A 106609-nucleotide genomic window follows, 5' to 3' on the forward strand; every position below is an offset into this window, starting at 1 on the left:
GGCGCCGTGGAGCTCGATGTTTTGTACTGCGCCCATGCTTTCCTCCAGGCAATAAAAAACCGCCTCATGGGCGGCTGCGGTGCTGCGAGCGACTACTACATCTGGCCTTCTGCGTAGATCGCGGCGCTGATGATCGCCCCGCCTACACGGCGCTTGCCGTAGCAGAGCGGTACCGGGTTTCCCGAGGCCGTGGTGTTTTTGGCGCTGCCGAAGGCGTAACCGGGCGTATTCTCGGGCCCGGCGCTGGTCTTAAGGCCGCCAGGTTGGGGGCTGAGCATTTGGATCACGCCGCCCAGCACCATCGAGCCGCCCATCATGATCAGCGCAGAACCGAATGGCGCACCTGCGCCGAATGTGCCACCAGTGATGACGAGGCCAACAACGATCAGTACTGCGCCGACAATGGTTTGCAGTGCGCCGCCGCGCTTACTACCGGTTATCACCGGAGCAATGCGAATATCACCCTCGCCCGTGAATTCAAGCTCCTTCTCCGCAAGGTTTGTCTTGCCGCGAAATACAGCGAACTCAACCCCGCGGGACTTGGCGTTGGACAAGAAGCGCTCGAACCCTGGAATTTGGACGCACAGAGCTTTAACTGCTTCTGCGGGTGTCCTTACGGCCATCCGAAAGGACCTCCCAAACTGACGAAGCTGTCCGTAAAGCAGAATCGTGGTCATGGGCTGATAATTGATGGCAAGTGCCGCCATGTGCTTTTCTCCGGGCAATAAAAAGGCTCGCCGAAGCGAGCCCTGGACAATTTGACGTGCCGCTACAAGCAGCCCTGTAACGCGGCCAGTCGTTTGTTAGCAATCCAGTTGCCAACCACTACATAATACTTTGCCTCAGAGCCTGAGCCCTTTTGCTGGATATCAACGAAGTACTGAGAACCCTCAGTGAACACTGTGTATCCGGCGTCGCGTCCCGGCTGAAGCGTGGCGCCCGGCGTACCGCCGAAGATTGGTTGGTTTTGCCATTCATATTGAACACATTTAGCCAGCACGGCATCGGACTTTTTCGAGGTCAGCACCTTGTAGGGCCCTTCCTTACGGGCTTCGTTCATCGTCGGCGCCATGCACCCCGCCAGCATCACCAAAGCCGCCGCCCCTATCCAAACTCGCATAAATTCTGCTCCTTGTGAGATCAGCAGACGATATCACCATCTCTCCTGATCAGACATCCAGCGTGGATGGAATGCCAGTAACCGAGTCGAATCTTGTCGTAGTAGCTTTGTGACTCACCTATGGAGGGCGTAATGTCTGAAGAGACAAACCTATCGCAGACCTTGCTTGATGCTTTGGAAAAAACCGAGATCGGCAAGAAACTCACTATTAACTTTCGTGGCCTTCCAGTCCCTGTTGATGTTAAGTACACGCTTGCAGGGGGGTGGGTAATCAAGCAGCACCTTATCCCCGGCATGGCATTAGAAATCACCAAGGGTGAGCCAGGGGCTATTGAGGGAATCGAAGTAACCCTTCAGCCGCACAAACCGCTGGAATAGCCACTTTTAAAAAGGATATCCCCCAACCCTTCGCCTGCAAGCCCAAGGACTGGGGTTGCGCCAATATCGGCGCGTTTATGACCTGGAGGTCAACATGGCTACACCCGTAAGCTCTACTGAGGCAGGGATCATCGCAGCGTTTGGCGCAATATCGCTTTACTTACGCTCTCGCCCAGACTACGACGCAGCAGAACTGCAGAAGTACGTCAATTTCTTCAAAAACACCCGGCAGTCATCGGCTGATTCGGGCGCGTTCAATCTTGCGCTCGACGCTGTTGGTGGTGACCTCAGCAATGTCCAAGAGGCTATAAAAAATGGCGTAGGGGCGAAGCCTCTTTAATCGACTGGCGCATTGTCGCGGATTACAGCGCCGGCAATGCGCACTTTACCGTCTTCAGTTACTTCAAAAGGCTGAGTCATATCCTGCTCCTGCGGCCTGGCCGCGTCATGTTGGTTGTTTTGCATCTTTGTGCCTGAGGATCAGGCGTGTTCGGTCAAGCCAAGGGCCGCCGAAAACTATGATCTCGCTCGGGCGACCGTACAGGTGGTGCAGCAGAAAAGGCCCGGGGCCGAATGTGCCCGACTCTTCGCCGGGAAGCGTCGGATCAGTGCCCAGGTAAATCCCTGCATGGTTCGGGTGTGCCGTGCGACCTACGGTCATGATGATCATGTCCCCGCGTTGAAGCTGATCCACTTGATAGAAGCCGGCAGCCTCGTAGGCCTGCTCGTAGAGGCTGGGGCCGTCGGCCTTCTCCCACCAGCCGTCCTCCCGCTTGAAGGCCTCGAACTCAAGCCCCCATTCCCGCTTGTACCAGTCTGCACAGACCTGCCAGCAGTCCCAGGCACCATGCACGAACGGGCGCCCCAGCAGCGGCGTGTAGCCTGATGGAGTCACCGTGCGCAGATCCCCCTCCGGCCAGCTCAGAATGTGCCAGGGCAAAGCCGTGGCCTCGCACATGGCCAGGTCCCGAGGTGACGGCCTGCTGGTGGCGTCTGGGTGCGAATGAACAATGCCGATCACCTCGCCCCGGTCTTCCGCTGCGGCGTAGTCCTCCGGGTCAAGCCGGAATTCTTCGCTCGGCTCAGTCGAGATGTTTCGGCACGGGAAGTACTGCTGCTTGCGCCCAATGGCCAGGACCAGGCCGCAACACTCCTTCGGGTACTCAGCTGCGGCATGTGCCTGGATCGCGCTCAAGATGTGCTTACGCATGATCAGCTCCTGGCAATCAGAGATACGGCCGGAAACCCGCCGTGAGAGAGCTCGTTGTTTTCGCCAAAACGCAACTTGCAGGATGACAAGCAACCTTTGCACTGATCCTTGGCCGGGTCGTCCGTGGGATTGTCTTCATCATCGAACATGGCCGCACCGATGTAGCCGCAATCAGGCCCTCGGTAGCCGTTGGTCATCGCCCAGTGACAAAACGTCGTCATCTGCCGGCCTGGCAGTCCATGGTTGTCGATTTCACCAGGGGAAGAGAGCTCCCAAACAACGACCTCGCCGTCTTCGCTGGTTTTCTGGTCGATGTACCAGATCTCAAGCGCTTCCTGGGTTGGGTCGGCGGTTGGGTTTCCATCGGGGAAATTCGCCGCATCCAGGTACTGGGCCAGGGTCTCGCGGATCGTCAGCTTGAACTTCAGCAGGTCATCAAAAGCCAGGCACAGAGCGGTGACCCGCCCGTTCACGTTACCGGCGGCAAAGGTCGGCCTTGTGGCCGTGCCGTCGCTGCTGGAGCCTATGCCCTCGATCTGCACCGGCCAGGCGGCGTACTCCGCGCCCTGCCACCAAATCGACTTGGCAGGCAGGTCCTCCTCCAGTCCGGCGTAGGCCAGCAATTCTTCCGGCGTGTGCGGGATAGCGTGACCGTGAAAGCGTAGGTAATCGGCGCCGTACTCGGTTCCGTCAATTTCGAACAGGCGAATTTCGCCGCCGGGCTCCAGTTTCTGGATGTCCGTGATCAGTGCCATGGGCAGGTATCTCAAGGGTGAAAGGTTTGCTCGAAGGTGGCGGTGATGGCGTAAGCGGAGCCGCCGCGGTGAACTGGCTTGTAGCCGTTGCACTTGTAGAGGCCAAGCTCGCCCAGAGGCGGCTCCCAGAGGAAGCCCTTTGCCCCCTTGTGTCGATCAAGGAACGCCATGATCTCCTTGATGCGGGGCTTCATGCCGGTAAATGTGACCGGCCAGGACTGGGACCTGTTATTGATCCCGTCCTCAACCGACTGAGCGTATCCGTCGCCGAACTGCTTGGTCCGGACGCGCTGAGTAACTTCCCCTTCGGCACCCTTTTCAGTTGCCCAGGTGAATCGTTCGATTGCCATAGATCATCCTTTTAGGTTTCGGCTGCTCACGCCGCCTTGGCGCCAAGACTTGGCGATTTCTTCGGCTGCAATCTGCCGCGTGCGCGACTCCATGTTCCGCTGGAACAACTCAGCATCGAACTCGGCACCGTCTGGTCGGCCGGCCTCCTGTTCACTCAGGATGATTGGCATGCTGAGGCTGATACTCACTCCGCCCCCGCCCTGCATAGCTGCAACGCCAGGGCCCCCTCCAGAAGTCAACGGAGTAACACTGCCACCATTGGCGCCAGTCATCAGGAACGACCGCCCGCCCTCGTTGTAGAGCTCAGGACCAAGTTCGTTCACCTCGTACAAGGAGTTCGGCGCAACAGGACCGCCTGCGGCCCGGTACCCGGAAAAGTCGACCCCGGTATACCCGGCCTGCGTTGAGCCGGCCGAGGCAGGTCCGCCGAAGTACGAACTGGCAGCAGATGCAGCCATGCCGAACAACGAACTGAGCGCCGAAGAGGCCGCTTGCCGCGCAGCGATCCTGGCCATATCGGCCAGAACCGACTTCGTGAAGTCAGCGAACGAGAACTTCCCGGTCATCGCGAACTGCACAATCGCGTCTTCCATCGAGCCGAAGGCGTTGGTGAACAGGCTCTTGGTCTGGCCGGCCACGTCTCGCGCCGACTCCAGGTAGTTCTGCCAGGCCGAGGAGGCTCCATTCGTCCAGTCGCCCTGGGCAGCGGTCATGTCGTCGTAATTGCTGACCACGGTGTCGTGCAGCTTCTGCTGGGTGGCTTCCAGTGCCTGCAGCTTCTGCGTGTACTCGTCGAGGCTCATGCCCCGGGAGCCATCGCCGTACTGGTTGGCCAGGTCCAGCTTTTGCTGGTTGATGCGGTCGTCGATCGCGCTCTGTTGGCTGGTCAGGTCGCGCTGGCGGTCACCCTGACCAAGGCCCGCCGCCGCACGCATGCCCTGCTCGCGCAGGGTATCGACTTGCTGCTGTAGGGCGCTGGCGTAGGTCTTGACCGCCAGTTCCTGCTTCTTCAGCCGGCCTTCTTCGTTCTTTGCCAACACGCTCAGCTCGGTGTCAGCGTCCCGCTGGGCCTTGACCATGGCGGCCCGGGCATCGGCGATCTTCTGGTCTAGCTGGATGCGCTGGGCGGCGGAGGTGCTGGCCTTGCCCTTGGTTGCCTCGAGTGTCGCAATCTCCGCCTCATAGGCCGCCGTGACCTCGTCTCGCTCATTGCCGATCATGGCCTCACGCTTGAGCAGGTAGTCGGCCTGGGACACCAGCCCCGCCTTCTGCGCTGCGTCCAGTTCCTTCTGGGCGTTTTTGTACTCGGACAGGATAGCGGTGAGGTTGTTTTTCGAGTTATTGAAGGCCGTCAGGTCTACCGCGCCGGCGGCAGTCTTCGTGTCCTTGAACTTGTCGTTGATATTCGCAATGTTCTTATCAACGACGGCCTTATCGAGGCGTTTGTCGTTTGGGTCAGTCTTGCGAATGTCATCAAGCTGCTGGCGATACTCTTTCAGCGCCTCGTTGCGTTTCTGCTGGTTGGTCCATGAAGACTTGGCTAGGGCATCGACCTTAATCATCGCCCGCTGAGAGGCCAGCTCAGCATCATCACGCTCTTTCTGCTTTTTCGCGTAATCGGTCTCTGCCGCGTCCTTTATCTCCAGCCCCTTGATGTAGTCGCGAAGGCTCTGCTTTCCCTTTTCACCAATGTAGACAGGGTCCTCGCCCGGTATTCTCTCGCTACCACCTCGAGCTTCAAGACGCTCAAGAGCCTCCTTTGCGGTCTGAATCCGCTCCGCGTTGGATTGGCTACGCCCTGCGTTCTTCAGATTGTCCGCAGCCTTTGCGACCAGGTTGTAGCCCTTCTCCCAGAGACTGAGGTTCTCCAGAATCTTCGGTGTCCGTTCATTGATCGCATCTGCATACTGATCGGTGGCCAGCTTTACCGCTTCCGCATGCCGCCCCTGCTCTTCGAGAGCAACGATCTGCGAATACACCGACGCCGTCAGATAGTGATATTGCTCATTGAGCGCGGCAGAAGCCTTAACGGGCTCATCTGCCAGCTTCACAAACTCGGCGATCGTCTCACCCACCGCTTTGCCTGTTGCCTCCTGCATCGACACAGCGGCCTGGGTGATACCAAGAAAACTATCTCCAGCAATCTTGCCGTTACCCGCCAGGGTGGTCAGAACCTCCGCGGCCTGCCCTGTTGTCCCGACCGTATCGCTGACTTGCTTGGACATGACGCCAAGCTGGGAGGCGGTAAGCCCGGCCGATCCGCCAGTTAAGACCAATGACTTGTTGAAGGCATCCTGCTCTTCGCTGCCCTTGTAATAGGCGTAGGCAAGCCCACCGATTGCAGCAGTTACAAGAGCGATAGGCGCCGCGAGCGCGAGAAGGCTTGCAGCACTGGCCCCGGCACCAGCACCAAGCTGTGTAACTGCACGAACACCACTCCCCCAATCCCCAGACTGCAGGGCGTTGGCCAGCTGCATGACGTTTTCTTGAGCCTGGCGGGTGCCGAGCTTCAGCTTGTCGAATGCGCCCTCTGTCGCGGTGATGCCGGCCCGGTCCTTGCCAACCTTGGCCAAGGCCTCGCTGTAGCGGTCAGCGTTGATTGCGCCCACGCGGAAAGCCTCATGCGCGGCCTTTTCCTGTGCCTCCAGCTTGGCCAGCTTCACATTCAGGGGATCGATGCTGTTGACCGTGCGCTTCAGCGCTTCAATCTGCCGGTTCTCGGCGTCGATCAGGCGTTGCTTCTGCGCCGTTTCCTTGGCTTCGGCCTTCTCGATCTTGTCGAAGGATTTGCCGAGACGCTCCTGGTAGGCCTCCTGCTGCTCAATGGTGACCAGGCCGCCCTTGCGGGCCCGCTCAAGCAGTCCTTCTGCCTGGACCAGCTTCTCCATGCTATCGATGTTGCCGGTCATCGCCCTGTCGAGATGGCTGATGATGGCGATTTCGCTGGCGGCACTTGTTCCGGCCTTACGGCTCGCATCGACCTGGCGTTCCTTCGCGCTGGTCGCTTTGTCGATGCCCTGGGCGGCCTCCGTCTCCGCTTGGCTGATCTTCTTGCCGGTGTTGGCCAGGCCTTCCCCAGCCCTGCCAAGGTCATCGACGGCCTTCTCTGCCCCTTCAGCCGCGTCGACCAGTTTATCCAGGTCATCGGCAGCCTTGACCGCCTGAGACGACTCAACCGCAATGCCAAGCGAAGCGAAGGTAGTGCTCATTTGTTGTCTCTCTGTTCAGCCATTACGGCCAGGGCCTCAGCCTCCATCTGCCGGATGTCACTGAAAATGCTTTGCCTGGAGGCAGCCGGCACGCCACACATTCGGATGACGCTCGGAAGGACGCCGTAGTCCAGCCCGGTAGCGCCGCACGCACCAACCCGCCACTGAGTGCTCATTGCCTCAAAGACGGTGAAGGCCGGCCAGTTGTCCGGCCAGACCTCGCAGTCCTGGCCGGTAAGATCACCCACCAGAAAGCCAAAGGTCTTCAGCTCTTCAGCCGAAGGCCCTTGCTCGTAGAGTGCGCGCGCGGCGCTTAGGAGTTTCCCAGGCGGGCCTGATTGAACGCCTCGGAATATGCAGCCAATACCGCGCTGGGTATCGAGACAATCGAGGTGACCAGGATGCGGATGTTCTGGTCGTTGAATTCCTCTTCGAAGTCCCAGCCGGCCACCACAGCCTTCACCTGATCCACCTGCAGGTCGATCTGAGCCGCGGTGAAGGCTTTCAGGTCCATCTCGTCGACCTTCAATCCCAGGGCCTTGTGGCGCTCGCCCCATTCAGCGTAGAGCTCGGCCAGGCCGGTCCGGTCCATGTACTTGAACTCGAACCCCACCTTCACCGGCTCGCCGCCCAGCTGCGGGATCAGCACGTCGGCCTTGAAGGTTGGATTCTGGATCATCGAGAACTTGGCCATGGGTTACACCGAGGTCAGATAGCGGGTTGGCTCGGACTGCAGCGCCAGGTTGACGGTGCGGGTCAGCAGGTTGTTACGGGACACTGCCGGCTGCTTGGAGAACGAGGTGTAAGCCCCGTAAAGCAGAGTGTCATTGCCTGGAAGATCGAGGCGTGCAGCATGTACCTGCTTGCCGGCATCAGCCGACATCAGCACAGCGTTGAACGGCTGCGCCGGGTCATCGGCGATGGTCAGGACCATGCTGGCAGCCGACTTGTCAGTAGGGATCTGCTTGCCCTGGTCGTTCTCGAGGAACACCACATCCAGATAGTTCTGCTCACCGCCGGAGAAGGCCAGGTCGGTTACTTGCGGAATCAGCACCCAGGTCAGCACCTTCTTCATGGTGCCCGAGCCATTGCCAGCTGGGTAAATCTGGGTATCAGTGGTGTCGATACCCTCCAGCGTAATTGCAGTAGCCGTTGCAGCTTTCACGCGGACGACTTTGCTGTCCAGCTTGCTCCAGCCGGAGGTGAGCAACACGATGTCTCCAGCGTCCAAATCGGCGCCGGCAACGGTGGCCACAGCCTCGCTTGCGTTGGAGATCGCAGTGAATGCCAGCGGAGTTTCATAGGTGGCAGCGTGCTTGAAAGTGCCGCCGTTAGGAATTTTGTATCCCATTGGGTGTTTCCTCTCTTCAGAAATAACAAAACCCGCTCAATGGCGGGTCTGTGGGGTTGCCCGATGGGCGGATTCAGTTGGTGTCGGCGCGGTACTGGAAGGACACGGGCACGGTGTAGGTCGTGTCACCCTGAATGCCTGGGCCCTGGTCTGGTGGCGTCATGGTGACCACCGTCAGGCCGGCCTTCTCGTTCCGCTCGTACAGCGGAAACAGCGCGCTGATCTCGTCAGCCAGGCCACCGGCCGGACCGCGATACTTGCCCGATGGCACTACTACGCTGGCCTGGAAGACACCGGTGTACAACCGGTGATCGCCGCCCAGGGTGTTGCTCGCAGTATCCGCCGGCAGCGTGTAGGCACGGAGGTAGGTTTCTCCGTCCTTTGGCGTGTAGGTCTCGTTCTCGACGACCACTTTCACCGGTGGAACCCTGCCTTTCGCCCAGGCGATAACACGGGCCTGGTAGATCGTGGCGATCACGTTATGACTCATACCTGGTTGTTCCTGATGGCTTCATCGACGATCTGCTGGAAACGGGCCAACGTGATCCGGACCATGCCGCCCGGCGCCTGCTTGGAGTGCCCATATTCAAGCGGTACCGCATAAGGCAGGTTATTCACGATGTAGGCAGTCTGGCCGGCGGTCAGCTGTCCGACCTGCAGCCGCAGCTTGGCCAATGTCACGCCTCCAGAAGGATCAACCTGATCCAGCGTGCCGTCAGCGGGTGTATCGATCGAGAACTGCCAATTCCCCCGGAAGCGGCCGCCAACATAGTCCTTGCCGGCCACCAGGCCGTTCACGTTGAAGTTCTGGTCACGCTCGGTCTTGGTCAGGGGCTTGGCATACTTCACGCCGCGGCGCAGCTTGCCGGCCTTGGTGAAGTTGCCTTCGTCCAGGTTGATCAGCGTGTTGCGCACCGAGACCTTGAAGTCGTAGTCGTCGGCTGCCCGCGTATTGGCCGCACGGTGCGCCACGTTGGCCGCCCAGATCTCTGGGTTTCCCACTGGTGACATGCGAATCACGCTGCTGCCGATCTCGATCACGATCTCACGAAAGGTGGCGTCAATGCCGGCCTGGGCCTGCTCGGCAAACTGGCGGATGTTCTCGGCGAAGCTACCGTTCCTGCCGGCGTAGCGGTTCATGACCGCACCTGCAGTTCATACAGAATCGGCGTACCGGCCGGGTTGATCTCTTTCAGAGGCGGAACGATGGACCAGGTCCGGCCCTGAATGACCACCTTGTTCAGCAGATCCGGCGCCCACTCCAGCCCCTGGGCGGCGACCTTGAGCTTCTTGTCGCCTTGCTTGATGAGGCTGTTGTTCTGGAACTCCAGGCCTGTGAAGTCGAGCAGGATGCCCTGGGCCGTCTGCTCGATGATGGTGTCAGGACCGGCCGAGTCGGTATCAGGGTCGTACTCGCCGGGCTTGATGTCGCGGATGGTTACGGGCTGGCCGAAGCGCGTAATCAACCGCAGCGCGGTTTCAGCGGTGCGATCATAGAACGCGCTCATGATCATGCCCTCACAGCAAAAAGGCCTCGCTTGGCCAGGTAGTCGGCGAACTGGGTTCGACTCGGTCGATCCGGTGCTGCCGGCAGAAGTCGGCCGCTGCTGTTGCTGATCGGGGCATACTCGACATCGACGGCACCCTCTACTCGCTCCCGAATGACAGCCCCCTGACGCTGATCCACCGGGTCGATATCGTCTTGATGAATCTCAGCGGCCAGGGCCATCTGGCCGTACTGAATACGCGCCGGCAGGTAGTTATTGGGCTTGATCTCCTGATCCAGCAGAACTTCCCGGCGCGGCCAAGCCAGAGCCTGTTCGCTGTTGGTCTTGCGCCCTTTCCAGGTCATGCCATCCATTGCCAGGGCCGCTCGGCGAAGCAACGCTTCCTGCGCGGGCACCTCCGCTGGGATGGCTACGCCGAACTTCACGGCGTACATGGCCAGATCCTCGGCGGATGCGTAGCTTTCGGCGTCAGGCTTCCCGGTGCCGTCCTCGATGATGAGTGTCATGCGTTAACTCGCTGGAATTGGTGAAGATTGGCTGCCAGGTCACAGGCAGCCAGCAGTATCAGGCCTTGGGCAGCTCAGCGATGAGCTTTTCAAGCGATTCCTTCGAGGCGTTGGCCCGGTACTGCACGTTCGCTGCGTCAAGCTTGGCCTTGAGCGCCGCGATTTCGTCAGCCTCATCAGCCGGCGCCGCAGGGGCCGCTTTCTTCAAAGTCTCGAGTTCACCGCGCAGCGCATCGACAGTCAGGAGCAGGCCGTCACGCTCAGTTGTCAGTTCGCCGACTGAGGTATGGATGATGCCCAGCGATTCAAACAGACGGTTCGCCAGCTCGCCAGACTCGGGTAGCTGGATTTCGCCAGCATCCAGACCATCAAGCAGGAGAATGACTGCGCTATTTTCAGCTCGCAGCTTTGCAACTTCGCCTGCAAGATCAACAGTTGCAGGCGCCTTGGCACTCGGGAGAGGTGCGGCTGGGGCCTCTACGACCGAAACATCAACACCTTCTGCCTCATAGGCAGCGACAATGTCCGGATAGTCGCCAACGACCACCACCGCCGTCGCATCGCGCTCGATGCCGCGAAACAGGCTTGCAGTGCGGTACCGCTTGTCCGGATCGAAGCCTTCAAGCTGGTTCGTGTAAATCAGTTCCATGGAAATCTCCGTAGCGGCCATTGCTGACCGCTTCCAGGGGCAGGTATCAACCACCAGCTGGTGGCGTAGGGGTCAGCGTGATCATCACGCCGGCGGTGACCTTGTTGCTGTCTGCGTGCTTGGCCCAGTTGGCGGCCGAACCTACGGCGGCCAGAGTTGGGTTGGAACCACCAGCAGACTCCTTCCAGCTGTAGCCCAGAACATCGATGTTCACGGTGCCCTCAGCGCGGTAGCCGATGCCCAGGTTCTCTTCATCGTTCACAGGGTACGAGCGGAAGCCCGGGGCCTGAGACTCGGTGATAACCACAGCATTCGGCAGCAGGCCGAAGATCACGTCCGCAGGCGCGGTGTCGGTTACCAGTACCGGCTTGCCAAGGGTGCCCGGCAGGCCGCCGTAGATCACAACGCCGGCTTCTTCGTAGATCTTGTTGGTGATGGCCTCGTCGACGATGTCGAAGTAGGCGCTGGAGTGCATGACCCACAAGGCAATGCGGCCGAACTTGTCGCCGAACTTGCGCATGCCGCGGGTTAGGGTCTTTTTGCCGTCGGTTTCGATGTTGGCGGTGACCACCATGCCTGCGTTGGAGCCAATCGAGGCCCGCAGCGCAGCGGTGGCGTACTGGATGAAGCCTTCCAAGGTCGCATCCGCCACGTCGGCGCCGATGATCTGGGAGAACTCGTCCACCGGACGGCCGCGACGCTTGAACGCCTCTTCGGTGGTCTGGTACGGGCCGTACTTCCACGGAGCCTTGACGCCAACAGCCTCGCCGGCACCGATCTTCTTGGCGGTTACCTTGCCGGTGGAGTTGACGTCGCGGTGTTCCAGCGAGCCGCCGATCTTGTAGAAAGCACGCTTGCGGAAGTCGCCTTCGATCAGCTCGTTGTCGAGGACGATCGCACCATTGGAGGATGCGTTGAACACGTCCAGGTTGTCCTGGACACGCTCCAGGTATGCGGTCTGCGCCTCATCGTTGTAGATGATCAGGTCGCTGTTAACAGTGGTTGGCATGAATGAATCCCCTTACTTGGGCAGTTGCAAATATGCGGTTTGGCCGTGCTTGCGCTGGTAGTCGCGCTTCTGCTCGGCGGTCATTTCGGAGCGCTTGAATGCAGCCTGGCCGCTACCCCCGCCCGGGGCTTGTGTGCCTGAGGCCCTTGGCCACAGGTGAGGTGCGCTTTCGCGCAGAGACTCCGCCCATTCGAGCGGTGTCAGAGGGGTCTTGCCGTCCTTGCCGAGGATGACTTCGCCGGACTCATCAACGGCAACGGCTTCGCCCTCTTCGTTCAGGGTGAACACGCCTTTGGCGCGCAGGATGATGTCGTCGGTTGCTTCAGGGAGTGCACCAGCCTTCAGCGCTGCGCCGCGTACAGAATCGCCCAGGACCTTGCCCTGGAACTTGGCAGCGAAGGCCTCGGCCTTCTCGGCGCGCGCGGTGACAGTCTTCAGTTGCTTGTCGTAGTCACCACGCAGGCGCTCGGTGCGGCGTTTGAAGACTTCGTCCACCTTGCCCTCAGTGAGCAGCTTGGTCTCCTCATCCTGGCCGGCCCGACTCAGCAGTCCTTTGACGGCGTCGATGTCGATGCCTTCGAATTGGGTTTCGAACTGGGTCAGCTTGCCGGTGGTTTCCTTCAGCTTGCCCAGCAGCTCGGAGTTCTTGGTTTTCAACCCGGAAACGGATGCCTCAACGGCAGTCGCGATAGCGGCCTTGACTGCCGGGTTTTCCAGGTCGATTTCGTTTTCGTCTGCCACGTTGATGCACCCCTTGGGTATGTGTTGCCCGCTTTGCAGGCAAAAAAAACCCCGCATATGCGGGGTTTGTCATGAGTATTCGAGTCAGATGCTTTTCAAGTGCAACAAGTTTGCAAACCGGCTTAGCGCGGTATCCAAAGCAATAGCGTTACGCTCCACAAAATAAAGCTGCACCCCAGCCATATCTTCACTATGGAAAATCAAAACATAGCCGTACTTTTCGGACAGAATTCTTGAAGCTTCAGGAAACTTCGACAAGGATTGACTAAACGGCAGAGCAAGCACCGAAAGTAGGGGGCCATATTTTGCCATTCGCCTCCTAACACCCAGCACACTCAATATGGACTCGTAATAAGTACCACTCCAAGCCTCGCCCACTGCATCACGAAATGTTGAGCTTTCTTGGTCTGTCAGCCATCGATTATCTATCAAGCAATAGGCTCTAACCGTGCGCGCTAGCTGATCACCAGTAACCGTTGTTTTCCCTGCTTCCATTTGACAACTCCTTTGGGGGTGGGCTTGAGCCCTATTGATACCCCGCAAGGCATGGCGTATGCAACTAAGCCTACTTCAGCCCAGCTCTCTCAAACGCCAACGGCTCCAGCCCCTTCATCTGTGCCAAGGTCAACGGTGCGAAGTTGCGATCCAGCTGCAGTGCCGCGAACCGCTCCACGGTCAATCCGCCCTCCCGGAACAACTTGCCCCGGACAGGCCCGATTGCCACGTCCTGAAACGCCGCTGGCTGCTGCTGAAGCCACTGGTAGTAGTCCAGGCTTGCACTGACCTGCCTTGGCCCGTCATCACCGACAGAGGCCCGGGTAGCGCCCTTGGCGAAAACCGCACTCAGCTTGGTGATGAGAACGAAGGTTGTCCGGCAGTTCGGGTGAAACGGCGGCCGGGGCCCGGAGTCGACCGGAAACCGCCTCTTGTCTATTGACCGGCAGGTCTGGCTGGTCTTGCTATCCAGCGTGGCGACCATCTCGACCTCGGACACAATGTCCGTATTGGCCTTGGCCACCTCCATGCGTGCCTGGGACGACACATGCTGAATCGCGGTGTGCACGACAGTGCTGGCATTGCGGCTAGTCGTGGCCAGGATGCCGTCCTTGTAGCCGGCCGCCTTGGTGCCGCGAATGTTGCGGATGATCTGGAAGTTCGTCTGCCCTTCGAAGTAGCCCTGCCGGATTGTGCCTATGACGCGCTCGCGCTCGGCAGTGGTCCAGCCCTTGATGAAGGCCTTCAGCAGCTTCCCGCCACCGGTGCCGCGCACGCTGAGCGGGTTTGTCAGGACCGCGGTGCGGACTGCCGCGACAGTAGGCGCTGCTACATCCAACGACACGCCAACCGGCGCCGACCGGGCAAGGCTGGAGGCTTCGAACTCAGCCTCATAGTTGGCGATGTCCACCAGATCGAGGTTCAGTTGCGCGCTGTAGCGGTCGAAGATACCCAGCAGCAGGCTATCGACCTCCTTCAGCAGCGCTTCCAGGCGCTTGACGTTGTACTCGGTCAGGTCCGACCTGGTGAGCCGGTCCCGGATCGAACGATCAATTTCCTTGAGGAAGGGAGCAAACTTGCCCACCTCTCCTGCCTTCAACTTCTCGAGAAAGACCGCGTGCCGGATCGTGGCGTCAAGGATTGCTTGGTTTGCCGCCATTTGGTTCGTCCTCGTCGTCCAGGCCTAGGCCGTCGCCCTGCTCCTGCAGCTCGCCATCGATCTGCTGGTCCGTGCGTTCAGGAGCGATCAGCCCCAGCTTGCGCAAATAGGCCCGCAGGTCAGCCTTCGCGAAGCCGCCGTTCTGCCAGAGCCCGACGAGCGCGGTGATCATCTGCGGATCCGCTGTCAGCTCCACGAACTCTTGGTTGACCTGGTAGGAGATCTTCTTGTCAGTGATGCCCATGTACGCGCAGCACCACATGAGCGCCCTGGTGTAGGCCTCGCTGACGTTGGCCACACACCCGGCAAGGACCGAGGTCGATGCAGACTGATCGCCGCGGGCCTCGGTTGCGGTCTTTGACGACAGAGACGCTACGACCATGCGAGCGCCCAGCTCGATCATCATCTGGTTCTTGTCGGCCATGGCCTCCTTGACCAGCGTGTTCGGTTCCGGCTGCGCATAACCAAACTGACCACCAACCGGCAGCAGCATCGGCGCACGAGAACCGACGTAAACGCCCTTCTCTTCCAGCAGTTTCACCCACTGCTCATCCAAGCCGGAGATCCACGGCTGAGCCTGGCCGCACCAGAAGACGCTGTCTTCATAGTCGGCGCTGTTCCGGTAGTGGCCCAGGTTGATCATGGCGATGTCGTAGAGCGGTGACTCATCGATGGTCGGGTCGTTGTTCTGGGCGCCGACGAAAGTGAACGGGATTTCTTTCAGCCGCCCAGTGATACCTTCCGGCCTGAATTCCTCAACGATCGCCAGCGGGCCACCGCCTTTCGGGCCTGATCGACGCCAGACTCGGCAGACGAAGCCATCGGGCTCCAATGCCAGCTCTCGATACTGCTCAATCACCTTGAAGCCGAAGCCGTCTTCCTCCTCCGGCGCCTCTCGCAGCACCACCAGGGTCAACACACTATGGCCATTCACCATCCCGGTGCGCCAGTTGATGATGTCTTCAGCACAGTAGGACAGGATCACTGAGTGGCCACCGATGCCGTCGTCCTGGTGATAGTCAACATAGAGGCCATGCCGACCAGCCTCCAGCACCTTCTCGAGCGCGCCCTGGGAGTGCTGGTAGATGCTTACCCCGGAGCCGTTGGCGTTGTCCTGCAGGTACTCCAGCTTCTTCGATACCGACAGTGTTGGGTCTTTGTGGAACGCCAGGCCCAGCAACCCGTTTCGAGTGTGCCCGGTGGCGTTCTTGAACACTGCGCGCTCGCGGTACGCTCGGTTCCGGTCTTGGTTCTCCGGCGACTTGTCGTGTGCGTTGATGTACGGCAGCCGGTCGACAACCCTGTGCTGGCCGGCACACACATCGCGTACTGTTGCCCATCGGCCCAGGGCCTCGATGTAGTCCGCCCGCTTGAAGGAGACATCGTTGCTCATCGGGCGTATCCCATTTTGATGGAGGTGACGATCGCTTTGATCGGGTAGCGTTTGGCGATGAAGTAGCCAGCAGCGTCGTTCATGTGGTCGTGCCCCTTCTTCGGATCTTTGTCAGGCTCGCCCTTGTCTGTGTAGGTCTGGCGCTCCAGGCATAAGGTGAGCTGGGGGCACTGATCGATGTTGACCTTCAGGCGGCGCTCGCCATAGGTGTTAAGGAGCATCGCATTCAGAGCATTAACCCGGTCTTTCACGCCTGGGTTTGTCGAGTCGACGACAACAGTGAAACCTGCCTTCTTGAGCAGCGAAAGGTCCGACTCGCTAGCGTTCTTGCTGCTGGTGTTCTGGCCGCTGGCGTCCGGATAAACCGCAACGGTATGGCCCGGGAACCGCGCCTGGATCTTCTCGATCATCTCCGGCGTATCACGCACAGCGTGGAGCTCATCCAGAGCCAACGGTAGGTCGTCCCGCACCACGTAGACCACGGCGCTCATCTTCATGACGTTGAAGTCCATGCCGATGTGTAGGGCTTCGCCTGGCTTGATCCTCTCCGAAGTCCGACACTCATCACGATTGAACGTGTAGTACACGACGCCGGCATAGTTCTCGAAGCTGGCCTCGTACTCCTGCCGGAATGTCCGAGGGTCCATCTTGCGGCGCGCCGCTTCCAGCTCTTCGGCCGGGACGTTTCCGCCATCGAGCGAGGTGTAGAGCCAGCTCTTGTGGTCAGGCTCGTGGCCTGGCCGGCCATCCTGGAACGTGTCATAGCAGTGGTTGAAGCCCTTTGGCGTACCAATTCGCAGCGCATGGCCGCCCTTCCGCGCGCCTATGCCAGGAATCGTGTACTGACAGGTCGAAAGCATTGGCCGCAGGACTTCTTCCCAGGCCTCCCACGGGCAGTCCGCCCATTCATCCACCAGGACAAAGAACAGACCGGAGCCACGCAGGTTGTCGTAGTTGTCGAGCCCCACCACGCGCATGACGTGCCCAGACTTCAGTGTGATCGAGCATTCTGTCTCGTTTGGACGGGTAGCACGCCACGCCTCGGGGATGGCCTGCTTCAGGCGCCGCCAAAACACACGTTTGGCCTGCTTGAAGGTCGGCGCGCCGTACCAGATCTCATCCTCGACGCTCACACCCCACTCGGCAGCCAGTCGGGCGGCGCGGCGCATCTCAGCCTTGCCCAGAAATGTCTTGCCAAACCGGCGACCACACACCGCGTCGCGGAAGCGCGCCTCAGGCTGGAATCCCCATACATAAATGTTCGCCTGCTTCGGCGTCAGCTTTACCGGCGGGTCATAGGTGCGGGGTAGTCGGGACACGTTCGTCTGGCTCCAGGGTGTACTCAGCAACTGCGTGCTGCTGGTCCGCCTGGGAGCCCAGGGGCTTATCGGGTTCGATCTTGCGATTGACGTACATATCCCCGCACTCCTTGGCGGCCTGCTCGTAAAGCTGGGCAGTCAGGGCAAGGTTGCGCATGTTCTCGGCCTTCTCGGCCATCCTTGCCAGGCCGCGGAGACGAAACGCGCGGTTGGCGATCGGGATATCTGCCGTATCCTCTCGGAAGCGCTTGCGGGTGTCTTCAAACAGCTGCTTCCACTTAACCGCGAGCCCTTTCCCGGACACCTTCGTCGGGTCATGCGATTCAATTTGCTGGCGGGTGATAGACAGGCCGAATTCCTTTTGGACCGACTCGACTACCTGGGAAGGCGTATCGAAGCAGGCCAAGGCCTGAATTACGAAGACCTTCACCTCACTTGATAGGGCTGCCATAGGCGTTCATCCGTCCAAACCTGTCCAAAATCAGGCCGACTTGAGCAGACAGGTTCCGCAGGCCCTCGATATGTTCAATTTCCCCACCTCAGCAGGATTGTTTGCAGCGTCTACCAGGGCCTGAACATCAGGGCTCGCACCATAACGGCGGACCACACCGACGAACTCCTCGACGTCATGGCCGCGTAGCTTCAGTTTGGGCGCGCCTTCCTGGGTGAATGCTGGCTGACCGTACTTATCGGTCGCCTGGGCGATGTGGTAGAGCTCGTGTTCGATCAGGGCGCAGAAGTCAGCGTCGGAGCACTGAGCGCAGTAGTCAGCAGCCAGGGTGATGATGAAGGCCGGCATATCGCCAAACCAATCACGCATCTGCTGCTCCATCCTGGCCTTCTGCCAACCACCGGCGCGGAACGCTACTTGTTCAGCTTGACCAAGGACTAAGCGGCCCTGCTTCTCGAAGCTCGACGATGCCCACATGACCTGGATGTCTGCATCCAGTAGGTGGGCATGGTCTTCGTTGTGGATGCTGCCGGTGTCGGCCAGGATCTCGCTCTGTACCCATTGCCAAATTTCAGGAGCCGGTTGCAGCTCTAGGAACACTGCCTCGAGCAGACTTCCGGGCGGGATCGGTCGACTCACAGCTGTACGCTCACGGTTGAAAAATTAAGAATCAGCCCCATGTAGAAGCTCCCGTCTTCCAACAGGCACCGCTCTGATGACCGATGAAAATGCGAAGGATCTGATAGCTTTGTTCGTTGCAGCGAAAGTTGCAATCGCACAAGAGGGCTCGATACCGGAAACCAAGCTCGAAACTGCAAAAGAGAAGCATGCGATAGCCTGGGAGAAGCTGATGACAGCTGGATTCTCTGACAAAGTCATTGTGCGCGGTGCTGTCGCTGTTAGCCCCAGAGATTTCCTTGTAGTGCTGAGCAGCGGTCCGTTGGACACGCTGATAATGTTCAAAACCGCCAACAACGAATCAGTGGAAATTCCGTGCCAGAAGGCCCTCGACATTTACGACAAGGACTTCCTCTAGATACGCGTTACCCTCCAGCCTTGAGCGAACCGTATGGCTGATTTCATGCGAACGAGTCAGTCGGCTTAGCGATCGAACGCACGAACCACATGAAGCCCTGCTGCAGGTTGGTCTTGGCCAGGGCCAGCAGGCGCTGGTCAACACCCTCGATCTGGCCAATCTGTTTGAACGGCTCGCCGGCATCCGCCTCCAGGGCCTTGATAGAGTTCATCCCATCGATCTCGCTCTGGGTGAGATCGCGGTAGCCGGTGATCTTTTTGTGCTGGTTGTCCATGGGTGATTCCTCATGATTGCGCGCCACGATTTGGCGCATTCGAAAACGTGGCGCGAGCTACAGCTCGTCCGCCTTGCGCTCTGCCCAGCGCTTGCCCAGCTGGCGGGCCTGCTCAACACCGAGCACACCGACAAAGCCGGCGGTGGCGAATGACCAGGCAATGCTGAACCCGAACTCCTTAACGGTCAGGCCCACCACCATCACGATCAACGCGCCAAGGGTTGCCTCGATGAACTGGCGCCAGGGCCTGGTCTCCTTTGCGTCGTACTGGATACGAAGCCAGGTCAAAGCAAAGGTCAGCACCATGGCCAGACCGTTCTCTCGGAGCGCGGTCAGGACCAGAGCCCAGAAGGAAGGGTCTTTATCAGGCATCGGTTTCATCTCGATATCCTCCCGGTTAGGGAGTGAAGGAATGGGTTAGCGGAGGCAATGCATGGTGATCGAGGCGTCTTTGATCGCGGCCTCGCTGATGTAGGTGACGCCATCGACAACAACGAAGGGCTGCCCAGGCTCTGGAGTCTTCTCCAGGATGATCGGGGCCAGTCCGCCATGCAGCTCAATGCGGCCATCGGCGATACGCCAGCCTGATACCCCCTCAACGAAGTTCGAACTCTGCATTGCTGTGCTCCAGAAATGAAAAAGCCCCGGCAGTTGCCGAGGCCTGAATAGGTGTGCGCGTCTTTCCGCGCTGTCTGCCAAAGACCATCACAGCGTCAACGCCCCTTTGCATCGATCTCGCTGATCCAGTCTCGCGCCACCCTGCAGCAGATGGTGAGGTCAGGGTGCGCGGGCTGCCGGTGTTGATTCCGTACGTCGCACTATCCGGCTATCGACGTCCAGGCGTACCCGAGGGTTGTCCTGGCTACAGGTGAAACTGGCTGGCACGGGAGGGTTCGAACCTCCGACCGGGCGGTTAACAGCCGCCTGCTCTACCTACTGAGCTACATGCCAATGTGGTGCCGCCACGAGGATTTGAACCCCGGACCATTCGCTTACAAGGCGATTGCTCTACCGCTGGAGCTATGGCGGCGAATTTCGGGCAATAAAAAACCCGGCGCTTGGCCGGGCTCAGGGTTTCGTGTGCGTTTCGCGTTACTTGTGCACTATGGGAAAAGTACGCACAAAATCCCGTCATGTCAATATAATTATGCCGCCTCTTGATCTTTCTCCGCGTGAATCACCTGCCATACTGGTTGTTGAGCCTGGATATCCACTTCTCTGATCACCTCTTTCAGGGATTCCCACAACTCCAGCCAGTCACGCGTCCAGTTCTTGGGATCGATGGTGACGCCGAAGAACTCCTTCATCTCTGCAGCGACCCGGGCCGGCCCCCACTCTGCCGCGCCGTGAGCCTCACCCTTGTAGGACTGCAGGGCCAGGGTTACCAAGTATTGAGCCTTCACTCGCTTGGCCGATGTCAGATCGGGCAACGCCGCCTTGGCGGTGACCAGCAGCACTGCATTCAGCAGGTGCCGCATGTTCATTGCCGGGTGGTACAGGTAGTGCCCGAACTGCTGCACCTGGAACGGCAGCGTATCGATGGCGCGCAGTATCTTGCCGATCGTGGCCAGGTGCGCAGCGCGGCCTGTGGACCGACCAATCGGCGTGCGGCGTGTCTCACTGATGCTGATCCGCTGCCCCGGAACCGAGAAGCGCGCAGCCTCCTCCCCTTTCTCACTGCCCAGCGCCGGAAACTGCGCCTCGCGCTTGCCAATACGGCCGCCAGTCTTCACCGGTGCCGACTCGGCAAGCTCAATTGCCACAGCGCTGATCGACGCGTTCGATTCGTGCTGAGCCTCTGTCCATACCTGCCTTGCGTTGATCAGCTTCATGCTTCCGCCCTCGGGAATAAGTTCAAGCCTTCTCTTTCACCAGCGTCGTAGCAGCTGCGCGCATTGTTGTGTCAATCGTTCCAGCGCTCGGCCGCAATCCTCATCACGTCCATAAGTGATAGGTCGTAGCGATGCTCGAAAATACCGAGCGTGAGGGAGTCGATTCGCGGGCCTTGGGCGCCGCAATCGTGGCAATGGACATAGGCCTCGTAGCTCTGATCTGAATCCTCATCATGAGGATGGTCTTCACGAAGCATCTCCCCGGTCATCTGGTCGTAACCATCAATGCATGGCGGACCTTCGCAGAATGGGCACGGGTTCATTTTGATTGGCTCGATCATGCTGCAGCCCTCTTGAGTTCTTTGGTCTTTGCCCGGTATTCGGCGGTTATGGCCTTGAGTTGTTCTGTTTCGTGCTTGCGTGGCGTGTGGTCGGCTTCCAGGGTCTCGACCGCTTCAAGGCCAATGCGATCAATCAGCCCAGCGCGGAATCCTTGCGAAACCGTCAAGCCTTTGCGGGCGTACTTGGATGAGCCGGCATTACAGCTTTTGCACTGAAGCCAGATGTTGGTCGGCTCCAAACGCAACTCTGGACGAGCACCCTTGCCGAGGAAGTGGCCAGCATCGAACGCCCCGCCGGTCTTCCAGCCCTGGGCAGCGAGGATCGACTCTTGCGACTCGCCGCAGCTGATGCATCCGCTACCGATACTCAGTTCGTAGGTGCGCCGGTAATCGCGTACGGCCTTCTCGGCGTCCTTGAGGTGGTCCGCCCGGGTCTTCAGCGCCTCCTTGCGGAGCTTGATCTCGCGGCGCCCCACTTCGGCCAGAGCCTTGTGCGCCCGGCCTTGGTTCGCGTCCTTAATGGCCAGGCCACACCGTGGACTGCACACCGCCTGGCCCAGACGCTGCGGAGTGAAGCTGATGCCGCAGGATGGGTTCTTGCACTTCTTGGGCTTGGGCGCCTTTGCGGCCTTCAGGGCTACTCGCATCACGCAAAGCTCCCAATCTGATCAGCCGCTGCCAGGGCGGCCTCTTCGGTTTCAAAGTGTGCAGACAGCACCAGACGCCAACAAGCGTTGAAGACGTCGCGGTACAGGGGCTCGAACTGGGCGTCATCCATGTTGGCCCAACTGATGGACTTGGCCTCTTTGCGGACGCCGTCGGGGGTACGCACCAGGTGGAAGTGGCCGGCCTCGATGGTCACCCACTCACGGAAGGCTTCGCGGGACTTGTCGACAGAGGGGAAACGTTCGGCGCGAGCCTGTTCAAGCCCAGCGATGTAGGCATCAACCGCATTCGATAGCTGCCCCAGTCTGCCGTTCTGCGCCTCGAAGAACTTGGCCAGGCCGCGGATGCCACGCATCTCCTGGCGTGGGATCAGGCCACCGACCGGCTCCCAGTATTCCCACGCCAGATCCAGCATGGCGAAGAACTTGCCGTGGAACCGAGCATTCCTCATCTTGGTGAACTTGCCGTGGATGACTTGGCCAGCCTTCCAGCACTGGATGGTTTCACGGTCTGCCTCAGTGGCCGGCACCAGGCCCTGGGCGGTGCGAATAAGGGCGAGCTCAGCCATGGTTGGCCTCCTTGCGTTGAGCAGCAGCGATAGCCTTTCGAGCCTTGCGCTTGCGCAGATAAGTGTCGACTCGCTCCGCCTTGACCTTCTTGAGACGCAGGCGCTCATTTCGGGCCTTGGCCGCGTCAACAATTTCACGAACCTCGGCGAGCTTCTTACGCAGGCTGGGTGAAGCTTCAACTGGGGAGCCAGTAAGCAGACCGGCTATGGCTTGGCCGTCGGAGGTGATCGGCGCAATGCGCAGGTCGGCCAGGTACTGAGTGCCGGCCTGCTGAGTGATCAGCTGCATCCGGACTGCAGACTCGATAGCGAGAACTCGGCGACCTGGATCGAAGCCCAGGGACACAGACCAAGACGCAGGGGCCGCTTCAGCTCGGGCGGTCTTCACCAGACGCGCGTATGCGTCCATGAAGGCCATACGAGCCCCCACCTTGTCGCCCAATCTGAGGATTGGCGCTGCAGCGGTCATGGCCTGCTGTATCTCCGAAGTGATCACCACAGTCTCGATCTCATCGGCGGCGGTAAGGGCGATTGACCAGGCCTCATCCTTTCCCGGGCGCCCATCAGCTGCTTGGACGCGCTGCATGATTTCACCCATGACCAGCTTGCCCTTCACCTCAAACCTGCAGGCCTTCAGTGCTGCACGTACAACGGATACGGGATAGGCGCACAGATCCTCGGCCATGATCGCCGCTGTCCCAGGGTTCATTTCCTGGCCCATGGCCTCAGCAGTGGCAACGATTGCAGCCGACAGCCCGGCGACCTGGGCATCGTTCATTTCAAAGGTACTCATTGCGTTCTCCCGACTGACGTCTGGCCAGGACCAACTGAGCTGCCTGCTCAGCAGCGGAAAGGTTTGCCTCGGTGCGCTCCTGCTGGCGGGCCGTAGCTCCATTGACGCGCTGACCGGTCACCCACTGGGTGTGGTAGCTCTCAGCGTTGGCCAGCAGCTCGTTGAGGCTGTGGCACTTGCGCAGAACGGCGGCATCACTGGTTTTCAAGTAGTGCGCTGCGACGTGATGGGCGACATCGGCACCGAGGCGGTCGACCAGTTGGCCGATCTGGCCACCGACCTTGGCATTCCACACCGGCCAAGTGCTGTAGCGCTTGCGGTAGGCCATGGCGTAGTTCGCCCAGGTCTTGAAGGTTTTGCAGGCCTGGTCTTTCGGGCCCGGCATGTCGGCGGGAATTTCGACTCGGGGTACTTCGATGCGGTCAAGTACCACCAACCCACCGGATGCGGCCGGCTCTTCGGAGCCGCCGTTCAAGTCCTGATTGGTATCCTGATTAGTACCCTGATGATTGGTATCCTGATTTGTCGGATTTTTTTCCGACCCTTGCTCGGATTTTTTTCCGACCTTGCTCGGAGATTTTTCCGAGGTAGATCGGATTTTTTTCCGACCTTTGTTTTCTGCTGGGGTCGGATATTTTTCCGACCCATCAAGCTTCTGATTCCACTCGACGGCCTTTTCGGTCAGCCGGAAAAGCGTGATGTTGGAAGTGCTGGAAAGCTCGATTAAGTCAGCCTCTTCCAGGGCCTTCAGCATGCGATAGGCGGTATCTGGCTTGTCGGTGAGAAGCGGCAGCTCCTCGATGATCTTGGCCTTGCTCAGCGCGAAGAAGATCCCATCGTCAGTCTTGACCGGCTTGGTCCAGCTCGGGCAGCCGTAGATAAAGGCGAACAGCAGAGCCTGCTGAGAGTTCAGCCCCCACTCAAGCGCCTTCACCTGGTTGATCGTGATGGTGAATTGCATGTCAGGCCTCGGCCAGCTTGTACTGCGCCCACAGTCCGGCGACCCAGTTGACACCCTTAGGAGTGAATTTGGTCTGGTTGAAGGCGTGACCGTTTTCCGCGGTATCGGTCTTTACTTCGAAGCGGCCGGCGTTGATGTGCTGGGCGTGCGCCTGCCATTCGCCGCCCATGCGGTACATGATTTTTTTGTCGAGCAAGAACTCGCGGAAGCGGGCCTCATTGGCCCCAAGCAGCTTGGCTGTTTGGCGGAAGCCCTTGAGCCCAGTAGCTTCGACATAGCGATCCACAAACTCGACTTTTGGCGCCGCACTGGCCAGGGCCTGGCTGGCAGCATGGTGGAGCTCGAACTGCTCGGCCCAAGCGCGGGCTGCAGCGGCTGGATTGGAAAAGTCAGGGAGAGTTGCGATTACGCGCCCATTCCCCTTTTCCTCCAGGTCGGTCATGTGGTCGTAGACAGCAGCCTGCAGCTCGTAGCTGTAGGACATTGCCATCAAGCACGCCTCGCGCTTCGGGAAGCGATAGCAATCTTGGGTGCGGTTTTGAGCATCCTTGTAAACATCCCGAAAGTTCGGGGCATCTTTCAAAACCTTGGGGACTTTCACCATCAGATGGTCATGGCGCAACACTGACCCACCCCCGGCTTCTTGGCGCTTGACGTTGATGAAGTCGACCAGCTCAAGACTGGTCATCGAAATGCGCGCCACGTTTTCGGATTGCGAAAAACGTGGCGCGAAATTGGCGGGGGTATTGCTGGAATTGGGTTGGCTCTGCATAATCGGCCCCATCAAGTGTTAATGAATCAGCCGGGGCGCAATCCCGGCTTTTTTGTGCCCGGGATTCAGGCAAGTTTCAGATTCGGTCGGTGTTTTGCGATCAGCGCTTCAGCCTTTCGGCCCAACTCCCCTGCCCGCGCTTCAACCTGACGGCATTGCTCGGCGAACGCCGGCAGGTGCGGCAAGTCCTCTTCGCACATCACCTGGTCATCAAAGACTTCGCTGCCGGTATCGATCACATCGCCCAGCGCACGGATCAACGCACCGAAGCTTTTGTTGGCGCATTGGTCGCTCTGCATCTGGCGCGCGCCGATCAGCCCATGGCGGCCGGCAAGCTCATTGATGCAGTTGTCGCGAAACTCAGGCTCCAGAGCGTTAACCCAAGACTCCTCCAGCCAAGACGGCATTTCCTGATCCCCGGAGAGCCAGCGCTGTACACGCTTCAGCCAGCGACCGGTCGCCTTTACAAACTCGCTCACGTCACCGGTCAGTTCTGGCGAATTGAAGTCTGGAACTTCCTTCTTCTTGGCGCGCTCAGGAATCGACAGGTGCAGCTCACGGCTCAACGATTGCGCGAAATCGTCCTGGCTCAAGCTGGTTCGGGCGATCTGGTTTGCCGCATGCGCCACCAGCACTTGGTCACGGGTTTGGGCGCTATGTCTTGGACTGGACGTTTCCATGGGGACTGCTCTCTTCTAATCTGGCTTCAACGGATTGGCGTGACGGGTCGAACTTACGAAGCGTTCTTCCACTGGATATCCGGAAGGCACTCTTGCCGAGTCACCTTTCCGCCTGTTGCGTGTTCAATTTCAATGGCTCGCTCGGCAGTGATGGAGCGGTCACCAGAGATCAAACGAGAGAGGTAGCTCGCCGGAATGCCGAGGCTGATGGCGAGACGTTTTCTTCCGCCGCGCGGAAGCTGCTTTGCGTACGTGGGGAAGTCCATGAGGATTTACCTTCTGGTTCATTTATGCGTGAATTTACCATAAATGTTTACCAAGTAAAGGTAATTTCCCCAAAGGGAAATAAAGGTTCTAATGGGGAAATGGAAATCAAAGACATACGCAGAGCCAGAGTTCGCCAGGTCATTGACCGCGACTTTGGTGGGAAGGACGCAGATTTCGCCGCCAAGGTGGACAAGCAACCTTCATACATCTCCCGGCTTTTCACCGAGAAAGCTGAGCATCTCCGAAACATCGGGGAGAAGATGGCGCGCGACTTCGAGTTGAAATGCGGGCTTACGCCAGGATCGCTTGACCTCCCATTGAGCGAAGGCGAGCTATCAGCGGCATCAGTGTCTGGTGCCGCAAAACCCAGGCTTCAAGTCGAAATCCCACTGCCACCCATCGAGACTTGGGACGACACAACCCCACTCCCAGACGACGAGGTCTACGTCCCATTCCTGCGCGAAGTGGAGTTGGCAGCCGGCTCTGGCCGGTTTGTGATCGAAGAAAGCGATACCGCCAAGCTGCGCTTCTTCAAGAGCGATCTGCGCCGCAACAATGTGCAGTTCAGCAATGCGAAGTGCGTGATTGCCCGCGGCAACAGTATGTTCCCAGTGCTGCGCGATGGCGCCACGGTCGGCGTGAACACAGGAAAGAACTCGCTTGGCGATATCGTTGATGGGGACCTCTACGCGATCAACCACAACGGCCAGCTACGGGTGAAGCAGGTTTACCGCCTGCCCACCGGCCTGCGCCTGCGAAGCTTCAACCGCGACGAACACCCAGATGAGGACTACACGTTCCAGGAGATCCAAGAGCAGCAGATCTCGATCCTGGGCCATGTGTTCTGGTGGGGGATGTTTGCCCGATAATGTCGTGATGCTCCAAGGAAGGAAGCAATGGAAGTTAACGAACGGAAATGTCCAGATTGCACAAAACAAGCGCAGATCTCCATGGTCAAGCGCAATACTCGTGGATCTCCCGCCACAGATCCGATTAAATCAAAAACCGTAAAGATCAGCTCACCGCAGAAAGCTGATCTGTGCCGGCTTGCAACAAAAATCAAAACGCCCTCGAATACCTCAAAGACCACGGGTTTGAACGCGGCCAAGCCTAGCGACGACGGACATTTCCACCAAGCGATTGGCTCGTTCTGGAAGAACATCGATAGCAAGACCGAATTCATTACGCAAGTTGCTTGCAGTAGACCCATTCACTTGCATCACCGCAATCAATGTCGGACAACGAATATACGCACAAAACAACATATTCCGACGAATAATATTGCACACGCCTCATACTGAACCAAGTATGCAAATCAATCTAGTTCAGGGCAAAAAACCAGAAACACGTCCGCCACTATAGGAATAATTCATGGCCTTTAAGCTCATACATGCCGTTATTCATTCTTTCGAAAAAGAAAAAGGCACACTCGCCGTTGACAATAGCAAAGTCATAAGAAAGGGACTTTTTGAACCAAGTAAACCGACCGTTATCTCACTTGCCGAAGGAATTAACAGCCTCCTCGGAAAAAAAGGGAACAACGTAGTATGGGGACAATTTGAAAATAACAATCGGCAAGGTCGTTTTCCGAGTGCTGCAGAGCACTTTCTTGGAAGTTTAGATGCCGATGAATTTGAGACTCTTACTCACATTGCACTAGACGAACTAATCGAGCAGGCGAAAACGGAAACCTTCGCGACCGGGGGGCATACGCTTTTTGCACATTACACCAGCGAAGCGATCCCATTTGTTCTCATTGCCAATATTAAGCAACGCAATGGCCTACGCCTCGGACCCGATTATATACCAGAAGAGAGTGTGGATATCGATATGTCTGCAGTCCATCAGGCATGCCGAATTAATCTTGCCAGATTTTCAGAGATGATTGCATCGCCCTCTGATGACGAGACATCAGAAGACGAATATGATGAGACGGCAACAGATAAAACATACCTTTGCTTCATAAGCAAAGGGCGAGACAGCGAAGCATCTGCATATTTTATCAAGGGACTTGGCTGCACCCCAGGAATTGCATCAACACGAGCCACTTCAAACTCAATTGATGTCATTGAAGACTTTTTTCGAGGCAAGACTGAGCTAGCTCCATATAGTTCTCAAGCCAAAGAGAATGTCATTGCATATCTCTCCCAAAAACAGAAAGACCAACAAAAGGCAACTCTGCAAGGGCTGCACGCTGCAGCTTCCTCATCAATCCCTCCAGAACAAGCAGACCTCGTTTCAATCCTTGAAGATCTTTCGGAAACGCTAAACTCCGAAGAAAGTAAAATTCCAGCGGAGTTCACTGTAAGCAAATCGGTGCTTGATCGAAAAACAAAGATAAAAGGGAAGTCCAATAGATGGTCAGCGCAGTTTGATAGAAGCGCGCTGAGCACCAGCCCCGACAGCATAGTATGCTATAATTCATCAGAAGGAACTTTGACCTTCTCAGACATCCCAGCCCCAATGAAAAGGATGATTGAGAACGAAATAAATAGCCGCATTGGAAGCGATTGATAAATGTTCGAAGCCGTCGTTGAACTGTATAGAAAAATCGGAAGACCCCCCATTAATACGGATGGGTCGTTCAGCTTTTCGGGGCCAGCAACAAGCGAACTACTAGAGCTACACAACAGAGTCCGTGAATTACCAAGTAGCTTTGGCGAGATGTCTTACTCTCGAATAAATAATTCCGAGATAACATTCGAATACACTGTAGTTTCTGCTGGCGAAAACAGCTTCTTTGAAAACTTTGAATTACTAGTTCAAAAAACCCCCTCACTGGGAACCGGGAGCCATTTAAAAAGTTTTTATGTAATTAGTGATGACTGGGCTTCCTTTGATGCATTACCGAACGACTCTAATAGTAAAATCATAAAGGTCTGCGAGCTAATCAAAGACCTATCAAAAGTTGCTGCGTCCGAACACCCACAAAGCAGCTTCTATAATCTAGTTTTTTCCACTCCAGCCGCACCTAACAAACCTCCAAAAACGATTGTAATTCAAACAAAAATCACAAAAGAGATCTTATTCATCCCCCTGGACAAAACCTCATTGATCCATAGCCTTGCCAATGAAGAGCACAAAGGCCGGATTCATCTAGAAGAAAGGCGAGCGATACTGAACGGCGCTATCTGTGAGTGTTTGGAGTCACTGACTGAAGAGCAGAGCAATAAATTCATGCACATTCTTCACTCATGGAACTCAATCATTGATAATTACTGGCGTAACTTTCAGATTTATATCCATTCATTTTCATTCGAAAAGACGAGAAAAGAATTTGCACAGGCCGAACTGGATTACGGCACAAAGCTAAGCTCTGCTTTTAGCGATCTTGCAGGAAAGCTTCTTGCTCTGCCAGTTTCACTTGTAGCACTTCTCGCTTTAAACAAGGCAACAGGAAAACTAGAAATAGCAGTGGCAGCCACTGGGCTATTTATAACCTCTCTAATAATCTTCGGCATCCTGATAAATCAAGCCTTAAACGTTCAAAGGCTCAACAACAGCCTTGAGGCCTCATTTGACAATCTCTCAAAAAAACTTACAACATATCCAAAAAACCTACAAAGGCTCATAGAAAGTTCAATAAAAAATATCAGAACACAGAAAAAGGTAGTTTCGACAACCTTAATCGCGTTCTCAGCCTTATCTTTTGCGCCTTCCATTGGCGCCATAATAGTCCTGTATTTCAAGTACCAAGAGCCTATTAATTCCTGGGTAAAGAAACTGATTCAACAGTGCTAATCAGACCATTCAGTCCCCTGCACTGAGCGCACCCACTATTAGATGCTCTTGAGCCTTCATAGGGGGCAGCAATGCGCCCCTGATGTGCCCAGTCCCACACTAAAGACAAATGGTAAAATTCCAGATCTATTTGAGGAGTAGTCCAATGAAGGGAATTGGGGCGCTCGCCCTGGTGGTGGGCATTTGCTGGGCTGTGTTCGCACTGAGCATGGACGTGTCTGTCGCTACTGGGTCTGGCGGCAGAGTTAACAATCTGGGCCTTATGGCAGACCGCCAGTTACACACCATCGTTGGCGGGATGATCGCCCTCGCAGGCCTGCTTATGGTGCTGCTCGGCGGTAAAAGCTCTGCCCCGTCGGCAGCCACAGCAACTGATACCCGCCCCTGCCCCGCCAGCGCAGAAACCATCAAGAATGCCGCCATCAAGTGCAGGCACTGCGGGGTTGACGTTGCTGCAGATGCAGGCAGGCCCGACCATCCATTACTGGAAGCCCCGACCATCCCAGCAGCCGTAGCGGCGGGCCCCAACGATCCGAGCTCCCTTAAGAAGTCCAGCATCGAATTCAAATACCTGTGCTTCGCCCTTATCTGCGTAATCATCAGCGCGGCTGTTTACCACCTAACCAAAGCTGCCCCGGTCGCCATCAACCAGCCTCAGAAAAAAGCCTACGAACCAAAGGCTGATGAACAGGTGATTCTTGGCTCTGGCGCATTCGGCTGCATGTCTTTGTCTGATTTTGAGCGCGCGCAGGATCATTACAATCGGGCTGAGTACTCGGCTTGGGCAGAAATCACTGCTGACAAATACTGTTTTTTCCGGAGGGATGGAGAAGCAGATATTGCATGGACGGTACTGCAGGTGCGCGACGATCTCATGCAGATCGGTATAAAGCGGGCGTCCGAGTACTCGAAGAATCCTGATCTAGGAAAATTCAACTATTGGACCCTCAAGCGATGGGCCTCCCCATCCCCATCGAGATAACACTAGCCAAACTTAATTCAAGCCCGCTTAGCGCGGGCTTTTTTGTGCTCAGAGAAAAGCAAGCGGCATCAGGCATTTACCATCAACACCAAAATGTTTACCAATTTATTTACCAATATTCATTGACAGGTAATTTCCAAATGGTAAATTTACCTCAAGCCAACGCACGACCGGCCCAGCAGCGAAAGCCGCGCCGCTCTTTAACAACCTGCGCCATTAACGATTACCCGGCGTTTCGCTGGGAGGTCAGCCCCGGCCACACCTGTGGGGCGAGAGAAAGTCAGGTGAACAAAATCGCGCTGCCACTACTGGCGACCGGCGATCCGATAGCCCCGAAAGGCTACCAACGCGCAGAACTGCGACGGCGGACGAGGTGTTGACCGAACTGGCGAATGACCCGGTAGAAGGCGCGAGCAATATGGAAAGCATCACTGAGCAGCCTTCTTGCGAGGGCTGCTTGGGATGACAACCACTTGGAAATAAATTGCATGGCCAAATCTTTCAATCAAATGATCAAAGACGGGGATCTTAAGCGCGCTGATGCGATGAAGGCCCGCCTGGAAGATCTCCACGAGGAGCCTGGCTTCAACCTTCGTGCTGAAGGTGAAGAGCTGGAAGAGAGTATCAACGCACTGGCGGAGTTCATCTTCGCAGGCGGCCAGATTCCGGCACTGGAGGTCAGGCCCCGCGCAGAAGGTGGCATATGGGTTGTCGATGGCCACCGGCGTCGCCGCGCCTACTTGAAGCTGGATCAGGCAGGTCGCCTTCCAAGAGTACCGAGCAAGGAAGACCCAGAGCGTCTGGAGGCGTGGATCTCGATTGTTCCCTTCGAGGGCAACGACGCCGAACGGGTAGCAAGGGTCATCACCAGCCAGGAAGGAAAGAAGCTCTCTCCTCTTGAGCTGGCCGACGGCTACAAGCGGCTCACAGCATTCGGCTGGTCACCTGATCAGATCGCAAAGAAGGTTGGCAAGACCCGCCAGCACGTTGAACAAGTGATGACGCTCGGCAACGCCAACACCGATGTCCAGCAACTGGTCGCTTCCGGCCAGGTGTCCGCTACAACGGCAGTACAGGTCGTCCGCCAACATGGCGAAGCGGCAGGCAAGGTGCTCGGCGGCGAGCTGCAAAAGGCCAAGGCCACCGGCAAGTCCAAGGTGACCGCGGGATCGATGCGCGGCCCCACAACCTCCCGTCAACGGCTCGAAGCGATACGTGCAGCAGCACAGGACTTCATCAAAGCAATACCACCGGACTGCCTGGAACACTCAGGGCCAACACTGAACCTGCCTACAGATCTATTCGTAAAACTACAGCAAGCCATCTCAGACGCTGAGTAATACGCGCCGCAATTCAATTGCACTTGCACAATCAACCGAATAGAAAAATTGAATTCCCCAAGCATGGGGTCAGTCCACAACTATGAACACAGGAAATCTGACGAGGTAACAGCAATGACTATCGAAGCAGAGACACTTGTTGAATTGACCGAAGCCCTGCAGAACAAAGGTATGGTTTTGCTGACGGATGTAACCTTCATCCGCGCTCCTTACCGGCATAACCATCGGTGGGTGTGCAGCGTAGAGTAACCATCACTGCAGTTGCCATAACCGTTCTATCTGCCGGCACCGGGCACTGACCCGACGCCGGCGCCACTCCCCTACTCCTCCACCCCGACACTTTTGTACTCCGCGCCTTAGGGCATCCAGCGGAGCGCATGACTGTGTCTATCTCATCGTCATCTCCGCCCTGGAGGCAATCATGTCAGCACTACGCAAGGCACAGCTCGAATACGACAACCGCATGCCGCCACCGGTAAGCGATGACGATCTGGCCGAATCGGAATGGCTTGAGGCAAACGCAGAGCGCCTGCTGATGGGTTACCGGATCTCCTGGGGCTACCAACCTTCAGAGCGCGGCGAGGTCACCCAGGCCGACTTTGCAAGGGCGGTGCAGGACCACCTGAACCAACGCCAGATCGACGGTGAGGACCAGCAAGACGCCTTCGGCCAGCTGGTGATCGGCGCCATGGGCTTTCGCAGCTCGGGGCTCCTGATGGATCTGGCGGTGTACCTGCTGGGCAAGAAGTCAGCCTTGAAGGACATTGCGCTTGAGCTTTTGAAGCCTCATGTAGAGGCCGCCGTGGCCTTTGAACAGGAGCAGGCGCGCTTAGAGCAGGAGTGCGGGTTTTGAGCCCTCACATCCTCATCGATCAAGCCCTCGAAGGCGTTGCCGATCCCAACAGCCAGCCCGACATCGACGTCCTGGTACAAGGCCTGATCACCCGCCTCTTCACTGACGGAGCGATCTCCACCGACGAATTCACCCACTACTGCAAGCGCCTGATGGAAGCCTGTCACCGGCGCAAGGAGGCAGAATGACCACTTCCCCAGTCAAGTCGCTCATCGAGGAGCAGCTGGAAGACATCACCGCTCACAACCTGCGTGATGCGTACAGCCTGGCTGAGCGCCGGGGCTTCTACGGGCCGCCAGTTGAACAGTATGCGGAGCCAGGTTACCGCGGCCGGGTGCTGCAGGTTCTGCGCTATCGCGTGGCTCAGTTGGAGCAGCGACAATGAGCGGCGCCGGCGCTCACAAGCGCGGCCAGCAGCTGGCGATCCGCTGCGCAAAACTCCGGCGCGATGGCCTGTCCCTTTCCGAGGTGGCACAGGCCACCGGCATCAAGAAGGAACAGGCCAACGCCAAGATCACCTTGGGCGAGCGCCTGTTATCCCTGGAGGAATCGCCATGATCCCCGTTATCGCAATCGCCTGGTTCGCACACGTCTATCTGAGATAGATCCTCGCAGCATCCCCTCACCGAATTTCATAGCGCCTCTCAAGGATGGCGCGGGAGACACTCATGTCCACGAATATGCGGATCTGGGAACAGGTCGACAAAACCGACACCAGGTACACCAAGCCCGCCGAGGTTGGCGGCCAGAAGATCACCAGCCTCAACGGCACCGCGATGATCATGAAAGCGACCGAGATCTTCGGCCCCGTCGGCATCGGGTTCGGCTGGACGATTATTGAAGAGCGCTTCGATGAGGGCTCTGAGATGGTGAGCGGCGAAGGCGATAAACGCCTAGTGCTTGGTCGGGAGCTCAACCACACCATCAAGATTCGCTTCTGGTTTGAGCTGGATGGTAAGCGCGGCGAGATAGAGCAGTACGGCTGCACCCGCTACCTCTACAAATCGAAGTACGGCACCACCACCGACGGCGAAGCACCGAAGAAGTCGCTGACCGATGCAATCAAGAAATCCCTGTCGATGCTTGGCTTCAGCGCCGACGTGTTCCTAGGAATGTTTGATGATGAGGACTACGTCAAACAGCTCAAGGACGAAGAAAAAATCGAGCAAGCCGAGGACAAACAGGTAGAGCTGGATCGTCAGAAGCAGGAGCGCCTGGATTACCTCAAATCGGTGATCGAGACCATGGCTGGAGCTCAGTCAGAACAAGAGCTGAAGAAGATCCATGACGTTGCCGTACGCAAACTCACCGTGCGCAAAGACAGTAAAGGTGCCGAGCGTATTTCGCTGGAGTGGAAGCGCATCACTGACGCTATCGCCAAGGAGAGTGCAGCATGACCCAGCTCTACGCTTTGACCGGTCAGATAGCCGAGCTCGCGGCCCTGGCGGATACCGATGACGAAGGATTGCGCCAGGCCATTCAGGACACCATGGACAGCATCCAGGGCGAATTCGAAGTGAAGGCCGAGAGCGTCGTCATGTTGTGCCGCAACATCCAGGGCGACATTGACGCCATCGATAAAGAAGTCGATCGACTGAACGAGCTGAAGCGCATCAGAAAGAACACCGTCGGCAAGCTCGACGAGTATCTGCGCCGCAACATGGAGGCCGCCAACATCAAGTCGATTAAGCGGCCGCTGTTCACCATCACCCTGGCCCTGGCGCCAGAGAAGGTGATCGTCGACAAGGAAAATGACATTCCGTACGACTTCCTCGACACGAAGACCGTGTTCTCGCCAGACAAGCGCGCCATCGCCGTCAAGCTCAAGGAAATCCGCGAGCATAACGCCGCGGTTCGCAAACGCATGGCCGCCGGCGAAGACGCGGAAGCCGAACTTCTGGAAGAACCGACCTGGGCCCACCTGGAGCGCGGCGAAAGCTCGATTCGCATCAAGTGAGGTAACCATGAGCAACAACTTCATCCTGGTCTGCTCCGAGCGCCAGGCAGAACTGGAAGCAGCTAAGGCTGCCTTCTTCATGTCCGGCAACAAGGTCCAGGTGCTGGAGTCTTTCAGGCTCCAGCCTCGCCGGCCACGCAAGGACCTGGCTGGCCAGCATGGCAAACGCGCCACCCGCCCGCAGCCCAAGCGAACCTACGAAGACCAGTTCGCCCAGCGCAAAGCCTACGTCGACACGATCCGAGAGCTCGCCAAGACCATGACCATCGACCAGGCCATGGCCGCCACCGGAAAGTCAGAATCGGCAATGCGCCGGGCGGCCCACGAAGGTGGCTTCACGTTCAAGAGCAAGGTCGTGGATAGGGAGCGGGATTTGAAGCTCATCGAGCGCCTGGCTGCCCTGCGGAACACTGGAGTGTCACGCATCGCTGCATGTAGGAAGGTTGGAATCTCCGACACCCTGCTGAACCGCCTGGTGCTCGACTACGACTTTAACTTCCCGAAGCGCTGGGAGAAGCGAGCTTGAGACGCTTCAACAACCGCCCGCAACAGCGCAAACGTCAAACCTGGTCGACGATACCGGCCAGCGGCATCGAAGAGGTAGGCCATGGCTGCGACTCAGGAAGAACGAACAGCCAAACTTGCCGAGAGGCGGCAAGAGCTGGGCGAGCAGGAACTACGACACACTGCTCCCTACGGAACGCGACAGATGCTCGACGAGCTGATGCGCTGGAGTGAGATGAATGAAGTCAGCGAGGCGGTGCAATTGCTGGTGATCAACGCCAGGCCCGAGGATATGCTGCCGGCGCCGCCGAAGGTAAAAGGCCCGTCAGACATCATCAGGCACTACTTCCGCCAAGGAATGCGCGACAGGTTAGCGACCATCACCGCCGCCCTGGGCGAGTCAAAGGACCGAAACACCATCTGGCGACTGATCGCATATGCCCACTCGCTTGGCCCCGACGGCTCCGCGCCGCTCTTCGAAATTCCGCGCCACCAAATCGAAGTACCGCAAAGCGTGGCGCGCAAATTACGGCAAGCAGGCTTTGCCGAATCGCTCCAGATGAACGCCGAAGAAGACGGCGAAGCATAACCCGCCCTACTTGCTGCATCCGGATGCCATCGCGAATGAGAGTAAAGCCTCCTAGTTCAGGTTCAGGATTCAGACCTTTGTCGACTGAGTGAACATCCAACCAAGTGCAACGGCAGCAATGATAGGGCGTACTAGATCCGTTGCCGGAGCCGAACCAGCAAACACCTGCAGACCGCTTATTACGAATACTGCCAATGCAGCAAGAATGCCCAGCACCGAAATCCAGCGGAAGTATCTTGGAAACATCGAGTAGCTCCTTTTAGAGGGGCACGATCGTAATTGCAATTAGCCACCACATCAACTATCGCTGCATCCGGCTACGGAGGGCGGCGCATGCATGGAGATAAGCCATGATCGGTACACCCTGCGAGTACGTGCAGCAGTATTACCAAGTCCCGGCGTGTATCGGACGTCGTGTCATCGCCCACGGCAAGCCCGGCATAATCCTAGCCGATCGCGGCCACTACATCGGCGTGGTGCTGGACGAAGACCCGAAGAAGCGCATCAGCAACTATCACCCGACTCACGAAATGCAATACGGCAAGATGGCCGAAACGCTCCCGCTCAAAGAGTGGCTGGTCCTGCCCTTCAATCATGATTGGGACGACCTCGACTGGAACCGAGAAGCCCGAGAAGATTTGGTCAGGGTCTGGGCAGCCACTCGAGGTCAGGCCAAGTACAAGGCCTATGAGCGGCTTCAGGACTACTGCCACAGCATCAAGGCGATGCTCCATTTCAAAGTCCGGCGCGCCTGACCCGCCCCATCGGATTTGTCAGGAAGATTCGTTGCGACGAGCGAAGAAGTTATCTCTCGCTAATATGAGCTTTTGAACAAGCGCCGGGCTGCGCGGATTAGCAGCATCGTCGACCAGTACAAGGACAAACGAACACTTGCAGCCAACGCTGTTGTCGTCCTTGGCCAACCACTCCCTGACTTCATCAGCAGTAAACAACTCGCCACTGCGGGCCGCATGTGAGTCTCTGGTTGAGGGCGATAGTGCCGACATTTGCATGAAGCGGTGCGGTATCTGAAGCCTTTGGCAGTCAGCCTCATCTGCAGCAAGCTTGCTCAGTCTCATCGCATGAATATCGGAATCGATCACCCGCATCTCCTTGTTCCGGCCCCATGCCGGATCGAACACAAATACCCCACTTCTACGAATCACGCCAGCCAGGCTGCGGTCATCGGCTGCCCGGAGGAAACCTATGCAAGCAGTCATCTACGCGGGCCTGCGTAACGGCGCCCGCAACCAGCAGATCCATGATGCCCTGATCTACAAGCGTGTGATTGAGGTAGCCCGGGAGTTCCAGCTTTCCCCGGGCACTATCCGCGCAGCTGAGAAACGCATCTCCAACACATCTGTTTTCGAGCTGAGCCTACTGGGGGGGGCAGCCCGATGCCGATCGGCAAGGTCGTGGCCGACTCATTCCGCAAGGCAGCGCTCGGTGCGTACCGGAACTACCACGGCACCTTTCGAAACCTTGAGCTGCCCTGCTGGGTGATCACCGACGGCACGCAGAAGATCGAAGTGCTCGAACTCCGCAAGATCGATACCGGCGAATCCTCCTTGTGATCCCCCCTCACCTACTGCACTGACTCTCTTTGACTGGAGTCAAGCATACTGATAGTCAGCCCTGCCATTTCCCAATAATGATGTAAGAGCGATATGTTTTTTCCCTCCGTGTCACCCAACACGTTCCAGCTCGGAAGCCTGTTGCAAACATCAAGAGCAAAATCGGAGGCTACTTTTAGCTCGTTGAGCATGTAAACCTGCCCCGCATCCAATTCCATGATAGCGATCGACTTCAACGCTTCGATATGTGGCGGCCACTTCAGATGCCAGCCCATCTCTAAGTACGGATTGATGGAGTTAACTCCGAAATCCTGTATGGCGTTAAACGCGGTACTGTGGAGTAGCCTCAGTTGCTCCTGCTGGTTTTTTGCGAGCAAAAGCAAAACGCTCTTGATTCTTTTGGACTTCAGCTTTTCAGCCTCTAACTTCTCGGCATTTTGCTTTTCAGCTTGACGATTGCTGATCTGAAAAGCCCCCCAGATTGCCACGATGGAGCCAATCGCCTGAACCCAACTTGCAAGCTCACTTTTATTGAAGTCGAACAAAGCAATGATGAACCAAGCGGCCAGAAACAAGACTGCGTTTTGAACCGACCACAAAGGTTTAAACCACCCACCTACAGACTTTTCAGACATTTATAAATCACTCCTTTTTCAATCATCGCAATATACCGGCGAGGATCCCCTATGTCCGCACAACAGAAGAAACACCCCTTCGATTTCAAAACTCAATACGGACTCGGCTTCAGCACTCAGGATGACGAGATCGTTGTCGACTTCTTCTGCGGGGGTGGCGGCGCCGGTACCGGCCTGGAAATGGGCCTGGGCCGCGCGGTGAACGTCGCGAAGAACCACAGCCCTGCAGCGATCAGCATGCACACCGTGAATCACCCAGGCGCCGTGCACTACACCACGGATGTATTCGACGGCGATCCCGACACTGAATGCGGCGGCAAGGCCGTTGGCTGGTTCCACATGTCGCCTGACTGCACCCATCACAGCCAGGCCGCCGGCGGACAACCGCGCAAGCGCGAGATCCGCAACCTGTCGTGGATCGGCCTCAAGTGGGCAGGCAAGAAAAAGCCTCGGGTGATCAGCCTGGAGAACGTAAAGCAGATCCTGCAGTGGGGCCGACTGATCGCCAAGCGCGACAAAGCCACGGGCCGTGTGGTGAAACTCGGCGGTGACGTGGCAGCACCTGGTGAAGTTGTGCCGGTGGGCCAGCAGTTCCTGGTCCCCGACCCGAAGCAGCGTGGCCGCACCTGGCGCCGCTTCGTTGCCTTGCTGGAAGGCATGGGCTATGTCGTTGAGTGGAAGGTCATCAAGGCCTGCGACTTCGGCGCGCCGACCAGCCGAGAACGCCTGTTCATGATCGCCCGCTGCGACGGCAAGCCCATCGTGTGGCCAGAGCCAACCCATGCCAAGAACCCGGCCAAAGGCCAGAAGAAGTGGCGCACCGCCGCCGAGTGCATCGACTGGACCATCCCGAGCAAAAGCATCTTCGACCGGCCCAAGCCGCTAGCACCTGCAACGTTTCGGCGAATAGCCAAGGGCATGAAGAAATATCTCATTGATGCCGCTGACCCGTTCATCGTGCCTATTGCGAATTGGTCCGGCGACAGCGTGCAGTCAGCCCATGAACCGCTGCGGACCGTGACATCCTGGCCCCGCGGCGGATCGTTCGCCATGGCCAGCCCTATCATCGCCCCAGCCACGCACCAGGGCAGCGACCGCATCAACGACCCTTCCGCCCCGCTGCCGACTGTGACCTGCGCGAATCGCGGCGAGCTGACGTTGATCAGCCCGGTGATGGTCACTGCTGCGCATGGCGAAGGAAAGCCTGGCGGTGTTCAACGCTGGGGCGACGGCAGTAAGTTTGCCGGTGCCCCGCTGGGGACGGTGACAGCCAGCGGCGGGCATTCAGTTGCAGCCGCTCACCTGGTGAAGTTCCGGTTCTCGGATGAAGGCAAGGCGCTCGATGAACCGCTACCAACCATCACCAGCGGCGGCAACTACCAGCGGCCAGCAGGTGCCGCACACGCAATGGGTATCTCCACGGTATTCATGGCCCAGATGAATGGCGGCTTCAACACCACGGCCGCCAAAAGTATCGAGGACCCGGTGACCACGGTTACCAACACCGGCAGCCAGCAACAGCTGGTTACAGCAAACCTGCTACACCTGCGCGGCAACTGCGACGCGAAGGAGTGCGCTGAACCGCTGCACACTGTCAGCGCAGCCGGCACTCATCACGGAGTGGTGGAGTACACACTATCGCCGGAACACGAAGAGGGAGCCTTGCGAGTGGCGGCGTTCCTCATCAGCTACTACGGCACCGAGAACATCAGTGGCGCCGACCAGCCAGCACCAACAGTCACCACCAAGGATCGCCTGGGCCTGGTCACTGTCACCATCAAGGGCACGCCCTATGTGATCGTCGACATCTGCCTGCGAATGCTGCAACCGGCCGAGCTGTACAAGGCGCAGGGCTTCCCCGACGACTACATCATCAGCCACGGCGCCGACGGCAAGCCATTCACCAAGACCCAACAGGTTCACATGTGCGGCAACAGCGTCAGCCCACCGCCTATGGCAGCGCTCGCCCGAGCAAACGACCCGTGGCGCGCCGCCGAACGACAAGCCGAAGCCGCATAACCCAACCTCTGCCGCCCGGGCCTGCCCCGGATAGGACTCCCCATGCCTACAGAAACCCAACACCTGGAGCAGCGAGTCGCTGCCCTTCAATCAGATCTCGACGCCCGGGACCAGGCCCTGGACGACGCAGCAACAGAGAACAACGAGCGCGAGTTGTCGCGCCGGGACTGGTTCGACGAGGCGCAGAGGCTGCAAGTAGAGCTGGCCGAGCGGGATGCGCTGCTGCGTCGTGCACTCAACGGCGGTGACGATAGCCTGGGTCTCGATATCGCCGCCGCCCTATCCGCCAGCGCAGAGCCGGGCGCTAAGCCCCAGGCCGAGCCGGTGGCATGCATGCCGGTTGAGCGCTGCTACGACGTCAGAGCGAAGATGATCATCGCTTTCAATGAGGCCAAGAAGGCTGGAGGCGACTTGGATGATGCGCTTGATGCGGCATACAAGTCGGCCTTGCGCTATTCGCCAAACCCGATGAGCGCCGAGCAGCCCGCGCGGGCTGCGGTGGTGCTGCCTGAGCGATCGCCGAAGGATTATGCCATTGAGCATGCCGAGTATATGGCGAAGTCAGCTGATGACGTGCTGGCGAAGTTCCAGGCATATGGCCTCGCTCTGCTGGCCGTAGATGAAGGCGGCGACGACGGTGAAGGCGAGCTATTCGAAGCGATCGATACTGCCCGCGGCGACCTGCAAGAGTCTCTGGTAGATCTGCGCGGCATGGTTTATGAGTTCCGCAAGCGCTGCTGACGCCTGAAAGCCAAGCCCCGACAGGAGTACATCTGTACTCCACCCGCGAAAACCTCACCCCTCCCCCACATTCAAGTGAGCCGATATAGCCCACTCAGGCACTGTAGTTAGCGCTCATCGCTTGGAGGTGTCGATGAGTTAAGGAAAGAGTTCCAAGCCTCAAATGCATCGCGATGTTGTTCGGTCGCCTCATTCCAATCTGGTCCAGAAACCTGCTTTAAAGCAACCATCATCATAATTTTGGTAGTGGCTGCATCCAGCTCAACCAATAGCTCGTGGGATCGGAATCTAAAGTCATCACCACCACTCATAATTTCACCTTGCGACAGATCTAGCCGGAAGTTCCGCATTGTGCCCTCAACGCTAAGGACCGGCTACCGCGAGCAACGTTCACTGAATAGCTGGTCAGCGAGCAAAGCTTTGCTAACAAGCTGGAGCAGCAACTACTACTCCTCCCCCTTCAAGTCAGCCGCTATAGCGGCCAAGGACGAAGTCATGCCTGAAGAAAAAGTCGTGATGTACGAATCCCCAGAAGCTGCAAGCATCCAGACCGTGACCGGCTGGGTTGCCGCTGACGGCCGCTTCTGGGGTAAAGATGAGCATATGGCGCGCTGGTGGGGCGCCACCCATCGCCGCTGTGAGAAGAACCCGGACCATCCGATCTACGAGATTCGAAGCTCTTGCCACCAGTGTCACGAGGAACGTCGCCAAGCGAAATTCGCGGCCATGCCGATCAAGGAATGGGCAGGCGAGCCACTGGTGATCTTCGACGGCGACGAATACTTCTTTGACGAGGACAGTCTGCGCGATTACCTCATCGACCGCGATGTCGATTTGGCTGACCTGCAGCTCTGCATCTGCGAACCGAACATGCCGCGCGAAATCGACCCCAGCGACGTCTTCATTGACGACCTGCCAGAGGATGGCGAGATCCGGGATCAGCAGCTTGTCGCAGCGTTCGAGCTATTGAACGAGATGATCCGCCAATCCGAGCCCCTGTCGTGGTCGCAAGGCGAGTTCGCAGCATCGCTCCCGCAGTCCTTCATTGATGAAGTCGTTTCGGCCCGGGAGGTGCAGCCATGACCGTCTATGTCGACGACATGAACGCCACTTTCGGGCGCATGAAGATGTGCCACATGTTCGCAGACAGCACCCAAGAACTGCTGTTGATGGCCGACAAGATCGGCGTACAGCGGAAGTGGCTCCAGAAGGTAGGCACCATCCGCGAACACTTCGATATCTGCCTCAGCAAACGGGCTATGGCGGTAGGTATGGGCGCGGTGGAGATCAGCTACCCGGGTGACGTTGCCGAGCTGATGCGCAAGCGCAAGGCCGCAGTGCAGGAGGTGCAGCCATGATCCTCCCCGCCCTGCTCTACCTCGCATGGAACATCTACACGGGGCCAAGGCCATGAGCGAACAAAACACCAAAGAATTTTACTCTGTCGAGCAAGCGTCTCAGCATGCCGCCGACTGGTGCAGGCGTCACCCGGCATGGCGCAGGATCTGTGACATTCCAGATCACTCCATGTTTTATAAAAAATACGACGAGATTCCGAAACGAGAACGCGCCTACTGGGAAAAGAACGGTGGCGAAGAATGCTGGCGGGAATTCGGGACCGCTGAAAGCAAGGTTCCGACGGGGTTCATCACCGGAAAGGGTGAGTTCTTCGACCACGTTCTCAAAGTCCCCCTCCATCACAACCTGATGATGGTTTTCCGCGTTGGCAGAAGCTGGAAACCATGACCAATTAGCAGCGGCTACAAGAACTGAAGAGTCCGCCCGGCCCGGGATCGGTCGTCTTCTTCCTTGATGAGCAAGACATAGACCGGGCGAACGCAGAGACAGTGCCACGGCGCAACGCCAGGGCCAATCAGCACCATCTGAAACACCCCACTCAACAATCGGAGCCTGCAGTTCTGCGGGAGGGATAGACACATGCCCGAGAAAGACGAACTACCCGAAACGTACCCCTTCGACAAAGTGCCCGAGAAGCGTATGGCGCAGCTTATCGGCACAACTCAACGCGCCCTGGAAAGCAAGCGAGCCCGCGGGGGAATCCCCGAAGGCGTCTGGAACAAGATCGACAACCGCATTTTTTACAGCATCAGGAGATACGAGGCATGGCAAGAAAGCCAATGGGACTGCCCACAGGAGTTGAATTTGCTGGTGATTCAATCCGAATCCGATTCACCTGGAAGCATCGCCGGTGCGAAACCCTCGCCTACCCACAGACGGCCAAGGGGATCAAAGCGGCCGCAGATCTCCGTGCTCACGTAATCAGCCTGGCCAAGCACGGGGCCCTGACGGACGAGAAATACACCGAGCTTTTCCCTAACTCCAGCTACGTGACGACGACTGAGTCAGCCGTCGTCACGTTCGGGGAATATGCGCAGACCTGGCTCGACAGTCGGGAAGTCGTAGAAGGCACCAGGAGCAACTACAAGGGCAGCCTCAACCTGTACTGGATGCCTGCGCTTGCCGGCATCCCCATGAACGACATCACCCCAATGGCGCTGCGCAAGATCATAGCGGCCACCGAGTGGAGCAGCCCCGGGGTGAAGCGTGCGGCGATATCTCGAGTAAACGCCCTGTTCAATGTCGCAGTGCAGGACGAAGTCATTGCACGCAACCCCGCAACATCGATTCAACTGCCGGCGAGGAAGAAAAAAGTAGTAGATCCATTCACAGCGGAAGAGGCCGACGCACTTATTGCGTGGCTGTATGCGAACTTCACTCGACCGGTGGTCAGGATCTACGCGGCCTATTTCGAGTTTGCTTTCTATACCGGCATGCGTACTGGTGAACTGCTGGCGCTGCGCTGGGACGAGATCGACCTGGAGGACAGAACAGCACACGTCTGTCGGATTGTCGTCAAGGGTAAGCTGCAGGAGCGCACTAAAACAAAGTACGCCAGAACGGTAATGCTGAACTCCCGCGCCATGAACGCCCTGGGCCAGGCGAAGGAAATTGCCCAGGTCCGCGACAGTGAGCGGCGCCGCGTGCGCAAGTCGTCGCCTTACGTGTTCCAGCCGTCCGGCAGTTCGCCGTTTATCAAGGGCCCAACGACCCCTGCTGGGCACTTTGCAACAGCTCTAGAGGCCCTGGGGATCAGGCCCCGGAACCAATATAACTGCCGTCACACCTACGCTACGATGTGCCTCATGTCGGGCATGAATCCCGCATTCATTGCCGGCCAACTCGGGCACAGCGTGCAAGTGCTGCTCTCGACTTATGCGCGGTGGCTGAACTCGACAACGGACTGGACGGAGATAAGTAAGCTGGAAAGCAAAATTGGTACAAAAACGGTACAGGATGAAAAAAAGTTTAATTAAGAGCCCGTAGTTAAAGGCGTGTAGCAAGTTTCTGGCACATACTCATAAAATGTAACGTTTTTCCGAAAAAGCCCGTTGCCAAACGGCATATCCATCTCTATCGAGTCCGCCCGCGTGAAAATTCGTCTCTCCATCCTCAGCTTGTTGTTTGCTGTGTCCGGCACCTTGACCGCCCATAGCGTCGACGCCAGCGAAACCACCGCGGCGCCAAGAGACACGTCACAATTGCACATCGCCTCCGGCAGCGCGTTGCTGCTGGATCTGCAGACCAACAAGGTCATCTATTCGAGCAACCCGGACGTCGTGGTGCCCATCGCTTCGGTCACCAAGCTGATGACAGCCATGGTGGTACTGGATGCCAAGCTGCCCATGGACCAGTACATCGCCATCAACATCAGCGACACCCCGGAAATGAAAGGTGTGTTTTCCCGAGTCAAGCTCAACAGCGAGCTGAGCCGCCGAGAGATGCTGCTGATTGCCCTGATGTCCTCGGAAAACCGTGCTGCCGCCAGCCTCGCCCACCACTACCCGGGAGGCTACGCAGCCTTCATTGCAGCGATGAACGCCAAGGCCAAGTCCCTGGGCATGATCCACACCCGCTATGTGGAGCCCACGGGTCTGTCGATCCACAACGTTTCCACCGCGCGCGATCTGAGCAAGCTGCTGGTAGCTGCCCGCAAGTACCCGCTACTGAGCGAGCTGAGTACCACCAAGGAAAAGACGGTGGCATTCCGCAAGCCCAACTACACCCTGGGCTTTCGTAACACCGATCACCTGGTCAACAAGGAAAAATGGGACATCAAGATCACCAAGACCGGGTTTACCAATCAGGCCGGCCATTGCCTGGTGCTAGTCACCAGCATGGGTAATCGTCCGGTGGCCCTGGTGATTCTCGATGCCTTCGGCAAGTACACCCATTTCGCCGATGCCAGCCGTATCCGCAATTGGGTCGAGACCGGCAAGAGCGGATCGGTGCCGGACGTCGCCTTGCGCTACAAGGCCGACAAGAACCTCAAGAATCGCCAGGTAGCTCCTCCCCAGGCTTCACACTGATACAGCAGAAACGACAACGGCGCCCGCAGGCGCCGTTGTCTTGAGTGGAGCAATCAATGGCTGTCGAGTGCCTTGCTCGCTCTGGCGGCCGCCTTCTCCTGGCCAGCCTGGGCCAAGTCGTTGACCGCTTTCAGCCAGCGCTGGCGATCAACCTTGGCCGGTAGCTGGTCGGGAGCCTGAACCAGCACCGCAAAGCTTCCGGCACTCTTCCACGACGATTCGAACTCACTGAAGCTCATCAACTGCCGGCGACTTTTCGCCCCTCGCAACAACACCGTCCGCTTGTCCCGGTTATAACCGGCCAGTACCGCGTAACGCGGCTCGGCCCAGAACGTCGAGCCCTCGGTGAAACGCACCAGCACTGGATACCCCGCAGCAACCTGGGTCAGCAAGGCAGGCAGATTGTCGTCCAGGGGATAGACCACCATCCCGTATTCCCGCGCCAGGTTCTGCATGTTCTGCTGCAACTGCGCCTCAGCGCCCGGCAGGTGCAAGGGTTTGTCCAGCAAGCCCGGAGTGATCACGACCCCTTGCTGCGAAAGCATGCTGGCCAGGGCACCAGGAGCGCTCTGATACATCTCCCCACGAAAGAACGGCACGCTATTGAGCTCCACCCGCTCTGGCAGGCGCTGGATCTCCAACGGCACGCTGCCCGCGCAACCCGCGAGGCCCAAGACACAGGCGCTGGCCAGCAGCGCTGTACGAAATCGAGAAAATACCCGCACCATCATCGCTCTCTATATTCAATCGCCGGACCGACTGACTCCCGGCTGGGGGCTTGATCATAGGTCCCTCTTGGACGAGGGTATAGCGTTAGACGGCAGTTAGTTGAAAACCATAGAGCGAAGTGTTCGAAGACTCTCGACTATTGGTCAATAGCTTGAAACACAGAGGCTACTAGACTGTCCATTGGTAAGAGTAAGTGCCCGGTATCGGGCACGAAAGGAGGCACTCATGAGCCTGACAACGACGATCCTGATGCTGATCCTGGGCTGGCTGGCGGTTGCCGCCGCCATGCTTTGGGGCGTACTGCGCATCACTCGCCGCCACCACTATCAACCCCCGCAGTCAGCCCCTGGCCCCAAGGCAGAAAAAACCACCGGCCGGCCCGCCACTGCCCACTGATTGACCGTTTCAAATCACACCAATAATACGGCCGCCTGACTCCAACGAGTACAGGCGGCCGTTTGCTGTGGCTGTGAATCAGGCGTCGTGCTGCGTCGCCTGGTGCTTGCGCCGAGCCCGGCGGGCGAGCATGTTCAGGCTTTCAATGGCGGCCGAGAAAGCCATTGCCGCATACACGTAGCCCTTGGGTACATGGGCGCCGAAACCTTCGGCAATCAGGGTCATGCCGATCATGATCAGGAAGCCCAGGGCCAGCATCACTACGGTCGGGTTGTCGTTGATGAACTTGGCCAGGGGCTCGGCCGCCAGCAACATCACCAGCACCGACACCACCACGGCGATGATCATGATCGGCAAGTGCTCGGTCATGCCCACGGCGGTAATGATGCTGTCGATGGAAAACACCATGTCCAGTAACAGGATCTGACCGATCGCGGCGGCAAAACCGATGGCCACGCCCGGCGTCTCGGTTTTGCTCTCCTGGGGCTCGGGATCCATGCTGTGGTGGATTTCCGTGGTGGCTTTCCACACCAGGAACAAGCCACCGGCAATCAGGATCATGTCTTTCCAGGAGAAGCTCTGGCCCAGTACCTCAACCACCGGCTCGGTGAGCTGGACGATGAAAGCGATGGTGCTGAGCAACGCCAGGCGCAGGAACAACGCCATGCCGATGCCGATGCGCCGCGCCTTGGCCCGATGCTTCTCCGGCAGCTTGTTGGTGAGGATGGAGATGAAGATCAGGTTATCGATGCCGAGCACGATCTCCATCACCACCAGGGTGGCCAGGGCAACCCAGGCGGTGGGGCTGGCGGCGAGCTGTAAAAGGTAATCCATGGGTCAATCCTGACTCGGTTGTATGAAAGATCAGATTTCCTGGGACGACTCAGGCTGCTTGGCAGCCTCGTCCTGGCTTTTTTCCTTGCCGGTCACGCTTTGCGTGGCGTCACTCAGAGCCTGCTCCGCAGCCTTGTGGGTGTCGTCGATGGCCTGCTTGGCCGACTGTGCGGCCTTGTCCAACGCCTGCTGAGCGCTCTTTTCCGCTTGCTCGCAACCCGCCAGGGTCAGCATAGACAGGGCCAGCAACGATGCCGCGCCCAGGGATTTGAATGACATAGTTTTTTCCTCGATAGAACGGACGGGGCCAAGCAAGGCCCCATCGATAGCGAGGCATTCTAAGGAGCCTGATACTTCAGGAAAATTCGTATTTTTAGCAGTTATACTTCGGTTTTTACGAACAGAAGCTCAGCATGCTCAACTACCGCCAACTGCATTATTTCTGGGTCGTGGCCAAGACTGGCAGCATCGTCCGCGCCTGCGAACAGCTCAATCTGACCCCCCAGACCATCAGCGGGCAGATCAGCCTGCTGGAGCAGACCTATGGCATCGAGCTGTTTCGCCGGGTCGGGCGCCAGTTGGAACTGACCGAAACCGGACGCCAGGCCCTGACCTACGCCGAACAGATGTTCCAGCTCGGCGGCGAACTGGAGGCCATGCTCCGCGCCCGCCCCGACGAGCAACAGATCCAGTTCCGGGTCGGCGTGGCGGACGTGGTGCCCAAATCCATCGTCTACCGCCTGATCGCCCCGACCATGGAACTCAGTGAGCCAATCCGCCTGACCTGCCGTGAAGACAAACTCGAACGCCTGCTGGCGGACCTGGCCATCCAGCGCCTGGACCTGGTGATTTCCGACAGCCCGATGCCCTCGCACCTGGACATCAAGGGCTACAGCCAGAAACTCGGAGAATGCGGGATCAGCTTCTTCGCCACCGCGGAGCTGGCCCGGTTGCACGGCGCGGACTTTCCCCAAGGCCTGCAAGGGGCCCCGTTATTGATCCCCGGCCAGGAAACCGTGGTCCGCAGCCGGTTGCTGCGCTGGTTTGCCGAACAGCAACTGCAGCCGCGGATCATCGGTGAATTCGACGACAGCGCCCTGATGCAGGCCTTCGGTCAATCCGGCAGCGGGATCTTCATCGCCCCCAGCGTGATCGCCGACGAGGTCCGGCAGCAGTACGGGGTGCAGCTGATTGGCCAGACCGATGCCGTGACCGAGTCCTTCTACGCCATCTCCGTGGAACGCAAGGTCAAGCATCCCGGCATCCTGGCCATCACCGAAGGCGCACGCCGGGAGCTGTTCACGGCCCTGCCCCACTGATCAGGAGGCGCAGGTATCCGGCGCCTTCAGTTTCATCAGCAACAGCGCCAGGGCGATGGACAGCAGGATGAAGCCGGACGCCGCAAGCCCCAGGCTGCCCAGGCCCAGGGTGTCGATAACCCGACCGCCGACCATCGCCCCCAGGCCGATCCCCAGATTGGCCCCGGCGATGTTCAGCGAAGCGGCGAAGGCCGGTGCCTGTGGGGCGGCCTTGATCAGCCGCACATGGCTGACCAGGAACAGCGCCGCCTGGGTCACGCCCCAGATGCCCATGGCTGCCGCCAACCCCAGGGTCGAATGAATGCTCGGCACCAGCGCCACCATGCCGCCGATCATCAGCGCGCAGAACACCATGGAGGCAATCAGCGGATGCCGGTCCACCGCCCGGCCGCCCAGGGAGTTGCCGATCAACCCCACCGCGCCAAAGCCCATCAGGCACCAGCCCACTAGCGTGCCGTTAAAGCCGGCCAGGCGCTCGAGAATGTCCGCCAGGTAGGTGTAGGCAGTGAACATGCCGCTGAACACCAGGATCGACAACAGCACATGCCCCTGCATCAGCGGGCTGCGCAGGATACCGAACTGCGAACGCAGGCTTGCCTGCTCGTTGTGCGGCTTGGTGACCGGCAAATAGATGAACAGCAGCAACGCCTTGGCAAAAGACACCAGGGCCAGAATGCCGAAGGCGCTGCGCCAGCCGAAGGCATCGGCAATCAGGGTGCCCACGGGAATCCCGAATACCGTGGCACAGACGATGCCAAAGCCGATCTTGGCAATCGCCCGTCCGGCGTAGTCCGGGCCGACGATGTCCACTGCCGTCTCGCTGGCCAGGGCCCAGAACACCGGCAAGCCCAGGGCCGGCACCAGCCGTGCCAGGGACATCACCCAGATATTCGGCGCCAACGCCGCCAGGGCATTGGCCAGGCCGAACATCACCAGCACGCTGATAAACAGCTGCTTGCGGGGGAACCGCGCGAAATAGGCGGTCAGGAAGGGCCCGAACGCGGCGACGGTAAAGGCGAACAGGGTCACCAGCAGGCCGGCCTGGGACACACTGACCTGCAAGTCCCGGGCGATCGACGGCAACAGGCCGACGATGATGAACTCCGTGGTCAGCACGGTGAACCCCGCGGCCGACAACAGCAGGATGGGCAACAACATGGGGAACTCCAGAAACGGCGACAGCAGCGACAGCCCGAAGGGCCCGCTGACTGGATAGGAAAAGGGGATGGCGAATATTAACAGAGTGAGTACGGGTCAGGGCAACCAGCATGGCAGTGACAAGTGGCAGATCGTCACATCGACGCAGGAACCGTAAACAGCTGTGATAAAGTCCGCTCCCTGCCAAAACAGGCGGTTTCGCGTGCGCTTGCCACCCAGGCCACCCGATCGCCCGTTGCCCTTTTCGAGCGTTCCAGCGCCTGTTGGTTCAACCCCGGCCATCTTTCGGCCAGGGGCTTGCGGCAGGTAGGCTTCGCCCATTAAAAAAACAGAGATACCGTCATGAGCGCTTCACCCCCTTCCTTTCTGCAGTCCCTCAAACGTCTCAGCCTGGTCACGCAGATTGTCATCGGCCTGATTGCCGGTATCGCCCTGGCGCTGTTCGCCCCTGAACTGGCGAAATCCACCACCTTCATCGGCAAGGTGTTTGTCTCGGCGCTCAAGGCCGTGGCGCCGATCCTGGTGTTCGTGCTGGTGATGGCGTCGATCGCCAACCACAAGCACGGCCAGGAAACCCACATCCGGCCGATCCTGGTGCTCTACCTGCTGGGCACCTTTGCTGCCGCGGTAGTGGCGGTGATTGCCAGCACCCTGTTCCCCTCCTCCCTGGTACTGGCCACCCACGATGTCGCCATCAGCGCCCCGGGCGGCATCACTGAAGTGCTGCAGAGCCTGCTGCTGAGCGTGGTCGACAACCCGGTGAGCGCCCTGATGAACGCTAACTTCATCGGCATCCTGGCCTGGGCCATCGGCATGGGCGTGGCCATCCGCCATGCCGGCGAGACCACCCGCACCGTGCTCGATGACCTGTCCAACGGGGTGACCCTGATCGTGCGCGTAGTGATCCGCTTCGCGCCCCTGGGGATCTTCGGCCTGGTGGCCTCGACCCTGGCCACTTCGGGCTTCGACGCCCTGCTCGGCTACCTGCACCTGCTGGCGGTGCTGATCGGTTGCATGCTGTTCGTGGCCCTGGTGATGAACCCGCTGATCGTGTTCTGGAAGATCCGCCGCAACCCGTTCCCACTGGTGCTGACCTGCTTGCGTGAAAGCGGCATCACCGCCTTCTTCACCCGCAGTTCGGCGGCCAACATCCCGGTCAACCTGGAGCTGAGCAAGCGCCTGGGCCTGCATGAAGACACCTACTCGGTGTCCATCCCCCTGGGCGCCACCATCAACATGGCCGGCGCGGCGATCACCATCACCGTGCTGACCCTGGCTGCCGTGCACACCCTGGGCATCGCTGTCGATCTGCCCACTGCAGTGCTCCTGAGTGTCGTGGCTGCGGTCTGCGCCTGCGGCGCTTCCGGTGTCGCCGGCGGCTCGCTGCTGCTGATCCCCCTGGCCTGCAGCCTGTTCGGCATTCCCAGCGAGATCGCCATGCAGGTAGTGGCCGTGGGCTTCATCATCGGCGTGTTGCAGGATTCGGCGGAAACCGCGCTGAACTCCTCCACCGACGTACTCTTCACTGCGGCGGCCTGCATGGCCCAGGAAGACAAGGCGCAAGCCAGCGCCTGATTGCCAGGCACTAAAAAGCCCGGCCAGGGTCAACCTGGCCGGGCTTTTTTTGCGCTACGAGAACTGCCTGAGCGTCGCTCGACAGTCGCTCATGCCACTCGTAGCCGGGGTTTTAGAACGCGCCCATGTAGTCGCGCTTGCCCACTTCCACACCGTTGTGACGCAGGATCGCGTAGGTGGTGGTGACGTGGAAGAAGAACTGCGGCAGGCCGTAGGTCAGGAGGTAGGACTGGCCACTGAAGCGCTTCTCTTTCGGGGTGCCCGGGCGAGTCACGATCTCGATGCCTTCCTTGCCGTCGATCTGCGCCGGCTGAATGCCGTCGATAAAGGCCAGAACCTTGGCGATCAGCGCCTGCAGGTCGGCGAAGGTCACTTCAGCGTCGTCATACTTGGGCAGCTCGACCTCAGCCAGGCGGGCCGACACGCCCTTGGCGAAATCCACCGCGATCTGCACCTGGCGCACCAGCGGGAACATGTCCGGGTACAGGCGCGCCTGCAGCAAGGCGTTGGGCTCGATGTTCTTGGCCGTGGCATGAGCTTCGGCCTTGTGCAGCACATCGCTCAAGGCGTTGAGCATTTGCTTGAAGACAGGAACGGAAGCAGCGTACAGGGAAATAGTCATGACAGTCTCGACATGGATGGCAGGAATACAGCGAGCAGGGATTATAGCCACAGCGGCCCGGGCCGGGGCGTTTATCCCGGCGCTGGCCGGCGTGCGATGCCAGGGCGATAGGCGCTGGGGGGCACGCCGAACCAGCGCTTGAACGATTGGGAAAAACTCGACAGGTCACTGAACCCCAGTCGTTCAGCAATCTGCGTCAAGCTCAACCCGGAGTTGCCCAGCAGCTCCAGGGCCCGGGCACTGCGCTGGCGAGCCAGCAACTGCCGATAGCTGGTGCCCTCCTCTTGCAAGCGCCGCTTCAGGGTGCGCACGCTGGTCCGGAGCAAGCGCGCCATGCCCGGCAAGTCAGGCATCGGGCCGGCCGGCCAGGCATCAAGATACTGGCGCACCTGCTCCGCCGCTCGCGGATGCGCCTGCCGGCGTTCCAGCAACTGTGCACACATCTGCTCGCACATCGACACCGTCAGCGGATTGGCCTGAGGCAGGGGCCGGTTTAGAAAGCGCCGGTCAAACGCCAGGCTATGGCAGGTGGCCCGATATTCCGGGCGTACCCCCAGAATGCACGGCGCCGGGGCATCGCCAGGCACGCCGGGGGCTGCCCCGCAGCGAGTCACACGCAGCAACTGAAAGTCCTGGCCGACGATTTCCTGCATCAACACCGCTGCAGCTGCCATGTCTCGCGCCAGCAGGAACTCGCGCAACGCAGGGTCCGCCACCTGTGGCTCATCGAAGACCAGCCTCCCCACACCAGGCTCCAACCGATAGCCGATCGAGGCAAATGCGTAGGTCAGCGGCAGAAAACGCAACGCCAGGTTCAGGGCATCCGCCGGCGTCGCGCTGCTGATCAGGCCATAACCGAACAGGCCATACGTGGAGAAGTGGTAACGCGCGCCCACTTCATAACCGAGCCCCGGTGGCTGCCCGAGCAAGGCCAGCAGGTTGCTCACCAGACGCAGCTCCTGCGTGGCCGAAAGCAGACTGTTGGGGTCCTGCAACTGCTCCAGGGTCAGCCCGGCCCCCGCCAGGAGCGGCACCACCGCCAGGCCCTTTTCCCGGCCGAAGTTCACCAGCAGCAACGCACTGGACGGTCCACGGGTGAACGACTGGAAGCTCATGGGGCAGGCTCGTGAAAGGCTGAATTGGCCCAAATACTAAAACACTTGTCCCGTTGCAGCATGGGGTCCACGAAGGTTTACCTGCATGCTTCACTGATCGGGGCTGCACCGCAGTCACATGGAAGTGGCCCAAGGTCAACCAACCCAGCGCCGCACAACAATAACAACGAGGTCGTCATGCCCGAATCCGCACCCGCTTCGCACCCGCAGTCCCAATCCGGCGCGCCTTTGGAGGCCATCATCATTGGCAGCGGCTTCGGCGGCCTGGGCATGGCCATCGCCCTGCGCAAGGCCGGCGTCAGCCGCTTCATCATCCTCGAGAAGGGCCAGGACGTCGGTGGCGTCTGGCGTGACAACACCTACCCCGGGGCCGCCTGCGACGTGCCCTCGCACCTGTACTCCTTCTCCTTCGAACCCAACCCGCGCTGGACCCGAGTGTTCGCGCCCCAGGCGGAAATCCACAGCTACCTGCAGCATTGCGCCCGGACCTATGAACTGGAGCGGCATCTGCGCTATGGCGCCGAGGTGCGCCTGGCCGCATTCGATGAGGCCAGTTCCTGCTGGCGGGTGACCTGCACTGACGGTCAGGTGTTCGTGGCGCGCTTGTTGATCAGCGCCACCGGCCAGTTGAGTCGCCCTGCCCTGCCCAACCTGCCGGGCATGGAAAGCTTTCGGGGCCACGTGTTCCATTCCGCCACCTGGGATCACCAGCATTCCCTGACCCAGCAACGGGTGGCGGTGATCGGCACCGGCGCCTCGGCCATCCAGTTCGTGCCGCAGATTGCCGACCAGGTGGCAACGCTCAAGGTTTTCCAGCGCTCGCCGGCCTACATCATGCCCAAGGCCGATAGGGCCTACAGCACCAGGGACCTGCAACGCTTCGCCCGCCATCGGTGGTGGATGAAACTGGTCCGCGCCGGCCACTACCTGTACTTCGAATCCCGGGCGCTGGGCTTCACCCGCCTGCAGGGCCTGACCAAATGGGCGGTGGGCGCGCCCTTTCGCAAGCTGCTGGACGCCTCGGTCTCCAGCCCCGAGCTGCGCCAGCGCATGACCCCGGACTATCCCATCGGCTGCAAACGCATCCTGCTGTCCAACGACTACCTCAAGACCTTCGACAAACCCCAGGTCGAACTGCTGACCCAGGGCATCCAGCGCATCACCGAACAAGGCATCCAGACCCGGGACGGCCAGCAGCACCCGGTGGACACGATCATCTACGGCACCGGTTTCGCCGCCACCGAGTTCCTCTCGCCGATGCGCATCATCGGTCGCAACGGCCTCGAGCTGAACCAGGCCTGGCAGCAGGGCGCGGCAGCCTACCTGGGGATCAGCGTGCCGCAGTTCCCCAACTTCTTCATGCTCTACGGGCCCAACACCAACCTCGGCCACAACTCCATCATCCACATGCTCGAAAGCCAGATTTCCCATGTGCTGAAGTGCCGCCAGGCGCTACAGAAGAGCGGCGCGAGCACCCTGGAAGTGGACGAGCAGCCGCACCAGCGTTTCCAACAGCGCATCCAGCAACGCCTGGCCACTTCGGTGTGGAGCGGATGCCAGAGCTGGTATGTCGATGCCCGCGGGCACAACAGCACCAACTGGCCGGGCTTCACCTGGTCCTATCGCTGGCTCACCCGGTATGCCGGACTGCAGGCCTATCGACTGGCCAGCCCCCTGGACCAACCTTCATCGGCTCAGGACGGGCAACGTGTGGCAGCACCACAGGACTGGCTGGAGCGAAGCAACGCGGCCTTCCTGCGACTGTTCCTGCGCGCCAGCTTCAAGGCCCTGATCGGCCCACCGCGGGCCCTCGCCAGCCAACGCCGGCTGGTCAGCCGCCTGTCATGGCTGATGCCCGGCTGCCTGGGCGTCACCCGACAGCGCACACAACTGGGCCAACGGGGATTGCAGATAATCGAACCCAAGGCGACGGCGGCCAAAGGGGTCATTCTCTACCTGCACGGCGGGGCCTTCTGCCTGGGCAATCCGGACACCCACTACAGCGTCACCAGCCACCTGGCCAGGGAAAGCGGCTGCAGTGTCTGGGTCCCCGACTATCGGCTGGCACCGGAGCATCCCTACCCGGCGGCGCTGGAGGATTGCCTGGCCTGCTATGACGCGATCCGCGCCCAGGGCTGCCCGGCCGAATCTCTGCTGATTGCCGGCGACTCCGCCGGGGGTGCGCTGGTACTGGCCCTGGCCCTGAGCTTGAAAGAGCGCGGGGAAACCATTGCCGCCGGGCTGGTGCTGCTGTCGCCAGTCACCGACCCCGACCTTGGCGGGGCCAGCCTGCACACTCGGGCGGGGGCCGACCCGATGATTCGCCGCGACTGGCTGGAGCAGGCACTCAAGGCCTATGCGGTGCCACCCGCAACGCTTTGCCACCGCCCCCTGGAGGCAGACCTGCGCGGCCTGCCGCCGATGCTGATCCAGGTCGGCGATGAGGAACTGCTGCTGTCCGATGCCACTCGCCTGGCGGCGCGCGCTCGGCAATCGGCGGTGCCTTGCCAGCTGCAGATCCACCAGGACCGCTGGCACGTGTTCCAGCTCCAGACCTTCTACCTGCGCTCTGCCAGGGATGCCCTGCGCCAGGTGGGCCGGTTCGCTCGCCAATGCCTGGAACACCCCACCGATACCGCCGCACGCCCGGCTGCGCAACACACCCGGGAGCCGGCAGCAGACCCGCAACCGAACTGAGGTGCTGGAACCGCGCCCGTCCCTGGTGGCGGGCGCGACACCCGGGTATGCCGGCAAACCCTGCGTTTGTTTCTTACGCCACCAAGTTCTGATGGTCAGAAGCGGGTTCAGCAGGTAAAACAGAGCCCCTCGACGGTGGCCGCAGCGGCCACGCAAAGCCCGAGGCAGCCATTGCACGCAATGCGCCCGGCTTTCCACGCACTCTCCATCAGTGACCAAGGGACCCGCACTCATGAGCAGCGAGCACGACACCCCCAGCGAAGCACTACGCCTGGGCAGCACCGACATCCGCGTCCTGGGATCGTTGATCGAAAAACAGGCCACCAGCCCGGAAACCTATCCCCTGACCCTCAACGCCCTGGTAATTGCCTGCAATCAGAAAACCAGCCGCGAGCCGGTGATGAACCTGACCCCGGGCCAGGTCGGCCAGAGCCTGCGGGCCCTCGAAGCCCAGGGCTTTACCCGCCTGGTAATGGGCAGCCGGGCCGACCGCTGGGAGCAGCGCCTGGACAAGGCCCTGGAACTGGTGCCGGCGCAACTGATCCTGTGCGGCCTGATGTTCCTGCGGGGCCCGCAGACGGTCAATGAACTGCTGACCCGCAGCGGGCGCATGCATGACTTCGAAGACAGCGAACAGGTCCTGCACCAGCTCGAACGCCTGATCGCCCGGGGCCTGGCCCTGCACATCCCGCGCCAGGCCGGCCAGCGCGAAGACCGCTACACCCATGCCCTGGGCGACCCGGCGGACATCGAGGCTATCCTCGCAGCTCGCGGCAACCCGGCCGAACGCAGCAGCGCCAGCGCTGTTTCGGTGGAACGCATCGAAGAACTCGAAGCGCGGATCGCCGCCCTCGAAGAACGCCTGGCCCAGCTCGAAGGCTGACCTGGCAGCGCAGCCTCCAGAGGCCGTGAGCGTCACAGGCCCCTGGAGTCGCCGGCGCCAGCAAGCAAAGCGGCGTCGAGCCATCAGCGGCACACGCGCCGGAACCCGACGCCCGCCTTCTCGCCCTCCGCTCAGGCTTGCAGCTGCAGTTTTGCGCATCACCCCCGGGCGAAGGCCACGGCTTTCTGGAATTGCTCGTCGCTCGGACGCACGCCGGTGTACAGGACAAACTGCTCCAGGGCCTGGAGGGCAATCACCTCAAGCCCCGTGATGACCTGCTTGCCCTCGGCCCGCGCGCGGATGATCAGAGGGGTTTCGGCCGGCACCGCCACCACATCGAACACCCTCTGCGCGGCCTTGATCGCCTCGGGCTCAAAGGCCAAGTGTTGCGCTTCGGGCCCCCCGTTCATGCCGATCGGCGTCACGTTGATCAGCATCTGCGGCCGCAGGCTACCCAGCTCCGCCTGCCACGAATACCCCAGCGAATCGGCCAGGGCGCGCCCGGCCAGAGGATTGCGGGCCACGATCACGCCCTGGGTGTAACCACCATCGCGCAAGGCACTGGCCACCGCCTTGGCCATGCCGCCGCTGCCACGCAGGGCAAAACTCGACTCCCTGGGCACCCGGTGGCTCGCCAGCAACTGCGCCACGGCGATGTAGTCGGTGTTGTAGGCCTTGAGATGGCCGTCGGTGTTGACGATGGTGTTGATCGAGGCAATCGCCCGGGCCGATGCATCAAGTTCGTCCACCAGGGCAATGCAATCTTCCTTGAACGGCATGGACACCCCGCAACCGCGAATCCCCAGTGCACGAATCCCGCGGACCGCGCCGGGCAGGTCCTGGCTGCTGAAGGCCTTGTAATAGAAGTTGAGCCCCAACTGCTCATACAGGTGGTTGTGAAAACGCAGGCCAAAGTTCCCCGGGCGCCCGGACAGCGACATGCACAGTTGCGTGTCCTTGTTGGGGTTCATGTACATCGTCATCTCCTCGCTGGGCTCTTTCGGATAGACGGGATTGGTCAGCCACCCCGCCGTGCCTGATCATGTCGGCGTTGGTTTACAGGCCTTCGCCACCGCCCAGGGATGACGGTAAAGAGGCCGGTACAGACCTTACACAATATTTACTCAGCGGCTGTGCAGTTTTTGCCAAAAGCGCTGTCTTAGAAGTATCCCCGCGTCAGTTCTTGAGTCTGGTGCAGACCATAAACGCTGGGGTTGAACCGAGGAACAACCATGATTTCCAAAATCCCCAAGATAGCCTTGCTCATCGGTGCACTCGCTGTCGCAGGCCAGGCGTCGGCCCACGGTGGTGGCGGCTGGGTCGGACCCGCCGCGTTGGGTGCTGTTGTCGGCGCCGCCGTGGTGGGCTCGGTGATCGCCAGCCAGGCTCCTCCGGTCTACGTGCAGCAACAACCGGTGTATGTGCAACCCCAGCCGGTGTATGCGCCACCACCGCCACCGGTCTACTACCAGCCGGCACCGGTCTATGTGCAGCAACCGGTCTATTACCGTCCGGCGCCGGTCTACTACGGGCCGCCCCGTGGCTACTACGGCCACCCTCATTACTACTACGGTCCCGGCCGCTGGTAATCGGCAACAGGATCCAGACACAGGCCCCGCCCCCAAAAGGCGGGGCCTGTTGCATTTTGCCAGCAGCCAAATGTCTGAATAATTCTGCAGGATGTCGCGATTGGAACAGTATTTGCTATTTAATCGGGCAATAGTGTGTTCACCCATCGAGCGCCCAGAGCGACATGCGATTGTCATGTTTGTGTCATTCAAGGACTGCAAGATCGACACAGTCCGCTCGCCACAGGCCCATAACAACAAGGACGCCCCCACATGCCCACGCAAAACCCGCACCGCGTCGCCGGCCTCTGCACCTCCAGCCGCGTGTATGACGCCCTTACCGAGCTCAAGCACCTGGAAGGCCACCGCAGCGCCAAGTTTCTCTCGCTGCTGGCAGAAAACCTGGTGCGCAAGGGCCTGCTCAACGAGCACGAAGTGATGCACATGCTCGATCAGGTAGTGGATTGACCCCTCACCCTCGTCAATGTCCACTATCAACTTGGGTGATTTTTCGTAGCACTGGGCGCTTTGTAAGGTAACCCCTCGAATTGAGGAGGTTCCCATGCCAAAGGTTCAGATCATGTCCGTTGTCGGCAGCGCCGTTCCAGCATCGCTCAGGGCCATGGGACTGCTCGCCTGCTGGTACCTGGTACGCGATGGCGAAGCCGTCAGCGGCCCTCTGCCTTCCCTGCCGGCCGCCCAGGCCCTGTCTCGGGAAATGACGACCCGGCAGCTATACGCCTGCTAAGGCAACTGCACCCGCGGCCGGGTCTCGATGAACAGCGCCCAGCTGGACATGAACAGTGCCGCGATCAGGGGGCCGATGACAAAGCCGTTGAGGCCGAAGACCGCCAGCCCGCCCAGGGTCGAGATCAGGATCAGGTAGTCCGGCATCCGGGTGTCCTTGCCCACCAGGATCGGCCGCAGCAGGTTGTCCACCAGGCCGATCACCAGTATTCCGAACAGCGCCAGCACCACCCCTTGCCAGATCGCTCCGCTGATCAGGAAATAGGCCGCCACCGGCCCCCAGACAAGCCCCGCCCCCACGGCCGGCAGCAGCGATAAAAAGGCCATCAGCACGGCCCAGAGCAAGGCGCTGGGAATGTCCAGGACCCAGAAGATCAGCCCTCCCAAAGCCCCCTGGGTCACCGCCACCAGCACATTGCCCTTGACCGTGGCTCGCACCACCCGGTTGAACTTCAGTTGCAAGCGACGTTTCTGGTACTCGGCCAGGGGCACTGCGCTGCGAATCTTGCGCACCAGCTCGGCGCCGTCGCGCAAAAAGAAAAACAGCAGGTAGAGCATGATGAAGAAGCTCACCAGCCACTCGAAGGTGCCCTGGCCAACGCTGAAGGCCTGGGTCGCCAGGAACTGGCTGCCCTGCATCGCGCTCTTGACGATCTTCTCCTGCAGGCCATTGAGCTCGCCCAGGCCAAATCGGTCCAGCAAATGCTGGAAGTACGGCGGCAGGCTGTGCTTGAACTGCACCAGATAGCCGGCGATATCCAGCTGGCCGCTTTCGATCTTCTTGTACAGCTCGGCCCCTTCCTGGACCAGCAGCACACTGGTGATGACCACCGGCAGGATGGCGATCACCAGGCAGATGGCCAGGGTGCACAAGGACGTGAGGTTGCGCGGCCAGCCGAACTTGCCCTGCAGGCGGCGTTGCAGCGGCGCAAAGACAATGCCGAGGATCACCGCCCAGAACAGCGCGCCGTAGAACGGCAGGAGGATCCAGATAAAGGCGCAGGTCACCAGGACCAGCAACAGCAGCAGGCTTTTGTTTTGCAGGTTGTTCTGAGTCATCGTCGATCTCTGTCAATCGACGCCGGCACCGGCGTCCTGATGTTTAGTCCGCCACCGGCGCGCCGAGTGCGTTTTTTTCTGCAGTGAACATAGATCCAAATCAATGAACGCCCCGCGGCACTGGCTTACCCTCGCGACCTTTTGCGATCGACAGCCCCATGACGCTCCTCGCCAAACCCGAACTCCTGGCCCCCGCCGGCACCCTGAAGAACATGCGCTACGCCTTCGCCTATGGCGCCGACGCGGTCTACGCCGGCCAGCCGCGCTACAGCCTGCGGGTGCGCAACAATGAATTCGACCACGCCAACCTGGCCCTCGGCATCCGTGAGGCCCAGGCCCAGGGCAAGCGCTTCTACGTGGTGGTCAACATTGCCCCGCACAACGCCAAGCTCAAGACCTTCCTCAAGGACCTGGCGCCGGTGATCGAGATGGCCCCGGACGCACTGATCATGTCCGACCCGGGGCTGATCATGCTGGTGCGCCGGCATTTCCCGGCCATGCCGATTCACCTCTCGGTACAGGCCAACACGGTGAACTGGGCCAGCGTCGAGTTCTGGCAGCAGCAGGGCCTGGAACGGGTCATCCTGTCCCGCGAGCTGTCGTTGGAAGAGATCGAGGAGATACGTCAGCAGGTACCGGACATGGAGCTTGAAGTCTTCGTCCATGGCGCCCTGTGCATGGCCTACTCCGGGCGCTGCCTGCTGTCGGGCTACATGAACAAGCGCGACGCCAACCAGGGCACCTGCACCAATGCCTGCCGCTGGAAGTACAAGGCGCAGGAGGCCACCGAAAATACCCTGGGCGAGATCGTCCAGACCTTCGAGCCGGAGCCGACCCTGGGCCTGGGCGCCCCCACCGACCAGGTGTTCCTGCTCCAGGAAGCCAACCGGCCGGACGAACTGATGCCGGCCTTCGAGGACGAGCACGGCACCTACATCATGAATGCCAAGGACCTGCGCGCGGTGCAGCACGTCGACCGCCTGACCCGCATGGGCGTGCATTCACTGAAAATCGAGGGACGGACCAAATCCCACTTCTACTGCGCGCGTACCACCCAGGTGTATCGCCGGGCCATCGATGACGCTGCTGCCGGCCGCGAGTTCGACCGCAGCCTGATGAGCGACCTGGAATCCCTGGCCCAGCGCGGCTACACCGAAGGCTTCCTGCGGCGCCATGTGCATGATGAGTACCAGAACTACCAGAACGGCAGCTCGGTGTCGGAGCGCCAGCAGTTCGTCGGCGAGCTGACCGGTGAGCGCCGCGATCGCCTGGCGGAAGTGAAGGTGAAGAACCGCTTTGCCCTGGGCGACCACATGGAACTGATGACCCCCAAGGGCAACTTCCACTTCGACCTGCATGAACTGCACAACACCAAGGGCGAGCGCATCGACGTGGCGCCGGGCGACGGCCACACCGTGTACCTGCCGATCCCCGACCAGGTGGACTTGCGCTTCGGCCTGTTGATGCGCGACGTCGGCGCCTGAGCCCTGCGGGGCATTGCCCCAGCATCCGGGTTGCGGCGGCTGTCCGGCGGGGCCGGCGCGCATCCGGAGAGTCGATAAGGGCGGTATATCAACGATCCAGGCAACAGGCCTTCAGCAACTCGAAGGCTAGCTACCTGAGCCAGGCGTGCGGCAGCGGTCAGTCCACGCCCCTGCCGCCGGAAAGCCGTGCAGCACAGCCCCTCTCAGATCCGGAACTGCCCCACAAGACGCCCCAACCGCTGACCGAGGTCGGCCAGGCTGCGGGAAGTCTGGGCGCCGCGCTGGGTTTCATCGGCCACGCTGTCCACCGCCACCGCGATCTGGTGCACGCTGCGGTTGATCTCTTCGGCCACGGCGGTCTGCTCTTCCGCCGCGCTGGCGATCTGCGCGTTCATTGAATTGATGGTGCCGATCAGCTGCGCCATGGTGTCCAGGGAAGCCCCGGCCTCGTTGGCCTTGACCGAGGTGCCATCGCCGGCATCGCTGGAGCGACGCATGGCGTCCACAGCCACTCGGGTGCCCTGTTGCAGACGGTCGATCATGCCCTGGATTTCCTGGGTACTCTGCTGGGTCCGGCTGGCCAGGGCCCGCACTTCGTCCGCGACCACCGCAAAACCGCGCCCGGCTTCCCCGGCCCGCGCCGCTTCAATAGCGGCGTTCAAGGCCAGCAGGTTGGTCTGCTCGGCGATCGAGCGGATCACGTCCAGCACACTGACAATCGACGACACATCCTGCTGCAGACTGTCCAGGGAGGTGCCGCTGTCGCGGATATCACTGACCAGGGCATGGATCTGCTGGATGCTGCCATCCACCACTCGCTTGGCGGCCTGGCCTTCTTCGTCGGTCTGCTGGGCGGCGACGGCCGCGCCCTGGGCGCTGCGGGCCACTTCGTGGGCCGCCGAGGACATTTCATTGATCGCCGTGGCCACCTGGTCGGTCTCGTGGCGCTGGCGCTCCATGGCCTGTTCCGAACGCTGGGCCTGGTCGGACACCTGGGTCACCAGCTCGGTGAGCTGGCCGGTCATCTCGGTGATCTGGCGCACCAGGCCGTGGATCTTGTCGACAAAGCGGTTGAACGAACCGGCCAGTTCGCCAAGTTCATCCTGGCTGGTGATCGCCAGGCGCCGGGTCAGGTCGCCCTCGCCGGCGGCGATGTCGTCGAGGTTGGCTTTCATCAGGTTCAGCGGGCGCAGCATGGTGTTGGCCACCAGCATGCCCAGGGCAGCGATCACCAGCAGCACCACCGCGGCAATCCCGAGAATGCTCAGGACCATGCCTTCCATGCGCTGGTTGACGCTGCTCTGCACCGCTGCCACCTGGGCATCGATGCCGTCGAGGTTGACCGAGGTGCCCAGCACCATGTCCCACTTGGGCAGGTATTCGGTGTAGCCCAGCTTGGGCACCAGCACGTCGCTGCCGGGCTGGGTCGAGCTGTATTGCACGTAGTGACTGCCGTCCTTGCCGACCCGCACCAGCTCGCGGTTGACGTACACCCCGTTGGGGTCGCGGTTGTCCTTGAAGCTCTTGCCCACGCCGTCCGGGCTGTTGCCCTTGAACAGGCGCACAGTCTCGGAGTCGTAGCCGAAGAAATAGCCGTCCTTGCCGTAGCTGATGTTGGACAGCAGCTTGACCACCTCGGCCCGGGCCGCCTGGTCCCCCTGCGCTGCCGCGTCGTACAGCGGCTTGACGGTGCTCAGGGCCACCTCGACATAGCTCTGCAAGGTGGCCCGGGCTTCGCCCATCAGGCGCTGGCGGGTTTCCTCGACTTCTTTCTGGGCTTGCTGGCGCAGCATGAACACGGTGCTCAGGCTGATCACCAGGGCAAACAGCAGTACCGGGAGTACCGCCAGGGACAGGACTTTGGCCTTCAGGCTCAAACGCATGGTGGGCTCACTCTTGGCTTTTTATTGGCGTGATACCCGCGTTAACGGCACCCCAAAACAAAAGTTGAGCCTGAACCCGCAGGAGTCGGCTTGCCGGCGAAGAGGCCCTTGAGCCTTGCACCGACCTTGCCGGCGCCTTCGCTGGCAAGCCAGCGCCTACAACCACCCGCGGTTGCTAGGAGAGCGAGAGAATCAGAGCACCATTGCCGCAACCCAGCCGAAGGCCAGCAGCGGCAGGTTGTAGTGCAGGAAGGTTGGGACCACGGTGTCCCAGATATGGTGGTGCTGGCCGTCGATGTTCAGGCCCGAGGTTGGCCCCAGGGTCGAATCCGAGGCCGGCGAGCCGGCATCGCCCAGGGCGCCGGCGGTGCCGACGATGCTGACAATCGCCAGGGGGCTGAAGCCCAGCTGCACGCACAACGGCACGAAGATCGCCGCAAGAATCGGCACTGTGGAAAACGACGAGCCGATGCCCATGGTCACCAGCAGGCCCACCAGCAGCATCAGCAGCGCACCCACGCCCTTGCTGTGGCCGATCCAGCCAGCCGAGGTCTCGACCAGGGTCTGCACCTGGCCGGTGGCCTTCATCACTTCGGCGAAACCCGAGGCGGCGATCATGATGAAACCGATCATCGCCATCATCTTCATGCCTTCGGTAAACAGCCCATCGGTTTCGCGCCAGCGCACGATGCCCGACACCGAGAAAATCAGGAAACCGCACAAAGCCCCGATAATCATCGAGTCCAGCAGCAGCTGGATCACGAATGCCGCCACGATCGCCAGCGCTGCCACCAGCAGGGTCCGCGGGTTGTACTGCACCTCTACCTGCTCGACCTTCTCGATCCGCTCCAGGTCGTAGACACGTTTCTTGCGGTAGCTGAAGAACGCCAGCAACAAGCCGCAGACCATGCCCAGGGCAGGAATGCCCATGGCGTGGGTGACGTTGATCTGGCTGATGTCGACCCCGCTACGGGCGACGTTGGCGAGGAGGATCTCGTTGAGGAAGATGTTGCCAAAGCCCACCGGCAGGAACATGTAGGGGGTGATCAGGCCGAAGGTGATGACACAGGCGATCAATCGGCGGTCCAGTTGCAACTTGGTCAGCACATAGAGCAGCGGCGGCACCAGCAACGGGATGAAGGCGATGTGGATCGGCAGGATGTTCTGCGACGCGATCGCCACCACCCACAGCAGGCCGATCAGCAGCCATTTGACCTGGCCGCCGCCATGGGCGTCCTGGCGATCCACCAGCAACAGGATCTTGTCCGCCAGGGCATGGGCCAGGCCAGACTTGGCGATGGCCACGGCGAAGGCACCGAGCAAGGCATAGGACAGGGCCACCGTGGCACCGCCACCCAGGCCACTGTTGAAGGCCTTGAGCGTGGCCTCGATCCCCAGGCCGCCGGTCAGACCGCCCACCAGCGCGCCCACGATCAGGGCGATCACTACATGCACGCGGGACAGGCTGAGCACCAGCATCACGCCAACCGCGGCAATTACTGCGTTAATCATCGTTACCTCATTACTGCGCCGCCAAATTTGGCGCAAAAGCCTGGGACCGACCGGAAGGCAGCGGGCTGCCGACATCGAAATGAAAGAGGTTCTTATTAGAGGTCGCGCACTTTGCAGCAGCGCGCCCGGCTTGTCAAAAAGAGCCGCCCGCAGCCTGTGCCCGCGCTCGGATCGACCTGGCCGCACACGTCAGGCAAGGGCCAGGGCACAGCCCCCCGGCCAGATCCAGGGGAGCCGCGCCGGCCACTGCAACCCACCACCAGCCACGGACCCAGGCCCTGCCCGCCCAGCAACGCCGCCCCCCGAGCAATGCCAGGTTGGGCAAGGGCCGCACCTGCAACGCCAACCGCCGCAAGCCGGGCGGCCTAGGCCTGCCCCGCACCCGCCAAAAAACCGCCAAGACCCTCGTTTCAGAGCCGTTCAAGGTTTTCGAACGGGCGTTTAAAGAATGCGCTTTCGCAGCCGTTACAGTGCAAAGTCTCAGATATTTATCGAATAAAGGACGTCTCCATGTCGCTCAGACAACTTTCCATCCAATGGAAAATTACCTTGCTGGCCGGACTCTGCCTCCTGGGCATCGTGTCACTGCTGGTGGGACTTTCGCTGTATCGCATGGAGCACAGCTCCGAGCTGGTGAAAGCCTCGAGCATGGAGATGCTCAACGAAGCCGCCCAAGCGCGGATCGAGGCCCAGGGCGAAGTCCAGGCGCTGGGGATTCGCCAGCAGTTCATGGACGCCTATCAATATGGCCACGGTTTCTCGCGCCAGGTGCTGTTCCTGCGTGAACAGGCCGAGAAGCGCTTTCTCGATGCCTTCGACCTGCGCGAGGACCTGACCCGCCAGGTCAAGTCGGCGCTGCAGGCCAACCCCGACCTCCTCGGCCTGTCCCTGGTGTTCGAGGCCAATGCCCTGGACGGCAAGGACCCATTGTTCGCCGGCCAGAGTGAACTGGGCAGCAACGAGAAAGGCCGCTTCGCCCTGTACTGGTCCCAGCCCACCCCGGGCAAGCTGACCTCGATGTCGCTGCCGGAAAGCGACATGAGCGACACCAGCAGCGGCCCCAGCGGCCAACCGGCCAACGCCTGGTTCACTTGCCCGCGCAGCACCCTCAAGCCCTGCGTGATCGAACCCTACTTCTATGACATCGACGGCCAGCGGGTGCTGATGACCAGCATCGTGTTCCCGCTGATGGTGGACGGTAAAGTGATCGCCTCGCTGTCGGTGGACATCAACCTCAACAGCCTGCAGGCGGTCAGTCAGAACGCCAGCCAGAGGCTCTACGCCGGCCAGACCAACGTCAGCATCCTCAGCCCGGTGGGCCTGCTGGCCGGCTACAGCCCGGACGCCAGCAAGCTCAGCCAGCGCCTGGACACGGTCGACAGCAGCAACGGGGCCGAGCTGATCCGCCTGCTGTCCAGCAGCAGCCAGACCCAGAGCCTGCACAGCAACAGCGAACTGAAAGTGCTGGCGCCATTCACGCCGATTCCGGGGGGCAAGTCCTGGGGCGTATTGCTGGACGTACCGGAACGGGTGCTGGTGGGCCCGGCAGAAGCCTTGAAGAACGAACTGGACGCCAGCAACAGCAGCGGCACCCTGATCGAGCTGGGCCTGGGCCTGTTGGCCGCCGTGGCCGGCTTGCTGCTGGTGTGGCTGATGGCCCGCAGCGTGACCCGGCCGATCCTCGGCGTTGCCGACATGCTGCAAGACATCGCCAGCGGCGAAGGCGACCTGACCCGGCGCCTGGCGTACAACAACAAGGACGAACTGGGGCAACTGGCCGGCTGGTTCAACCGTTTCCTCGACAAGCTGCAGCCGATCATTGCCGAAGTGAAACGCTCGGTGCAGGACGCCCGCGGCACCGCCGACCAGTCATCGGCCATCGCCACCCAGACCAGCGCCGGCATGGAGCAGCAATATCGCCAGGTGGACCAGGTGGCCACCGCCTCCCACGAGATGAGCGCCACCGCCCAGGACGTGGCCCGCAGCGCCGCCCAGGCCGCCCAGGCAGCGCGGGATGCCGACCAGGCCACGCAACAGGGCCTGACGGTGATCGACCGCACCACCAGCAGCATCGATCAACTGGCCGCCGACATGAGCACCGCCATGGCCCAGGTCGAAGGCCTGGCGGCCAACAGCGAACAGATCGGCTCGGTGCTGGAAGTGATCCGCGCGATTGCCGAGCAGACCAACCTGCTGGCCTTGAATGCCGCCATCGAAGCAGCCCGGGCCGGTGAAGCCGGGCGCGGCTTCGCGGTGGTGGCCGATGAAGTGCGCAACCTGGCCCGGCGCACCCAGGAGTCGGTGGAAGAAACCCGCCAAGTGATCGAACAACTGCAGAACGGCACCCGCGAGGTGGTGGGCTCGATGCACAACAGCCATCGCCAGGCCCAGGGCAGCGTCGAGCAGGTGGGGCAAGCCGTGACCGCCCTGCGCCAGATCGGCGACGCGGTCACGGTGATCAGCGACATGAACCTGCAGATCGCCAGCGCCGCCGAACAGCAGAGCGCCGTGGCCGAAGAGATCAACAGCAACGTGGCGACCATTCGCGATGTCACCGAATCGCTGTCGGAGCAAGCCAACGAATCGGCGCGGGTCAGCCAGTCGCTGAACAGCCTGGCCAACCAGCAGCAAAGCCTGATGGACCAGTTCCGCGTCTGACCTGCGGCAGGCCGGGTGATGCGGGGGCCTGCGCAACCGCAAAGCCTGCGCCTGGCGGGCAGCAGGCCCCGACCAAAGGGCCTGCCCCGCTGCCGCCCACTCAACGCCCGGGCAGCACAATCTCCACCCGCAGCCCGCCCAGCGCGCTCTCTTGCAACTCCAGCGTCCCGCCCCAGGCCTCGACGATGTCGCGCACGATCCCCAAGCCCAGCCCATGGCCATCGGTCTGCTCATCCAGGCGCGCCCCGCGGCTGAACACCTCGGAGCGCCGCTCTTCGGGAATCCCCGGCCCGTCATCCTCCACCGCCAGGCAAAACCCCGAATCCCGCGCCTCGACACTCAGGCGCACCTCGGCATCCGCCCACTTGCAGGCGTTGTCCAGCAGGTTGCCCAGCAGCTCCAGCAGATCCTCGCGGTCCCAGGGCAGGCGCAACCCCGGCGCTGCCTGATAGCTCAGTTGCAGGTGTTCGCCGTGGATCATGTTCAGGGTCGCCAGCAGCCCCGGCAGCTCGCTATCGCACTCCAGCAGCGCCCCGGGCAGTGCATCCCCCGCCAGGCGCGCCCGGTTGAGTTCGCGCCCGAGCCGCTGCTGCATCTGCTCCAGTTGCTCCTGGAGGATCCTGCGCACCTCGGGATGGCCCGACAGCTTCGGCCCCAAGGCCAGGCTCAAGAGCACCGCCATCGGTGTTTTCAGCGCATGCCCGAGGTTGCCCAGGGCATTGCGTGAACGCTTGAGGCTGTCCTCGGTGTGGCTGAGCAAATGGTTGATCTGCGCCACCAGCGGCTCCAGCTCCACCGGCACCTGGGCATCCAGCTGGGAGCGCTGGCCCTGCTGCAGCTGGGCGATCTGCTCGCGGGCCGTCTCCAGCGGGCGCAAGGCCCGGCGCACGGTCAGGCGTTGCAGCAGCAGGATCAACAGCAAGCCCGCCAGCCCCAGCCCGAGGCCGATCTGGCGCATGCGCTGGAAGCTTTCACGTACCGGGGTGTAGTCCTGGGCCACGCTGATGGAGATCGACTGCCCCAGGCGCTTGTAGTCGCTGCGCAGCACCAGCAGTTGCTGGCCCTCCGGCCCCAGTTGCAGGTTGCCTTGCAGGCCGGCGCGCTCCAGCTGTGGCAGTTCCTGGTCCCACAGGGAGCGGGAGCGCCAATGCACGTCGGCAAAATCGATGCGGAAGTAATGCCCGGAAAACGGCCGCTGATAGGCCGGCGACAAACGCCGCTCGTCCAGTTGCAAACCCTGGGGCCCGCGCACCAGGGCCAGCAGCAGGCTCTCGCTGTCGTTGCGCAGGCCGGCTTCCAGGTAACGCTGCAGGCCGGCTTCGAACAGCCACAGACTGGTCTGTGCCAGCACCAGCCCGACCACCACCATCACCGTGATCAGCCCCAGGCTCAGGCGGCGCTGGATCGACCTCACGAATCACTTCCGCCGAACAGGTAGCCCTGGCCCCGGCGGGTTTCGATCACGCTGCGACCGAGCTTGCGCCGCAGGTGGTTGACGTGGACTTCGAGCACATTGGAGTCGCGCTCGGTCTCGCCGTCGTACAGGTGTTCGGCGAGGTGGCTCTTGGAGAGGATCTGCTGCGGGTGCAGCATGAAATAGCGCAGCAGGCGAAATTCCGCGGCGGTCAGCAACACGTCCTGACCATCACGGACCACGCATTGCCGGCCCTCGTCCAGGTGCAGCCCGGCGGCCTGCAGGGTCTGCTGGTTGGCCTGGCCGTGGGAGCGGCGCAGCAACGCCTGGACCCGCAGGTGCAACTCCTCCGGGTGGAACGGTTTGCTCAGGTAATCGTCGGCACCGGCCTTCAGGCCTTCGATGCGCTCGGCCCAGGAGCCCCGGGCAGTGAGGATCAGCACCGGGGTCGCCAGTCCCTCGGCGCGCCACTGGCGCAGCACGTCGAGGCCGGGGACCCCGGGCAGGCCGAGGTCGAGGATGATCAGGTCATAGGGTTCGCTGGCGCCCTGGTACAGCGCATCGCGGCCATCGGCCAGCCAGTCCACGGCGTAGCCCTGGAGTTTCAGGCCTTCGAGCAGTTCATCCGCCAGGGATACGTGGTCTTCCACCACAAGCAGGCGCATCAGTCGTCTTCCTCATCTTTCAACAGGCGCCCGGTGGCGGCATCCAGGTCCAGCTCGCGGACCACACCGTCCACGGTCAGGAGCTCGACTTCATAAATGTACACATCGTGTTTTTCTTCCAGCTCGGCTTCCAGCAGCTTGGCCCCGGGATAACGGTCCATGGCCTGCTTGAGCAACTGTTCCAGGGGCAGGATCACCCCCTGCTGGCGCAGGCGCAGGGCTTCGTCCTGGTCCAGGTCGCGGGCCACCGCCAGGGAGCAGAATAGCAACAGCGCCAGGGCGGCCCGGGTGCCGGTACGCAAAGTCGAGTTCATTAAGTGTCCTGATGATCCTTGAGCACCTGGCCGCTCACGGCGTCCAGTTCCAGGTCCCATTCCAGCCCCTGGGCATCGCGCAGCTCAACCTGGTAGAGGTACTTGCCGTACTCCTCTTCCAGCTCGGTTTCGCTGATGCTCGCCCCAGGATGCCGGGACAGGGCCGTGGCATTGAGTTTTTCAAAGGACACAATGGTACCAGCGTCGCGCAGCCTCAGGGCCTCGTCGGGGCCCAGGTCGCGTGCGTGGGCCAGGCTGGCGGCCAAGCTGGCGGTCAGAGCAATCAGGCTGGTGCCGAACAGCGCGGTCAGGGTTTTCATCGCAGGTCTCCAAGGTCAGTGGCCAATGGCCGATGCCGCCGACGATACCCAAGGCAACTTAATTGAAACTGAATGGCCAGCATGGCCCTGACACAAGTTTCACTCGGCCCGCGGCGCCAGGCTTCTCTATACTCGGCGGCTGATTCACGAGTGAGCCCGGTATGACCGCCATCCATATCAAGTTTCCCGCCCTGACCCTCAAGGCCGGCCCCCGCGCCCTGTCGCGGATCCGCCAGCAAGGCCTGCACGCCAGTGAAGTCGGCACCTTGCCGGGCGCCGCCGGCGGGCCCAAGGCCCTGGGCATCCAGGGCCTGGACCTGGCGCTGTTCGGTGAATGGCTGCCCGCCGCGCCGCGAGAGCGCTCGCTGATCGGTGCCTCGGTGGGCTCCTGGCGCTTCGCCAGCGCCTGCCTGCCGGACGCCGCCGAAGGCATCCGCCGCCTCGGCCAGCTGTACAACGCCCAGAGCTTCGCCAAGGGCGTGACCATGGCGCAGATCAGCCAGAGCTCGCGGCAAATGCTCGACGACCTGCTGGACGGCCGCGACGCCTCGATCCTCGACACCCCCCATTACCGCCTGAACATCATGGTGGTGAAGAGCCATGGCCTGCTCGCCGACGACCACCGCGCACGCCTGGGCCTGGGCCTGTCCTCGGTGATCGCCGACAACCTGCGGGGCCGCGCGCGCTTGTCCCGGCACTTCGAGCGCCTGGTACTGCACGACCCGCGCCTGGCGCCGCCACTCAATGCCCTGGAGGATTTCCCCTCGCGCTTCGTGCCCCTGGATCGCAGCAACCTGCGCCAGGCGCTGCTGGCCTCGGGCTCGATCCCCATGGTCATGCAGGGCGTGCGCGAACTGCCTGGCGCCGGGGCCGGCACCTTTCGCGACGGCGGCCTGCTGGACTACCACCTGGACCTGCCCTACAGCGGCAGTGACATCGTGCTCTACCCGCACTTCACCGACCGGGTGATCCCCGGCTGGTTCGACAAGACCCTGCCCTGGCGCCGGGCCAGCCCCGAGCGCCTGCGGGATGTACTGCTGCTGGCGCCGTCGAAGGAGTACCTGGCGCGCCTGCCCTACGGCAAGCTGCCGGACCGCAACGACTTCAAGCGCTTCATGGGCGACGACGCCGGCCGGCAGAAATACTGGCGCCATGCCATGGACGAAAGCCGGCGTCTGGGGGATGAGTTCCTTGAGCTGGCCAGCCAGGGGCGCCTCGGGGAACGCCTGCAAAGCCTGTGAAAGCCCCTGCCCGGCGGACTGACCCTTTAGTCAGGGTTTTTCCGCAGGGGGCCGATCAAGCTGATAAACTTGCCCGCTGCCTCAACTCGCCGCCCAGGCGATAGCCATCTGACAGAGCTGACCGACACTGTGGAAATCTTCAAAGAATTTACCTTCGAATCCGCCCACCGCCTGCCTTTCGTTCCCGAAGGCCACAAGTGCGGCCGCCTGCATGGCCACTCGTTCAAGGTGGCGATCCACCTCAGTGGTGAAGTCGACGCGCACACCGGCTGGATCCGCGACTTCTCGGAAATCAAGGCGATCTTCAAGCCGCTGTACGAGCGCCTGGACCACAACTACCTGAACGACATTCCCGGCCTGGAAAACCCCACCAGCGAGGTCCTGGCCAAATGGATCTGGAACGAGCTCAAGCCCCTGCTGCCGGAGCTGAGCGCGATCCGCATCCACGAAACCTGCACCAGCGGCTGCATCTACCGCGGCGAATAGGCCGGCCGAAGAAACCACCCCACGGGGTGGTTTTTTTATGCCTATGATTGCCCCATTCCCGCCGCTGCCCGAGCACCTGTGCCCATGCCGCCGAACATCCGCCTCGCCGCCCTGCCCGACCTCGCCGCCATCGAAGGCATCGCCAAGCGCGCCTACGCGCCCTATATCGCGCGGATCGGCCGGGAACCGGCGCCGATGCTCGAAGACTATTCCTGCCTGGTGCTGGCCCAGCAGGTCTGGGTCCTGGAACAGGAGCAGGCGATTGCCGGCTTCATAGTCCTGCTGGACGCCCAGGAAGCCCTGCTGCTGGACAACCTGGCGGTCAGCCCCGAGGCCCAGGGCCGCGGCCATGGCCGGCAACTGCTGGCCTTCGCCGAACAGCAGGCCCTGGCTGCCGGCCACAGTTGCGTGCGCCTCTACACCAACCAGGCCATGAGCGAGAACATCGCCCTGTATGGCCGCCACGGCTACGTGGAAACCCATCGCGCGGTGGAGCACGGCCTGCACCGGGTGTACATGAGCAAAGCGCTGGACTGATCAGCCCGGGAGACCGCCCCATGCAACCCCGTATCTACCTCGCCGGCTTCGACGTGTTCCGCGCCGACGCCCAGGCCCATGGCCACTACCTCAAGCAACTGTGCCGCGCCCGGGGCCTGCACGGCCTGTTTCCCCTGGATAACCAGGCGCCGCCGGACCTCGCGCCAGAGGCCACGGCGCAGTGGATCTACCGGCAGAACCTGCAGATGATCCGCGACTGCGATGCGCTGCTGGCCAACCTGAATGACTTTCGCGGCCTGGAGCCGGATTCCGGCAGCGCCTTCGAAGTGGGCGTGGCGATCGCCCTCGGCAAACCGGTGTGGGCCTACTTCCAAGGCCCCGCCACCCTGCGCCAGCAGGTGCCCCATGACGCCGCCGGGCGCGACGCCCAGGGCTTGGCGGTGGAGGACTTCAACCTGCCACGCAACCTGATGCTGGCCTGCAGCTGGAGCGGTTGCAGCACCTGCGTGGAAGCCGCCGTCAGTGACCTCGGGCGCTGGCTGAACGCTGCCCCTGCCTCGGTCTGAGATAGCCAGCAGCGTCACTTTCTACGGAAAACGACCACCCCGGACAAAAGCCTTGTTTTGTCGCGAAAGCCGATGTTATGTTTCTAACACAGGATACAAAAATGAAACCTGAATAACATTTTCCGCGAACGCCTGGCGAGATGGTCATGGACAAGAACAGTTTCCAAATCACCCTGGAACAGCAGTTTGCAAGCCTGACCCCCACCGGCAAGCGCATCGCCACCTACCTGTTGGCCAACCTCCAGCAGCTGCCCTTCGAGACCGCCGACAGCATCGCCCAGCAAGCCGGCACCACAGGGATTTCCGTGGGACGCTTCCTGCGCTCCTTGGGCTATCGCAACCTGGACGACGTCAAGCAAGGCCTGCGCGGCGATGCCCCGGCGTCCTGGCTGATCACCGACCGGCTCGGCGCGTTTCGCAGCGAGGCCCATCAGGACGACGCCCTGGAGCGCTCGATGCATCGCGAGATCGAGGCCATCCAGCACGTCTATGGCCTGGCCCGCAGCCAGGCGTTCGCCGATATCGTGCGGCAGATCGTCGAGGCCGACGCGGTGTTCATCATCGGCATCCAGTCGACCCGGGGCATCCTCAACGCCTTCCACAGCCACCTGGAATACATCCGCCCCAAGGTCTACTACGTCGACGGCCTGTCGGGTATCTACGCGGAAACCCTGAACTCCGGCTTCGCCAAGCCCTACGCGATCATTTCCGACTTTCGTGCCTACTCCGCCATCACCCAGACCTTCTGCGAAGTGGCCAACGCCAATGCCCTGCCCCTGGCCCTGGTCACCGACCTGCAATGCCCCTGGGCCCGGGACTACCCGCTGGACCTGCTGCAGCTGAAAACCGACGTCGGCCAGTTCTGGGACTCCCTGGCGCCCCTGACCTGCCTGTTCAACCTGATGGTGTCCGCCGTGGCCGAGGGCTATGGCGAGCGCCTGGACCAGCGCCTGGCGAAGAACCGCAAGCTGCAGGAAGCCTTCGGCCAGTTCGAATCCTGACCTTCAAGCGTTACCCAAGATGGAGTGAGTGAGTGAACAACAGCCCCCTTGTCGAAATCGACGCCCAGCGCCACCAACTGGAAATCGACCTGGTGTACGCCAGCGCCGACAACCTGGCCGGCCAGGTGATCTACCGCAACGCCCGCTGCCTGCTGCACAAGGACGCCGCCGCCTGCCTGTACAAGGCCAGCCAGCTGGCGCGCATGGCCGGCCTGGGCCTGCGCATCTACGACGCCTATCGCCCGGCCTACGCCCAGCAACTGCTGTGGCAGGCCCTGCCCAACCCGGACTACGTGCGCGACCCGCGCCTGGGCTCGCACCACACCCGGGGCGTGGCCGTGGACCTGACCCTGGTGGATGAAACCGGCCAGCCCCTGGACATGGGCACCGCCTTCGACGCCATGGAACCCAAGTCGCACCAGTTCTACAGCGACCTGCCGCCCCAGGTGCAGCGCAATCGCCTGCTGCTGCTGGGGATCATGCTCAGCGCCGGCTTCGAGGCGATCCCCACCGAGTGGTGGCACTACGAGTTGCCCAACGCCGAGGACTTCCCGCTGATCCAGGAGCACGAGCAGCCCTTCGAACACTGATGTCCCGTTCCCCAGCCGGCCACAACAACAGGCAGCCTGCTGCCCCAAGCCGGTCGTTACCCGCCACACCGCTTCAGCTCCAACTGCCCGGTTATAGCTTTTATAAAAAACCTGACGAACTTCCCATCATCGAATGATCAAGGAAACCGGCATGACCCCTAGCACCCGTAATCACCCTGATGTGCGCCTGTCCACCCGTGTCGCCCTGTCGCTGCTGTGCGCCGCCCTGAGCCTGGGCGCCTGGCAGGCGGCCAGCGCCGCCGCGCCCAAGGACACCCTGATGATCGGCAAGGCCGCCGACCCGCAAACCCTCGATCCGGCCGTGACCATCGACAACAACGACTGGGCCGTGACCTACCCGGCCTACCAGAAGCTGGTGACCTACAAGGTCGAGAACGGCAAGGGCAGTACCGAAGTCCAGGGCGACCTGGCCGAGAGCTGGAGCACCTCGGCCGACAACCTGACCTGGGATTTCAAGCTCAAGCCCGGCAACCAGTTCGATGACGGCAAGCCGGTGGACGCCGCCGCGGTGAAGTTCTCCTTCGAGCGCCTGATGCAGCTCAAGCAGGGTCCGTCCGGGGCCTTCCCGGATGACATGAGCGTGGCCGTGGTCGACCCGCTGACCGTGCGCTTCACCCTGAAGAAGCCCTACGCGCCCTTCCTCTACACCCTGGCCCACAACGGCGGCGGCATCATCAACCCGGACGTGGCCAGCAAGGGCGACGTCAACGCCTACCTGTCGACCCACACCGCCGGCTCCGGGGCCTTTCGCCTGAGCAACTGGCAGAAGGGCCAGTCCCTGACCCTGGAGCCCAACAGCTACTACGCCGGCCCCAAGCCGAGCCTGAACAAGGTGGTGATCAAGATCATCAGCGAGGCTTCGGTGCGCCGCCTGCAGCTGGAACGGGGTGACCTGGACATCATCGAGGACATGCCCGAAGACCAGCTCGGCACCCTGGCCGGCAAATCCGGAATCGTCGTCCAGACCTTCCCCTCGCTGCGGGTCAACTACCTGTACCTGAACAACCAGCGTGCGCCCCTGGACAACGTCGAGGCGCGCCAGGCCCTGGTCCAGGCCATCGACTACAAAGGCATTGTCGACGGCATCCTCAAGGGCCAGGCCAAGCTGATGAACGGGCCGATCCCCGACGGCATGTGGGCCCACGACCCGAGCCTGCCGCTGATGCAGCAGAACCTCGACGGCGCCAAGGCCGCCCTGGCCAAGGCGCCGCAGAAAATCAGCAACCTGACCTACCTGTACTCGGACAAGGACGCCAACTGGGAGTCCATCGGCCTGACCCTGCAGGCAGGCCTGGCGCCCCTGGGCATCAACCTGAAGATGGAGAAGCTGGCCAACGCCACCATGCGCGAACGCCTGGGCAAGGGTGACTTCGACGTGGCCATCGGCTCCTGGAGCCCGGACTTCGCCGACCCCTACATGTTCATGAACTTCTGGTTCGACTCCAGCCTCCAGGGCCTGCCGGGCAACCGCTCGTTCTACAGCAACCCCGAGGTCGACAGCCTGATCCGCGAAGCGGCGGCCACCCACGACACCGCCAAGCGCATCGAGCTGTACCAGAAGGCGCAGAAAATCGTCCTCAAGGACAACGTCTACGCCTACCTGTACCAGAAGAACTACAGCCTGCCGATGCGTGATTCGGTGAAGGGCTACGTGTTCCATCCGATGCTGGAACAGGTGTTCAACATCGCCGAAATCAGCAAGTAGGACCGGCCTTCAACCCCCCGGCGCCAGCCCCTGAAACGGAGTGGCGCCGGGTTGCCGTGTCCCCGGTGGGGCGCCGCTGTTGCCCCCGCCGTTCGTCAAGCGTTAACGAGGTTGCCTCATGGCCTTCCTGAATATGTTGCGTAAACGCCTGCTCGGCCTGTTGTTGGTCGTGGTCGGGGTTTCGCTGATTACCTTCACCATCTCGCACCTGATTCCCGGTGACCCGGCGCGGCTGATCGCCGGCGACCGGGCCAGCGACGCCATCGTCGAGAACATCCGCCATCAACTGGGCCTCGACCTGCCCCTGTACCAGCAATACGGGCGCTACATGCTCGACCTGCTGCACGGCGACCTGGGCACCTCGATCCGCACCAGCCGCCCGGTGCTGGAAGACCTGCAGGCATTCTTCCCGGCGACCCTGGAACTGGCCCTGGCCGCGCTGCTGCTGTCGGTGCTGGTGGGGGTGCCACTGGGGGTGTTGTCGGCGGTCTATCACAACCGTTTTATCGATCAGATCGCCCGCACCCTGGCGGTCACCGGGATTTCCACCCCGGCGTTCTGGCTGGGGTTGGGGCTGATCGTGCTGTTCTACGGCCACCTCGGCTGGCTGCCCGGCAGCGGGCGCCTGGACGAAGGCCTGGAGCCGCCGCCCACCATCACGGGCTTCTACCTGATCGACTCACTGCTGGCCGGGGATATCCCGCTGTTTCTCAATGCCCTGCAGCACCTGATCCTGCCGGCGCTGACCCTGGGCTTCGTCAACCTCGGCGTAGTGGCGCGGCAGATCCGCTCGGCCATGCTCGACCAGCTCGGCGAGGACTACATCCGCACCGCCCGGGCCTACGGCCTGTCACGCTGGTCGGTGATCCTGCGCCACGCCCTGCCCAACGCGCTGATCCCCTCGGTGACGGTGCTCGGCCTGACCCTGGGTGACCTGCTGTACGGCGCGGTGCTGACCGAAACCGTGTTCGCCTGGCCGGGCATGGGCGCCTATGTGGTGAAGTCGATCCAGGCCCTGGATTTCCCGGCGGTGATGGGCTTCGCGATTCTGGTGTCGTTCATTTATGTGCTGCTGAACATGGCGATCGACCTGCTGTACCGGGTGATCGATCCGCGCATTGGCGAGGTAAGTTGAGATGTCCGCTCCCTTGAACATTCCCCTGCCGCAACCCATGGCCCAGGCCGGCGGCTGGCGGCCACGCCTGGCCTACCTGGGCTACCGCGTGCGGCAAAGCCCGCTGACCATCGCCGGGCTGTGCATGACCCTGCTGGTGCTGCTGTGCATGGCCTTCGCCCCCTGGCTGTCGAGCCATGATCCCAATGCCCTGAACCTCGCCGAACGCCTGGCCGCCCCCAGCGCCAGCCACTGGTTCGGCACCGACGAAGTCGGCCGCGACCTGTTCAGCCGAGTGCTCCACGGCAGCCGCCAGTCGGTGGGCGTGGGCCTGTTCGTGGCCTTTGCCTCGTGCCTGGCCGGGGGCCTGTTGGGCTGCCTGTCGGGGATCATCGGCGGGCGCTTCGACAGCCTGATCATGCGCCTGATGGACATCATGCTCTCGGTGCCGTCCCTGGTGCTGATCATGGCCCTGGCCGCGGCCCTGGGCCCGAGCCTGTTCAACGCCATGCTGGCGATCACCCTGGTGCGCATTCCGTTCTATGTGCGCCTGGCCCGGGGCCAGGCCCTGAGCATCCGCCAGATGGGCTACGTCAAAGCCGCCCAGACCTACGGCGCCGGGCGCTGGCACATCGTCAGCTGGCACGTGGGGCGCAACGCCATGCCGCCGCTGCTGGTGCAACTGAGCCTGGACATCGGCAGCGCCATCCTCATGGCCTCGGCCCTGGGCTTCATCGGCCTGGGGGCGCAGCAGCCCACCGCCGAATGGGGCGCGATGGTCGCCACCGGACGCAACTTCATCCTCGACAACTGGTGGTACTCGACCTTTCCCGGGCTGGCGATCCTGTTCACTGCCACCGGTTTCAACCTGCTGGGTGACGGCATCCGTGACCTGCTCGACCCACGGCAACAGGGGAAATGACCATGAGCTCATCCGCCGTTCTCAACATCGATAACCTGAGCCTGGAATTCCCCGCCTACCGCAGCAACGTGCAGGCCCTCAACGGCGTGTCACTGCACGTCAACCCGGGGGAGATCGTCGGCGTGGTCGGCGAGTCCGGCTCGGGCAAGTCGGTGACCGCCATGCTCAGCCTGCGCCTGCTGCCCGAGCGCAGCTACCGCATCACCTCCGGCAGCCTGTCGCTGTTGGGCCGCGACATGCTCGCCACCGCGGAAAAACAGCTGCTGCAGATCCGTGGCCGCGACGCGGCGATGATCTTCCAGGAGCCGATGACCGCCCTCAACCCGACCCGGCGCATCGGCCGGCAGATGCTCGACGTGATCATCCATCACCAGCACCTGAGCCAGGAGCAGGCCCGGGCCAAGGCCATCGACCTGCTGCGGGACATGCACATCGCCGACCCCGAGCAGGTGCTGCAGGCCTACCCCTTCGAGCTGTCCGGGGGCATGCGCCAGCGGGTGATGATCGCCCTGGCGTTTTCCTGCGACCCGCAGTTGCTGATCGCCGACGAACCGACCACCGCCCTGGACGTCACCGTGCAGCGCCAGGTGCTGCTGTTGCTGCGTGAGAAAGCCCGGCAACGGGGCACCGCGATCCTCCTGATCACCCACGACATGGCGGTGGTCTCGCAGTTCTGCGACCGGGTCTACGTGATGTACACCGGCGCTGTGGTGGAGCAAGGCAGCACCGCCCAGGTCATGCTCGACCCGCAGCATCCCTACACCCGCGGCCTGCTCAGCGGCCTGCCGGAACAAGTCACTCCCGGCGCGCCGCTGCTGACCATTCCCGGGCAGGTGCCGAACCTCGCCCACCTGCCCGGCGGCTGTACCTTCCGCGAGCGCTGCAGCCAGGCCATGGCGGTGTGTGCCCAACGGCCGCCGCTGCATTCGATCAACGCCAGCCAGCAGCACAAGAGTGCCTGCTGGCTGGCTGCCCCGGAGTCCGCCCAATGAATGCTTCGCAACCCCGGGCCGGCAGCGAGCCGCTGCTGCGCCTCAACGATGTACAGGTGCGCTTTCCCCTGAGCAACGACTGGCTGGGCCGGCCTCGGGCCTATGCCCACGCCCTGAACGGCATCGACCTGGAACTGCGCCCCGGGGAAACCCTGGGCATCGTCGGCGAATCCGGCTGCGGCAAGAGCACCCTGGCGCAACTGCTGATGGGCCTGGTCAAGCCCAGCAGCGGCGACCTGCGCTGGGCCTACGCCAGCGACCGCGAGCGCCACAGCCACGTGCAGATCGTATTCCAGGACCCGCAATCGTCCCTCGACCCGCGCCTGCCGATCTGGAAGATCATCACCGAGCCGCTGTTCGCCCTGGGCAATACCCCGGCCGCGCAGATGCGCGAGATCGCCGCCAAGGTGGCGCAGCAGGTGGGCATCCGCGGCGAGTACCTGGAGCGCTACCCGCACCAGTTCTCCGGCGGCCAGCGCCAGCGCATCGCCATTGCCCGGGCCCTGGCGTCGAACCCGGACATCATCGTCCTCGATGAACCGACCTCGGCCCTGGACATCTCGGTGCAGGCGCAGATCCTCAACCTGCTGGCGGACCTGCAGCGCAGCCGCGGCCTGACCTTCGTGCTGATCTCCCACAACGTCTCGGTGGTGCGGCACATGGCCGACCGAGTGGCAGTGATGTACCTGGGGCAGATCGTCGAGCTGGGCAGCGCCGAGCAGGTACTGGAGCGGCCGCGCCACCCCTACACCCAGCTGTTGCTGGATGCGGTGCCGCGCCTCGGTGCGCCCCTGGCGGACAGCCAGGTCTCGGCGCCCACCGAACTGCCGGGCAACCGCAAGCTGCCCAGCGGCTGTTTCTTCTTCGACCGCTGCAACCGCCGTGGCTCGGGCTGCGAACAGCCGCAACCGTTGCTGGGCAGCGCGGCGCAGCAAGTGCGTTGCCATCGGCAAGACCTCGCGGGGTGATCCACCGGCACCACGCCGCCGGCCACGGCGTGGTGCTTGCTCCCGGCGCGCCAAGGGCTTAAAACAGGCGCCTTGTCTCTGACCTCGCAGGAACCTCTCTCATGGAAAGCAGCTGGCTGACCCACGCCAAACGCCTGCAAGCCATCGCCTCCACCGGCCTGCACTTTTGCCGCGACGTGCATGATCGCGAGCGTTACCAGGAAGTCGCCGACATCGCCCACGACATGCTCGCGCAACTGGGCAACGTGCCCCTGGAGCGCATCACCGAACTGGTCTCGGACTTCGCCCAGCGCTACTCCACGCCGATGGTGGAAGTACGCGGCGCACTGATCGAGAACGGCAAGATCCTGCTGGTGCGCGAGCAGCACGACGGCCTCTGGGCCCTGCCCGGGGGCTACGCCGATGTCGGCCTGTCGGCGGCGCAGAACATCATCAAGGAAATTCACGAGGAAGCCGGGCTCCAGGTCTCGGTGCGCCAGCTGTACGGCCTGCGGCACAAGGCCAAGGGGCCCTACAAGCCGGATCACCGGGACTTCTACAAGCTCTACTTCCTCTGCGAACGCCAAGATGGCGAAAGCCCGGTGGCGGGCAGCGAAACCAGCGACGTGGGGTTCTTCGCCCCGGACCAGTTGCCGCCGCTGTCCCAGGGCCGGACCGTGGAACGGGATATCCAGGAAGCTTTCGAGTTCCACCAGGGCCGGCGCAGCCTGACCCTGTTCGACTGAGCAAGGCCGCCCCAATGTAAAGCACCCTTGACATGAGAAACACGCCCACCTAATGTAAAGGACACTTTACTTCAGGAGATCGCCCATGGGCAGTAAACGCTATTACATCGAGTTCAGCCTGGCCTTGCTGGCCTACATCATCGCGGTGCTGCTGAGCAGCCACTGGCTGGCGGACCTGAGCCCCGGCCCGGGCAAGATCGCCCTGGCCCTGGTGCCGGTGATCCCCATGGTGGCCATGGCCCTGGCGGTGGTGCGCCAGTTGCGGCGCATGGACGAACTGGCCCGGCGCATCCAGCTCGAAGCCCTGGGCCTGTCCTTTGTCTGCACCGCGCTGATCACCTTCAGCTACGGCTTCCTGGAAACCGCCGGCCTGTCCCGGCTGTCGATGTTCTACGTGTGGCCGCTGATGGGCCTGGTCTGGGCCCTGGCCACGGTAGCCGGCACGCGGCGCTACCGGTGAACAATCAACTGCGCGAACTGCGCACCCTGAAGGGCTGGTCCCAGGCTGAACTGGCCACCCGGCTTGAGGTGTCCCGGCAGACGGTGAACGCCATCGAGACCGGGCGCTACGACCCCAGCCTGCCCCTGGCATTCAAGATTGCCCGGGCCTTCGAGATGCCCATCGAAAGCATCTTCAGCCCCGACCCGGGCTGACCCGCGGCCACCGGGCGGTGCGCCCGTGCACCACTTTCGCCCCGGCGCGGCCGGCAGCCGGGGCAGGTCCACGGGTATCGGCTATAACTGCTGGGGCGCCCGCCCCGGCGGCCCGTTTGGCACGGTGCCTGCAACAGCGAGGCACCACTGCGACCAGGGACAGGCCCATGACCCAGCACGAACCCGGCAACGACTACCCCTTGAGCGAAGTTCCACAGCACGCCCGCAAGGGCCTGGCCTCCATGGCCATGGTGCTGCTGGGCTTCACCTTTTTCACCGCCACCATGTTCGCCGGCGGCAAGCTGGGGGTGGCCTTCGATTTCACCACCCTGCTGGCGGTGATCCTCGTCGGCAACCTGCTGCTGGGGATCTATGCCGCCAGCCTGGGCTACATCGCCTTCAAGAGCGGGCTGAACACGGTGCTGATGGGGCGCTTGTGCTTCGGTGAACGGGGCAGCAAGCTCAGCGACCTGATCCTCGGCTTCACCCAGATCGGCTGGTACGCCTGGGGCACCGCCACCGCTGCGGTGGTGCTGGGCAAGTATTTCCAGCTGGATCAGGGTGCGGTGCTGGGGCTGATGCTGCTGTTCGGCATGGCCTTCTGCGCCACGGCCTACATCGGCTATCGCGGCCTGGAAATCCTGTCGTGGATCGCGGTGCCGGCCATGGGCCTGCTGCTGATGCTGTCGATGTGGGTGGCCAGCCGGCAGATCGGCGGCCTGGACGGCCTGCTGCGGGTCACACCGAGTGCCAGCCTGGACCTCTCCAGCGCCATCACCCTGGTGTTCGGCACCTTCGTCAGCGGCGCCACCCAGGCCACCAACTGGACGCGTTTTTCCCGTTCGGCGCGGGTGGCGGTGAGCGCCAGCCTGATCGGCTTCTTCATCGGCAACGGCCTGATGGTGCTGATCGGGGCCTACGGCGCCATCGTCTACCAGCAGCCGGACGTGGTCGAAGTGCTGCTGCTCCAGGGCTTCGCCACGGCGGCCATGGCCATGCTGCTGTTGAACATCTGGAGCACCCAGGACAACACCATCTACAACTTCGCCGTGGCCGGCTGCAACCTGCTGCGCACCCAGCGGCGCAAGACCGTGACCCTGGCCGGCGCGCTGATCGGCACCCTGCTGGCGATGCTCGGCATGTACGACCTGCTGGTGCCCTATCTGATCCTGCTGGGCACGGTGATTCCGCCGATTGGCGGGGTGATCATGGCCGACTTCTTCTACCGCTGGCGCGGCCGCTACCCGCGCCTGGCCGAGAGCCAGCTGCCGGCCTGGAACTGGCCGGGCCTGATCGCCTACGGCCTGGGCACCCTGGCGGCCTTCTGCTCGCCCTGGGTCGCGCCGCTGGTGGGCATCGCCGTCGCCGGCCTGGGCTACATCCTGCTCAGCGCCTGGCTCGGCGCCCGTGCCAGCGCCACCGTCGACGCCCAGGCCTGAACCCGCACCTTGCCCTCCCGGCGCCTTCCGGGTCTATCATGGCCCGGCCCCCGAACACCCGCCTGCTTCGACCGCTGCCGGTTGCAGCACAGTCCAATGACCGTGGGACAAGGGCCGCCGCCCAGAGCCCACGGCTGAACCACTGATTGCCCGACCCGAGGAACCCTTCCGATGCTGATCACCAACGCCCGCCTGCGCCACCGTGAAGGCCTGCACCAACTGCACCTGGAACACGGCCGCATCGCCCGCATCATCCAGCAGGGCCCGGACGCCCCCACCGCCGCGCCGGCCTTCGGCCCCGAGCACCTGGATGCCGGCGGCAACCTGGTGGTGCCGCCCTTCGTCGAACCGCACATTCACCTGGACGCCACCCTCACCGCCGGCGAGCCGCGCTGGAACATGAGCGGCACCCTGTTCGAAGGCATCGAGTGCTGGGGCGAACGCAAGGCCACCATCACCGCCGAAGACACCCGCACCCGGGCCCACAAGACCATCCGCGCCCTGGCCGCCCACGGCATCCAGCATGTGCGCACCCACGTCGATGTCACCGATCCGCACCTCACCGCCCTCAAGGCCATGCTCGAAGTGCGCGAACAGAGCGGGCACCTGATCGACCTGCAGATCGTCGCCTTCCCCCAGGAGGGCATCGAGTCGTTCCGCAACGGCCGCGAACTGATGGAAGAAGCCATTCGCCTGGGCGCCGACGTGGTGGGCGGCATTCCGCACTTCGAATACACCCGCGACCAGGGCGTGAGCTCGGTGAAATTCCTCATGGACCTGGCCGAGCGCACGGGTTGCCTGGTGGACGTGCACTGCGACGAAACCGACGACCCGCACTCGCGCTTTCTCGAAGTGCTGGCCGAAGAAGCCCGCAGCCGCGGCATGGGCTCGCGGGTCAGCGCCAGCCACACCACGGCCATGGGCTCTTATGACAACGCCTACTGCGCCAAGCTGTTCCGCCTGCTGGGGCACTCGGGCATCAGTTTTGTCTCCTGCCCCACCGAAAGCATCCACCTGCAGGGGCGCTTCGACAGCTTCCCGAAACGCCGCGGCGTGACCCGGGTCAAGGAGCTGCTGGATGCCGGAATGAACGTCTGCTTCGGCCAGGATTCGATCGTCGACCCCTGGTACCCCCTGGGTAACGGCAACATCCTGCGAGTGCTCGAAGCCGGCCTGCACATCTGCCACATGCTCGGCTACAGCAACTTGCAGAGCGCCCTCGACCTGGTCACCGACAACAGCGCCAAGGCCCTGGCCCTGGGCGAGCGCTACGGCCTGGAAGAAGGTCGCCCGGCGAACCTGCTGATCCTCTCGGCCGACAGCGACTACGAAATGCTCCGCAGCCAGGGCTTGCCGCTGTACTCGATCCGCCACGGCCAGGTGCTGATGCAGCGGCAGATGACCCAGGTGCAACTGATCGGCGACTGACCCGTGGCCGCGCTCCCAGGCCCTGGGCAGAGTCGCAACGGCTCCGGGCCTGGCGAGCCGCTTTGGCGGCAACGGCCTCTACTTGACCTTGAACGGCTTGGCCGCCATCAATCCCAGCGGCAACAACGGCAGGGCGAGGATCATCAGTACACCGTCTGCGGTGACGGTAACCGGCGTCAGCAACACCTGGGTGACCTTGCTCTTCTCCCGGTAGGCCGAGAAGTGCAGGGTATAGGTACTGTTCAGCGGGTTGGCCTGGTAGGCCGTGATATCACGCTTGGAAGTGAAGCGGCTGCCGCGGATGGCGTAGCGATGCAGCAAGGCATTCTGCGACGGGGAAGCGACGAAACCCAGTGCCTTGGCCTCATCGATCTGGCCAGGCTCAAGCTGATCCAGCTGGGGAATCCTGAGGATGAATTCGCCCACCAGGTTTTGCCAGTAAGTGACGCTGATTGGCAGGAACTCGGCCTGCATCTTGCCATGCAAGCCTGAGCGAATGGCCTTCAGCAACTCGGGATCGACCTGCATGAAGTAGTGGTACTGCTTGCCGATAATGACAAAGCTCTGCTCGTCCGCCGTGATATAGAACTGGCCGACGGTTTCCGTATAGACCTCATCGCTGCCGCGCTCCTCATACAGCTGGCTGGTCAGGCAACCGCCAAGACTGCCGGCGACTACGGCGCCCAGGGCCACAACCGTGCCTTTGAGCAACCCTCGGCGAGGTATTCCTTTTTGCATATCGAGTCCTTTGCGTAACCAGTGGGCTGTATCGGCTGATGAGCCATTGCTGGCGACACGCTATAGAAAGGCCAGCCGTTTTGCACTCCGCCCGCGCAACCCCACCGCCCTTATTCAGCCAGCGCCCGCGCCGTGCCGAACAGGCTCACCCGGGTCAACACGCCATCAGTCTCTTGCAACATCAAGGGCGCGGTGCCGCCTGGCATCAGCACTTCGACCCGCCCGGCCTTGACCCAGCCCAGCCGCCAGGCCGCGCAAGCCACGGCGCTGGCGCTGGTGCCCGAGGACGCGGTCGGCCCCTCTCCTCGTTCGAACACCCGGGCAACGATGCGCTGCGCCGACTGCCGCGCCGCCCATTGCAGGTTGACCCCCGCCGGGCACGGCTCGCCGTGGCCCAGGGGCAGGGCAAAGGCGATGGCGGTCAACCCCTCGGCCAGGGGCGCCTGGAGCATCTGCGGGTTGTCCGGCAAGGCATCGGCGTCCTCCACCAGGGTCACGCAGTGAGGATTGCCGATGCGCACGAACTGGCTGTGTTCCCACAGCGGATTCAGCGCCTGCAAGGGCGCCACCCGGCTTAGCTCACAGCCGTCGAGGGTCACCGCCTCGACCCCCATGGCCGCCACCGCCTCGGGGCCGAACGAGGGCTGGCCCAGGTCCAGCCAGAAGCCCGCCTGCCCCGCCACTTGTGCCGGCTCCACCACCGTGGCCACCGGGGACGCGCCCGCGCCCTGGTCATGGTGCACCTGCAGGCGTGTCGATCCTTCAGGCGCCAGCAGCCCTTGCTCGGTCAGGGCCTGGGAAAAGATCGTCAGGCCATTGCCACTGCGCTCGGCCAGGGTGCCGTCGGTGTTGACGATCAGCAGATCGAAAGGCGCCGCGTCCTGGAACGGCCCCACCAGCAAACCATCGCTGCGGTGGGCCTTGGCCCCGGGCGGGCGGGTGCCCGGGGCCCAGTCGCACAAGGCGGCGATGGCCTGTTCGGTCCACAGGCGCCGGTCCCGGGCCGCCTGGGCCGCGGTGGCGGGCAAGGCGACCCCCAGGCGGCGCAACGCCGCGGGAGCCACCACGCCATACAGATTGCCTCGTGCATCGTAGAACGCCGCCATCACACCGCCTCCAGAAAAAACCGAGCCGCTGACATTACGGAGAATGCAGCGGCTCGGCCAGAGGGCAATGCCGGTTCAGGGGGCCAGGGCGGCAATCGCCTCGATTTCGAACAGCATGCCGTCCAGGGCCAGCCGCGGCACCGGGATCAGGGTGCAGGCTGGGGTCGGTGCCGGCCCCCACAGTGCCTTCAGCTGGTTGCCAAAGATCGCCAGGCGCTCATGGCTGTGGTCGACGATCAGCACCGTGAGCTTGGCCACCTGGCCGACCTCGGCACCGGCGCTGGCCAGGGCGACCTGCAGGTTGGCCAGGGCCTGGCGCACCTGGCTGGCAAAATCCGCCGACAACTGGCCGTCGGCGGTCTCGCCGCCCTGCCCGGCGACAAACACCAGCCGTGCACCGGCGGCCACCTGGGCCACATGGGAGTAGCCATTGGTGCTGGGGTCATACAGCCCGGCCGGGTTGGACAGCGCCAGGACCGGGGTCGAAGAAGGTTGGGTGGACATGCTGAGCTCCTGAGGAAAACCCCTCCGCCAGGTCAGCGGATGGGCAAGGCCATGGGGCGGATCGGCGCCGCATCCGCGCCCCGCAGTTTAAGTGAAGCGCCGATAAAAGCGAACTGGTAGACCTGGTCCCGGGCCAGCCCTTCCAGGTTCACCAGTTCCAGGATCGGCGCGCCCTGCATCGCCAGCAGGTAGGTGTGCAGCGGCAGGTAGTTGCCCTCCACCTCGGAGGGGAAGGTTTCAAAACTCAGGTTGTCGGCCCCCACCACCATGGCGCCGCCCTCCTCCACCAGGAACTTCGCCGCATCCAGGCTCAGGCCCGGCGGGTTAGCCATGTAGCGCTGGGCATTGTCGTAGTCGCGCATGCGCCCGGTGCGGATCAGCACCACGTCGCCCTTCTCCAGGGCCACTTTCTGCCGGGCCAGGGCCTGCTGCAGGTCGGCGCGGGTGACCCGGTAGCTGTCCGCCAGTTGCTCCAGGCCCTTGGCCGCGGCGACATCGATCAGCACCCCGCGGGCAATGATCGGCGGCAGTTTTTCCGCCCCCGTGACGTTCCAGCCGCGGTCCCCCAGGTGCTGGTCGGCGCGGTAGCCGTTCCAGATCTTGCCGTTGAGGCCGAAGTGGTTGAGGGCGTCGATATGGGTGCCCATGTGGGCGTACATCGACACCGCCGAACCGCTGTAGCTGACGTGCTGGTTCATCGGTTCGCCGACCTGCATCGGGTCGGCGATCACGTTGCCGTGGGGGGTGTGGGTCATCCACATCTGGTACGGCGGATCGCCTGCGGCCTGCCAGCTGGGCATGCCGACGAAATAGTCCACCGCCAGGTCGTAGGCCTGCTCGCCACTGACCCGGGCCATGATCGCCGCCCGCGACTGGGGAGTGATCAGGTTCAGGCGGCCGATCTCGTCCCTGGGCCCCCAGGGGCTGATACCCACCTCGGGCCGGACCGCCGTGGCGGCGTGGCACAGGCCACTGAGCAGGGACAGGGCCAGCACCCCGGAAGCCATCTTCAACATTGCGCGATGAGCCATGACAACACTCCTGTGAAATGAAGTGGCCATGGTATTGAGTGGCAGATCAGAGATAATCAGCGATTTCGTGGACACATATTCAACCCAGGAGAAACAATATGGATGTGCTGATGGCCATGCGCACCTTTCGCCGGGTAGCGGAACGCGCCAGCTTCAGCCAGGCCGCCGCCGACCTCGGGCAATCCACGGCGGCGGTGAGCAAACAGGTACGCCAGCTGGAAGAACGCCTGGGCAGCCTGTTGATCCTGCGCACCACCCGGCGCATGAGCCTGTCGGAAGCCGGGCAGCGCTACTTCAGCGAATGCTGCCACCTGCTGGACGAACTGGACGCCCTGGAGCGTGCCACCCAGGCCGGCCTGCACGAACCCGGCGGGCGCCTGCGGGTGAATGCGCCGCTGTCTTTCGGGCTCAAGGTGCTGTCGCCGATCCTGGTGGCCTTCATGCAGCGCTACCCGCAGTTGCAGGTGGACCTGACCCTCAACGACCAGGTGCTGGACGTGGTGGGCGAAGGCTTCGACGTGTCACTGCGGATTCGCCGGCAACTGCAGGATTCGTCGCTGATCGCCCGCCAGCTGGGCCAGGTGGAACAGGTCATCTGCGCCGCGCCGGCCTACCTGCAGGCCGCGGGCACGCCGACCAGCATCGCCGACCTGCATCAGCATCGCTGCCTGGCCTACCGGCTGGCGGAACACCCGGGGCGCTGGCAGTTGCAAGGCCCGGAAGGCCAGACCCGGCTGGAGTTGCCGGTGCATTTCTCCGCGGACAACAGCCTGCTGCTGGCCGACATGCTGGTGGCCGGCCTGGGCATCGGCGCCCTGCCCGGCTTCCTCGCCCAGCCGTTGCTGGACAGCGGCCAACTGCTGCGGGTGCTGCCGGACCAGCACCTGCCCGGGCGCCAGATCTATGCGCTGTACCCCAGCCAGCGCCACCTGTCACAGAAGGTCCGGGTGTTCGTGGACTTCCTGGTGGAGGCGCTGCAGGCGCCCTGAGCCTCAGCCGGTCGTGGGCACTTCCAGGCCGACCTTGACCCGGTTCATCGCCACCAGGGTCTTGAAGCGCTTGACGTTGGGGTTGTCGAAGAACAGCTCGCGGGTCAGCTGGGTGTACTGGGCCATGCTGCGCACGCAGAAGATCAGCACGAAATCGCACTCGCCGGCCACGTAGTAGCACTGCTGGACCTGGGGGCAGGCCTGGAAACAGCGCTTGAGGGCATCGATCTGGTCGATGCGCTCACTCTCCACTTCCACCTCGACGATGATGCTCAGCTCGTGGCCCAGGGCATCCGGCGCGACGATGGCGCTGTAGCGCTCGATCACCCCCTCGTCGCAGAGGCGCTTGAGCCGCCGGTTGACCGCCGCGGTAGACAGGTTGACCCGCAACCCCAGCTCGCTTTGCGCAGTGCTGGCGTCACGTTGCAGCTCGGCGAGCAACTTCAGGTCATAGGCGTCGAGACTGGCGTTCATGGGCAGGAAAACTCCGGGGAGGGGCGGCACGCGCTGCAACGTTTTTGCGCAAAGCCGGCGAGTATGCGAAACAAACCGCCGGCCTGCGCAAATTTATTTCAGCCATGACCCACTGTGCAAACGCCGCGCTGCTGATTACTGCAACCTTCCATGGCTAGATTTGTCACAATCGCGACCCGGCCGCCATTACGCCATGGGGGCATCAGGTGGCCGGCAGCGAGTTCGATCGCCAAGGATTTTTATGACTGCCAGCAATACCCACTTCCAGGCCGCCCCCGGCCGCCTCGAACAGATGTCCACGCGCATCGCCTTTTTCATCGCCGGTTTCGGCATCGCCGCCTGGGCCCCGCTGGTGCCCTACGCCAAGGCCCGGGCCGGGCTCGACGAGGGCACCCTGGGCCTGTTGCTGCTGTGCCTGGGGGTGGGCTCGATCCTCGCGATGCCGATTGCCGGGGCCCTGGCCGGGCGCTTCGGCTGCCGCCGGGTGATGGCCGGCGGCACTCTGCTGATCTGCCTGGCCCTGCCCTTGCTGGCTACCCTGACCTCGATTCCGCTGCTGATGGTGGCGCTGTTCATGTTCGGCGCCGGCCTGGGCGGCGTGGATTCCACGGTCAACCTGCAGGCGGTGATCGTCGAGCGGGCCAGCGGCAAGACCATGATGTCGGGCTTTCACGGGCTGTTCAGCCTGGGCGGGATCGTCGGTGCCGCGGGGGTCAGCGCCTTGCTCGGCCTGGGCCTGTCGCCCCTGGGCGCGACCCTGGTGGTGATCGTGCTGATGCTGCTGGCACTGCTCAAGGCCGCGCCGCACATGCTGCCCTACGGCAGCCAGAGCTCGGGCCCGGCCTTTGCCGTGCCCCATGGCGTGGTGCTGTTCATCGGCTGCCTGTGTTTCGTGGTGTTCCTCGCCGAAGGCGCGGTGCTGGACTGGAGCGCGGTATTTCTCACCGACGAGCGCAGCCTGGATGCGGCCTACGCCGGCCTGGGTTACGCCGCCTTCGCCCTGACCATGACCCTGGGCCGCCTGACCGGCGACGCCATCGTCCATCGCCTGGGCGCGCGCCGGGTGATCATCATCGGCGGCGCCACGGCCGCCACCGGCCTGTTGCTGGCGACTTTGGCCCCGGCCTGGGAAGCGGCGCTGGTGGGCTATGCCCTGGTGGGCGCGGGTTGCTCGAACATCGTGCCGGTGCTCTACACCGCCGTGGGCAAACAGAAGGTCATGCCGGAAAGCATCGCCGTGCCGGCCATCACCACCCTGGGTTATGCCGGCATCCTGGCCGGGCCGGCGGTGATCGGCTTCATTGCCCATGGCAGCAGCCTGAGCGCGGCCTTCGGCCTGATTGCCGTCCTGCTGCTGGCGGTGGCCGCCAGCGGCAAGGTGCTCAAGGTCTGAGCCACTGAAGCAGCCATGGGCCGAACTCTGCGTTGCTTCAGAGATTCGCCGGCAAGCCGGCTCCTACAGATGCCATCGTCATGTAGGAGCTGGCTTGCCAGCGAAGGGGCCGACCGCTGTGGCCCTTCATCCCGAACCGGCGCCGCTCCCGAGATTCGCCGGCAAGCCGGCTCCTACAGGCGCCACCGTCATGTAGGAGCTGGCTTGCCAGCGAAGGGGCCAGCCGCTGTGGCCCATCATCTCGAACCGACGCCGCTCTCGGGATTCGCCGGCAAGCCGGCTCCTACAGATACCACCGTCATGTAGGAGCTGGCTTGCCAGCGAAGGGGCCGGCCGCTGTGGACCATCATCCCGAAACGGCGGCGCTCTCGGGATTCGCCGGCAAGCCGGCTCCTACAGGCGCCACCGTCATGTAGGAGCTGGCTTGCCAGCGAAGGGGCCGGCCGCTGTAGACCATCATCCCGAACCGACGTCGCTCTCGGGGTTCGCCGGCAAGCCGGCTCCTACAGGTGTCACCGTCATGTAGGAGCTGGCTTGCCAGCGAAGGGGCTCAGAAGCCGACGCTGGCCTGGACGAAGAAGGTCCGGGGTGCGCCGACGTAGATCCCCGAGTTGTTGTCGCTGGAGCGGGTGAAGTACTGGCGGTCGAAGACGTTCTTCACCCCGGCACCCAGCTTCAGGTTCGACAGCTGCGGCCCGAAGTCATAACCACCACGGATGTTCCACAGCACATAGCCCGGCATGTCGCCGTACTGGCCGTCGGCGCTGCCCTCGGTGATGTAGTTGCCGTTGAAGCTGCCGTTGCTGTTCACCCCGGTGCCCGGCGAGTGCTGCCTGGACTGGGCGAAGGCGTCGAGGTTGTAGGTCCAGCGGTCGATGTCGTAACGCAAGCCGACCGTAGCCACCTGGCGCGAGTAGAACGGCAGGTCGCGGCCCTTGAAGCCGGGGATCTCGCCTTCGTAGCTGGCGCGGGTGTAGGTGAAGCCGGCGTTGGCGGTCAGGCCGTCGAGGCGTGGGTCCAGGGCCGCCAGGTCATAGTGCACCGAGGCCTCCAGGCCCTGGTGCTTGGTGGCCCCGAGGTTGGTCCAGCCCACGTCGTTGCTGATGTATTGCAGCTCGTCGTCGAAGTCGATGTAGAACAGCGTCACTTCACCGCCCCACACATCGTCGTTGTAGCGGGTGCCGAGCTCGTAGGTCTTGGCCTTTTCCGGGCTCAGGCCGTTGGCCGTCTGGTCGCCCTTGCCGCCCTGGCCCAGCTGGAAGTACTGCAGGCTGCCAAAGGAGGTCTCGTAGTTGGCGAACAGCTTCCAGGCGTCGGACAGGTGGTACATCACGCTCAGGGCCGGCAGCGCTTCGTTGCTGTCGATGCTGCGGCGCTTCTCCTGGACTCGCACACCATTGGTGCCCGCCACCGGCCGGTCGTGCCAGTTGGTGCTGATGTCCTCGAAGCGGATGCCCGGGGTGATGGTCCAGTTGCCGACATCGATCTTGTCATCGATGTAATAGGCGTTGGCCTCGGTGCCACCGGTACGGTCCTGGTAGACGTGGCCGTCGGAGTCGGCAGTCAGCACGGGCTGGTTGTTCACCAGGGCCACGCGGCTGGCCTGTTCATGCATGCCTTCCTTGAGGTAGCGATAACCCACGCTGACTTCCTGGGTGGTGGGCCCCAGGTCGAACACCCGAGACACCCGCGGCTCGATGCCGAAGGTGTAGTAGGTACGCGGGTAGGACACCAGGGTCTTCTGGTCGCGGGCGGCGATGTTGCTGCCGCGGAAGCTGTCGGAGTAGTAGGTCAGGACTTCGAATTGGGTGCGGTCGTCAACCTGGCGCAGGTACTTGAAGGACACATCCTTGCGCCGGCCGCTGAAGTTGTCCCAGTCGCGGTCGGAGTCGTAGGGCTTGGCGTCGTACTGCTTCTGGGTCAGGCCGCCGGGCATGTCGGCGGTGGCGTCGTAGTAATGCAGGTTGAACCAGAACTCGTCCTGCTCGGTGGGCGCCCAGTGGGTCTTGAGGATCACGTCATCGATGTCGTTGCCGTTGTTGCGCTCGCGGTAGCCATTGCCGTTGACCCCGGAATACAGCAGCGCTACCCCCAGGCCGTTGTCTGCGGTGCCGCCGAGAAACGCCGTGTCGATGTGCTTCCAGCCGCCGCGCTGAGAGGTTTCCAGGGTGGTGCCGATTTCCCCGGTGGCCTGTTGCGGAATCGCCCGGGTCACGAAGTTGATCACCCCGCCGACGTTCTGCGGCCCGTAGCGCACGGAACCGGCACCGCGCACCACGTCGATGCTGTCCAGGTTGCCGGAGGAAATCGGCGCCATGGACAGCTGCGGCTGGCCATAGGGGGCGAACGCCGCCGGCACGCCGTCGATCAGCACCGTGGAGCGCGGCGACAGGCGCGAGGTCAGGCCGCGCACGCCGACGTTCAGGGAAATATCGCTGCCACCGGTGCCGTTGGCATCCTGGACCTGTACCCCAGGCACTCGCCGCAGCACGTCGCCGACGTTCATCGCGCCCTGCTCCACCATGGCCTCGCGGCGGATCACCGTGCGCGCCCCGGGGTGGTTCTGGACCTTTTGCGCATCGGCGTCACCGAGCCAGTCGCCCACCACGCTGATGCTGCTGGTGCCCAGTTCCAGGGCGCCGCTGCTGGCCGCCGGGGCCGGGCTCAGGGTCACCGAGCCGCCGTCGATCCGGTATTGCAGGCCGCTGCCCTGGAGCAACTGGCCCAGGGCCTGTTCCGGGGACAGGTTGCCGTCCACCGCCGGGGCCTGCTTGCCGGCCACCAGCTCAGGGCTGAAGAACACCTGCAGCGAAGTCTGCAGGCCCAACTGGCTCAGGGCCTGGCCCAGCGGCTGGGCCTGGATGTGAATGGCGCCGGCGGCTTGCCCGGCCTGGGCCTGGGGCAAGGCCGCACTGACCGCCAGGGCCAGGGCCAGGGGCAGCCAGCGGCGCGCGGGCAACGGGGATACGGCGGGAGAAACGGCTATTTTTTTCACGTCGGCGGCAGTCCTGTCGATCACACAAAGGTGCGTCTGTTAATGCAAACCAGTTGCAGTTGGACAAGAAGACGATGAACTGAAAAAAAACCTGAATCTAACGGGAAAAAATTTCCTGGCTACCGTCGGCATGGGTCCGCACCTCCACCGGCAAGATGCTCGGCAGGGCCTTGAGCAGGGCCTGGGTGTCGTCGGACTTGAACACGCTGGTCAGGCGCAGTTCACCCACTGCAGCGCTGGCCACCCGCAGGGGCTGTTCGCGGTAGCGTGAGACTTCAGCCACCACGTCGGCCAGGCGGGCGTCGTTGAACACCAGCTTGCCGCTGCGCCAGGCCGTGAGTGCCTCGGGGTCCACCGCGTAGGCCGCAGCCACCTTGCCGTGCTCATCCACATGGGTGCCCTGGCCCGGGGTCAGGGTGATGAAATCATCTGCCGCGGCGTCCCGCCCCTGGACCTTGACCCGGCCCTGCTCCACCGCCACTCGGGTCTGCTGGGCATCGCGGCGCACATCGAAACGGGTGCCGGTGACCGTGACCTTGCCCACGCCCGCCGCCACCACGAAGGGCCGATCGGTGTCGTGCTCGACGCTGAACAGGGCTTCACCCTCAACCAGTTCGATCAGCCGCTGGTTCCTGGCATAACGCACCTGCAGGTGGCTGCGGCTGTTCAGGTCGATCTGCGAGCCATCGGGCAAGGCCACATGGCGGCGCTCACCCAGGGCGGTGACGAACTCTGCGCTGTAGGAAACCGGCTGGTTGAGGCCACTGAACAGACCCAAGCCCACCGCCAGCGCCGCGACCCCGGCGGCCAGGGCCACACGCAGCAGCGGACGGCGCCGGGCCTTGGCCGGGGCGTCACACAAGGCTTGCAAGCGTGCCCTGGGCACCAGGTCAGTAGCCGCCCACAGGGCTTCGAGCAGCTGGAATTCATGCCGGTGCTGCGGATCCTCGGCCAGCCACTGCTGGAACTGCAGTTGCTGTTCCGAGCTCAGCTCGGGCTCCTGCAACCGCGTGAACCAGGCCGCGGCCTCGTCGCGAATTCTCGCCTGCGCGCTGGCGCAATCGCGGCTGTCCATCATGCAAATTCCTGTTTGGCAGAGGGTGAGAAAACGCCACGACCGATCATGGGGCCGACCCGTCCAGACGGTCGCGCAGATGCCGCAGGGTGCGGATCATATACTTTTCCACCATGTTTTTTGACAGCCCCAGGCGCTCGGCAATCTCGGCCTGGGTCAGGCCTTCGATCTTCTGCCAGACGAACACCTTGCGGCAGTTCACCGGCAATTCACCAAGCGCCCGCTCGATGGAGTCGGCCAGCTGGATCGCGTGCATGACATGCTCCGGGTCGCCGCTGGGCGACACGCTGAGGTGATCCCCTTGCTCTTCCAGGGCCCCGCGCCGATCTTCGCGACGGAAGGCATCCACGGCAATGTTGCGCGCAGTCTGATGCAGGTACGCCCGCGGCTGCAGCACCGTGCCGGCATCGGACTCCAGCACCCGGACAAAAGTGTCGTGGGCCAGGTCCTCGGCCTGCTGACGATTGCGCAGGCGCCGGGTCCAGGTGCCGATCAACTCTTCGTAGTGCTCGAAAAAGCCTGGTCTGCGGGGCGGCTTGGCTGTCATCGCGGTGCGCTGGGGAAGTGGGGCGTGAATAGTAATGCTTCGCATTAATGCCGGCAATGGATTCCCCGCTCGGCGGTCGGCCCTAGCGGCTGTACCAGCGGGGCGACTCGACAAACAGGTGAGTCTGCCCCGCCACCAACCAGTCCCCCAGGCACTGTTGCAGGTGGGCCAGGCAATGCACGGCCAGGTAGATTTCGTGGTACGGAATGACCACCAGGCGCAGGCTCAGGCCCATGGGTCCGCCTTGTACAATCGGTTCATCTCGGCGCCCTTGTTTTATTTATACCGAACATTTGACCGATATAATGAACGTCGAAATTTATCTGCGTCAAGAGAATCAAGGATGATTTAATAGATATATGAACGATAAAACGAACGACCCAACCTCCCTGTCACCCATCGGCCTGCTGGCCATGGCCATCAAGCGCGAGCGCCTGAACGCTGGTTTCTCCGTTTCGGAACTGGCCAAGCGGGCTGCGGTGGCCAAGTCCACCCTGTCCCAGCTGGAAGCCGGGCTGGGCAACCCGAGCATCGAGACCTTATGGGCCCTGGCCCAGGCCATGGGCTTGCAGGTCACGCGGTTTTTCCAGCAACCGGCGCATCAACTGAAGGTCATCCGTGCCCACGAAGGCACCACCGCCCATGCCGAGGATGCCCACTACGCGGCGACCCTGCTCGATGACTGCCCGCCGGGGGCGCAGCGCGACCTGTACCGCCTGAAGGCGCAACCCGGCCAGGCGCGCCAGTCCAAGGCCCACCTGCCGGGCACCGTGGAACACCTGGTGATCTGCAGCGGGCGGGCCCTGGCCGGGCCTGCGGACAGCCCGGTGAGCCTGGAGGCCGGCGACTACATCCGCTACAGCGCCGACCTGCCCCATGTGTTCGAAGCCCTGGAGGCCGACACCACGGCGATCCTGGTCATCGAACATCACTAGAGCCCGGGCATTTATCTGTCGGGCCAAGTCTGGAATCATGGCCCCCCGCCTCAACAGGAGTGAGCATCAATGCCGTATTTCTCCCGCCGTGCGCCCCTCCTCGGCCTGCTGCTGGCCAGCCTCGCCGCCCAAGCCACGCCCAAGCAGGACCAGGACCTTCACATCTACTACAGCATGGTGCCCGGCCAGTTCATGCTGATCGGCAAGGAGCCCGATGGCGGGCCGACCTACTCGGGCAGCGCGGTGATCCGCTACGAGAACCAGGGCCTGACCCTGGTCAAGACCATCGACGGCAAGACCACCACCGCCACCGGCAAAGTGGAGCGGGCCAGCATAGCCGAGGCCGATGTGCTGCGTTTCAGCTGGCCGGGGCACAACGCCACCTGCCTGGTGCGCGGCGACCTGGACAACTACTCACGCTTGAGCTGCTACTGGACCCGGGACGGGGTGGGCCACAAGGAACCGGGGCTGGAAGCCTATTTCCCCACCGAAACCTGGCCCGGCCATCAGGACTGAAACCTGCCGGCGGCTAAACCCGCCCCTCTGTGCTCCCCCCACTTTAGCGAGCCACGCCATGATCCAGATCGTCGAATACAGCAACCTCCACCATCGCCAGCCGGTGATCGACCTGTGGCACCGCAGCTTCGGCTACGACACGGCCCACAACACCCCGAGCCTGGCCATCGACCGCAAGCTCGCGGTGGATGACCGGCTGTTCTTCGTCGCCCTGGACCAAGGACAGGTCATAGGCACCCTGATGGCCGGCTATGACGGCCACCGTGGCTGGCTCTACGCCCTGGCGGTGGACCCGCAACAGCGCCGGCTCGGCACCGGCCGGGCCCTGGTGCGCCATGGCGAACAGGCCCTGCAGGGCCGCGGCTGCCTGAAGATCAACCTGCAGATCCTCAGCAGCAACGCCGCCGTGCAAAGCTTCTACCAGGCCCTGGGCTATCAGGCCGAACCACGGATCAGCATGGGCAAGGTGATCACCGCTAACGTCCCCGAACACCTGCGTGGCTAGGGGCCGCCGCGCCGCCCTCACCAGTTGTGCCGGTTGCTGCGCGGTGGCGCCAGCAGTTGCTGGGCCAGGCTGGCGGCCGCCAGCGCCGAGGCACTGTGCAACAGCGGATAACCCCAGAACTTTTCATAGGTATCGGCAAAGGCCTCGACCCCGGCCTGGGCCTCGGGCTCCGGGGCGATGACGATCATGGCCTTGATCCAGCGACGGATCGCCGCCTTGTTGCGTTTCATCCACAACGAACCCTGCTTGAGCAATGCCTTGCTCTGCTGGGAGTTGCGCTGCGCAGGATCGGGCATGGCATCGCTCATCAGGACAAAGGCCTGACCGCGCTGCATCAACGCCTCCAACTGCTGGAACGGCTCGACTCCCGGCTGCCCGGCGCCCTCGGCGGGACGCATCCAGACCAGGGGAAAATGCTGATGATCGAAGTACATGGGAACACCTCAAGAGAGCTGATAAACAAGAATGGTTATCATCTTCTCCTGCTGGCCTGTCCGCATCAGTCGAGATTGACAAGTTATTGATCAATCCGGCCAAACGACCGCAATGCTGGAGATGGCCGTGGCGGTCTTCAAGGCGCTGGTGTTCGTCAGGCAAGGCCCTGCGGTCCTTTGCGCAGCCTCGCGGGCTCAGCAGCGGCTACAGGGGTTGGTCGTGTTCCAGGGCCTGACGGCGTTCGGCAAAGAAGCGCCCCGGCGGCTGGCCGACGGCTTTCTTGAACATGCGGATAAAGGCGCTGGCGCTGTCATAGCCCAGGGTCAGCGCGACCCGTTCCACCGTGTCGCCCCGGCCCAATTGCTTGAGCCCCAGAAGAATGTGCAACTGGCGCTGCCAGCGGCCGAAGCTCAGGCCGGTCTCGGCCACAATCAGACGGCTCAGGCTGCGTTCGCTGAGGCCAATCTGCTCGGCCCATTGCCCAAGGCTCAGGCGGCGTTCCGGCTGTTCAAGGATCTGCCCGGCCAGGCGCCGCAACTGTTCATGCCGGGGCATGGGCAGGTGGATCTGCTCCCGGGGAGCGGCCGCCAGCTCGTCCAGGGCCACGGCCATCAACCGCCCCTCGGCCCCCTGCTGGTCATAGAGAACGGGCAACTGCGCGCAGCGTTGCAGCAGTTCCTGCAATAGTGGCGACACTGCCAGGGTGCAGCAGGCCTGCGGCAGTGAGCGGGCATGCTCGGGTTCGACGAACAGGCAATAGCCCATGGCGTTCTCCAACCCCTGGACCCGATGTTCGGTGGCGCTGGGGATCCATACCGCGCATTGCGGCGGTGCCAGCCACAGGCCCTCGGCGCTCTCGCAACTGAGCACGCCGGCCAATGGAAACAGCAGCTGGGCCTTGCGATGGCTGTGCCACGGCCGCTCCCAGCGCTGTTCCTGAGTCGAGATGCGCAAGGCGCACACCGGGCGCGCAATCGCATCCGGATCCTGGGGCTGATCCTGTTCGTTCAAGATGGGCATCCACCTTCCTCCACGGCATCGGGCCATGCCCGCCATCAACCCGACGGCCAGGCAGGCCCTGCAAGGTCGAGGATTGTGCCGGGGCCCCGGGAGTTAGCCAAGAACCGTGGGGCACGCCGGTCTTCATCCCAGCGCCCTAGCGGTAGTAGCCATAGCGATAGCAGCAGCCGTGGTAGTGCCCGGGGTAAACCACGCAACCGCCCAGGGAGAGCAGGGTGGCCATGACAATCAGCAGTGCAATACGACGGGACATGGTCAATTCCTCATGGGTTCAGTGATACGACCGGCAAGCGCCGCCGGCGACCATCGCCAGCCGTTGCTGCACGGTTACTGATTCAACGGCGCAGCGCGCAGACATCCGTCGCCGCCCCTGCACAAATATTTCCCGCCGCCTCTGCCAGCGCCCTGCCCGCGCCAGCTGAACCCGGGTTGAACCAGGCGCGGATAAAAATTTCAGTTGCCCGCGACGGATTCCCAGCCCATCTATCGTTGAACCCATCAGCTGCGTTCATCAGCGAACGCAGGCCTGAAGGAGTCATCATGAAGCTTGTCCGTTCCCTGCTGCGTCTGCGCACGTTGCTGCTGGTCCCCCTGGTACTTGGTGCGCTGGCAAGCACGCCCACTTATGCCGAAACCATCATCATCCAGCAGGCGCCACCGCCCATGCGCTATGAGCCGATGCCGCTGGCCCGCCCCGGCTACGCCTGGGACCGCGGCAACTGGCGCTGGCGCGGGCACGGCTACGTCTGGGTGCCCGGCCACTGGCAACCGGTGATGCAGCGCGGGCGCTGGATGCCCGGCCATTGGCAGGCCCACGGGCCGCGCTGGTACTGGGTCGAAGGCCGCTGGGTGCGCTGATGCCCTGATGCCCTGGACTACCCCGTTAGCGGACCGAGACCTGCCCATTTGAACGAAACCGACCCGGATCTGGAGTTGCTCAAACGCATCGGCAACAACGACGCGCAGGCCGTGAAAGAAATGGTCACGCGCAAGCTGCCGCGCCTGCTGGCCCTGGCCAGCCGGCTGCTGGGGGATGCCGACGAAGCCCGGGACATCGCCCAGGAGAGCTTCCTGCGGATCTGGAAACAGGCCGCCAGCTGGCGCAGCGAACAGGCACGGTTCGACACCTGGTTGCACCGGGTGGCGCTGAACCTGTGCTACGACCGCCTGCGCCGGCGCAAGGAGCATGTGCCGGTCGATAGCGAGCACGCCTGCGAAGCGCTGGACACCCGCCCGGCGCCCGATGAACAACTGGAGGCCAGCGCGCAGAGCCGGCGCATGGCCCAGGCCCTGGACCAACTGCCGGAGCGCCAGCGCGAGGCGATCGTCCTGCAGTACTACCAGGAGTTGTCCAACACCGAGGCTGCGGCGCTGATGCAGATCAGCGTCGAGGCCCTGGAAAGCCTGCTGTCGCGGGCCCGGCGCAACCTGCGCAGCCACCTCGCCGAGGCCCCCGGCGCGGACCTCTCAGGAAGGAGAACACCATGACCCCCGAACGCTTCGTGCACCTGGCCGAGGCCTATGGCGCGGACCTGCAACGCTGGCCCGCCGAGGAGCGCGCCAGCGCCCAGGCGCTGCTCAGTACCGGCAACACCTGGGCCCAGGAGGCACTGCAACAGGCCCTCTGGCTCGACCGCCAGCTGGACCGTTATCAGTTGCCCGAGCCGAGCCCGGCGCTGGTCCGGCAGATTCTCGCCACAGCGCCCGGCCGCCCGCCGCTGCCGTCCTTCTGGCGGCGCTACGCTAGTTGGCTGGCGTCCCTGGGCTGGGTCGGCGTGGGCCTGACCGGGGTCGCCGCCGGCATGCTGGCGGTGACCCTGAGCCTGCCCCTGCCCAGCTCTTTTGCCGAAGCCCTGCCCAGTGTCTTCGACCAGAGCGACGCGGAGTTCATCCTGAGCATCAATGCCGAGGAGGCCGAACAGTGAGCCAGTCCACCCGTGCGCTGAAAACCTTCCTGGTGCTGTCGCTGCTGCTCAATGTATTTCTCATCGGTGGCGTGGCCGGCGGCCTCTACCAATGGCTCGGCCAGCCCAGACCCGTGCAGGCCCTGGCGGTGCCCCAGCATGGCCTGCGCCAGGCCATGGCTTTGATGCCGCAGGAGCATCGCCGGCAGTTGCGCCAGCTGCTGCGCCAGACCCGCAATGACAGCCAGGCGCTGATCAGCGCCGCGCGCGAAGCGCGCCAGGGAGTGGTCCGCGAACTGGCGGCCGATCAACTGGACCGCGGCGCCCTGGACGCCGAGCTGGGCAAATCCCGGGAAGCCGACAGTGCCCTGCGGGCCCGGGTCGACGAGGCCCTGGCGACCTTCGCTGCCAGCTTGTCGCTCAGCGAGCGTCAGCAACTGGTGGAGGCCATGTACCTGCGTGACGGCGGAAAAAACCGCGGGGCCAAACGCAATTGACGACACCGGCGACGGATTGCCTGGCGAACCGCGTTCAATCAGCAACGGCCCCCTCAGCGCAGTGGGCCTTCTGCCAACCTTCGGGAAACCTGACCATGCTCCGCGCCCTCCAAGCCTTCCTTATCGCCACACTGCTCGGCACCACCCTGGCCAGTTGCGTGATTGCCCCGGCCCATCCGCGCCGGCCATCCCCGCCAATTGTCGAAGTGATACCGGTGGCGCCGGCTCCGGGTTACCACTGGGTGGCCGGGCACTACCGCTGGCGGGCCAACCAATGGGTCTGGATGCCCGGGCACTGGCGGTATTGAGGATCGCCCCATGGCCTGCGCTTGCGCCCTGTAGTCGCCGGCCCGGGGGCGTGCGCATCATCGATGCGGCCAGGCACCCAAGGGCAGGTTGCGCACCGAGCCGATTGCACGACGCCCACCGTACAGTCCGTCGCTCCAGGCCAGGTCGCAGCGGTGCCAGGTTGCGCCAGCAGGTCCCTGCCCCGGGCGCGGCCCTTGCCCTAGCCTTTGGCCGTCTCCAGCAGCCACGCCCTGAAGGCCCCCATGGCCGTCGTTTCGCCACGGGACTGCAAGCGGGTCAGCCAGTAACTGCCGGTGACGATGCCGAGATCGAACGGCTGCACCACCGCGCCGCTGGCCAGTTGCCGCTCGAACATCAGCGGTGGCGCCAGGGCCACGCCCATGCCCTGCAGCGCTGCTTCCAGCATGCCCAGGGAAGAATCGAAGACGATGCTCTGGGGCAACAGGCTGTTGCCGTCCAGTCCCGCCGCCTGGAACCACTGCGGCCATTCATCGGTGCGGTAGGAGCGCAGCAGGGTCTGCCCCAGCAGGTCCGCCGGGCTGTGCAACTGGCGAGCGATCTCCGGCACGCACAACACCGACAGCGGCGCCTGCAGCAGTCGCTCGGCGTCGATGCCATGCCAGGCCCCACTGCCGAAACGGATGGCGTAGTCCAGGCCCTCGGCGGCCACGTCGACCCGGTTGTTGTTGGTGCTCAGGCGCAGGTCGATATAGGGATGGCGGGCCTGGAAATCCGCCAGGCGCGGCAGCAGCCAGCCCACGGCGAAGGTCCCTACCGCGCCCACTGTGAGCACCTCCCGGTAGTGGCCGCCGTCGAACCGCCCAAGGGTCTGGGCGATGCGATCAAAGCATTCGCGCAGCACCGGCAACAGGGTCTCGCCTTCGCTGGTGAGCATCAGCCCGCGAGGCAGGCGCTTGAACAGGGTGACGTTGAGCTGGGCCTCCAGGCTCTTGACCTGATGGCTGACCGCAGCCTGGGTCACGCACAGCTCGATGGCCGCGCGGGTGAAGCTCAAATGACGTGCCGAGGCTTCGAAAGCCCGCAGCGCATTCAACGGCAGATGGGGACGCAGCATGCTCATTCCCTAGTTTTTCTAATGGCTCCTGCGAGATATCGTCGTTTGCCGATCCTCTGCAGACTGCCTACATTGGCCTGGCTCGCGCAGCGCTGGCCACGCTCTCCCCTGTCAGGAAGACCTCGCAAGCACGACGTCACCGGGCCTTCGGGCAGAACCCCGGGGGCGGAAAACCGCACGCAAGCGTGGGGTCAAAATTATCAGAACTCATGGAAAACAGCCGATCATGCAACAAAAAACCTTAGCCGGACTAGGCATCACCAGCGCCTGCGCGCTGCTCCTCGGCACCTCGGTCGCCCTGGCCGATACCCCTCAGGACCAGGCCCTGAAAACCACAGTCGATGCCACCATTCGCCCACTGATGCACCAGCAGGGCATCCCCGGCATGGCCGTGGCGGTCATCGTTGATGGCCAGCGACATTACTTTAACTACGGGGTCGCCTCCAAGGACAATCAGCATCCGGTGGACAACGACACCCTGTTTGAAGTCGGCTCGGTGAGCAAGACCTTTGCCGCGACCCTGGCCGGCTACGCCCAGGCCAGCGGCAAGCTGGCCCTCAAGGACAACGCCAGCCAGTACCTGCCGGCCCTGCGCGGCAGCGCCTTCGACGGCGTCAGCCTGCTGCAGCTGGGCACCTACACCGCCGGCGGCCTGCCGCTGCAGTTCCCCGACGCGGTCCAGACCCAGGAGCAGACCCTGGACTACTACAACACCTGGAAGCCGCGCTTCACCCCAGGCACCCAGCGCCAATATTCCAACCCCAGCCTCGGCCTGTTCGGCTACCTCAGCGCCCGCAGCCTGGGCCAGCCGTACGACCAGTTGCTGGAACAGACGCTGTTTCCCAAGCTCGGCCTCAAGCATAGCTACCTGCAGGTGCCAGCAGACCAGCAGAGCCATTACGCCCAGGGCTATGACAAACAGAACCAGCCGATCCGGGTCAGCCCCGGGCCTCTGGACGCCGAGGCCTACGGGATCAAGACCAGCGCCGCGGACTTGCTGCAATACCTGGCCGGCAACCTGCAGCCGGGCCAGTTCGACGACACCCTGCACAAGGCCCTGCTGGCGACCCAGAGCGGCTACTACCAGGTGGGTGACATGACCCAGGGCCTGGGCTGGGAACGCTATGCCTACCCGGTCTCCCTGGCCCGGCTGGTGGCCGGCAACTCGACGCAAATGGCCCTCGAGCCGCACCCGGTGCAATGGCTGACCCCGCCCCAGCCGCCCAAGGCCGACGCCTTGTACAACAAGACCGGTTCCACCAGCGGCTTCGGCGCCTACCTGCTGTTCGTGCCCAGCCAGCAGATCGGCATTGTCTTGCTGGCCAACAAGAACTACCCCAACGACGAACGCATCAAGGCCGCCCACAAGATTCTCAGTGCCCTGGAAGCCACGAAGTAAGGACAACCACCAGGGGCAGCGGGCGCAGGCCCCCTGCTCGCGAATCCAACCTTTTGTGAAAGCCACGTTGCCGGCAGCGCCAACGTGGCTTTTTTCTGCTCGCGGCAAACCCGACGCCGGGACGCAGGGGCCCCTGCACGGCGGTGACCCGGCCAGACGGGCCATGGACTCCTGGGTGGCGATAGCCACCCGCTGAGAGCCCATGCCGATCCACTGCCAACTTGTGGCAAGGGAGCTTGCTCCCTCTGGGGCGTAGCCCCCAAGGCCGGCCATCAAGCACAGGCCAGACCTGCACACTCAGGTTGACCGCCGCCAGGCTGCGTGGCGCCAAACCACCGGGCACAAGCTGGCCCCCTCCCCCCCTTGTAAGCCCATGGTTGATTAACTGACCGACATCACCCGCAGAGGCTGATTTAAGGGTTTATGCTGAACCTTCTACCGGGCTTTCCGGTCGATACCTGCAACCTGGCCAGGGTGGCCGACGCACAAGCGCCGGTGCTCGCCAGGCCCCCCAGCCGCTGGAGAGACGCCCCCGTGATATCGACCCTGCAAATCGCCAGAATCAAAGCCTGGGGCGCCCATGGCTTCACCGCCACCGGGGTGGTCAGTGCACTGCTCGCGACCCTGGCGCTATTCGACAACCAGCCCAAGGCCTGCCTGCTGTGGCTGGGGGTGGCGCTGCTGGTGGACGGGGTCGACGGCTCCCTGGCACGCAAGGTCAAGACCAGCTCGGTGCTGCCGAACATCGACGGCTCGGTGCTCGACCTGGTGATCGACTACCTGACATACGTGTTCATCCCGGCGCTGTTCATCTACCGCTACATCCCACTGCCGGAATACAGCGCACTGCTGGCCACTTCGCTGATCCTGCTGTCGTCGCTGCTGTGCTTCTGCAACGTCAACATGAAGAGCCACGACAACTACTTCCAGGGCTTTCCCGCCGCCTGGAACGTGGTTGCCCTATGCTTCTACCTGCTGGACCCCGGCCCCTGGGCAAGCTTGCTGAGCATCTTCGCCCTGGCCCTGCTGACCGCCACCCGAGTGCAGTTCCTGCACCCGTTCCGGGTGCGCAAGTGGATGGCGCTGAACATCATCGTGACCTTTGTCTGGCTGTTCAGCGGCGCGCTGCTGGTGCTCAGCCACCCGGCCCGCAGCCCGTCGGTCATGGGCCTGTGGTTGGCGGCGTCGGCGTATTTCCTCGGCATCTGCCTATGGCGCTCGGCGCAGGAATGGAGGCGAGGTGGCGCCGGCAAGCAGTAAGACGCGCGGCAAGCATTAAGCGGCCAGTTCAGCGGTTTGCGGTTTGCGGTTTGCGGTTTGCCGCTTGCCGCTTAAAACTTGCAGCTTTGTATCGCTTGCGCGAGGGCCGCCACCGAGTAGGGTTTCTGCAGGAACACGAATTCGCGCGTCTGGCCCAGCGCCAGGGCCGGGCTGTAGCCGCTGGTAAGGATCACCGGCAGCCCGGGGTATTCACTGCGGATCTTCGTCGCCAGTTCGATACCGTTCATGCCGGGCATCACCACGTCGGAAAACACCGCCTGGAAACTCGCCCGCTCCTGGCTCAGGCGAGCCAGCGCCTCGGTGGCGCTGGTGGCCCATTCGACCTGGTAACCCAGTTCGTTCAGCGCCTGGGCCAACAACACGCCCACTTCGGGGTTGTCCTCCACCACCAGCAGGGTGAGGCCCTGGCCGTCGATCGGCACGGCAGCCGAACAGCGTGCGGGGGCCACATCCGCCAAGGCTTCGCAACGCGGCAGGTACAAGGTAAAACGTGTGCCCTGCCCCGGCTGGCTGTCGACCGCCAGGCCACCACCAGACTGCTTGGCGAACCCGAACACCTGGGACAGGCCCAGGCCGGTGCCCTTGCCCACTTCCTTGGTGGTGAAGAACGGCTCGAAGATCCGCTCCAGCTGCTGCGGGTCGATGCCGGCACCGGTGTCGGTCAAGGAGATCGCGACAAAGTCCCCGGCCTGGGCGCCCTGGCTGGCGCTGGCGGCAATCTGTGTCACCCGCTCCACGGCGATCACCAGCAGGCCCTCGCCCTGCATCGCGTCCCGGGCGTTGACCGCCATGTTGATCAGCGCCGTGTCGAGCTGGCCGGCGTCGGCATGGATGTAGCAAGGCTGTTCCGGCAGCTCGATGCGCAGCTCGATGCAGGCACCGATCAGCGGATTGATCATTTGTGCCACCAGCTGCACGCTGGCGCCGACATCGAAGGTCTCCGGCCGCAGGTTCTGCTGGCGGGCATAGGCCAGAAGCTGGCCGGTGAGCTTGCTGGCACGGTCGACGGTGTCGGAAATGGCATTGATGTAGAGTTGCCGGCGCTTCTCGTCGAGGGTGCGCCGCAGCAGGTCGGTGGAGGAGCGGATCACCGTCAGCAGATTGTTGAAATCATGGGCCACGCCCCCGGTAAGCTGCCCCACCGCCTCCATCTTCTGCGCCTGGCGCAGGATGTCTTCGGTCTTGCGCAGGGCCTGCGCGGCCTCGCGCTCGGCCTGGATGTCGCGGCCCACGGCGTGCACGTGCTGCGGGTCCGGTACGGCACTCCAGGACACCCAGCGATAGCTGCCGTCCTTGTGCCGAAAACGGTTCTCGACCCGGGAAAAGCTCTGGCCGCTGGTCAGGTCGGCACTGGCAGTGGCGGCTGCCACACTGTCCTGGGGATGAATGAAATCGTAGACGCTGCTGCCTTCCAGTTCGTGGCGCTGCCAGCCCAGGAGCCGGGTCCAGGCCGGATTGACGG

Annotated in this window: 131 protein-coding genes, 2 tRNA genes and 2 pseudogenes (2 of these 135 cut by a window edge); 65 read left to right on the forward strand and 70 right to left on the reverse strand. The window is 62.2% G+C overall.

All coding sequences use genetic code 11. The features are described 5' to 3' along the window. The 3 genes from ACZ5BO_RS23510 to ACZ5BO_RS23520 form a co-directional block, all read right to left on the reverse strand. A protein-coding gene (locus tag ACZ5BO_RS23510) for a TipJ family phage tail tip protein (RefSeq protein WP_464696640.1) crosses the window boundary here: on the reverse strand, positions 1 to 36 show its 5' portion. 3423 nt of this gene lie to the left of the window's left edge; the window shows 36 of its 3459 coding nt (coding positions 1-36); it begins with the start codon at positions 34 to 36; its stop codon lies beyond the left edge, outside the window. A gap of 59 nt (positions 37 to 95) precedes the next feature. Further along, positions 96 to 707 (reverse strand): tail assembly protein, encoded by a 612-nt coding sequence (locus ACZ5BO_RS23515; RefSeq protein WP_464696641.1) that lies wholly within the window; start codon positions 705 to 707, stop codon positions 96 to 98. Positions 708 to 769: 62 nt separating this feature from the next. Next, complete coding sequence (locus tag ACZ5BO_RS23520; protein ID WP_464696642.1) at positions 770 to 1120, reverse strand: hypothetical protein; 351 nt, start codon at positions 1118 to 1120, stop codon at positions 770 to 772. Positions 1121 to 1252: 132 nt separating this feature from the next. Here ACZ5BO_RS23520 and ACZ5BO_RS23525 point away from each other — a divergent pair, with 132 nt between their 5' ends. Both ACZ5BO_RS23525 and ACZ5BO_RS23530 read left to right on the forward strand, forming a co-directional pair. Beyond that, on the forward strand, positions 1253 to 1498 hold the full coding sequence (locus ACZ5BO_RS23525) for a hypothetical protein (protein ID WP_464696643.1): 246 nt from the start codon (positions 1253 to 1255) through the stop codon (positions 1496 to 1498). Between the two features lie 94 nt (positions 1499 to 1592). Next, the gene (locus ACZ5BO_RS23530) at positions 1593 to 1838 is read left to right on the forward strand and encodes a hypothetical protein (RefSeq protein ID WP_464696644.1); all 246 of its coding nucleotides are present in this window, start codon (positions 1593 to 1595) and stop codon (positions 1836 to 1838) included. Positions 1839 to 1943: 105 nt separating this feature from the next. On the opposite strand, the gene ACZ5BO_RS23535 is transcribed toward ACZ5BO_RS23530, so the two are convergent. The 20 genes from ACZ5BO_RS23535 to ACZ5BO_RS23630 all read right to left on the reverse strand — a co-directional run bounded on the left by ACZ5BO_RS23535 (position 1944) and on the right by ACZ5BO_RS23630 (position 18243). After that, complete coding sequence (locus tag ACZ5BO_RS23535) at positions 1944 to 2708, reverse strand: C40 family peptidase (RefSeq protein ID WP_464696645.1); 765 nt, start codon at positions 2706 to 2708, stop codon at positions 1944 to 1946. 2 nt (positions 2709 to 2710) lie between these two features. After that, positions 2711 to 3463, reverse strand: a complete 753-nt coding sequence (locus ACZ5BO_RS23540; protein ID WP_464696646.1) for a phage minor tail protein L — start codon at positions 3461 to 3463, stop codon at positions 2711 to 2713. A gap of 11 nt (positions 3464 to 3474) precedes the next feature. Then, entirely contained in the window at positions 3475 to 3813 is a 339-nt protein-coding gene (locus ACZ5BO_RS23545) for a phage tail protein (RefSeq protein WP_464696647.1), read from the reverse strand. 3 nt (positions 3814 to 3816) lie between these two features. Then, complete coding sequence (locus tag ACZ5BO_RS23550; RefSeq protein WP_464696648.1) at positions 3817 to 7023, reverse strand: phage tail tape measure protein; 3207 nt, start codon at positions 7021 to 7023, stop codon at positions 3817 to 3819. Further along, complete coding sequence (locus ACZ5BO_RS23555; RefSeq protein ID WP_011062035.1) at positions 7020 to 7271, reverse strand: DUF1799 domain-containing protein; 252 nt, start codon at positions 7269 to 7271, stop codon at positions 7020 to 7022. Before ACZ5BO_RS23555 ends, ACZ5BO_RS23550 begins: the two co-directional genes overlap by 4 nt. Before the next feature lie 65 nt (positions 7272 to 7336). Continuing rightward, positions 7337 to 7717 (reverse strand): phage tail assembly chaperone, encoded by a 381-nt coding sequence (locus ACZ5BO_RS23560; protein WP_464696650.1) that lies wholly within the window; start codon positions 7715 to 7717, stop codon positions 7337 to 7339. Between the two features lie 3 nt (positions 7718 to 7720). Beyond that, positions 7721 to 8374 carry a phage tail protein gene (locus ACZ5BO_RS23565; protein WP_464696651.1) on the reverse strand — a complete coding sequence of 218 codons (654 nt, stop codon included), beginning with the start codon at positions 8372 to 8374 and terminating at the stop codon, positions 7721 to 7723. A gap of 73 nt (positions 8375 to 8447) precedes the next feature. After that, positions 8448 to 8864, reverse strand: a complete 417-nt coding sequence (locus ACZ5BO_RS23570; protein WP_464696652.1) for a phage tail terminator-like protein — start codon at positions 8862 to 8864, stop codon at positions 8448 to 8450. Continuing rightward, positions 8861 to 9514, reverse strand: a complete 654-nt coding sequence (locus ACZ5BO_RS23575; protein WP_464696653.1) for a hypothetical protein — start codon at positions 9512 to 9514, stop codon at positions 8861 to 8863. Before ACZ5BO_RS23575 ends, ACZ5BO_RS23570 begins: the two co-directional genes overlap by 4 nt. Then, the gene (locus tag ACZ5BO_RS23580; protein WP_464696654.1) at positions 9511 to 9882 is read right to left on the reverse strand and encodes a hypothetical protein; all 372 of its coding nucleotides are present in this window, start codon (positions 9880 to 9882) and stop codon (positions 9511 to 9513) included. Before ACZ5BO_RS23580 ends, ACZ5BO_RS23575 begins: the two co-directional genes overlap by 4 nt. Positions 9883 to 9884: 2 nt before the next feature. Beyond that, positions 9885 to 10388: a DnaT-like ssDNA-binding protein gene (locus tag ACZ5BO_RS23585; RefSeq protein WP_464696656.1), complete on the reverse strand. Its 504-nt coding sequence runs from the start codon at positions 10386 to 10388 to the stop codon at positions 9885 to 9887. Between the two features lie 58 nt (positions 10389 to 10446). Next, a complete protein-coding gene (locus ACZ5BO_RS23590; RefSeq protein ID WP_464696657.1) occupies positions 10447 to 11037 on the reverse strand; it encodes a hypothetical protein in 591 nt (196 codons plus the stop codon). A gap of 46 nt (positions 11038 to 11083) precedes the next feature. Beyond that, complete coding sequence (locus ACZ5BO_RS23595; protein ID WP_464696658.1) at positions 11084 to 12046, reverse strand: major capsid protein; 963 nt, start codon at positions 12044 to 12046, stop codon at positions 11084 to 11086. Positions 12047 to 12058: 12 nt separating this feature from the next. Continuing rightward, positions 12059 to 12787, reverse strand: coding sequence for a hypothetical protein (locus ACZ5BO_RS23600; RefSeq protein WP_464696659.1), 729 nt, complete (start codon positions 12785 to 12787; stop codon positions 12059 to 12061). An 84-nt stretch (positions 12788 to 12871) separates the two neighbouring features. After that, the gene (locus ACZ5BO_RS23605) at positions 12872 to 13282 is read right to left on the reverse strand and encodes a hypothetical protein (RefSeq protein ID WP_464696660.1); all 411 of its coding nucleotides are present in this window, start codon (positions 13280 to 13282) and stop codon (positions 12872 to 12874) included. Positions 13283 to 13352: 70 nt separating this feature from the next. Further along, complete coding sequence (locus ACZ5BO_RS23610) at positions 13353 to 14441, reverse strand: minor capsid protein (RefSeq protein WP_464696662.1); 1089 nt, start codon at positions 14439 to 14441, stop codon at positions 13353 to 13355. Then, positions 14416 to 15834, reverse strand: a complete 1419-nt coding sequence (locus tag ACZ5BO_RS23615) for a DUF4055 domain-containing protein (protein ID WP_464696663.1) — start codon at positions 15832 to 15834, stop codon at positions 14416 to 14418. Before ACZ5BO_RS23615 ends, ACZ5BO_RS23610 begins: the two co-directional genes overlap by 26 nt. Beyond that, the gene (locus tag ACZ5BO_RS23620; protein ID WP_464696665.1) at positions 15831 to 17153 is read right to left on the reverse strand and encodes a phage terminase large subunit family protein; all 1323 of its coding nucleotides are present in this window, start codon (positions 17151 to 17153) and stop codon (positions 15831 to 15833) included. The genes ACZ5BO_RS23615 and ACZ5BO_RS23620 overlap by 4 nt, the downstream gene beginning before the upstream one ends. After that, on the reverse strand, positions 17128 to 17604 hold the full coding sequence (locus ACZ5BO_RS23625; protein WP_464696666.1) for a DUF2280 domain-containing protein: 477 nt from the start codon (positions 17602 to 17604) through the stop codon (positions 17128 to 17130). The genes ACZ5BO_RS23620 and ACZ5BO_RS23625 overlap by 26 nt, the downstream gene beginning before the upstream one ends. Positions 17605 to 17634: 30 nt before the next feature. After that, complete coding sequence (locus ACZ5BO_RS23630; protein WP_464696668.1) at positions 17635 to 18243, reverse strand: putative metallopeptidase; 609 nt, start codon at positions 18241 to 18243, stop codon at positions 17635 to 17637. A 76-nt stretch (positions 18244 to 18319) separates the two neighbouring features. On the opposite strand from ACZ5BO_RS23630, the gene ACZ5BO_RS23635 reads away from it, so the two are divergent. Continuing rightward, positions 18320 to 18640 carry a hypothetical protein gene (locus ACZ5BO_RS23635; RefSeq protein ID WP_072444371.1) on the forward strand — a complete coding sequence of 107 codons (321 nt, stop codon included), beginning with the start codon at positions 18320 to 18322 and terminating at the stop codon, positions 18638 to 18640. A gap of 43 nt (positions 18641 to 18683) precedes the next feature. Here ACZ5BO_RS23635 and ACZ5BO_RS23640 read toward each other — a convergent pair whose 3' ends face one another. The 14 genes from ACZ5BO_RS23640 to ACZ5BO_RS23705 all read right to left on the reverse strand — a co-directional run bounded on the left by ACZ5BO_RS23640 (position 18684) and on the right by ACZ5BO_RS23705 (position 25793). Next, positions 18684 to 18914 (reverse strand): Acb2/Tad1 domain-containing protein, encoded by a 231-nt coding sequence (locus ACZ5BO_RS23640; protein WP_464696671.1) that lies wholly within the window; start codon positions 18912 to 18914, stop codon positions 18684 to 18686. 57 nt (positions 18915 to 18971) lie between these two features. Continuing rightward, positions 18972 to 19295: a phage holin, lambda family gene (locus ACZ5BO_RS23645; RefSeq protein ID WP_464696672.1), complete on the reverse strand. Its 324-nt coding sequence runs from the start codon at positions 19293 to 19295 to the stop codon at positions 18972 to 18974. A gap of 36 nt (positions 19296 to 19331) precedes the next feature. Then, entirely contained in the window at positions 19332 to 19532 is a 201-nt protein-coding gene (locus tag ACZ5BO_RS23650; RefSeq protein ID WP_464696674.1) for a hypothetical protein, read from the reverse strand. Positions 19533 to 19789: 257 nt separating this feature from the next. Continuing rightward, positions 19790 to 19865 (reverse strand) — tRNA-Asn (locus ACZ5BO_RS23655). A 3-nt stretch (positions 19866 to 19868) separates the two neighbouring features. Continuing rightward, positions 19869 to 19944, reverse strand: a tRNA-Thr gene (locus ACZ5BO_RS23660). Positions 19945 to 20059: 115 nt separating this feature from the next. Next, entirely contained in the window at positions 20060 to 20746 is a 687-nt protein-coding gene (locus tag ACZ5BO_RS23665) for a hypothetical protein (protein ID WP_464696675.1), read from the reverse strand. A gap of 71 nt (positions 20747 to 20817) precedes the next feature. Continuing rightward, entirely contained in the window at positions 20818 to 21087 is a 270-nt protein-coding gene (locus tag ACZ5BO_RS23670) for a Lar family restriction alleviation protein (protein WP_464696677.1), read from the reverse strand. Then, complete coding sequence (locus tag ACZ5BO_RS23675) at positions 21084 to 21734, reverse strand: recombination protein NinG (RefSeq protein WP_464696678.1); 651 nt, start codon at positions 21732 to 21734, stop codon at positions 21084 to 21086. Before ACZ5BO_RS23675 ends, ACZ5BO_RS23670 begins: the two co-directional genes overlap by 4 nt. Further along, complete coding sequence (locus ACZ5BO_RS23680; protein ID WP_464696679.1) at positions 21734 to 22321, reverse strand: DUF1367 family protein; 588 nt, start codon at positions 22319 to 22321, stop codon at positions 21734 to 21736. Before ACZ5BO_RS23680 ends, ACZ5BO_RS23675 begins: the two co-directional genes overlap by 1 nt. Beyond that, positions 22314 to 23114 (reverse strand): hypothetical protein, encoded by an 801-nt coding sequence (locus ACZ5BO_RS23685; protein ID WP_464696680.1) that lies wholly within the window; start codon positions 23112 to 23114, stop codon positions 22314 to 22316. The genes ACZ5BO_RS23680 and ACZ5BO_RS23685 overlap by 8 nt, the downstream gene beginning before the upstream one ends. Continuing rightward, the gene (locus ACZ5BO_RS23690) at positions 23101 to 24075 is read right to left on the reverse strand and encodes a phage replication protein (RefSeq protein WP_464696681.1); all 975 of its coding nucleotides are present in this window, start codon (positions 24073 to 24075) and stop codon (positions 23101 to 23103) included. Before ACZ5BO_RS23690 ends, ACZ5BO_RS23685 begins: the two co-directional genes overlap by 14 nt. Before the next feature lies 1 nt (position 24076). Continuing rightward, a complete protein-coding gene (locus tag ACZ5BO_RS23695; protein WP_464696682.1) occupies positions 24077 to 24847 on the reverse strand; it encodes a phage antirepressor KilAC domain-containing protein in 771 nt (256 codons plus the stop codon). A gap of 65 nt (positions 24848 to 24912) precedes the next feature. Next, entirely contained in the window at positions 24913 to 25527 is a 615-nt protein-coding gene (locus ACZ5BO_RS23700) for a hypothetical protein (RefSeq protein ID WP_439821378.1), read from the reverse strand. A gap of 53 nt (positions 25528 to 25580) precedes the next feature. After that, a complete protein-coding gene (locus ACZ5BO_RS23705; protein ID WP_102863188.1) occupies positions 25581 to 25793 on the reverse strand; it encodes a transcriptional regulator in 213 nt (70 codons plus the stop codon). A 99-nt stretch (positions 25794 to 25892) separates the two neighbouring features. Here ACZ5BO_RS23705 and ACZ5BO_RS23710 point away from each other — a divergent pair, with 99 nt between their 5' ends. From ACZ5BO_RS23710 to ACZ5BO_RS23775, 14 genes are all read left to right on the forward strand, one after another. Then, complete coding sequence (locus tag ACZ5BO_RS23710; protein WP_464696683.1) at positions 25893 to 26663, forward strand: S24 family peptidase; 771 nt, start codon at positions 25893 to 25895, stop codon at positions 26661 to 26663. A gap of 27 nt (positions 26664 to 26690) precedes the next feature. After that, positions 26691 to 27095, forward strand: coding sequence for a hypothetical protein (locus tag ACZ5BO_RS23715; RefSeq protein WP_464696684.1), 405 nt, complete (start codon positions 26691 to 26693; stop codon positions 27093 to 27095). Between the two features lie 70 nt (positions 27096 to 27165). Beyond that, a complete protein-coding gene (locus tag ACZ5BO_RS23720; RefSeq protein WP_464696685.1) occupies positions 27166 to 28308 on the forward strand; it encodes a nucleoid-associated protein in 1143 nt (380 codons plus the stop codon). Positions 28309 to 28311: 3 nt separating this feature from the next. Then, positions 28312 to 29535: a hypothetical protein gene (locus ACZ5BO_RS23725; RefSeq protein WP_464696686.1), complete on the forward strand. Its 1224-nt coding sequence runs from the start codon at positions 28312 to 28314 to the stop codon at positions 29533 to 29535. Positions 29536 to 29680: 145 nt separating this feature from the next. Further along, positions 29681 to 30517 carry a hypothetical protein gene (locus tag ACZ5BO_RS23730; RefSeq protein WP_464696687.1) on the forward strand — a complete coding sequence of 279 codons (837 nt, stop codon included), beginning with the start codon at positions 29681 to 29683 and terminating at the stop codon, positions 30515 to 30517. A gap of 488 nt (positions 30518 to 31005) precedes the next feature. Continuing rightward, complete coding sequence (locus ACZ5BO_RS23735; RefSeq protein WP_464696688.1) at positions 31006 to 31857, forward strand: ParB/RepB/Spo0J family partition protein; 852 nt, start codon at positions 31006 to 31008, stop codon at positions 31855 to 31857. Positions 31858 to 32278: 421 nt separating this feature from the next. Further along, positions 32279 to 32710, forward strand: coding sequence for a hypothetical protein (locus tag ACZ5BO_RS23740; protein ID WP_464696689.1), 432 nt, complete (start codon positions 32279 to 32281; stop codon positions 32708 to 32710). Continuing rightward, positions 32707 to 32898, forward strand: coding sequence for a hypothetical protein (locus tag ACZ5BO_RS23745; protein WP_464696690.1), 192 nt, complete (start codon positions 32707 to 32709; stop codon positions 32896 to 32898). Before ACZ5BO_RS23740 ends, ACZ5BO_RS23745 begins: the two co-directional genes overlap by 4 nt. Further along, entirely contained in the window at positions 32895 to 33095 is a 201-nt protein-coding gene (locus ACZ5BO_RS23750; protein WP_268562954.1) for a hypothetical protein, read from the forward strand. The genes ACZ5BO_RS23745 and ACZ5BO_RS23750 overlap by 4 nt, the downstream gene beginning before the upstream one ends. Then, on the forward strand, positions 33092 to 33268 hold the full coding sequence (locus ACZ5BO_RS23755; RefSeq protein ID WP_464696691.1) for a hypothetical protein: 177 nt from the start codon (positions 33092 to 33094) through the stop codon (positions 33266 to 33268). Before ACZ5BO_RS23750 ends, ACZ5BO_RS23755 begins: the two co-directional genes overlap by 4 nt. 110 nt (positions 33269 to 33378) lie before the next feature. After that, positions 33379 to 34107: a hypothetical protein gene (locus tag ACZ5BO_RS23760; RefSeq protein ID WP_464696692.1), complete on the forward strand. Its 729-nt coding sequence runs from the start codon at positions 33379 to 33381 to the stop codon at positions 34105 to 34107. Continuing rightward, positions 34104 to 34667 (forward strand): siphovirus Gp157 family protein, encoded by a 564-nt coding sequence (locus ACZ5BO_RS23765; RefSeq protein WP_464696693.1) that lies wholly within the window; start codon positions 34104 to 34106, stop codon positions 34665 to 34667. The genes ACZ5BO_RS23760 and ACZ5BO_RS23765 overlap by 4 nt, the downstream gene beginning before the upstream one ends. A gap of 7 nt (positions 34668 to 34674) precedes the next feature. Continuing rightward, the gene (locus ACZ5BO_RS23770) at positions 34675 to 35193 is read left to right on the forward strand and encodes a hypothetical protein (protein WP_464696694.1); all 519 of its coding nucleotides are present in this window, start codon (positions 34675 to 34677) and stop codon (positions 35191 to 35193) included. 81 nt (positions 35194 to 35274) lie between these two features. Further along, complete coding sequence (locus ACZ5BO_RS23775; RefSeq protein WP_464696695.1) at positions 35275 to 35760, forward strand: hypothetical protein; 486 nt, start codon at positions 35275 to 35277, stop codon at positions 35758 to 35760. A 69-nt stretch (positions 35761 to 35829) separates the two neighbouring features. Here the strand turns inward: ACZ5BO_RS23775 and ACZ5BO_RS23780 are convergent, their stop codons facing one another. Further along, positions 35830 to 36006, reverse strand: coding sequence for a hypothetical protein (locus ACZ5BO_RS23780; RefSeq protein ID WP_464696696.1), 177 nt, complete (start codon positions 36004 to 36006; stop codon positions 35830 to 35832). 104 nt (positions 36007 to 36110) lie between these two features. On the opposite strand from ACZ5BO_RS23780, the gene ACZ5BO_RS23785 reads away from it, so the two are divergent. Next, complete coding sequence (locus tag ACZ5BO_RS23785; RefSeq protein ID WP_464696697.1) at positions 36111 to 36515, forward strand: hypothetical protein; 405 nt, start codon at positions 36111 to 36113, stop codon at positions 36513 to 36515. Positions 36516 to 36533: 18 nt separating this feature from the next. On the opposite strand, the gene ACZ5BO_RS23790 is transcribed toward ACZ5BO_RS23785, so the two are convergent. Continuing rightward, a complete protein-coding gene (locus ACZ5BO_RS23790; RefSeq protein WP_464696698.1) occupies positions 36534 to 36863 on the reverse strand; it encodes a hypothetical protein in 330 nt (109 codons plus the stop codon). A 294-nt stretch (positions 36864 to 37157) separates the two neighbouring features. Between ACZ5BO_RS23790 and ACZ5BO_RS23795 the strand changes: the two genes are divergently transcribed. After that, on the forward strand, positions 37158 to 37334 hold the full coding sequence (locus tag ACZ5BO_RS23795) for a hypothetical protein (protein WP_464696699.1): 177 nt from the start codon (positions 37158 to 37160) through the stop codon (positions 37332 to 37334). 11 nt (positions 37335 to 37345) lie between these two features. Here the strand turns inward: ACZ5BO_RS23795 and ACZ5BO_RS23800 are convergent, their stop codons facing one another. Continuing rightward, positions 37346 to 37969: a hypothetical protein gene (locus ACZ5BO_RS23800; RefSeq protein ID WP_464696700.1), complete on the reverse strand. Its 624-nt coding sequence runs from the start codon at positions 37967 to 37969 to the stop codon at positions 37346 to 37348. 51 nt (positions 37970 to 38020) lie between these two features. On the opposite strand from ACZ5BO_RS23800, the gene ACZ5BO_RS23805 reads away from it, so the two are divergent. Together ACZ5BO_RS23805 and ACZ5BO_RS23810 are read left to right on the forward strand one after the other, a co-directional pair. Then, positions 38021 to 39988 (forward strand): DNA cytosine methyltransferase, encoded by a 1968-nt coding sequence (locus ACZ5BO_RS23805; RefSeq protein WP_464696701.1) that lies wholly within the window; start codon positions 38021 to 38023, stop codon positions 39986 to 39988. A 42-nt stretch (positions 39989 to 40030) separates the two neighbouring features. Further along, positions 40031 to 40729 (forward strand): hypothetical protein, encoded by a 699-nt coding sequence (locus tag ACZ5BO_RS23810; RefSeq protein WP_464696702.1) that lies wholly within the window; start codon positions 40031 to 40033, stop codon positions 40727 to 40729. A 107-nt stretch (positions 40730 to 40836) separates the two neighbouring features. On the opposite strand, the gene ACZ5BO_RS23815 is transcribed toward ACZ5BO_RS23810, so the two are convergent. Next, positions 40837 to 41040, reverse strand: coding sequence for a hypothetical protein (locus ACZ5BO_RS23815; protein ID WP_464696703.1), 204 nt, complete (start codon positions 41038 to 41040; stop codon positions 40837 to 40839). Between the two features lie 184 nt (positions 41041 to 41224). Between ACZ5BO_RS23815 and ACZ5BO_RS23820 the strand changes: the two genes are divergently transcribed. The 5 genes from ACZ5BO_RS23820 (at position 41225) to pbpG (ending at position 45117) form a co-directional block, all read left to right on the forward strand. Further along, positions 41225 to 41812: a hypothetical protein gene (locus ACZ5BO_RS23820; RefSeq protein WP_464696704.1), complete on the forward strand. Its 588-nt coding sequence runs from the start codon at positions 41225 to 41227 to the stop codon at positions 41810 to 41812. After that, on the forward strand, positions 41809 to 42087 hold the full coding sequence (locus ACZ5BO_RS23825) for a DUF4031 domain-containing protein (RefSeq protein ID WP_464696705.1): 279 nt from the start codon (positions 41809 to 41811) through the stop codon (positions 42085 to 42087). Before ACZ5BO_RS23820 ends, ACZ5BO_RS23825 begins: the two co-directional genes overlap by 4 nt. 52 nt (positions 42088 to 42139) lie before the next feature. Continuing rightward, a complete protein-coding gene (locus ACZ5BO_RS23830) occupies positions 42140 to 42475 on the forward strand; it encodes a hypothetical protein (RefSeq protein ID WP_464696706.1) in 336 nt (111 codons plus the stop codon). A gap of 377 nt (positions 42476 to 42852) precedes the next feature. Further along, positions 42853 to 44064: a tyrosine-type recombinase/integrase gene (locus ACZ5BO_RS23835; RefSeq protein ID WP_464696708.1), complete on the forward strand. Its 1212-nt coding sequence runs from the start codon at positions 42853 to 42855 to the stop codon at positions 44062 to 44064. A gap of 114 nt (positions 44065 to 44178) precedes the next feature. Next, complete coding sequence (gene pbpG / locus ACZ5BO_RS23840; RefSeq protein WP_025126428.1) at positions 44179 to 45117, forward strand: D-alanyl-D-alanine endopeptidase; 939 nt, start codon at positions 44179 to 44181, stop codon at positions 45115 to 45117. A gap of 53 nt (positions 45118 to 45170) precedes the next feature. Here the strand turns inward: pbpG and ACZ5BO_RS23845 are convergent, their stop codons facing one another. Further along, the gene (locus ACZ5BO_RS23845) at positions 45171 to 45845 is read right to left on the reverse strand and encodes a peptidase C39 family protein (RefSeq protein WP_025126427.1); all 675 of its coding nucleotides are present in this window, start codon (positions 45843 to 45845) and stop codon (positions 45171 to 45173) included. Positions 45846 to 46071: 226 nt separating this feature from the next. Here ACZ5BO_RS23845 and ACZ5BO_RS23850 point away from each other — a divergent pair, with 226 nt between their 5' ends. After that, positions 46072 to 46242, forward strand: coding sequence for a hypothetical protein (locus ACZ5BO_RS23850; protein ID WP_177330215.1), 171 nt, complete (start codon positions 46072 to 46074; stop codon positions 46240 to 46242). A 78-nt stretch (positions 46243 to 46320) separates the two neighbouring features. On the opposite strand, the gene ACZ5BO_RS23855 is transcribed toward ACZ5BO_RS23850, so the two are convergent. Next, positions 46321 to 47076 carry a TerC family protein gene (locus ACZ5BO_RS23855; RefSeq protein WP_025126426.1) on the reverse strand — a complete coding sequence of 252 codons (756 nt, stop codon included), beginning with the start codon at positions 47074 to 47076 and terminating at the stop codon, positions 46321 to 46323. A gap of 30 nt (positions 47077 to 47106) precedes the next feature. Then, positions 47107 to 47355 (reverse strand): hypothetical protein, encoded by a 249-nt coding sequence (locus ACZ5BO_RS23860; protein ID WP_025126425.1) that lies wholly within the window; start codon positions 47353 to 47355, stop codon positions 47107 to 47109. A 134-nt stretch (positions 47356 to 47489) separates the two neighbouring features. Here ACZ5BO_RS23860 and nhaR point away from each other — a divergent pair, with 134 nt between their 5' ends. After that, entirely contained in the window at positions 47490 to 48395 is a 906-nt protein-coding gene (nhaR, locus tag ACZ5BO_RS23865) for a transcriptional activator NhaR (RefSeq protein ID WP_025126424.1), read from the forward strand. Here nhaR and ACZ5BO_RS23870 read toward each other — a convergent pair whose 3' ends face one another. Further along, complete coding sequence (locus ACZ5BO_RS23870) at positions 48396 to 49553, reverse strand: MFS transporter (RefSeq protein ID WP_025126423.1); 1158 nt, start codon at positions 49551 to 49553, stop codon at positions 48396 to 48398. A gap of 342 nt (positions 49554 to 49895) precedes the next feature. Here ACZ5BO_RS23870 and sstT point away from each other — a divergent pair, with 342 nt between their 5' ends. Then, positions 49896 to 51128 carry a serine/threonine transporter SstT gene (sstT, locus tag ACZ5BO_RS23875; protein ID WP_025126422.1) on the forward strand — a complete coding sequence of 411 codons (1233 nt, stop codon included), beginning with the start codon at positions 49896 to 49898 and terminating at the stop codon, positions 51126 to 51128. 112 nt (positions 51129 to 51240) lie between these two features. Here sstT and ACZ5BO_RS23880 read toward each other — a convergent pair whose 3' ends face one another. Both ACZ5BO_RS23880 and ACZ5BO_RS23885 read right to left on the reverse strand, forming a co-directional pair. Further along, the gene (locus tag ACZ5BO_RS23880) at positions 51241 to 51750 is read right to left on the reverse strand and encodes a DUF1993 domain-containing protein (RefSeq protein WP_464696710.1); all 510 of its coding nucleotides are present in this window, start codon (positions 51748 to 51750) and stop codon (positions 51241 to 51243) included. 71 nt (positions 51751 to 51821) lie between these two features. Further along, a complete protein-coding gene (locus tag ACZ5BO_RS23885; RefSeq protein ID WP_464696711.1) occupies positions 51822 to 52865 on the reverse strand; it encodes an AraC family transcriptional regulator in 1044 nt (347 codons plus the stop codon). A gap of 177 nt (positions 52866 to 53042) precedes the next feature. On the opposite strand from ACZ5BO_RS23885, the gene ACZ5BO_RS23890 reads away from it, so the two are divergent. Together ACZ5BO_RS23890 and ACZ5BO_RS23895 are read left to right on the forward strand one after the other, a co-directional pair. After that, a complete protein-coding gene (locus ACZ5BO_RS23890) occupies positions 53043 to 55562 on the forward strand; it encodes a flavin-containing monooxygenase (RefSeq protein ID WP_464696712.1) in 2520 nt (839 codons plus the stop codon). A 232-nt stretch (positions 55563 to 55794) separates the two neighbouring features. Beyond that, the gene (locus ACZ5BO_RS23895; protein WP_025126418.1) at positions 55795 to 56445 is read left to right on the forward strand and encodes a YceH family protein; all 651 of its coding nucleotides are present in this window, start codon (positions 55795 to 55797) and stop codon (positions 56443 to 56445) included. A gap of 158 nt (positions 56446 to 56603) precedes the next feature. Here ACZ5BO_RS23895 and ACZ5BO_RS23900 read toward each other — a convergent pair whose 3' ends face one another. After that, positions 56604 to 57422, reverse strand: a complete 819-nt coding sequence (locus ACZ5BO_RS23900) for a shikimate 5-dehydrogenase (protein WP_464696713.1) — start codon at positions 57420 to 57422, stop codon at positions 56604 to 56606. 255 nt (positions 57423 to 57677) lie between these two features. Here ACZ5BO_RS23900 and ACZ5BO_RS23905 point away from each other — a divergent pair, with 255 nt between their 5' ends. The 3 genes from ACZ5BO_RS23905 to ACZ5BO_RS23915 all read left to right on the forward strand — a co-directional run bounded on the left by ACZ5BO_RS23905 (position 57678) and on the right by ACZ5BO_RS23915 (position 58761). Next, a complete protein-coding gene (locus tag ACZ5BO_RS23905) occupies positions 57678 to 58034 on the forward strand; it encodes a hypothetical protein (RefSeq protein ID WP_025126416.1) in 357 nt (118 codons plus the stop codon). 252 nt (positions 58035 to 58286) lie between these two features. Then, the gene (locus ACZ5BO_RS23910) at positions 58287 to 58481 is read left to right on the forward strand and encodes a hypothetical protein (RefSeq protein WP_025126415.1); all 195 of its coding nucleotides are present in this window, start codon (positions 58287 to 58289) and stop codon (positions 58479 to 58481) included. A gap of 94 nt (positions 58482 to 58575) precedes the next feature. Then, the gene (locus ACZ5BO_RS23915) at positions 58576 to 58761 is read left to right on the forward strand and encodes a hypothetical protein (RefSeq protein ID WP_025126414.1); all 186 of its coding nucleotides are present in this window, start codon (positions 58576 to 58578) and stop codon (positions 58759 to 58761) included. Here ACZ5BO_RS23915 and ACZ5BO_RS23920 read toward each other — a convergent pair. After that, positions 58758 to 59819 carry an AI-2E family transporter gene (locus ACZ5BO_RS23920; protein WP_025126413.1) on the reverse strand — a complete coding sequence of 354 codons (1062 nt, stop codon included), beginning with the start codon at positions 59817 to 59819 and terminating at the stop codon, positions 58758 to 58760. The two genes, ACZ5BO_RS23915 and ACZ5BO_RS23920, sit on opposite strands and share 4 nt — an antisense overlap. A gap of 158 nt (positions 59820 to 59977) precedes the next feature. Here ACZ5BO_RS23920 and trhP point away from each other — a divergent pair, with 158 nt between their 5' ends. Further along, positions 59978 to 61303 carry a prephenate-dependent tRNA uridine(34) hydroxylase TrhP gene (gene trhP, locus ACZ5BO_RS23925; RefSeq protein ID WP_025126412.1) on the forward strand — a complete coding sequence of 442 codons (1326 nt, stop codon included), beginning with the start codon at positions 59978 to 59980 and terminating at the stop codon, positions 61301 to 61303. Between the two features lie 203 nt (positions 61304 to 61506). Here the strand turns inward: trhP and ACZ5BO_RS23930 are convergent, their stop codons facing one another. The 3 genes and pseudogenes from ACZ5BO_RS23930 to ACZ5BO_RS23940 form a co-directional block, all read right to left on the reverse strand. Then, entirely contained in the window at positions 61507 to 62328 is an 822-nt protein-coding gene (locus tag ACZ5BO_RS23930) for a methyl-accepting chemotaxis protein (protein ID WP_464701360.1), read from the reverse strand. Positions 62329 to 62412: 84 nt separating this feature from the next. After that, positions 62413 to 63186: pseudogene (locus ACZ5BO_RS23935) on the reverse strand (cache domain-containing protein); the annotation flags it as partial. 192 nt (positions 63187 to 63378) lie between these two features. Further along, the gene (locus ACZ5BO_RS23940) at positions 63379 to 64695 is read right to left on the reverse strand and encodes a Na+/H+ antiporter family protein (protein WP_177330219.1); all 1317 of its coding nucleotides are present in this window, start codon (positions 64693 to 64695) and stop codon (positions 63379 to 63381) included. A gap of 1656 nt (positions 64696 to 66351) precedes the next feature. On the opposite strand from ACZ5BO_RS23940, the pseudogene ACZ5BO_RS23945 reads away from it, so the two are divergent. Together ACZ5BO_RS23945 and ACZ5BO_RS23950 are read left to right on the forward strand one after the other, a co-directional pair. After that, positions 66352 to 66498, forward strand: a pseudogene (locus ACZ5BO_RS23945) (HAMP domain-containing protein); the annotation flags it as partial. A gap of 102 nt (positions 66499 to 66600) precedes the next feature. Beyond that, entirely contained in the window at positions 66601 to 67356 is a 756-nt protein-coding gene (locus ACZ5BO_RS23950; RefSeq protein WP_371261277.1) for a methyl-accepting chemotaxis protein, read from the forward strand. Between the two features lie 100 nt (positions 67357 to 67456). On the opposite strand, the gene ACZ5BO_RS23955 is transcribed toward ACZ5BO_RS23950, so the two are convergent. The 4 genes from ACZ5BO_RS23955 to ACZ5BO_RS23970 are packed head-to-tail and all read right to left on the reverse strand — an operon-like array spanning position 67457 to position 70069. After that, positions 67457 to 68770 (reverse strand): sensor histidine kinase, encoded by a 1314-nt coding sequence (locus tag ACZ5BO_RS23955; RefSeq protein ID WP_464696714.1) that lies wholly within the window; start codon positions 68768 to 68770, stop codon positions 67457 to 67459. After that, positions 68767 to 69435, reverse strand: a complete 669-nt coding sequence (locus tag ACZ5BO_RS23960; protein ID WP_025126407.1) for a response regulator transcription factor — start codon at positions 69433 to 69435, stop codon at positions 68767 to 68769. The genes ACZ5BO_RS23955 and ACZ5BO_RS23960 overlap by 4 nt, the downstream gene beginning before the upstream one ends. After that, positions 69435 to 69749, reverse strand: a complete 315-nt coding sequence (locus ACZ5BO_RS23965) for a PepSY domain-containing protein (RefSeq protein WP_025126406.1) — start codon at positions 69747 to 69749, stop codon at positions 69435 to 69437. Before ACZ5BO_RS23965 ends, ACZ5BO_RS23960 begins: the two co-directional genes overlap by 1 nt. Continuing rightward, positions 69749 to 70069, reverse strand: coding sequence for a PepSY domain-containing protein (locus ACZ5BO_RS23970; protein WP_025126405.1), 321 nt, complete (start codon positions 70067 to 70069; stop codon positions 69749 to 69751). The genes ACZ5BO_RS23965 and ACZ5BO_RS23970 overlap by 1 nt, the downstream gene beginning before the upstream one ends. A gap of 161 nt (positions 70070 to 70230) precedes the next feature. On the opposite strand from ACZ5BO_RS23970, the gene ACZ5BO_RS23975 reads away from it, so the two are divergent. From ACZ5BO_RS23975 to codA, 16 genes are all read left to right on the forward strand, one after another. Then, positions 70231 to 71310 carry a patatin-like phospholipase family protein gene (locus tag ACZ5BO_RS23975; protein ID WP_464696715.1) on the forward strand — a complete coding sequence of 360 codons (1080 nt, stop codon included), beginning with the start codon at positions 70231 to 70233 and terminating at the stop codon, positions 71308 to 71310. A gap of 129 nt (positions 71311 to 71439) precedes the next feature. Further along, the gene (queD, locus tag ACZ5BO_RS23980; RefSeq protein ID WP_011062303.1) at positions 71440 to 71796 is read left to right on the forward strand and encodes a 6-carboxytetrahydropterin synthase QueD; all 357 of its coding nucleotides are present in this window, start codon (positions 71440 to 71442) and stop codon (positions 71794 to 71796) included. Positions 71797 to 71880: 84 nt separating this feature from the next. Continuing rightward, positions 71881 to 72333: a GNAT family N-acetyltransferase gene (locus tag ACZ5BO_RS23985; RefSeq protein ID WP_464696716.1), complete on the forward strand. Its 453-nt coding sequence runs from the start codon at positions 71881 to 71883 to the stop codon at positions 72331 to 72333. A 20-nt stretch (positions 72334 to 72353) separates the two neighbouring features. After that, on the forward strand, positions 72354 to 72860 hold the full coding sequence (locus ACZ5BO_RS23990; protein ID WP_464696717.1) for a nucleoside 2-deoxyribosyltransferase: 507 nt from the start codon (positions 72354 to 72356) through the stop codon (positions 72858 to 72860). Between the two features lie 140 nt (positions 72861 to 73000). Continuing rightward, positions 73001 to 73861 carry a MurR/RpiR family transcriptional regulator gene (locus tag ACZ5BO_RS23995; protein WP_025126401.1) on the forward strand — a complete coding sequence of 287 codons (861 nt, stop codon included), beginning with the start codon at positions 73001 to 73003 and terminating at the stop codon, positions 73859 to 73861. Positions 73862 to 73893: 32 nt separating this feature from the next. Next, positions 73894 to 74451 carry a D-alanyl-D-alanine dipeptidase gene (gene ddpX / locus ACZ5BO_RS24000; RefSeq protein ID WP_025126400.1) on the forward strand — a complete coding sequence of 186 codons (558 nt, stop codon included), beginning with the start codon at positions 73894 to 73896 and terminating at the stop codon, positions 74449 to 74451. 151 nt (positions 74452 to 74602) lie between these two features. Then, entirely contained in the window at positions 74603 to 76177 is a 1575-nt protein-coding gene (locus tag ACZ5BO_RS24005) for an ABC transporter substrate-binding protein (RefSeq protein WP_025126399.1), read from the forward strand. A 118-nt stretch (positions 76178 to 76295) separates the two neighbouring features. After that, a complete protein-coding gene (locus ACZ5BO_RS24010) occupies positions 76296 to 77312 on the forward strand; it encodes an ABC transporter permease (protein WP_025126398.1) in 1017 nt (338 codons plus the stop codon). 1 nt (position 77313) lies between these two features. After that, positions 77314 to 78213: a D,D-dipeptide ABC transporter permease gene (ddpC, locus tag ACZ5BO_RS24015; protein WP_464696719.1), complete on the forward strand. Its 900-nt coding sequence runs from the start codon at positions 77314 to 77316 to the stop codon at positions 78211 to 78213. Continuing rightward, positions 78210 to 79205, forward strand: a complete 996-nt coding sequence (locus tag ACZ5BO_RS24020; RefSeq protein ID WP_464696720.1) for an ABC transporter ATP-binding protein — start codon at positions 78210 to 78212, stop codon at positions 79203 to 79205. Before ddpC ends, ACZ5BO_RS24020 begins: the two co-directional genes overlap by 4 nt. Further along, positions 79202 to 80173 carry an oligopeptide/dipeptide ABC transporter ATP-binding protein gene (locus ACZ5BO_RS24025; protein ID WP_464696721.1) on the forward strand — a complete coding sequence of 324 codons (972 nt, stop codon included), beginning with the start codon at positions 79202 to 79204 and terminating at the stop codon, positions 80171 to 80173. The genes ACZ5BO_RS24020 and ACZ5BO_RS24025 overlap by 4 nt, the downstream gene beginning before the upstream one ends. A gap of 101 nt (positions 80174 to 80274) precedes the next feature. After that, positions 80275 to 80898, forward strand: coding sequence for an NUDIX hydrolase (locus ACZ5BO_RS24030; protein WP_464696722.1), 624 nt, complete (start codon positions 80275 to 80277; stop codon positions 80896 to 80898). Positions 80899 to 80983: 85 nt separating this feature from the next. Then, complete coding sequence (locus ACZ5BO_RS24035; RefSeq protein WP_464696723.1) at positions 80984 to 81358, forward strand: hypothetical protein; 375 nt, start codon at positions 80984 to 80986, stop codon at positions 81356 to 81358. Continuing rightward, complete coding sequence (locus tag ACZ5BO_RS24040; RefSeq protein ID WP_464696724.1) at positions 81355 to 81552, forward strand: helix-turn-helix transcriptional regulator; 198 nt, start codon at positions 81355 to 81357, stop codon at positions 81550 to 81552. The genes ACZ5BO_RS24035 and ACZ5BO_RS24040 overlap by 4 nt, the downstream gene beginning before the upstream one ends. 167 nt (positions 81553 to 81719) lie before the next feature. Further along, positions 81720 to 82991, forward strand: a complete 1272-nt coding sequence (gene codB, locus ACZ5BO_RS24045) for a cytosine permease (RefSeq protein WP_464696725.1) — start codon at positions 81720 to 81722, stop codon at positions 82989 to 82991. Positions 82992 to 83162: 171 nt separating this feature from the next. Next, on the forward strand, positions 83163 to 84419 hold the full coding sequence (codA, locus tag ACZ5BO_RS24050) for a cytosine deaminase (RefSeq protein ID WP_464696726.1): 1257 nt from the start codon (positions 83163 to 83165) through the stop codon (positions 84417 to 84419). 78 nt (positions 84420 to 84497) lie between these two features. Here the strand turns inward: codA and ACZ5BO_RS24055 are convergent, their stop codons facing one another. The 4 genes from ACZ5BO_RS24055 to ACZ5BO_RS24070 form a co-directional block, all read right to left on the reverse strand. Then, positions 84498 to 85157, reverse strand: a complete 660-nt coding sequence (locus tag ACZ5BO_RS24055) for a hypothetical protein (protein WP_029978019.1) — start codon at positions 85155 to 85157, stop codon at positions 84498 to 84500. Between the two features lie 110 nt (positions 85158 to 85267). Beyond that, positions 85268 to 86263, reverse strand: a complete 996-nt coding sequence (locus ACZ5BO_RS24060) for a diaminopimelate epimerase (RefSeq protein ID WP_464696729.1) — start codon at positions 86261 to 86263, stop codon at positions 85268 to 85270. Between the two features lie 75 nt (positions 86264 to 86338). Then, the gene (locus ACZ5BO_RS24065) at positions 86339 to 86767 is read right to left on the reverse strand and encodes a RidA family protein (RefSeq protein ID WP_464696731.1); all 429 of its coding nucleotides are present in this window, start codon (positions 86765 to 86767) and stop codon (positions 86339 to 86341) included. Between the two features lie 32 nt (positions 86768 to 86799). After that, entirely contained in the window at positions 86800 to 87798 is a 999-nt protein-coding gene (locus ACZ5BO_RS24070; protein WP_464696732.1) for a cyclase family protein, read from the reverse strand. 98 nt (positions 87799 to 87896) lie between these two features. Here ACZ5BO_RS24070 and ACZ5BO_RS24075 point away from each other — a divergent pair, with 98 nt between their 5' ends. Continuing rightward, positions 87897 to 88787: a LysR family transcriptional regulator gene (locus tag ACZ5BO_RS24075; RefSeq protein ID WP_025126385.1), complete on the forward strand. Its 891-nt coding sequence runs from the start codon at positions 87897 to 87899 to the stop codon at positions 88785 to 88787. Positions 88788 to 88790: 3 nt separating this feature from the next. Here ACZ5BO_RS24075 and ACZ5BO_RS24080 read toward each other — a convergent pair whose 3' ends face one another. After that, positions 88791 to 89261 (reverse strand): Lrp/AsnC family transcriptional regulator, encoded by a 471-nt coding sequence (locus ACZ5BO_RS24080; RefSeq protein ID WP_025126384.1) that lies wholly within the window; start codon positions 89259 to 89261, stop codon positions 88791 to 88793. 241 nt (positions 89262 to 89502) lie between these two features. Here ACZ5BO_RS24080 and ACZ5BO_RS24085 point away from each other — a divergent pair, with 241 nt between their 5' ends. Continuing rightward, the gene (locus ACZ5BO_RS24085; protein ID WP_025126383.1) at positions 89503 to 90654 is read left to right on the forward strand and encodes an MFS transporter; all 1152 of its coding nucleotides are present in this window, start codon (positions 89503 to 89505) and stop codon (positions 90652 to 90654) included. Between the two features lie 550 nt (positions 90655 to 91204). Here ACZ5BO_RS24085 and ACZ5BO_RS24090 read toward each other — a convergent pair. The 4 genes from ACZ5BO_RS24090 to ACZ5BO_RS24105 form a co-directional block, all read right to left on the reverse strand. Next, a complete protein-coding gene (locus tag ACZ5BO_RS24090; protein WP_464696733.1) occupies positions 91205 to 93649 on the reverse strand; it encodes a TonB-dependent siderophore receptor in 2445 nt (814 codons plus the stop codon). Between the two features lie 97 nt (positions 93650 to 93746). Beyond that, on the reverse strand, positions 93747 to 94727 hold the full coding sequence (locus ACZ5BO_RS24095; RefSeq protein WP_464696734.1) for a FecR family protein: 981 nt from the start codon (positions 94725 to 94727) through the stop codon (positions 93747 to 93749). A gap of 43 nt (positions 94728 to 94770) precedes the next feature. Then, on the reverse strand, positions 94771 to 95271 hold the full coding sequence (locus ACZ5BO_RS24100; RefSeq protein WP_464696735.1) for a sigma-70 family RNA polymerase sigma factor: 501 nt from the start codon (positions 95269 to 95271) through the stop codon (positions 94771 to 94773). Between the two features lie 82 nt (positions 95272 to 95353). Then, entirely contained in the window at positions 95354 to 95506 is a 153-nt protein-coding gene (locus tag ACZ5BO_RS24105; protein WP_172682011.1) for a hypothetical protein, read from the reverse strand. Positions 95507 to 95630: 124 nt separating this feature from the next. Between ACZ5BO_RS24105 and ACZ5BO_RS24110 the strand changes: the two genes are divergently transcribed. From ACZ5BO_RS24110 to ACZ5BO_RS24120, 3 genes are all read left to right on the forward strand, one after another. Then, a complete protein-coding gene (locus ACZ5BO_RS24110; RefSeq protein WP_025126380.1) occupies positions 95631 to 96206 on the forward strand; it encodes a helix-turn-helix domain-containing protein in 576 nt (191 codons plus the stop codon). A gap of 69 nt (positions 96207 to 96275) precedes the next feature. After that, positions 96276 to 96722, forward strand: coding sequence for a hypothetical protein (locus tag ACZ5BO_RS24115; RefSeq protein WP_025126379.1), 447 nt, complete (start codon positions 96276 to 96278; stop codon positions 96720 to 96722). Positions 96723 to 96780: 58 nt separating this feature from the next. Next, positions 96781 to 97227, forward strand: coding sequence for a GNAT family acetyltransferase (locus ACZ5BO_RS24120; protein WP_464696736.1), 447 nt, complete (start codon positions 96781 to 96783; stop codon positions 97225 to 97227). Positions 97228 to 97244: 17 nt separating this feature from the next. Here ACZ5BO_RS24120 and ACZ5BO_RS24125 read toward each other — a convergent pair whose 3' ends face one another. From ACZ5BO_RS24125 to ACZ5BO_RS24135, 3 genes are all read right to left on the reverse strand, one after another. Beyond that, entirely contained in the window at positions 97245 to 97661 is a 417-nt protein-coding gene (locus ACZ5BO_RS24125; protein WP_025126377.1) for a hypothetical protein, read from the reverse strand. A gap of 205 nt (positions 97662 to 97866) precedes the next feature. Further along, positions 97867 to 98682, reverse strand: coding sequence for an AraC family transcriptional regulator (locus ACZ5BO_RS24130; RefSeq protein ID WP_464696737.1), 816 nt, complete (start codon positions 98680 to 98682; stop codon positions 97867 to 97869). A 335-nt stretch (positions 98683 to 99017) separates the two neighbouring features. Beyond that, on the reverse strand, positions 99018 to 99224 hold the full coding sequence (locus ACZ5BO_RS24135; protein WP_157838042.1) for a hypothetical protein: 207 nt from the start codon (positions 99222 to 99224) through the stop codon (positions 99018 to 99020). Here ACZ5BO_RS24135 and ACZ5BO_RS24140 point away from each other — a divergent pair. The 5 genes from ACZ5BO_RS24140 (at position 99223) to ACZ5BO_RS24160 (ending at position 101391) form a co-directional block, all read left to right on the forward strand. Then, positions 99223 to 99540, forward strand: a complete 318-nt coding sequence (locus ACZ5BO_RS24140; RefSeq protein ID WP_464696738.1) for a YXWGXW repeat-containing protein — start codon at positions 99223 to 99225, stop codon at positions 99538 to 99540. The genes ACZ5BO_RS24135 and ACZ5BO_RS24140 overlap by 2 nt on opposite strands. 48 nt (positions 99541 to 99588) lie before the next feature. Then, positions 99589 to 100170 (forward strand): RNA polymerase sigma factor, encoded by a 582-nt coding sequence (locus ACZ5BO_RS24145; protein WP_464696739.1) that lies wholly within the window; start codon positions 99589 to 99591, stop codon positions 100168 to 100170. Further along, on the forward strand, positions 100167 to 100607 hold the full coding sequence (locus tag ACZ5BO_RS24150; RefSeq protein WP_464696740.1) for a hypothetical protein: 441 nt from the start codon (positions 100167 to 100169) through the stop codon (positions 100605 to 100607). Before ACZ5BO_RS24145 ends, ACZ5BO_RS24150 begins: the two co-directional genes overlap by 4 nt. Continuing rightward, positions 100604 to 101083 carry a periplasmic heavy metal sensor gene (locus ACZ5BO_RS24155; RefSeq protein WP_464696741.1) on the forward strand — a complete coding sequence of 160 codons (480 nt, stop codon included), beginning with the start codon at positions 100604 to 100606 and terminating at the stop codon, positions 101081 to 101083. Before ACZ5BO_RS24150 ends, ACZ5BO_RS24155 begins: the two co-directional genes overlap by 4 nt. Positions 101084 to 101178: 95 nt before the next feature. Next, positions 101179 to 101391 (forward strand): YXWGXW repeat-containing protein, encoded by a 213-nt coding sequence (locus ACZ5BO_RS24160; RefSeq protein ID WP_464696742.1) that lies wholly within the window; start codon positions 101179 to 101181, stop codon positions 101389 to 101391. Between the two features lie 200 nt (positions 101392 to 101591). On the opposite strand, the gene ACZ5BO_RS24165 is transcribed toward ACZ5BO_RS24160, so the two are convergent. After that, the gene (locus ACZ5BO_RS24165) at positions 101592 to 102467 is read right to left on the reverse strand and encodes a LysR family transcriptional regulator (RefSeq protein ID WP_025126370.1); all 876 of its coding nucleotides are present in this window, start codon (positions 102465 to 102467) and stop codon (positions 101592 to 101594) included. A gap of 226 nt (positions 102468 to 102693) precedes the next feature. Between ACZ5BO_RS24165 and ampC the strand changes: the two genes are divergently transcribed. Beyond that, complete coding sequence (gene ampC, locus ACZ5BO_RS24170) at positions 102694 to 103866, forward strand: class C beta-lactamase (RefSeq protein ID WP_464696743.1); 1173 nt, start codon at positions 102694 to 102696, stop codon at positions 103864 to 103866. Positions 103867 to 104400: 534 nt separating this feature from the next. After that, a complete protein-coding gene (gene pcsA / locus ACZ5BO_RS24175; RefSeq protein ID WP_464696744.1) occupies positions 104401 to 105126 on the forward strand; it encodes a phosphatidylcholine synthase in 726 nt (241 codons plus the stop codon). A 71-nt stretch (positions 105127 to 105197) separates the two neighbouring features. Here the strand turns inward: pcsA and ACZ5BO_RS24180 are convergent, their stop codons facing one another. Next, on the reverse strand, positions 105198 to 106609 hold the 3' portion of the coding sequence (locus ACZ5BO_RS24180) for a hybrid sensor histidine kinase/response regulator (RefSeq protein WP_025126367.1). It continues 1021 nt past the right edge of the window; the window shows 1412 of its 2433 coding nt (coding positions 1022-2433); its start codon lies beyond the right edge, outside the window; it ends in the stop codon at positions 105198 to 105200.

The sequence above is a fragment of the Pseudomonas sp. FFPRI_1 genome (assembly GCF_055384485.1).

Bases quoted from the DNA above. Each gene is read 5' to 3' on its own strand.
- ACZ5BO_RS23515 (WP_464696641.1), bottom strand. From the start codon at position 707: ATGGCGGCACTTGCCATCAATTATCAGCCCATGACCACGATTCTGCTT.
- ACZ5BO_RS23520 (WP_464696642.1), bottom strand. From the start codon at position 1,120: ATGCGAGTTTGGATAGGGGCGGCGGCTTTGGTGATGCTGGCGGGGTGC.
- ACZ5BO_RS23525 (WP_464696643.1), top strand. From the start codon at position 1,253: ATGTCTGAAGAGACAAACCTATCGCAGACCTTGCTTGATGCTTTGGAA.
- ACZ5BO_RS23530 (WP_464696644.1), top strand. From the start codon at position 1,593: ATGGCTACACCCGTAAGCTCTACTGAGGCAGGGATCATCGCAGCGTTT.
- ACZ5BO_RS23535 (WP_464696645.1), bottom strand. From the start codon at position 2,708: ATGCGTAAGCACATCTTGAGCGCGATCCAGGCACATGCCGCAGCTGAG.
- ACZ5BO_RS23540 (WP_464696646.1), bottom strand. From the start codon at position 3,463: ATGGCACTGATCACGGACATCCAGAAACTGGAGCCCGGCGGCGAAATT.
- ACZ5BO_RS23545 (WP_464696647.1), bottom strand. From the start codon at position 3,813: ATGGCAATCGAACGATTCACCTGGGCAACTGAAAAGGGTGCCGAAGGG.
- ACZ5BO_RS23550 (WP_464696648.1), bottom strand. From the start codon at position 7,023: ATGAGCACTACCTTCGCTTCGCTTGGCATTGCGGTTGAGTCGTCTCAG.
- ACZ5BO_RS23560 (WP_464696650.1), bottom strand. From the start codon at position 7,717: ATGGCCAAGTTCTCGATGATCCAGAATCCAACCTTCAAGGCCGACGTG.
- ACZ5BO_RS23565 (WP_464696651.1), bottom strand. From the start codon at position 8,374: ATGGGATACAAAATTCCTAACGGCGGCACTTTCAAGCACGCTGCCACC.
- ACZ5BO_RS23570 (WP_464696652.1), bottom strand. From the start codon at position 8,864: ATGAGTCATAACGTGATCGCCACGATCTACCAGGCCCGTGTTATCGCC.
- ACZ5BO_RS23575 (WP_464696653.1), bottom strand. From the start codon at position 9,514: ATGAACCGCTACGCCGGCAGGAACGGTAGCTTCGCCGAGAACATCCGC.
- ACZ5BO_RS23580 (WP_464696654.1), bottom strand. From the start codon at position 9,882: ATGAGCGCGTTCTATGATCGCACCGCTGAAACCGCGCTGCGGTTGATT.
- ACZ5BO_RS23585 (WP_464696656.1), bottom strand. From the start codon at position 10,388: ATGACACTCATCATCGAGGACGGCACCGGGAAGCCTGACGCCGAAAGC.
- ACZ5BO_RS23590 (WP_464696657.1), bottom strand. From the start codon at position 11,037: ATGGAACTGATTTACACGAACCAGCTTGAAGGCTTCGATCCGGACAAG.
- ACZ5BO_RS23595 (WP_464696658.1), bottom strand. From the start codon at position 12,046: ATGCCAACCACTGTTAACAGCGACCTGATCATCTACAACGATGAGGCG.
- ACZ5BO_RS23605 (WP_464696660.1), bottom strand. From the start codon at position 13,282: ATGGAAGCAGGGAAAACAACGGTTACTGGTGATCAGCTAGCGCGCACG.
- ACZ5BO_RS23610 (WP_464696662.1), bottom strand. From the start codon at position 14,441: ATGGCGGCAAACCAAGCAATCCTTGACGCCACGATCCGGCACGCGGTC.
- ACZ5BO_RS23615 (WP_464696663.1), bottom strand. From the start codon at position 15,834: ATGAGCAACGATGTCTCCTTCAAGCGGGCGGACTACATCGAGGCCCTG.
- ACZ5BO_RS23625 (WP_464696666.1), bottom strand. From the start codon at position 17,604: ATGGCAGCCCTATCAAGTGAGGTGAAGGTCTTCGTAATTCAGGCCTTG.
- ACZ5BO_RS23635 (WP_072444371.1), top strand. From the start codon at position 18,320: ATGACCGATGAAAATGCGAAGGATCTGATAGCTTTGTTCGTTGCAGCG.
- ACZ5BO_RS23640 (WP_464696671.1), bottom strand. From the start codon at position 18,914: ATGGACAACCAGCACAAAAAGATCACCGGCTACCGCGATCTCACCCAG.
- ACZ5BO_RS23645 (WP_464696672.1), bottom strand. From the start codon at position 19,295: ATGAAACCGATGCCTGATAAAGACCCTTCCTTCTGGGCTCTGGTCCTG.
- ACZ5BO_RS23650 (WP_464696674.1), bottom strand. From the start codon at position 19,532: ATGCAGAGTTCGAACTTCGTTGAGGGGGTATCAGGCTGGCGTATCGCC.
- ACZ5BO_RS23665 (WP_464696675.1), bottom strand. From the start codon at position 20,746: ATGAAGCTGATCAACGCAAGGCAGGTATGGACAGAGGCTCAGCACGAA.
- ACZ5BO_RS23670 (WP_464696677.1), bottom strand. From the start codon at position 21,087: ATGATCGAGCCAATCAAAATGAACCCGTGCCCATTCTGCGAAGGTCCG.
- ACZ5BO_RS23675 (WP_464696678.1), bottom strand. From the start codon at position 21,734: ATGCGAGTAGCCCTGAAGGCCGCAAAGGCGCCCAAGCCCAAGAAGTGC.
- ACZ5BO_RS23680 (WP_464696679.1), bottom strand. From the start codon at position 22,321: ATGGCTGAGCTCGCCCTTATTCGCACCGCCCAGGGCCTGGTGCCGGCC.
- ACZ5BO_RS23685 (WP_464696680.1), bottom strand. From the start codon at position 23,114: ATGAGTACCTTTGAAATGAACGATGCCCAGGTCGCCGGGCTGTCGGCT.
- ACZ5BO_RS23690 (WP_464696681.1), bottom strand. From the start codon at position 24,075: ATGCAATTCACCATCACGATCAACCAGGTGAAGGCGCTTGAGTGGGGG.
- ACZ5BO_RS23695 (WP_464696682.1), bottom strand. From the start codon at position 24,847: ATGCAGAGCCAACCCAATTCCAGCAATACCCCCGCCAATTTCGCGCCA.
- ACZ5BO_RS23700 (WP_439821378.1), bottom strand. From the start codon at position 25,527: ATGGAAACGTCCAGTCCAAGACATAGCGCCCAAACCCGTGACCAAGTG.
- ACZ5BO_RS23705 (WP_102863188.1), bottom strand. From the start codon at position 25,793: ATGGACTTCCCCACGTACGCAAAGCAGCTTCCGCGCGGCGGAAGAAAA.
- ACZ5BO_RS23710 (WP_464696683.1), top strand. From the start codon at position 25,893: ATGGAAATCAAAGACATACGCAGAGCCAGAGTTCGCCAGGTCATTGAC.
- ACZ5BO_RS23715 (WP_464696684.1), top strand. From the start codon at position 26,691: ATGGAAGTTAACGAACGGAAATGTCCAGATTGCACAAAACAAGCGCAG.
- ACZ5BO_RS23720 (WP_464696685.1), top strand. From the start codon at position 27,166: ATGGCCTTTAAGCTCATACATGCCGTTATTCATTCTTTCGAAAAAGAA.
- ACZ5BO_RS23725 (WP_464696686.1), top strand. From the start codon at position 28,312: ATGTTCGAAGCCGTCGTTGAACTGTATAGAAAAATCGGAAGACCCCCC.
- ACZ5BO_RS23730 (WP_464696687.1), top strand. From the start codon at position 29,681: ATGAAGGGAATTGGGGCGCTCGCCCTGGTGGTGGGCATTTGCTGGGCT.
- ACZ5BO_RS23735 (WP_464696688.1), top strand. From the start codon at position 31,006: ATGGCCAAATCTTTCAATCAAATGATCAAAGACGGGGATCTTAAGCGC.
- ACZ5BO_RS23740 (WP_464696689.1), top strand. From the start codon at position 32,279: ATGTCAGCACTACGCAAGGCACAGCTCGAATACGACAACCGCATGCCG.
- ACZ5BO_RS23750 (WP_268562954.1), top strand. From the start codon at position 32,895: ATGACCACTTCCCCAGTCAAGTCGCTCATCGAGGAGCAGCTGGAAGAC.
- ACZ5BO_RS23755 (WP_464696691.1), top strand. From the start codon at position 33,092: ATGAGCGGCGCCGGCGCTCACAAGCGCGGCCAGCAGCTGGCGATCCGC.
- ACZ5BO_RS23760 (WP_464696692.1), top strand. From the start codon at position 33,379: ATGTCCACGAATATGCGGATCTGGGAACAGGTCGACAAAACCGACACC.
- ACZ5BO_RS23765 (WP_464696693.1), top strand. From the start codon at position 34,104: ATGACCCAGCTCTACGCTTTGACCGGTCAGATAGCCGAGCTCGCGGCC.
- ACZ5BO_RS23770 (WP_464696694.1), top strand. From the start codon at position 34,675: ATGAGCAACAACTTCATCCTGGTCTGCTCCGAGCGCCAGGCAGAACTG.
- ACZ5BO_RS23775 (WP_464696695.1), top strand. From the start codon at position 35,275: ATGGCTGCGACTCAGGAAGAACGAACAGCCAAACTTGCCGAGAGGCGG.
- ACZ5BO_RS23780 (WP_464696696.1), bottom strand. From the start codon at position 36,006: ATGTTTCCAAGATACTTCCGCTGGATTTCGGTGCTGGGCATTCTTGCT.
- ACZ5BO_RS23785 (WP_464696697.1), top strand. From the start codon at position 36,111: ATGATCGGTACACCCTGCGAGTACGTGCAGCAGTATTACCAAGTCCCG.
- ACZ5BO_RS23795 (WP_464696699.1), top strand. From the start codon at position 37,158: ATGCCGATCGGCAAGGTCGTGGCCGACTCATTCCGCAAGGCAGCGCTC.
- ACZ5BO_RS23800 (WP_464696700.1), bottom strand. From the start codon at position 37,969: ATGTCTGAAAAGTCTGTAGGTGGGTGGTTTAAACCTTTGTGGTCGGTT.
- ACZ5BO_RS23805 (WP_464696701.1), top strand. From the start codon at position 38,021: ATGTCCGCACAACAGAAGAAACACCCCTTCGATTTCAAAACTCAATAC.
- ACZ5BO_RS23810 (WP_464696702.1), top strand. From the start codon at position 40,031: ATGCCTACAGAAACCCAACACCTGGAGCAGCGAGTCGCTGCCCTTCAA.
- ACZ5BO_RS23815 (WP_464696703.1), bottom strand. From the start codon at position 41,040: ATGAGTGGTGGTGATGACTTTAGATTCCGATCCCACGAGCTATTGGTT.
- ACZ5BO_RS23820 (WP_464696704.1), top strand. From the start codon at position 41,225: ATGCCTGAAGAAAAAGTCGTGATGTACGAATCCCCAGAAGCTGCAAGC.
- ACZ5BO_RS23825 (WP_464696705.1), top strand. From the start codon at position 41,809: ATGACCGTCTATGTCGACGACATGAACGCCACTTTCGGGCGCATGAAG.
- ACZ5BO_RS23830 (WP_464696706.1), top strand. From the start codon at position 42,140: ATGAGCGAACAAAACACCAAAGAATTTTACTCTGTCGAGCAAGCGTCT.
- ACZ5BO_RS23835 (WP_464696708.1), top strand. From the start codon at position 42,853: ATGGCAAGAAAGCCAATGGGACTGCCCACAGGAGTTGAATTTGCTGGT.
- ACZ5BO_RS23845 (WP_025126427.1), bottom strand. From the start codon at position 45,845: ATGGTGCGGGTATTTTCTCGATTTCGTACAGCGCTGCTGGCCAGCGCC.
- ACZ5BO_RS23850 (WP_177330215.1), top strand. From the start codon at position 46,072: ATGAGCCTGACAACGACGATCCTGATGCTGATCCTGGGCTGGCTGGCG.
- ACZ5BO_RS23855 (WP_025126426.1), bottom strand. From the start codon at position 47,076: ATGGATTACCTTTTACAGCTCGCCGCCAGCCCCACCGCCTGGGTTGCC.
- ACZ5BO_RS23860 (WP_025126425.1), bottom strand. From the start codon at position 47,355: ATGTCATTCAAATCCCTGGGCGCGGCATCGTTGCTGGCCCTGTCTATG.
- nhaR (WP_025126424.1), top strand. From the start codon at position 47,490: ATGCTCAACTACCGCCAACTGCATTATTTCTGGGTCGTGGCCAAGACT.
- ACZ5BO_RS23870 (WP_025126423.1), bottom strand. From the start codon at position 49,553: ATGTTGTTGCCCATCCTGCTGTTGTCGGCCGCGGGGTTCACCGTGCTG.
- sstT (WP_025126422.1), top strand. From the start codon at position 49,896: ATGAGCGCTTCACCCCCTTCCTTTCTGCAGTCCCTCAAACGTCTCAGC.
- ACZ5BO_RS23880 (WP_464696710.1), bottom strand. From the start codon at position 51,750: ATGACTATTTCCCTGTACGCTGCTTCCGTTCCTGTCTTCAAGCAAATG.
- ACZ5BO_RS23885 (WP_464696711.1), bottom strand. From the start codon at position 52,865: ATGAGCTTCCAGTCGTTCACCCGTGGACCGTCCAGTGCGTTGCTGCTG.
- ACZ5BO_RS23890 (WP_464696712.1), top strand. From the start codon at position 53,043: ATGCCCGAATCCGCACCCGCTTCGCACCCGCAGTCCCAATCCGGCGCG.
- ACZ5BO_RS23895 (WP_025126418.1), top strand. From the start codon at position 55,795: ATGAGCAGCGAGCACGACACCCCCAGCGAAGCACTACGCCTGGGCAGC.
- ACZ5BO_RS23900 (WP_464696713.1), bottom strand. From the start codon at position 57,422: ATGTACATGAACCCCAACAAGGACACGCAACTGTGCATGTCGCTGTCC.
- ACZ5BO_RS23905 (WP_025126416.1), top strand. From the start codon at position 57,678: ATGATTTCCAAAATCCCCAAGATAGCCTTGCTCATCGGTGCACTCGCT.
- ACZ5BO_RS23910 (WP_025126415.1), top strand. From the start codon at position 58,287: ATGCCCACGCAAAACCCGCACCGCGTCGCCGGCCTCTGCACCTCCAGC.
- ACZ5BO_RS23915 (WP_025126414.1), top strand. From the start codon at position 58,576: ATGCCAAAGGTTCAGATCATGTCCGTTGTCGGCAGCGCCGTTCCAGCA.
- ACZ5BO_RS23920 (WP_025126413.1), bottom strand. From the start codon at position 59,819: ATGACTCAGAACAACCTGCAAAACAAAAGCCTGCTGCTGTTGCTGGTC.
- trhP (WP_025126412.1), top strand. From the start codon at position 59,978: ATGACGCTCCTCGCCAAACCCGAACTCCTGGCCCCCGCCGGCACCCTG.
- ACZ5BO_RS23930 (WP_464701360.1), bottom strand. From the start codon at position 62,328: ATGACCGGCCAGCTCACCGAGCTGGTGACCCAGGTGTCCGACCAGGCC.
- ACZ5BO_RS23950 (WP_371261277.1), top strand. From the start codon at position 66,601: ATGGAGCAGCAATATCGCCAGGTGGACCAGGTGGCCACCGCCTCCCAC.
- ACZ5BO_RS23960 (WP_025126407.1), bottom strand. From the start codon at position 69,435: ATGCGCCTGCTTGTGGTGGAAGACCACGTATCCCTGGCGGATGAACTG.
- ACZ5BO_RS23965 (WP_025126406.1), bottom strand. From the start codon at position 69,749: ATGAACTCGACTTTGCGTACCGGCACCCGGGCCGCCCTGGCGCTGTTG.
- ACZ5BO_RS23970 (WP_025126405.1), bottom strand. From the start codon at position 70,069: ATGAAAACCCTGACCGCGCTGTTCGGCACCAGCCTGATTGCTCTGACC.
- ACZ5BO_RS23975 (WP_464696715.1), top strand. From the start codon at position 70,231: ATGACCGCCATCCATATCAAGTTTCCCGCCCTGACCCTCAAGGCCGGC.
- ACZ5BO_RS23985 (WP_464696716.1), top strand. From the start codon at position 71,881: ATGCCGCCGAACATCCGCCTCGCCGCCCTGCCCGACCTCGCCGCCATC.
- ACZ5BO_RS23990 (WP_464696717.1), top strand. From the start codon at position 72,354: ATGCAACCCCGTATCTACCTCGCCGGCTTCGACGTGTTCCGCGCCGAC.
- ACZ5BO_RS23995 (WP_025126401.1), top strand. From the start codon at position 73,001: ATGGTCATGGACAAGAACAGTTTCCAAATCACCCTGGAACAGCAGTTT.
- ACZ5BO_RS24005 (WP_025126399.1), top strand. From the start codon at position 74,603: ATGACCCCTAGCACCCGTAATCACCCTGATGTGCGCCTGTCCACCCGT.
- ACZ5BO_RS24010 (WP_025126398.1), top strand. From the start codon at position 76,296: ATGGCCTTCCTGAATATGTTGCGTAAACGCCTGCTCGGCCTGTTGTTG.
- ddpC (WP_464696719.1), top strand. From the start codon at position 77,314: ATGTCCGCTCCCTTGAACATTCCCCTGCCGCAACCCATGGCCCAGGCC.
- ACZ5BO_RS24020 (WP_464696720.1), top strand. From the start codon at position 78,210: ATGACCATGAGCTCATCCGCCGTTCTCAACATCGATAACCTGAGCCTG.
- ACZ5BO_RS24025 (WP_464696721.1), top strand. From the start codon at position 79,202: ATGAATGCTTCGCAACCCCGGGCCGGCAGCGAGCCGCTGCTGCGCCTC.
- ACZ5BO_RS24030 (WP_464696722.1), top strand. From the start codon at position 80,275: ATGGAAAGCAGCTGGCTGACCCACGCCAAACGCCTGCAAGCCATCGCC.
- ACZ5BO_RS24035 (WP_464696723.1), top strand. From the start codon at position 80,984: ATGGGCAGTAAACGCTATTACATCGAGTTCAGCCTGGCCTTGCTGGCC.
- codB (WP_464696725.1), top strand. From the start codon at position 81,720: ATGACCCAGCACGAACCCGGCAACGACTACCCCTTGAGCGAAGTTCCA.
- codA (WP_464696726.1), top strand. From the start codon at position 83,163: ATGCTGATCACCAACGCCCGCCTGCGCCACCGTGAAGGCCTGCACCAA.
- ACZ5BO_RS24055 (WP_029978019.1), bottom strand. From the start codon at position 85,157: ATGCAAAAAGGAATACCTCGCCGAGGGTTGCTCAAAGGCACGGTTGTG.
- ACZ5BO_RS24060 (WP_464696729.1), bottom strand. From the start codon at position 86,263: ATGGCGGCGTTCTACGATGCACGAGGCAATCTGTATGGCGTGGTGGCT.
- ACZ5BO_RS24065 (WP_464696731.1), bottom strand. From the start codon at position 86,767: ATGTCCACCCAACCTTCTTCGACCCCGGTCCTGGCGCTGTCCAACCCG.
- ACZ5BO_RS24070 (WP_464696732.1), bottom strand. From the start codon at position 87,798: ATGGCTCATCGCGCAATGTTGAAGATGGCTTCCGGGGTGCTGGCCCTG.
- ACZ5BO_RS24075 (WP_025126385.1), top strand. From the start codon at position 87,897: ATGGATGTGCTGATGGCCATGCGCACCTTTCGCCGGGTAGCGGAACGC.
- ACZ5BO_RS24080 (WP_025126384.1), bottom strand. From the start codon at position 89,261: ATGAACGCCAGTCTCGACGCCTATGACCTGAAGTTGCTCGCCGAGCTG.
- ACZ5BO_RS24085 (WP_025126383.1), top strand. From the start codon at position 89,503: ATGACTGCCAGCAATACCCACTTCCAGGCCGCCCCCGGCCGCCTCGAA.
- ACZ5BO_RS24095 (WP_464696734.1), bottom strand. From the start codon at position 94,727: ATGATGGACAGCCGCGATTGCGCCAGCGCGCAGGCGAGAATTCGCGAC.
- ACZ5BO_RS24100 (WP_464696735.1), bottom strand. From the start codon at position 95,271: ATGACAGCCAAGCCGCCCCGCAGACCAGGCTTTTTCGAGCACTACGAA.
- ACZ5BO_RS24105 (WP_172682011.1), bottom strand. From the start codon at position 95,506: ATGGGCCTGAGCCTGCGCCTGGTGGTCATTCCGTACCACGAAATCTAC.
- ACZ5BO_RS24110 (WP_025126380.1), top strand. From the start codon at position 95,631: ATGAACGATAAAACGAACGACCCAACCTCCCTGTCACCCATCGGCCTG.
- ACZ5BO_RS24115 (WP_025126379.1), top strand. From the start codon at position 96,276: ATGCCGTATTTCTCCCGCCGTGCGCCCCTCCTCGGCCTGCTGCTGGCC.
- ACZ5BO_RS24120 (WP_464696736.1), top strand. From the start codon at position 96,781: ATGATCCAGATCGTCGAATACAGCAACCTCCACCATCGCCAGCCGGTG.
- ACZ5BO_RS24125 (WP_025126377.1), bottom strand. From the start codon at position 97,661: ATGTACTTCGATCATCAGCATTTTCCCCTGGTCTGGATGCGTCCCGCC.
- ACZ5BO_RS24130 (WP_464696737.1), bottom strand. From the start codon at position 98,682: ATGCCCATCTTGAACGAACAGGATCAGCCCCAGGATCCGGATGCGATT.
- ACZ5BO_RS24140 (WP_464696738.1), top strand. From the start codon at position 99,223: ATGAAGCTTGTCCGTTCCCTGCTGCGTCTGCGCACGTTGCTGCTGGTC.
- ACZ5BO_RS24135 (WP_157838042.1), bottom strand. From the start codon at position 99,224: ATGATGACTCCTTCAGGCCTGCGTTCGCTGATGAACGCAGCTGATGGG.
- ACZ5BO_RS24150 (WP_464696740.1), top strand. From the start codon at position 100,167: ATGACCCCCGAACGCTTCGTGCACCTGGCCGAGGCCTATGGCGCGGAC.
- ACZ5BO_RS24160 (WP_464696742.1), top strand. From the start codon at position 101,179: ATGCTCCGCGCCCTCCAAGCCTTCCTTATCGCCACACTGCTCGGCACC.
- ACZ5BO_RS24165 (WP_025126370.1), bottom strand. From the start codon at position 102,467: ATGCTGCGTCCCCATCTGCCGTTGAATGCGCTGCGGGCTTTCGAAGCC.
- ampC (WP_464696743.1), top strand. From the start codon at position 102,694: ATGCAACAAAAAACCTTAGCCGGACTAGGCATCACCAGCGCCTGCGCG.